General features: G+C 62.7%; 90 protein-coding genes (1 of these 90 running past the window's edge). 37 read left to right on the top strand and 53 right to left on the bottom strand.

The genetic code is table 11. The features are described from left to right. From lpdA to EK373_RS28245, 10 genes are all read right to left on the bottom strand, one after another. A protein-coding gene (gene lpdA / locus EK373_RS28290) for a dihydrolipoyl dehydrogenase (RefSeq protein ID WP_129648181.1) crosses the window boundary here: on the bottom strand, positions 1-1,245 show its 5' portion. Its footprint begins 159 nt before the window's first position; only the first 1,245 of its 1,404 coding nucleotides appear in the window; its start codon is at positions 1,243-1,245; its stop codon lies off the left edge, out of view. 4 nt (positions 1,246-1,249) lie between these two features. Then, positions 1,250-2,662 carry a dihydrolipoamide acetyltransferase family protein gene (locus EK373_RS28285; protein WP_129648179.1) on the bottom strand — a complete coding sequence of 471 codons (1,413 nt, stop codon included), beginning with the start codon at positions 2,660-2,662 and terminating at the stop codon, positions 1,250-1,252. A 3-nt stretch (positions 2,663-2,665) separates the two neighbouring features. Next, the gene (locus EK373_RS28280; protein ID WP_129648177.1) at positions 2,666-3,679 is read right to left on the bottom strand and encodes an alpha-ketoacid dehydrogenase subunit beta; all 1,014 of its coding nucleotides are present in this window, start codon (positions 3,677-3,679) and stop codon (positions 2,666-2,668) included. A gap of 3 nt (positions 3,680-3,682) precedes the next feature. Further along, on the bottom strand, positions 3,683-4,960 hold the full coding sequence (locus EK373_RS28275) for a thiamine pyrophosphate-dependent enzyme (RefSeq protein ID WP_129648175.1): 1,278 nt from the start codon (positions 4,958-4,960) through the stop codon (positions 3,683-3,685). Positions 4,961-5,120: 160 nt separating this feature from the next. Then, positions 5,121-6,224, bottom strand: coding sequence for a hypothetical protein (locus EK373_RS28270; protein WP_198683713.1), 1,104 nt, complete (start codon positions 6,222-6,224; stop codon positions 5,121-5,123). A gap of 26 nt (positions 6,225-6,250) precedes the next feature. Next, the gene (locus tag EK373_RS28265) at positions 6,251-7,654 is read right to left on the bottom strand and encodes a COG4315 family predicted lipoprotein (RefSeq protein WP_232831340.1); all 1,404 of its coding nucleotides are present in this window, start codon (positions 7,652-7,654) and stop codon (positions 6,251-6,253) included. A gap of 70 nt (positions 7,655-7,724) precedes the next feature. Continuing rightward, complete coding sequence (locus EK373_RS28260) at positions 7,725-9,074, bottom strand: DUF1552 domain-containing protein (RefSeq protein ID WP_129648171.1); 1,350 nt, start codon at positions 9,072-9,074, stop codon at positions 7,725-7,727. A 23-nt stretch (positions 9,075-9,097) separates the two neighbouring features. After that, a complete protein-coding gene (locus EK373_RS28255) occupies positions 9,098-10,843 on the bottom strand; it encodes a DUF1588 domain-containing protein (RefSeq protein WP_129648169.1) in 1,746 nt (581 codons plus the stop codon). Between the two features lie 258 nt (positions 10,844-11,101). Next, positions 11,102-12,064, bottom strand: a complete 963-nt coding sequence (locus EK373_RS28250; RefSeq protein ID WP_157994580.1) for an MBL fold metallo-hydrolase — start codon at positions 12,062-12,064, stop codon at positions 11,102-11,104. A 79-nt stretch (positions 12,065-12,143) separates the two neighbouring features. After that, entirely contained in the window at positions 12,144-15,218 is a 3,075-nt protein-coding gene (locus tag EK373_RS28245; protein WP_198683712.1) for a TonB-dependent receptor plug domain-containing protein, read from the bottom strand. A 423-nt stretch (positions 15,219-15,641) separates the two neighbouring features. Here EK373_RS28245 and EK373_RS28240 point away from each other — a divergent pair, with 423 nt between their 5' ends. Then, positions 15,642-16,652, top strand: a complete 1,011-nt coding sequence (locus EK373_RS28240; protein WP_129648163.1) for an aldolase/citrate lyase family protein — start codon at positions 15,642-15,644, stop codon at positions 16,650-16,652. Positions 16,653-16,717: 65 nt separating this feature from the next. Here the strand turns inward: EK373_RS28240 and EK373_RS28235 are convergent, their stop codons facing one another. From EK373_RS28235 to EK373_RS28225, 3 genes are all read right to left on the bottom strand, one after another. Then, on the bottom strand, positions 16,718-17,503 hold the full coding sequence (locus EK373_RS28235; RefSeq protein WP_129648161.1) for an SDR family oxidoreductase: 786 nt from the start codon (positions 17,501-17,503) through the stop codon (positions 16,718-16,720). Between the two features lie 22 nt (positions 17,504-17,525). Next, entirely contained in the window at positions 17,526-18,593 is a 1,068-nt protein-coding gene (locus EK373_RS28230; protein WP_129648159.1) for a serine hydrolase domain-containing protein, read from the bottom strand. Positions 18,594-18,737: 144 nt separating this feature from the next. After that, positions 18,738-20,069, bottom strand: a complete 1,332-nt coding sequence (locus EK373_RS28225) for a DUF1254 domain-containing protein (protein ID WP_129648157.1) — start codon at positions 20,067-20,069, stop codon at positions 18,738-18,740. 160 nt (positions 20,070-20,229) lie between these two features. Between EK373_RS28225 and EK373_RS28220 the strand changes: the two genes are divergently transcribed. The 4 genes from EK373_RS28220 to EK373_RS28205 all read left to right on the top strand — a co-directional run bounded on the left by EK373_RS28220 (position 20,230) and on the right by EK373_RS28205 (position 25,349). Further along, a complete protein-coding gene (locus EK373_RS28220; RefSeq protein ID WP_129648155.1) occupies positions 20,230-22,719 on the top strand; it encodes a TonB-dependent receptor in 2,490 nt (829 codons plus the stop codon). Between the two features lie 54 nt (positions 22,720-22,773). Next, the gene (locus tag EK373_RS28215) at positions 22,774-23,754 is read left to right on the top strand and encodes an alpha/beta hydrolase (RefSeq protein WP_129648153.1); all 981 of its coding nucleotides are present in this window, start codon (positions 22,774-22,776) and stop codon (positions 23,752-23,754) included. Between the two features lie 37 nt (positions 23,755-23,791). Then, complete coding sequence (locus tag EK373_RS28210) at positions 23,792-24,163, top strand: hypothetical protein (protein WP_129648151.1); 372 nt, start codon at positions 23,792-23,794, stop codon at positions 24,161-24,163. A 175-nt stretch (positions 24,164-24,338) separates the two neighbouring features. Further along, on the top strand, positions 24,339-25,349 hold the full coding sequence (locus tag EK373_RS28205; protein ID WP_129648149.1) for a hypothetical protein: 1,011 nt from the start codon (positions 24,339-24,341) through the stop codon (positions 25,347-25,349). Positions 25,350-25,415: 66 nt separating this feature from the next. Here the strand turns inward: EK373_RS28205 and EK373_RS28200 are convergent, their stop codons facing one another. From EK373_RS28200 to EK373_RS28185, 4 genes are all read right to left on the bottom strand, one after another. Then, entirely contained in the window at positions 25,416-26,906 is a 1,491-nt protein-coding gene (locus EK373_RS28200) for a sulfatase family protein (RefSeq protein ID WP_157994579.1), read from the bottom strand. Positions 26,907-26,922: 16 nt separating this feature from the next. Beyond that, positions 26,923-27,597 carry a GntR family transcriptional regulator gene (locus EK373_RS28195; protein ID WP_129648145.1) on the bottom strand — a complete coding sequence of 225 codons (675 nt, stop codon included), beginning with the start codon at positions 27,595-27,597 and terminating at the stop codon, positions 26,923-26,925. A 57-nt stretch (positions 27,598-27,654) separates the two neighbouring features. Beyond that, a complete protein-coding gene (locus EK373_RS28190) occupies positions 27,655-29,448 on the bottom strand; it encodes an outer membrane protein assembly factor BamB family protein (RefSeq protein ID WP_198683711.1) in 1,794 nt (597 codons plus the stop codon). Positions 29,449-29,606: 158 nt separating this feature from the next. Further along, positions 29,607-30,401, bottom strand: coding sequence for a helix-turn-helix domain-containing protein (locus EK373_RS28185; protein ID WP_129648141.1), 795 nt, complete (start codon positions 30,399-30,401; stop codon positions 29,607-29,609). Between the two features lie 171 nt (positions 30,402-30,572). On the opposite strand from EK373_RS28185, the gene EK373_RS28180 reads away from it, so the two are divergent. Both EK373_RS28180 and EK373_RS28175 read left to right on the top strand, forming a co-directional pair. After that, a complete protein-coding gene (locus EK373_RS28180; RefSeq protein ID WP_129648139.1) occupies positions 30,573-31,289 on the top strand; it encodes a response regulator in 717 nt (238 codons plus the stop codon). Further along, positions 31,289-32,695, top strand: a complete 1,407-nt coding sequence (locus EK373_RS28175) for a sensor histidine kinase (RefSeq protein WP_232831367.1) — start codon at positions 31,289-31,291, stop codon at positions 32,693-32,695. Before EK373_RS28180 ends, EK373_RS28175 begins: the two co-directional genes overlap by 1 nt. On the opposite strand, the gene EK373_RS28170 is transcribed toward EK373_RS28175, so the two are convergent. Then, complete coding sequence (locus tag EK373_RS28170; protein WP_157994578.1) at positions 32,670-34,142, bottom strand: S41 family peptidase; 1,473 nt, start codon at positions 34,140-34,142, stop codon at positions 32,670-32,672. The genes EK373_RS28175 and EK373_RS28170 overlap by 26 nt on opposite strands. 106 nt (positions 34,143-34,248) lie before the next feature. Continuing rightward, on the bottom strand, positions 34,249-34,689 hold the full coding sequence (locus tag EK373_RS28165; RefSeq protein ID WP_129648135.1) for a hypothetical protein: 441 nt from the start codon (positions 34,687-34,689) through the stop codon (positions 34,249-34,251). 207 nt (positions 34,690-34,896) lie between these two features. On the opposite strand from EK373_RS28165, the gene ompR reads away from it, so the two are divergent. Both ompR and EK373_RS28155 read left to right on the top strand, forming a co-directional pair. Further along, on the top strand, positions 34,897-35,616 hold the full coding sequence (ompR, locus tag EK373_RS28160) for an osmolarity response regulator transcription factor OmpR (RefSeq protein ID WP_129648133.1): 720 nt from the start codon (positions 34,897-34,899) through the stop codon (positions 35,614-35,616). Further along, positions 35,613-36,875, top strand: a complete 1,263-nt coding sequence (locus tag EK373_RS28155; RefSeq protein WP_129648131.1) for an ATP-binding protein — start codon at positions 35,613-35,615, stop codon at positions 36,873-36,875. Before ompR ends, EK373_RS28155 begins: the two co-directional genes overlap by 4 nt. 54 nt (positions 36,876-36,929) lie before the next feature. On the opposite strand, the gene EK373_RS28150 is transcribed toward EK373_RS28155, so the two are convergent. Further along, the gene (locus EK373_RS28150; RefSeq protein ID WP_129648129.1) at positions 36,930-37,454 is read right to left on the bottom strand and encodes an AAA family ATPase; all 525 of its coding nucleotides are present in this window, start codon (positions 37,452-37,454) and stop codon (positions 36,930-36,932) included. 205 nt (positions 37,455-37,659) lie between these two features. On the opposite strand from EK373_RS28150, the gene EK373_RS28145 reads away from it, so the two are divergent. Further along, the gene (locus tag EK373_RS28145; RefSeq protein WP_129648127.1) at positions 37,660-38,409 is read left to right on the top strand and encodes a hypothetical protein; all 750 of its coding nucleotides are present in this window, start codon (positions 37,660-37,662) and stop codon (positions 38,407-38,409) included. A 106-nt stretch (positions 38,410-38,515) separates the two neighbouring features. Here the strand turns inward: EK373_RS28145 and EK373_RS28140 are convergent, their stop codons facing one another. The 6 genes from EK373_RS28140 to EK373_RS28115 all read right to left on the bottom strand — a co-directional run bounded on the left by EK373_RS28140 (position 38,516) and on the right by EK373_RS28115 (position 47,762). Then, positions 38,516-40,315 carry a DUF885 domain-containing protein gene (locus EK373_RS28140; protein ID WP_129648125.1) on the bottom strand — a complete coding sequence of 600 codons (1,800 nt, stop codon included), beginning with the start codon at positions 40,313-40,315 and terminating at the stop codon, positions 38,516-38,518. Between the two features lie 48 nt (positions 40,316-40,363). Next, positions 40,364-43,675: a TonB-dependent receptor gene (locus EK373_RS28135; protein ID WP_129648123.1), complete on the bottom strand. Its 3,312-nt coding sequence runs from the start codon at positions 43,673-43,675 to the stop codon at positions 40,364-40,366. 57 nt (positions 43,676-43,732) lie between these two features. After that, positions 43,733-44,710, bottom strand: coding sequence for a FecR family protein (locus EK373_RS28130; protein ID WP_129648121.1), 978 nt, complete (start codon positions 44,708-44,710; stop codon positions 43,733-43,735). Continuing rightward, positions 44,685-45,257, bottom strand: a complete 573-nt coding sequence (locus EK373_RS28125; RefSeq protein WP_129648119.1) for an RNA polymerase sigma factor — start codon at positions 45,255-45,257, stop codon at positions 44,685-44,687. The genes EK373_RS28130 and EK373_RS28125 overlap by 26 nt, the downstream gene beginning before the upstream one ends. A 9-nt stretch (positions 45,258-45,266) precedes the next feature. After that, on the bottom strand, positions 45,267-46,013 hold the full coding sequence (locus EK373_RS28120) for a hypothetical protein (protein WP_129648117.1): 747 nt from the start codon (positions 46,011-46,013) through the stop codon (positions 45,267-45,269). A gap of 75 nt (positions 46,014-46,088) precedes the next feature. Further along, a complete protein-coding gene (locus tag EK373_RS28115; protein ID WP_157994577.1) occupies positions 46,089-47,762 on the bottom strand; it encodes an alpha/beta hydrolase-fold protein in 1,674 nt (557 codons plus the stop codon). A gap of 161 nt (positions 47,763-47,923) precedes the next feature. Here EK373_RS28115 and EK373_RS28110 point away from each other — a divergent pair, with 161 nt between their 5' ends. From EK373_RS28110 to EK373_RS28085, 7 genes are all read left to right on the top strand, one after another. Further along, complete coding sequence (locus tag EK373_RS28110) at positions 47,924-51,118, top strand: amidohydrolase family protein (RefSeq protein WP_129648113.1); 3,195 nt, start codon at positions 47,924-47,926, stop codon at positions 51,116-51,118. A 292-nt stretch (positions 51,119-51,410) separates the two neighbouring features. Then, positions 51,411-51,569 carry a hypothetical protein gene (locus EK373_RS33235; RefSeq protein WP_157994576.1) on the top strand — a complete coding sequence of 53 codons (159 nt, stop codon included), beginning with the start codon at positions 51,411-51,413 and terminating at the stop codon, positions 51,567-51,569. A gap of 114 nt (positions 51,570-51,683) precedes the next feature. Next, positions 51,684-52,223, top strand: coding sequence for a hypothetical protein (locus EK373_RS28105; RefSeq protein ID WP_129648111.1), 540 nt, complete (start codon positions 51,684-51,686; stop codon positions 52,221-52,223). A gap of 211 nt (positions 52,224-52,434) precedes the next feature. Then, positions 52,435-53,124, top strand: coding sequence for a glutathione S-transferase family protein (locus EK373_RS28100; RefSeq protein WP_129648108.1), 690 nt, complete (start codon positions 52,435-52,437; stop codon positions 53,122-53,124). 1 nt (position 53,125) lies between these two features. After that, positions 53,126-53,476 (top strand): ArsR/SmtB family transcription factor, encoded by a 351-nt coding sequence (locus EK373_RS28095; RefSeq protein WP_129648106.1) that lies wholly within the window; start codon positions 53,126-53,128, stop codon positions 53,474-53,476. Continuing rightward, entirely contained in the window at positions 53,473-53,946 is a 474-nt protein-coding gene (locus tag EK373_RS28090; protein ID WP_129648104.1) for an SRPBCC domain-containing protein, read from the top strand. Before EK373_RS28095 ends, EK373_RS28090 begins: the two co-directional genes overlap by 4 nt. Positions 53,947-54,094: 148 nt before the next feature. Beyond that, positions 54,095-55,201 carry a serine hydrolase domain-containing protein gene (locus EK373_RS28085; protein WP_198683709.1) on the top strand — a complete coding sequence of 369 codons (1,107 nt, stop codon included), beginning with the start codon at positions 54,095-54,097 and terminating at the stop codon, positions 55,199-55,201. Positions 55,202-55,257: 56 nt separating this feature from the next. Here the strand turns inward: EK373_RS28085 and EK373_RS28080 are convergent, their stop codons facing one another. After that, positions 55,258-57,201 (bottom strand): glycoside hydrolase family 127 protein, encoded by a 1,944-nt coding sequence (locus EK373_RS28080; RefSeq protein WP_129648102.1) that lies wholly within the window; start codon positions 57,199-57,201, stop codon positions 55,258-55,260. 501 nt (positions 57,202-57,702) lie between these two features. Between EK373_RS28080 and EK373_RS28075 the strand changes: the two genes are divergently transcribed. After that, on the top strand, positions 57,703-60,663 hold the full coding sequence (locus EK373_RS28075) for a glycoside hydrolase family 31 protein (RefSeq protein ID WP_198683708.1): 2,961 nt from the start codon (positions 57,703-57,705) through the stop codon (positions 60,661-60,663). 29 nt (positions 60,664-60,692) lie between these two features. Here the strand turns inward: EK373_RS28075 and EK373_RS28070 are convergent, their stop codons facing one another. Both EK373_RS28070 and EK373_RS28065 read right to left on the bottom strand, forming a co-directional pair. Further along, positions 60,693-62,624, bottom strand: a complete 1,932-nt coding sequence (locus EK373_RS28070) for an NPCBM/NEW2 domain-containing protein (protein ID WP_129648100.1) — start codon at positions 62,622-62,624, stop codon at positions 60,693-60,695. Next, entirely contained in the window at positions 62,621-64,660 is a 2,040-nt protein-coding gene (locus EK373_RS28065) for a family 43 glycosylhydrolase (protein ID WP_129648099.1), read from the bottom strand. Before EK373_RS28065 ends, EK373_RS28070 begins: the two co-directional genes overlap by 4 nt. 255 nt (positions 64,661-64,915) lie before the next feature. Between EK373_RS28065 and EK373_RS28060 the strand changes: the two genes are divergently transcribed. After that, on the top strand, positions 64,916-67,948 hold the full coding sequence (locus EK373_RS28060) for a carboxylesterase family protein (RefSeq protein ID WP_129648097.1): 3,033 nt from the start codon (positions 64,916-64,918) through the stop codon (positions 67,946-67,948). Between the two features lie 102 nt (positions 67,949-68,050). On the opposite strand, the gene EK373_RS28055 is transcribed toward EK373_RS28060, so the two are convergent. The 3 genes from EK373_RS28055 to EK373_RS28045 all read right to left on the bottom strand — a co-directional run bounded on the left by EK373_RS28055 (position 68,051) and on the right by EK373_RS28045 (position 70,577). Next, the gene (locus EK373_RS28055; protein WP_232831338.1) at positions 68,051-68,845 is read right to left on the bottom strand and encodes an alpha/beta fold hydrolase; all 795 of its coding nucleotides are present in this window, start codon (positions 68,843-68,845) and stop codon (positions 68,051-68,053) included. A 222-nt stretch (positions 68,846-69,067) separates the two neighbouring features. Then, the gene (locus EK373_RS28050; protein WP_157994575.1) at positions 69,068-70,126 is read right to left on the bottom strand and encodes an SMP-30/gluconolactonase/LRE family protein; all 1,059 of its coding nucleotides are present in this window, start codon (positions 70,124-70,126) and stop codon (positions 69,068-69,070) included. 43 nt (positions 70,127-70,169) lie between these two features. Next, positions 70,170-70,577 carry an NIPSNAP family protein gene (locus tag EK373_RS28045; protein ID WP_129648093.1) on the bottom strand — a complete coding sequence of 136 codons (408 nt, stop codon included), beginning with the start codon at positions 70,575-70,577 and terminating at the stop codon, positions 70,170-70,172. A 138-nt stretch (positions 70,578-70,715) separates the two neighbouring features. On the opposite strand from EK373_RS28045, the gene EK373_RS28040 reads away from it, so the two are divergent. From EK373_RS28040 to EK373_RS28030, 3 genes are all read left to right on the top strand, one after another. Further along, complete coding sequence (locus EK373_RS28040) at positions 70,716-72,257, top strand: family 43 glycosylhydrolase (RefSeq protein WP_129648091.1); 1,542 nt, start codon at positions 70,716-70,718, stop codon at positions 72,255-72,257. Then, entirely contained in the window at positions 72,257-72,916 is a 660-nt protein-coding gene (locus tag EK373_RS28035) for an acetylxylan esterase (RefSeq protein ID WP_129648090.1), read from the top strand. The genes EK373_RS28040 and EK373_RS28035 overlap by 1 nt, the downstream gene beginning before the upstream one ends. 95 nt (positions 72,917-73,011) lie before the next feature. Further along, on the top strand, positions 73,012-74,709 hold the full coding sequence (locus EK373_RS28030; protein ID WP_198683706.1) for a carboxylesterase/lipase family protein: 1,698 nt from the start codon (positions 73,012-73,014) through the stop codon (positions 74,707-74,709). Positions 74,710-74,712: 3 nt separating this feature from the next. Here EK373_RS28030 and EK373_RS28025 read toward each other — a convergent pair whose 3' ends face one another. Next, positions 74,713-75,552 (bottom strand): amidohydrolase family protein, encoded by an 840-nt coding sequence (locus EK373_RS28025; RefSeq protein WP_129648088.1) that lies wholly within the window; start codon positions 75,550-75,552, stop codon positions 74,713-74,715. A 292-nt stretch (positions 75,553-75,844) separates the two neighbouring features. Here EK373_RS28025 and EK373_RS28020 point away from each other — a divergent pair, with 292 nt between their 5' ends. From EK373_RS28020 to EK373_RS28005, 4 genes are all read left to right on the top strand, one after another. After that, entirely contained in the window at positions 75,845-76,720 is an 876-nt protein-coding gene (locus tag EK373_RS28020; RefSeq protein WP_129648086.1) for an NmrA family NAD(P)-binding protein, read from the top strand. A 224-nt stretch (positions 76,721-76,944) separates the two neighbouring features. Further along, a complete protein-coding gene (locus EK373_RS28015) occupies positions 76,945-79,215 on the top strand; it encodes a hypothetical protein (RefSeq protein WP_129648084.1) in 2,271 nt (756 codons plus the stop codon). Positions 79,216-79,379: 164 nt separating this feature from the next. Beyond that, on the top strand, positions 79,380-81,044 hold the full coding sequence (locus tag EK373_RS28010; RefSeq protein WP_157994574.1) for a Shedu immune nuclease family protein: 1,665 nt from the start codon (positions 79,380-79,382) through the stop codon (positions 81,042-81,044). Positions 81,045-81,090: 46 nt separating this feature from the next. Further along, the gene (locus tag EK373_RS28005; RefSeq protein WP_129648080.1) at positions 81,091-81,423 is read left to right on the top strand and encodes a colicin immunity domain-containing protein; all 333 of its coding nucleotides are present in this window, start codon (positions 81,091-81,093) and stop codon (positions 81,421-81,423) included. Here EK373_RS28005 and EK373_RS28000 read toward each other — a convergent pair. Beyond that, positions 81,420-81,938, bottom strand: coding sequence for an ester cyclase (locus EK373_RS28000; RefSeq protein ID WP_157994573.1), 519 nt, complete (start codon positions 81,936-81,938; stop codon positions 81,420-81,422). The two genes, EK373_RS28005 and EK373_RS28000, sit on opposite strands and share 4 nt — an antisense overlap. Positions 81,939-82,247: 309 nt before the next feature. Between EK373_RS28000 and EK373_RS27995 the strand changes: the two genes are divergently transcribed. After that, the gene (locus EK373_RS27995; protein WP_129648076.1) at positions 82,248-82,541 is read left to right on the top strand and encodes a hypothetical protein; all 294 of its coding nucleotides are present in this window, start codon (positions 82,248-82,250) and stop codon (positions 82,539-82,541) included. 102 nt (positions 82,542-82,643) lie between these two features. On the opposite strand, the gene EK373_RS27990 is transcribed toward EK373_RS27995, so the two are convergent. Both EK373_RS27990 and EK373_RS27985 read right to left on the bottom strand, forming a co-directional pair. Further along, positions 82,644-83,696 carry a glucose 1-dehydrogenase gene (locus EK373_RS27990; RefSeq protein ID WP_198683705.1) on the bottom strand — a complete coding sequence of 351 codons (1,053 nt, stop codon included), beginning with the start codon at positions 83,694-83,696 and terminating at the stop codon, positions 82,644-82,646. Positions 83,697-83,784: 88 nt separating this feature from the next. Next, on the bottom strand, positions 83,785-85,092 hold the full coding sequence (locus tag EK373_RS27985; RefSeq protein ID WP_129648072.1) for a coiled-coil domain-containing protein: 1,308 nt from the start codon (positions 85,090-85,092) through the stop codon (positions 83,785-83,787). Between the two features lie 84 nt (positions 85,093-85,176). Between EK373_RS27985 and EK373_RS27980 the strand changes: the two genes are divergently transcribed. Further along, complete coding sequence (locus tag EK373_RS27980) at positions 85,177-85,674, top strand: GNAT family N-acetyltransferase (RefSeq protein WP_129648070.1); 498 nt, start codon at positions 85,177-85,179, stop codon at positions 85,672-85,674. 124 nt (positions 85,675-85,798) lie between these two features. On the opposite strand, the gene EK373_RS27975 is transcribed toward EK373_RS27980, so the two are convergent. Beyond that, positions 85,799-86,620, bottom strand: a complete 822-nt coding sequence (locus EK373_RS27975; protein WP_129648068.1) for an isocitrate lyase/PEP mutase family protein — start codon at positions 86,618-86,620, stop codon at positions 85,799-85,801. A 56-nt stretch (positions 86,621-86,676) separates the two neighbouring features. Then, on the bottom strand, positions 86,677-87,618 hold the full coding sequence (locus EK373_RS27970) for an NADP-dependent oxidoreductase (RefSeq protein WP_129648542.1): 942 nt from the start codon (positions 87,616-87,618) through the stop codon (positions 86,677-86,679). A gap of 121 nt (positions 87,619-87,739) precedes the next feature. On the opposite strand from EK373_RS27970, the gene EK373_RS27965 reads away from it, so the two are divergent. Together EK373_RS27965 and EK373_RS27960 are read left to right on the top strand one after the other, a co-directional pair. After that, complete coding sequence (locus EK373_RS27965; RefSeq protein WP_129648066.1) at positions 87,740-88,213, top strand: ester cyclase; 474 nt, start codon at positions 87,740-87,742, stop codon at positions 88,211-88,213. Continuing rightward, entirely contained in the window at positions 88,210-89,235 is a 1,026-nt protein-coding gene (locus EK373_RS27960; RefSeq protein ID WP_129648064.1) for a saccharopine dehydrogenase NADP-binding domain-containing protein, read from the top strand. The genes EK373_RS27965 and EK373_RS27960 overlap by 4 nt, the downstream gene beginning before the upstream one ends. Positions 89,236-89,240: 5 nt before the next feature. On the opposite strand, the gene EK373_RS27955 is transcribed toward EK373_RS27960, so the two are convergent. Then, positions 89,241-89,837 (bottom strand): TetR/AcrR family transcriptional regulator, encoded by a 597-nt coding sequence (locus EK373_RS27955; RefSeq protein WP_129648062.1) that lies wholly within the window; start codon positions 89,835-89,837, stop codon positions 89,241-89,243. Positions 89,838-90,040: 203 nt separating this feature from the next. Here EK373_RS27955 and EK373_RS27950 point away from each other — a divergent pair, with 203 nt between their 5' ends. Beyond that, the gene (locus EK373_RS27950) at positions 90,041-91,066 is read left to right on the top strand and encodes an MFS transporter (protein WP_157994572.1); all 1,026 of its coding nucleotides are present in this window, start codon (positions 90,041-90,043) and stop codon (positions 91,064-91,066) included. A gap of 234 nt (positions 91,067-91,300) precedes the next feature. Beyond that, on the top strand, positions 91,301-92,092 hold the full coding sequence (locus tag EK373_RS27945; RefSeq protein WP_129648058.1) for a phytanoyl-CoA dioxygenase family protein: 792 nt from the start codon (positions 91,301-91,303) through the stop codon (positions 92,090-92,092). Between the two features lie 44 nt (positions 92,093-92,136). Here the strand turns inward: EK373_RS27945 and EK373_RS27940 are convergent, their stop codons facing one another. From EK373_RS27940 to EK373_RS27930, 4 genes are read right to left on the bottom strand one after another with little or no spacing between them, the layout of a single operon-like run. Beyond that, the gene (locus tag EK373_RS27940) at positions 92,137-93,348 is read right to left on the bottom strand and encodes an FAD-dependent monooxygenase (protein WP_129648056.1); all 1,212 of its coding nucleotides are present in this window, start codon (positions 93,346-93,348) and stop codon (positions 92,137-92,139) included. Beyond that, on the bottom strand, positions 93,345-93,494 hold the full coding sequence (locus EK373_RS33230; RefSeq protein ID WP_157994571.1) for a hypothetical protein: 150 nt from the start codon (positions 93,492-93,494) through the stop codon (positions 93,345-93,347). Before EK373_RS33230 ends, EK373_RS27940 begins: the two co-directional genes overlap by 4 nt. After that, positions 93,491-95,485: an Ig-like domain-containing protein gene (locus EK373_RS27935; RefSeq protein ID WP_129648054.1), complete on the bottom strand. Its 1,995-nt coding sequence runs from the start codon at positions 95,483-95,485 to the stop codon at positions 93,491-93,493. Before EK373_RS27935 ends, EK373_RS33230 begins: the two co-directional genes overlap by 4 nt. A 53-nt stretch (positions 95,486-95,538) precedes the next feature. Further along, complete coding sequence (locus EK373_RS27930; protein WP_157994570.1) at positions 95,539-96,006, bottom strand: DUF3237 domain-containing protein; 468 nt, start codon at positions 96,004-96,006, stop codon at positions 95,539-95,541. An 82-nt stretch (positions 96,007-96,088) separates the two neighbouring features. Between EK373_RS27930 and EK373_RS27925 the strand changes: the two genes are divergently transcribed. Beyond that, the gene (locus EK373_RS27925) at positions 96,089-96,754 is read left to right on the top strand and encodes a TetR/AcrR family transcriptional regulator (protein ID WP_129648050.1); all 666 of its coding nucleotides are present in this window, start codon (positions 96,089-96,091) and stop codon (positions 96,752-96,754) included. 11 nt (positions 96,755-96,765) lie between these two features. Here EK373_RS27925 and EK373_RS27920 read toward each other — a convergent pair whose 3' ends face one another. Continuing rightward, positions 96,766-97,425 (bottom strand): TetR/AcrR family transcriptional regulator, encoded by a 660-nt coding sequence (locus tag EK373_RS27920; protein WP_129648048.1) that lies wholly within the window; start codon positions 97,423-97,425, stop codon positions 96,766-96,768. 134 nt (positions 97,426-97,559) lie between these two features. On the opposite strand from EK373_RS27920, the gene aceE reads away from it, so the two are divergent. Continuing rightward, the gene (gene aceE / locus EK373_RS27915) at positions 97,560-100,193 is read left to right on the top strand and encodes a pyruvate dehydrogenase (acetyl-transferring), homodimeric type (protein WP_232831365.1); all 2,634 of its coding nucleotides are present in this window, start codon (positions 97,560-97,562) and stop codon (positions 100,191-100,193) included. A gap of 113 nt (positions 100,194-100,306) precedes the next feature. Continuing rightward, positions 100,307-102,256: a TonB-dependent receptor domain-containing protein gene (locus EK373_RS27910; RefSeq protein ID WP_129648044.1), complete on the top strand. Its 1,950-nt coding sequence runs from the start codon at positions 100,307-100,309 to the stop codon at positions 102,254-102,256. 204 nt (positions 102,257-102,460) lie between these two features. On the opposite strand, the gene EK373_RS27905 is transcribed toward EK373_RS27910, so the two are convergent. Beyond that, positions 102,461-102,691, bottom strand: a complete 231-nt coding sequence (locus EK373_RS27905) for a phosphopantetheine-binding protein (protein WP_129648042.1) — start codon at positions 102,689-102,691, stop codon at positions 102,461-102,463. 762 nt (positions 102,692-103,453) lie between these two features. Here EK373_RS27905 and EK373_RS33525 point away from each other — a divergent pair. Further along, a complete protein-coding gene (locus EK373_RS33525) occupies positions 103,454-103,687 on the top strand; it encodes a WGxxGxxG family protein (protein WP_198683703.1) in 234 nt (77 codons plus the stop codon). 125 nt (positions 103,688-103,812) lie between these two features. On the opposite strand, the gene EK373_RS27895 is transcribed toward EK373_RS33525, so the two are convergent. Together EK373_RS27895 and EK373_RS27890 are read right to left on the bottom strand one after the other, a co-directional pair. After that, entirely contained in the window at positions 103,813-104,646 is an 834-nt protein-coding gene (locus EK373_RS27895) for an exodeoxyribonuclease III (RefSeq protein ID WP_129648040.1), read from the bottom strand. Positions 104,647-104,661: 15 nt separating this feature from the next. Beyond that, positions 104,662-105,009 (bottom strand): cupin domain-containing protein, encoded by a 348-nt coding sequence (locus EK373_RS27890; protein ID WP_129648038.1) that lies wholly within the window; start codon positions 105,007-105,009, stop codon positions 104,662-104,664. A gap of 177 nt (positions 105,010-105,186) precedes the next feature. Between EK373_RS27890 and EK373_RS27885 the strand changes: the two genes are divergently transcribed. After that, positions 105,187-105,378, top strand: coding sequence for a hypothetical protein (locus tag EK373_RS27885; protein ID WP_129648036.1), 192 nt, complete (start codon positions 105,187-105,189; stop codon positions 105,376-105,378). 132 nt (positions 105,379-105,510) lie between these two features. Here the strand turns inward: EK373_RS27885 and EK373_RS27880 are convergent, their stop codons facing one another. The 6 genes from EK373_RS27880 to EK373_RS27855 all read right to left on the bottom strand — a co-directional run bounded on the left by EK373_RS27880 (position 105,511) and on the right by EK373_RS27855 (position 114,272). Next, entirely contained in the window at positions 105,511-106,584 is a 1,074-nt protein-coding gene (locus EK373_RS27880; RefSeq protein WP_129648034.1) for a hypothetical protein, read from the bottom strand. A gap of 24 nt (positions 106,585-106,608) precedes the next feature. After that, positions 106,609-107,934 carry a S41 family peptidase gene (locus EK373_RS27875; protein ID WP_129648032.1) on the bottom strand — a complete coding sequence of 442 codons (1,326 nt, stop codon included), beginning with the start codon at positions 107,932-107,934 and terminating at the stop codon, positions 106,609-106,611. Next, positions 107,931-108,425, bottom strand: coding sequence for a MarR family winged helix-turn-helix transcriptional regulator (locus tag EK373_RS27870; RefSeq protein ID WP_129648030.1), 495 nt, complete (start codon positions 108,423-108,425; stop codon positions 107,931-107,933). The genes EK373_RS27875 and EK373_RS27870 overlap by 4 nt, the downstream gene beginning before the upstream one ends. A 133-nt stretch (positions 108,426-108,558) precedes the next feature. Next, on the bottom strand, positions 108,559-110,172 hold the full coding sequence (locus EK373_RS27865) for a M28 family metallopeptidase (protein WP_129648028.1): 1,614 nt from the start codon (positions 110,170-110,172) through the stop codon (positions 108,559-108,561). A gap of 1,211 nt (positions 110,173-111,383) precedes the next feature. Beyond that, positions 111,384-113,408 (bottom strand): AIPR family protein, encoded by a 2,025-nt coding sequence (locus EK373_RS27860; protein ID WP_129648026.1) that lies wholly within the window; start codon positions 113,406-113,408, stop codon positions 111,384-111,386. A 585-nt stretch (positions 113,409-113,993) separates the two neighbouring features. Beyond that, entirely contained in the window at positions 113,994-114,272 is a 279-nt protein-coding gene (locus tag EK373_RS27855) for a hypothetical protein (RefSeq protein ID WP_232831336.1), read from the bottom strand. Positions 114,273-115,343 lie beyond the last annotated feature (1,071 nt).

Here is a 115,343-nt window from a genome sequence, read left to right as displayed (position 1 = left end):
CACCGCCTGGATGCCCAGCAAGCGACGGTCGTGCTTGCGCGCCACGATGCGTACGAAGCCACCCGCCTCGCCCGCTTCCATCGACAACGCGCGTCCGTTTGCAGCGAAGGGGAACTGCGAGGTGATCACCTCGATATCGCCCGCGCCCGCATCGCCAGGAGAAAGACCCACGCTGATGATCTCCGGTTCCGTGAAGCACACGGCAGGAATGGCAACCGGATCGAAACGACGGCGATGGCCCGCGATGAGCTCGGCGACCATCTCGCCCTGCGCCGCGGCCTTGTGCTCGAGCATCGGCTCGCCCACCAGATCGCCGATCGCCCACACATTACGCATCGAGGTGCGGCACTGATCGTCGACGTGCACGAAGCGTCCGCTCATATCGATGCCCATGTTCTCCAGGCCCCAGCCCTCCGTACGCGGCCGGCGGCCGACCGTGACGAGCACCTGTTCGGCCTTCAAGGCGAGCGACCGGCCGTCCTGCGTCTTCGCGAACAGCGCGCCGGCTTCGAAGCCGATGACGCTCGCGCCCAGGTGCACCGGCACCCCGTTCTTTTCCAGCCACCGCGCGACCGGTTTCACCAGCGCGCTGTCATACAGCGGCAGGATGCGATCCTGGGCTTCGACGACCGTGACATCGACGCCCAGCTTGCGGAACGCGGAACCGAGCTCGAGGCCGATGTAGCCGGCGCCGATGACGGCGAGGCTCTTGGGCAGGCTCTGCAACGACAACGCTTCGGTCGAGGAGATGATCGGCCCGCCGAAGGGCAGGCCCGGCAGTGCCACGGGCTCCGAGCCCGTCGCCAGCACCACGTGCTCGGCGGTGATGCTGAGCTGACCGCCGCTGGTCTGCACGACGCAGGACTTCGCATCGACGAAGTTCGCCCAGCCTGCGATCACCTGCACCTTCGCGCGCTTGAGCAAACCGGCAACGCCTTCGTTGAGGCGATTCACGACGCCGTCTTTCCACTTCACCGTCTCGGCGAGGTTCAGTGTGGGCGGCGCGCTCAGGGAGATGCCCAACGTGCCGCCCTGCTTGGCGGCCTCACGCACGTTGGTAAATTTTTCCGCGGCATGAATCATCGCCTTCGAGGGAATGCAGCCGCGGATCAGGCACGTTCCGCCCAACCGGTCCGCTTCCACCAGGGTAACCGGCACGCCGAGCTGCGCCGCCCGAAGCGCGGTGACATAACCACCGGGGCCACCGCCTACGACCAACAACCGTGTCTTGATGTGTTCGCTCATGGAATCACCGAACGAAAATGGTGGCGGGCTGCTCGAGCACCGCGCGCAGGCGTTGAATGAATTCGGCGGCTTCGGCGCCGTCGATGACCCGATGGTCGAACGAGGAGGACAGATTCATCATCTTGCGAATCACGATCTGCCCGTCGCGCACCACCGGGCGCTCGACGATCTTGTTCGGTCCGATGATCGCCACTTCCGGACGATTGATGACCGGCGTCGCGGAGACACCGCCCAAAGGACCCAGGCTCGTGATGGTGATGGTCGAGCCCGTCAGCTGCTCGCGCGAAGCCTTGCCATCGCGCGTGACGGTTGCGAGCTGACCTACTTCGCTTGCGCAGTCCCACAGATCACGGGATTCGGCGTGCTTGATCACGGCGACCAGGAGGCCTCGGGTGGTTTGCACGGCCATGCCGATGTGCACCGGGGCGCTGCGATGGATCACGCCCGCTTCATCGTCGTAGGTTGCGTTCATCTGCGGGAACTCACGCAGCACTCGGACGAGTGCGCGCATGAGGAACGGCAGCAAGGTCAGCTTCGGCTGATCTTTGGCGCGGGTCGCGTTCAAGTGCGCACGGAGTTCTTCGAGCTCGGTGACGTCGACTTCTTCCACATAGGTGAAGTGAGGAATGTGACGTTTCGCGGCCTGCATGCGCTCGGCGATCTGCCGGCGCAGGCCGATGACGGGGATGTCCTCGCCGCCTGCGAGCTTCGTGTACAGATAATTGTTGCCGCCGCCTTGAGCGGGCTCGGCCTGTCCGATGCGCGAGGGACCACCCGCGCCGGTTTCGTCTGCAAGGTAGGCATCCAGATCGGCGTGAAGAATGCGACCGGTGGGGCCGGTGCCACGCACGAACTGCAGTTTGATGCCGAGCTCCTCGGCACGCCGACGCACGGCTGGCGATGCGGCCGGACGCTCGCCCCGACGCGGCTGAGTGCCCGCCTCGTGAGCTCGACTGAAGCCTGCGACGGCGTACGCCGATGAGTCGTCGCTACGGCTCGCGCCATGGCCGGCACCCGAGCCCAAGTCCGCGCTGCGCGATGGCGCATGCGCGGCGCCGGAGGCCAGCGCGACCGGGCCCGTGCCGGTGCGACGCTGCTCAGCACCGGCCTGAGCTGCAACCGCAGCCGGTTGCTCAGCGGCTGCGGTTTGTTTGTTTTGATCTGCCGATGCGTCGCCTGCGGTTTCCAGCACGACCAGCACCGATCCGACCGCGGCCTTCTCGCCCGCGCGGCCGGCGATGCTCTGCACGACGCCTGCGACCGGTGAGGTCAGTTCAACCGTCGCCTTGTCCGTCATCATGTCGACGAGCGGCTGATCCTCCTCGACGCGATCGCCGACCTTCACGCGCCACTCGGCGATCTCGGCCTCGGCCGTGCCCTCACCCACGTCGGGCAGTTTGAAGCTGTACTGTCCCATGCGTTATGCCTCCATCGCCTGACGCATCGCTGCGGCGACGCGCGTCGGCCCCGGGAAGTACTGCCACTCGAACGCGTGCGGATAAGGAATATCCCAACCCGTGACGCGCTCCACCGGCGACTCCAGCTGATAGAAACATTCGCGCTGAACCAGCGCCGCAAGCTCCGCACCGAAGCCGCTCGTCTTGGTCGCCTCGTGCACGACGATGCACCGGCCGGTTTTGTTGACGGACGCCATGATGGTCTCGAGATCGAGCGGAACCAGGCTGCGCAGATCGATGACTTCCGCATCGACGCCGCTTTCCTGCGCGGCGGCGAGCGCCACGTGCACCATCGTTCCATACGCGAGGATCGTCACATCCTCGCCCGCCCGCACGATCGAGGCCTTGCCCAACGGGACGCGGTAGTAGTCCTCGGGCACCTCCGAGGCCGGATGCACCGACCAGGGCTTCACCGCCACATCGTGACGACCGTCGAAGGGGCCCGTGTAGAGGCGCTTCGGCTCGAGGAATATCACCGGATCGTCATCTTCGATCGAGCTGATCAGCAGGCCCTTCGCATCGTAAGGCGTCGAAGGAATCACGACCTTCAGGCCCACGACGTGGGTGAACAGGCCTTCGGGGCTTTGACTGTGAGTTTGTCCGCCGAAGATGCCGCCGCCGTACGGCGTGCGCACGACGATGGGCACGTTGAAGTCGCCCGCGGAGCGATAGCGAATGCGCGCCGCCTCCGAGGTCAGCTGATCGAACGCCGGGTAGATGTAGTCCGCAAACTGGATCTCCACCACCGGGCGCATGCCATAAGCCCCCATGCCGATAGCCGCACCGACGATGCCGCCTTCGGCGATCGGTGTGTCGAAACAACGGTGCGCGCCATATTTCTTTTGCAGTCCGTCGGTGGCGCGGAACACGCCGCCGAAGTAGCCCACGTCCTCGCCGAACACCACGACGCTCGGATCGCGCGCCATCATGGTGGACATGGCCGAGTTCAGGGCCTGAATCATGTTCATCGTCGCCATGATCTAGAATCCCGCCTCCTGGCGCTGCTTCAGCAGCCGCGGATCGGGCTCCTTGAACACGCCTTCGAACATCGTCTTGGGGCTCGGGGGCTGGTTGCTTCCGTGCACGCCCTTGGCTTCCGCTTCTTTCTGCAGATTGCGCACTTCGGCCGTCACTTCCTCCTGCAACGACGCGTGCTTCTGCTCGCTCCACTCGCCACGGGCGATGAGGTGCTGTTTCAAGCGCGCAATGGGATCGCCGAGCGGCCACTTCGCGCCTTCATCGGCGGGCCGGTAGCGGGTCGGATCATCGCTCGTCGAGTGCGCCTCGGCGCGATAGGTGAACAGCTCGATCAGCGTCGCGCCATGATTGGCGCGTGCGCGCGAAGCCGCCCACTTGGTCGCGGCATACACCGCGAGGAAATCGTTGCCATCGACGCGCAGCGCCGGCAGCCCATAGCCCACCGCACGGGCCGCAAACGGCGCTTCATCGCCGCCTGCGATGCCCTGGAACGAGGAAATCGCCCACTGGTTGTTGACGACGTTGAGAATCACCGGCGCCCGATACACCGAGGCGAAGGTCATCGCATAGTGGAAATCGCCTTCGGCCGTCGTGCCATCGCCGATCCAGCTCGCCGCGATCCGCGTGTCGCCGCTCAACGCCGAAGCCATCGACCAGCCGACCGCTTGAATGAACTGCGTGCCGAGGTTGCCCGAGATGGTGAAGTAATTGTGCTCGCGGCTCGAATACATGACGGGCATCTGCCGGCCCAGCAGCGGATCGAGCGCGTTGGAATACACCTGACCCATCATCTTCAGGAGTGGATAGCCACGCGCGATCAGCAGGCCCTGCGAGCGGTAGCTGCCGAAGAGCATGTCGGTGCTTTCGAGCGCCGCGGCCTGCGCCGCCGCCACCGCTTCCTCACCGGTGCTCTTGACGTAAAAGGAACATTTGCCCTGACGCTGCGCGCGATACATGCGCTCATCGAACACACGCGTGAGCATCATGTTGCGCAGACCGGCGATGAGCGTGGCGCTCGCGATCTCCGGCACCCACGGACCAACCGCGTTGCCCTTGTCATCGAGCACACGGATCAGCTCGTAGGCAAGATCGTGCATCGCTCGCGGCTCGGCATCGAGCGAGGGCCGACGCACGGCGCCCGGCGCTGACAAACGAAGTTTACTGAAGTTGACCGGCTCGCCCGGACGGGCGGCAGGCTCGGGAATTCGGAGCGTCAGGGGCGCGTTGCGCGCCGGTCTGAGCGCCACCGCCTGACGATCCAGGCGGGTTGAGTGCAGCATGACAGCCCCCTAAACAACGTTTGTTGTCTACTTGTATTGGGGCAGTCTAGCTATCGCATCGCGGTTATTTCTTCGCCAAATTCGCGCCTCGAAGGCGCCTCTGCGCATGATCGTGGCAAGCATCGGTGCGCAGGGCCGAAAATTCCTGCGCACCGACGGGTTACTGCTTCGACACCAGTTCCTTCTGCTCCGGCTGCTGCACGTACACCTGCGTGAACTTCACTCTGACGGCCGAGGAAATCGCGGTGTTTTTGCCGGTTTTCGGATCGGGATAGCCATCGGCGAGACGCATCATCGCCTTGTACTGCGAGGGCGATGAGAGCTGGCCGTAGCTGTGATGGTGCGTCGACCAGGAGGTATTCAAGTGATGATTGAACGCCTTCACATCGACGAAGCCTGCCATCAAGCCTTCGGCGGCTTCCGGATCGAGCTTCAGCTTCAACTCGAAGCCGCGGAACACGTGATAGCCGCTGGTGCCGAAGGTGACACCCCACGGCAGCATCACGCGATCGGCGGGCTCCGTGATGAGCACGCCATCGACGATCTTGCCGTTCAGTTTGCTCACATATTCCTTGCCCCAGCGCATGTCGATGCGCTGCGTGCCGCCAGGAATGAAGCCTTCGCCGGTCGCATCCTGCAACAGACCGTCGCTGCCGCGATAGGTCGTGACGACGACGGCGTCATCGTTCTTCAGGCTGTCGACTTCGGTCAGCTCGATGACGATGCGCGTATCGTCGTAGCTGCGCATGAAGAGATTTTCGAAGTGATTGATCGTGCCCATCGTGCGGTAGTGGCCGATGCAGCCGATCACCCGATACAGCTGATTGTCGATGCCCTTCTCGCCTTCGGGACTCAGGAAATCCTCGGGGCCGATCTTGCCGTCCAGGTTCAAGCCGTAGGAGGTGTTGCCCTGGGCTTCCTTGAACACGAACGACTCGGGCGCCGTGGTCGGATGCCACTGCTCGCCCTCGCGCTTCAACTGCGCCTCGACGATGCTGCGCTTCTTGCCATCGTCGAACAGTTTCTTGAACTGCTCACGCGGGCCATCGTTGAAGCCCTGCGGACATTCGGTCTTCGCGCCTTCGGTCTCGTAGACGGCCCAGTACTTGTGGGTCATCACGTAACCGATGCGGCGATCCTTCAACGCACCGCCGCCTTCCTGCAGCGGCGCAGGTTGCGCGCTCGCGGTGGACAGCGCGACCGTCACCGAGGCGGCGAGCAGCGAGCCTGCGACGCTCATCATCCGAACTGCATTGCTCTTCATCTTCAAGCTCCTGAGGTCGCCGAAGGTTAGCGATCGTTGGCCGTGCGACCGACGTTGTTGTTGCGATAGTCGTCTCGCACCCAGTACGCCCGGAAGCCGTTGCGCTGACCGTTGAACTCACCGTAGTTGTCGCCGTTCGCATCGCCTGGCTTCAAGTCCTCGCCATAGGTGTACACGGGACGGCCGCGATAGGCCCACACTTGCATCGCGCCGGCATCGCCCGGCTTCGCCCACTTGCCGGTCTTTGGATCGATCGTGACGACCGTCCACAGGCTGCTGTCGGCTTTCGCGCCGGGGGATGCCTTCACATAGGGGAACGTCGCATTACAAACATTCGGATCGAAGTTGCCGCAGATGGCCATGCGATAGACCTGCGGGGAATCCGGGTGATCGCACGTCTGCTGATCGAGCGCGTCGTCGTTGCACTGATAGATATAGATGGTCTTGCCATCCTTATCCGCGAGCACCTGACCGATGCGCGAGTCCTGCACCGTGAAGTCCGCCGGCGGCGGCAGCGCACGCTGCGTGTAGACGTTGTGCCAGCCCGGATTGTCGCTGCCCGTCACCGCGCGCGCCTTTTTCTCGTGCACGTAGGTGTAGAGCGGCTGGCCGCGATAGGCCCATTGTTTGATGCCGGGCGAGCGCTCGACCACGCTCCAGTCGCCCTTGGTCTTCGCGGTCTGCGGAGCAATCACCGGATCCCAATCCGACAGACACTTGTCCACGCAGTTGGATTTGCCCGGCGCGTCCGCATCCGAGGCATACACCGAGAAGCCTTTGTACGTCGTGATCATGTGGCCGGTGCGGAATGGAACGACATCGAGCTCCGGGGGCACATCGGGCGGCGGTCCGATCGGCTGACGCACGATGCCTTGCGCGCCACCGGACAACGCATTGGTGCCGCCGAACACATCGCCGGCCTTCTTATCGAGGCTCGAGGTGTAGACGGGATAGCCATCGTACGCCCACTGACTCTGGCCGTTCTTGCGCTTCACCACGGTCCACTTGCCCACGGGCTTGGCATCGGCGGGCGCGAGCACCGCCGGCCACAGCTGCTCGCAGCTCTTGCGAGTCTCGAGCTCGGGCAGCAGGAAGCCCGGGGGATACGGGCTCATGTAGCCCGAAGTTTCTTTATAGATCGTGCCATCGCAGGTCGAGACACCGCTGTTACGACGATCGCCCGCGTTGCCGTTACGAAGATTGCCGAGCGGCCAGGTGTAGATGGTCTTGCCCTCGGCGGTCGCGAACACCGGGCCCTCGAGCTCGGTCTCGATCACCTGGATCCCGGGCGGCATCGGCACCTTCACATACGACTCGGTGTCCTTGGAGTCTTTCGACTGCCAGTACGGACCCGTCGCCGCCATCGTCGTCTGGCTGACGCCGGCGCCGACGAGCAGCGCCGCGGACAACAACCATCGAAGTCTATTCATCTCACTCATCCCCCTAAGCCCTCGGCGTCGACCCTTTGCGTCGGCCGCCGAGTCTTTCAATCGAAGCCAATCAGCTCAGCCGAGACACGAGAATCTCGCCGACTTCCTGCGAGGTGTTGTTGCTGTTCACGCCCCACGAGGGCTTGTCCACGCCCATGAGCTTGAGCGCGGTGTAGCCCACGCGACAGCCGGTCGTGCCCTTGCCATCGATGTGCAGACCCGTGCGCACGGCGCCACCGCAACGGCCGGCCGTGAAGATCGGAATGTGATCCAGGCTGTGCACGCGAGCGTAGCCGTGGTCGGTCGTCGCCATGATGAAGACGTTATCGAGCAACGTGCCGTTGCCCTCCTTCACCTTGGTGAACGCGTCCACGAAGTGCGCCCAACCTTCCATCGCGCGACGCGTGAACCACGAAGCAGTCGGCTGATAGCCGAGCTTCATATCCACCGGCTCCTCGTGCGTCGTCGTGTGGTGCGGCTTCTCGTAGCCCGGCTTGATGGTCGAGGAGTTCGCGTTGGTGTAGGCCATGTTGAAGACGCGCGTCTGATCGCACGCCAGCGCCATGACCAGCAGCTCCGTCATCATCTTGTGACGGATCGCGATCGCCTCGGCTTCCTGACCCATCGCCGGATCCACCGTGATCTCGCCCGGACGCACGCACGCCTCGATCGGCTCGGGCTTCTCCAGGCGCTGCTGGAACTGCTGCTCCAGATGACGCAGGCCGCTGAAGTACTGATCCAGGCGCGCACGGTCATCGGCCGGCACCGTCTGCATCAGGCTCTTGGTCTGATCCATGACGCCCGAGAGCACGCTCCGACGCACCATGATGCGCGGATCGGGCGTGAAGGTCTTCGCGTTCGGATCCGGGAAGTCCGGGCCGAACAGGCGCGTGTAGAACTGCAACGGCGACCACTCGGGGGCGTTCGGCGTGTTGCTGTTCTCGTAGCTGTAGGTGTTACGCACGTCGCCCGTGGCGGTTGCCGTGAGCGACTTGAAGCGCGTGCCGCCGCCGATCTGGTTCGCGATCGTCACGTCGATGGTCTCACCCGGAATGTCCTTGGTGTCCTTCGGCGCGGAGCCCGTGCGGGCGATGACCCAGCCGGTGTAGTGACACAGGTTCTGGTAGTTGTCGCGGAACGCCTGCGTGTTGGTGATGAGGTTGATGTGCTTCTTGATCGGCGCGAGCGCCGCGATCTCCTCGGGCAGATCGAAATCCTCGCCGTACTTCTTCGGCACGAAGATGCTCTGATTCATGCCGAGGCCCCAGCCCCAGGTGCCGAAACGAATCGGCATCGGCTTGCCGTCGGCGAGCGCGGTGCCGTTGGTGTTGAGCATGCAGTTCAACAAGGGCAACGCGACGTTCACCGCGGCGCCGCCAACCATACCTCGCAGGACTGTCCGTCTGGTCAACTTGCTCATGTGTGATCTCTCCGCAACGGCAATCAGTTCTTATCGTGGCTGCTAGTCATCGCCACGGTTTGTGTTTCATTCGCGGGCGCCGCCGTATCCACCGTGGTGGTCGTCGGCAGCTGCTCTTCGATGACGATTTCCTCGGTCGGCTCGCGTGCCTCGGACGCATTCACCTTCTTCGCCTCGGTGACGGTGCGGAAGGCTTCCGAGAGCGTGATCGTGCGCAACACCTCGGGCAGCTTGTAGCCGGCCTTCTCGAACTCCGCGGTGTAGTACTTCAACAGCGGTCGGTCGGAGGGCTTGGCCGCGCCGCCCGAGCCGTAGCTGTACAGGCGATCGACCAGGCAGCTCGGCAGCGCCGGATTGTCGTGCAGCGCCTTGCCTAAGCCCACCACATCGGTGAACTGCACGCCGTCGAGCTCGCCGGTCGTATCGATGGTCGCGCCGTTCTCCTGCGTGCGGAAGCGGCCCGCGCCATCGAAGCTCTCGAGCGCAAGCCCCATCGGATCGGTGATCTTGTGACAGCCGGCGCACGCCGGATCTTCCAGGTGCACGGCGACGCGCTCACGCTGCGTCTTGTAGTGCGCGTCCGGATTTTCGAGCTTGCCGAAGTCGACGTTCGGCGGCGGCGGCGGCACGACCTGGCAGAGAATGCGCTCACGCAGCGCACGACCACGCAGCGTCGGCGAGCTGCGGCCCGGATGCGAACGCAGCGCGACGAAGCTCACCTGCGTCAACAGCCCCTGACGCGGGCTGTCTTCAGGGAACGTATATTCGGTCCAGCCTCGCGAGGCCGGGATCTGGTACAGCGGCGCAAGCGCGGGCGACATGAACGTTTCGCGCGTCGTGTACAGCTCGCGATAGTCTTCCTGCTTGTGGATCAGATGATCGACGATCGTGCGCATGGTCTGCTCGCGGGCATCCGCGGCGGTCGCACCGGTGAAGAACGGATAGACCGTGGGATCCTTCGAGAGCGCATCGAAGTCATCGAAGCCCAGCATGTCATCGAAGAACGCGCGCATGCCGTCTTCCAGGCGCGGGCTTGCGAGCATCGCATCGACCACTTTCTTCAAGCCACGCTCGCTGTCGAGCTCGCCCTTCTCGGCGGCCGTGAGCACCATGTCATCCGGACCGGCATCCCACAGGAAGAAGGACAGGCGCGAGGCAAGCGAATAAGCGTCGAGCGGACGGCCGCCGTGCTTGTCGGGCTTCTCATCGCTCGTCTCGACGATGAACAGCACCTCGGGGCTGATCAGCATCGCCTCGAGCGTGAGCTCCACACCGGCGTAGAAATCGTTGAGCTTGTCGGCGGCCGTGTTCGCGGCCGTGACGTACTTGCTCAGCTCCTCATCGGTCAGCTTGCGTCGGTGCAGGAGCCGGCCGGTCTGCGAGAAGAACTGTTTGGCGCACTCCGCATCCGACTTCTTCTCATCGGCGGGCGTGCACGGGATCAGGTAGTTGCGGCGCTCGGGCGCGACGACTTGAGCGGCAATGCTGCTCGCGGCGCGCTGGAACGTTTCGATCTTGCCCGCGGTGACGCCGGCCAAGGCCGCGCCGTTGGCGAGCAGACCGTCGGTCCGGCGCAGCGGCGGGAACTTCATGTCCATGCTCACGCTCGAGCCGAACACGTTCGCGACCGTATTCAAATACTGCTGGGTGGTGATGACTCGCACGCGCGGCGGCGTGCCAGGATTCTCGGGCTCATCTTTGCCCGCGCAGCCGGCCAAGAGCAGGCTGGTCAGGGCAACTGTGCTGAACGCACGGATACATGACTTCACTCTCAACGTCCCCCTACCGATCAACCTACAGCGACGAACGGTATCCAGCCTGTGACGGAGCTAGACCTGTTCTATCCGCTATTCAGAATGTACGCCTAAGGCGCTACATGAACTTTGTTTTTTTTGCCGCGAATATGGAAATTTTCCGTCCGCTGTCAGGCGTTTACCCTGAGTTTCGCAGACGGCTCGCAAGGCTGGCTGGCGGGTCGCTTTGGACCACACCGCACGCCGACTAGTTCCACGATGCGGCCCGGTCACTCAAGTCTCCGGCAGCTTGCCATCGAGCTCGAGGTATACACGAGCGATGGCGAGCGGCGCCTGGGAGCTGCGCAAGGCCCAGTCGGCGTACGGGCCCCAGTTCGCGTGCTCCGCGGCCGGACAGTTCGCGGCAGATTCGCACGCGTAGCCGGCCGCTTTGAGGCGCTTCGCCTCATTCATGACGTAAATCAACGCCTGCCTCGCCTCGTCCAGCTCGCGCCTCATGATCGCCGGCTCGTCGATGAAACCGTGGCCGGGGATGTACCAGTTCGGATTCAAGTACACCGCCTTGCGGATCGTCGCAAGCCACTCGGTCGGATAGGCTGAGCGCATCGCCGGGAACACATCCCTTAAATAAATTTCACCCAGGAACAGCACGCCGACCTGCGGCATCCAGGCGACCAGATCGCCGCCGGTGTGGGCGCGTCCCAGGTTCAGAATTTCGATTTGCGCGGCGCCGAGCCGTAACGATCGCTGCTCGGAGACGAGCATGGTCGGCGGATTGGGATCTTTCTCGAGCCGCCGCTTGGAGGCGGGCGAGCCAATGAAGACCACGTTGGGATACGCCTGCCGGAAGGCCGCGTTGCCGCCTACGTGATCGATGTGATCGGAGGCGATCACCACATATTTAATGGGCTCGTCGGTGAGCTTCTTGATGTTCTCGATCATCGCCTGGGTCTGCGGCACATCGCCCTGACCGTCGACGACCACGACGCCCTCGCCCGTGATCACGATCAGGCTGACCGTGTTGACGATGACGCCCTGCTTGTCTGGCGAGTGCAGCCCTTCATAGGCATACACGTTGCGCTCGAGCTGCTGCCAGCGTGGGAAGTCTTTCGCAGTGAGATTGCGTTTGGAAATATCGGCCGAGTGCGGCCAATCCTCGCCGGGCGTCGCCACGCCCGCGGACTCCGCGCTGAAGGCGGCCTGAGACAGCAGCATCGCGCCCAGGAGCGCGAGCATACGTGCTCTTCTCATTATCATCCCCCAAGGGGGCGGGCCTGCATTGGGCCCGCCCCGCTCGCGTCTCTTACGTGCGTTCTTAGAACTTGAAGCGCACGCCACCGTGGAACATGGTGCCGAAGCGGTCGTACAGCGTCACGTTCGACTGACCCTGGTAGAAGCCCGCGCCACGGCCGCCTGCAACCTTGGCGGGATCCTCGTTGAGCAGGTTCTCGATCACGAAGTACGCCTCGCCCATGTCGCCCATCTTGTAGTTGAGCGCCAGGTCGAAATACTCCGCGCCAGCGATGTCGTTGTCGTTGATCGTGTTGGTGTAACCCGTGCCGACCAGCTGCGCAGCCGTCGGACAGCTGCCGACCTCACATTCCAGGAACTTGTTGTTGTACTTGCCCGCGCTGATGCCACGCATCGACAGCGTGATCGACACCGGATCCCAGTCGTAACCTGCGGACAGCAGATAACGATACTTCGGACCGGAGAGGTTCGCGCCGAGGCCGATACCGGCATCGTCGGAGTTCACGCCGCGGCCGTCGATCTTCGTGCCGTTGGCAGCGGTGGTCTCGAGCTTATCCACGAACGTGCCCATCGCACGCAGCGTCAGGTCGCCAGGGCCGACCGGGAAGCGATAGGTGGCGTCCACGTCGATGCCGCTCGCCACTTCGCCGACGATGTTCTCGGGGAAGCTCGTGACCACGGTGATGAACCCGTTGGAACCACGCGCGATCTGCGCGCACATCTGCGGATCGCCACCCAGGTAGCAACCTTCGATGATTTCACGCGTGCTGCGCACGTACAGCGTGCCATCGACTTCGATCTTGTAGTAGTCGACGGACATCGTGAAGCCCGGCAGGAAGCGCGGCGTCAACACGACGCCAATACCCGTCGTATCGGCCTCTTCCGGCTTCAGGTTCAGGTTGCCGATGGTCTGGCTCTGCATGAAATAGGTCGGATTGCCCGGCAGACCCAGGTCGGTGTTGTTGCCCGTGCCACCGGAGCCCTGGTTGAACAACTCACCCAAGCCAGGCGCACGAATGTCACGCGACTTGGTGAAGCGGAAGCGTGCATCTTCCAGCGGCGACCAGATCAAACCGGCCTTCCAGGTCGTGACCTCGCCCGTGACGCTGTAGTCCGTGTAACGAACCGCACCGTTGAAGTCCAAGGTCTCCGCGCCCGGCACGCCGTTCAACAGCGGCACCACGGTTTCGAGGAACGCCTCGTTCACATCGAACTTGCCGATCGTCGCCTTGTAGTTACCGGCGAAGAAGGCGCTCGTCCGGTCGAGCGCGCTCACCGAGCCTTCCGACTCCTCGGTGCGATGCTCGCCGCCGAACGCGATCGACACCGGGCCCGCCCAGTTCTCGAACGGCTCGCCGCTCATGCTGGCCGCGAGCACCGTCTGCGTGAGCGTGATGTCCGACCAGCCCATGTCGGTGATGTAGTCGAGGGCTTGCGGCGAGTTCACGCCGAGGCCCATCGGATTGTAGGCGCGGCAGCCGGCGACCGGCACCACGGAGAGCAGGTCGGCGCTACGTGTGCCGCAAACGATGTTGCCGTTTGCATCGAGCGTCGAGTTGATCGCCATGGCATAGCGCGAGTTGACGCGGTTGGTCGGCGTCTTGGACTGGATGTTCTGCTCGCCATAGACGTAGGAGGCATCCCAGTTCCATTCCTTGCCGCCGAGATCGAAGTTGCCTTCGAAGCCCGCCACGCCGCGCTTCAGCTCACGCGTGTTGATGCCCTGCAGGTAGTGCATGTCGCCGTTGAACGTGCCGATTTCGATCGCGTCGACGTTGTTGTTGACCATCGTCTGACGCAGTTCCGGGGACAGGAACGCGTTGTCGCGATACACGTAAACGCTGCCGCCGTTGTTCAGGATGGGCACGACCTGGGTGTTGTGCGACCAGGTGTGGCCGTACTGCAGATCGACGAACGCCGTGACGTTGTCGCTGATGTCATAGGCCGCGCGGCCGAACAGCGATTTACGCTGCAGCGGCAGCGCGATGGTCGTGGCGCGATCGACACGCGAGGCTTCCCAGTCGCCGCCACGCATCGTCGGACCATTCACCAGATCACCGAACTGGAACGGAATCGCGTTGCCGTCGGTCACGAACTGCGTGCCGCGCAGCGCGCAGGGCGTACCCGTGATCGGTTGGAGCCGGTTGCCGGGCACCCCGGTGACGGTGTCCACATACGGGGTGATGCGCTGACAGCTCAAGGTCAGGCCGCCGTAGGTGCCGTTCGCGACGCCCGCGTTGTGAACCGTGAGCAGCGAAGGCTGGCCCGCCTGCGAGGCGAGCGGGTTGTTCATCATCTGGAACGAATCATCCGCCCACTCGCGATCGTTACCGATGATGCCCTCATCGTCGGCGTACTCGCCGCTGAACAACAGGTGCAAACGATCATCGGCAAGCTTGGTGCCGGCGGTGAACGTGAGCTTGTAGTTCTCGCCGTCGCCGGCCGAGGTCATGCCGTAATCGACGTTGCCTTTGACGCCCGTGAACTCCTTATCGAGGATGAAGTTCACGACGCCCGCGAGCGCGTCGGAGCCGTACACGGCGGACGCGCCGCCGGTCACCACGTCGACTCGCTGCACGAGACCGCTCGGAATCATGTTGACGTCGACCGCGCCCGAGAGCGTGCCGGTGGCCACCGTCGAACCGACCATGCGCTTGCCGTCCTGGAGCACCAGGGTACGGTTGGCGCCCAAGCCGCGCAGGTTCAGGATGTTGGTGCCGGCGGTGCCGGAGCTGATGTTCGAGGAGCGATTGCGCGGGGTCTGGCTGCCGGCAAACGCGGGCAGGCGGTTCACAGAGTCCGCGATCGTCGTCGTCGCCATCTTGTTCAATTCTTCGGCACCCAGCACGGAAACCGGTGTGGGGGCTTCATAGCCGTCGGCACGCGCGATGCGCGAACCGGTCACGGTGATGGCTTCGAGCGTATCGCCGGCGCCGCTGTCGGTCGCGCTACCGCCGGTGGCGGATTGAGGTGCAGGCGACGGGCCAGCCTGAGCAACCTGCTCGGCGGTTTCCTGCGCCATTGCGTTGAAGGCAACGAAACTGGTCAGCGCGAGCAACGCGCTCGCCGGTCCCAGTGCCCGTCTGACGGCTGCCGACACCGGGCGTGCGCCCGAAGTTGCTGCGCTTCGATCGTTCATCGTCATATTCCCCCTTTAGGAAAATTTTTTTCCTGCGTCGCTTGCGCCGTGAAAACCCGCCGCACGCTCGCAGCTGATGAGTCACCGGATGAGGCAGGGCCTTGGTTTTCGCGCCGATGCTTCATTTCGCGGGACATCCTACGCGCGAAGCGTCGCAGGAATTTACTGATAATGTGTGCCGGCGATCTGGGTGGCAGCATGATTCAATCGCCGAAGCGCAAGTTCGCGACATTAGTTTGCGCCCTTGCCCCAGCCGCCCTGCCAAAGGGTGTTTGCGCCACAGCCGTGCTGTACGCAAAGTGAGTTGAAGTCGAACGCGACGGCGGCTACTTTGAAGATCGAACGCGCGAGCCACGTGCGCGCGTCGATACCGACATCAATGTCATCACGAACGCGCGCGTTCGTTCGGGGGATTCAATCATCATGCCTTCCACGTCGATGGCTCACACCGTCTCCAGCATCCTGCGTGCCGCCTCGCTCGCCGCCCTCGCCTTCGCGGCGAGCACGACGCTTGCCGATGCGCCAAAACAACGACTCAATCCGATGATTGGGTTGATCGAGCAAGGCAAGCCCGTGATGGGCCTGTACGCGCCGAGCAATCGCAAGCCGTACGGCGCGCCGGCGGATGCACCGACGCCGAACAAGACACCCGCGGAGCTTGCGAAAGAAACGGTGAACTACAAGCTGTCGGATTTCGTGTTCGACGGCAGCATGGAGCACGACTACGACAAATCCCTGCCCGTCTTCACGGAGTTTGCGAAGGCGCTCGGCGCTGAAAAGCACTTGAGCCATTCCCCGGCTCCGCGCATCGATTATCCGATGATCGTGAAGATGCACGAGATCGCGCCGGATCCTGCGCTCGCCGCCAAACACATCAGTCAGCAGTTGGACCTCGGCGTCTCCGGCATCATGTTCGTCGACGTGCAAAACGCCGATGAAGTGAAGCGCGGTCTCAGCGCCATGCGCTATCCCGCGCAAGGCGGCACGCGTGCGGACTCGGTGGGCCTGGCTCCGAAGTACTGGGGATTGAGCGAGAAAGAGTATCGCGCGAAGGCCGATCTGTGGCCGTTGAATCCGAACGGCGAGCTGATCAACTGGGTCGTCGTCGAGAGCAAGGAAGGCTTGAAGAACGTGCGCGAGATCGCGGCCGTCAAAGGCATCGGTGTGTTGTGGCCGGGCGCGGGTACGCTGCGCCGGGTGTTCTCATCCCCGGGTCCGGATGGCAAGCCGGTGACCGATGAGAAGGCCTGGGAAGGCGCGATTCAATCGGTGCTCTCCGCCTGCAAGGAGTTCAAGGTCGCCTGCGGAATTCCGACGACGCCCGATCAGATCGAGATGCGCATGAAGCAGGGCTTCAGCGTGTTCGTGATGAACTGGGGCGATGCGGGGTTCAAGACGATTGAGGTGGGCAGGAAGGCTGGCGGACGCAGCTAATCGCGTCTGGCTCTCACTGCGCTAGTCATGCCGCAGGCATTGGAAGGCCTGCGGCTCACTGCGCTCTACCCGTGCACCGCGCTCGCGCCGCCGTCCACGGCAAGCACCTGCCCCGTGATGTGTTTGCCCGCATCAGAAACCAACAGCAGCGCAGCGCCTTTCAGATCCTGATCATCGCCCCAGCGCTGCAACGGCACGCGTTTGCGCGCCTCCTCACCCAGTTCCTCCATCAGGCCGCTCGACAACTTGGTCCAAAAAAATCCCGGGGCGAGCGCGTTCACTGTGATGCCGTACACGCCCCATTCGCCGGCCAGCGCGCGCGTAAAGTTGATCGCGGCAGCTTTGCTCGCGTTGTAAGCCACGGTCTTCATCGGGCCCGGAGGATTGCCGCTCAGTCCGGCAATGGAGGCCACATTGAGAATCCGGCCGTAGCGCCGAGGGATCATCGAACGCCGGCCGATCTGTTGTGACAGCAGAAACATGCCGCGAACGTTCAGATTGAACACCTTGTCCCAGGCGGCAGTCGGATGATCCTCGGCCGGCGCCCCCCAAGTGGCGCCTGCGTTGTTCACGAGGATATCGACGCGGCCTAATCGTTGCAGCGCTGTGTCGGCGAGTGCGACGACGCCCTCTTCGTTGGCGCAATCGGCCACGACGCACTCCGCGTCGATTCCCTGCCCGTGCAGAGACGCCCTCGCGCGTTCGAGCTCATCGGCCTTGCGCGCCGAGATCAGCACGCGCGCACCGTAGCTGCCTAAGGCTTCGGCAATCTGTAACCCAAGGCCGCGCGATCCGCCGGTGATCAGCGCGGTCTTCTCATTGAGACTGAACAACGATTTTTCGGTAGACATGTTGTCCTGGATTCTCCAGACACTATCGCGCGAGTGCTTCGGCAATCAGCGGCTTGAGCTGCTGTTTGAGATCCACCACGAAGCCCACCCGATCGTTCGGCACTTGCATCCCGAGAATGGCGTAGTACCCGACGTCCCGATCCAGCCACGGGTTGAATCCAAACGCGCCGGGCGAGGAGATCGCCGAGCAGCCGGTCGTGGGCGTGCTGCATTCCAGCCAGGCAGTCAGGCCGTACCGCACTTGTGTACCGACGCTCGAGGCCGGGGTCGTGACGATCGCAGCGTTCGCATAGGGCTGGACCCGTTGCACATCGAAGATCTCCGGCCGAAGCAATGGCGCGCCCTGCCACTGTCCCTTGTTGAATACGAAGTGCAGCAGGCGCTCGTACTCCTGCATCGACACAATCAGCCCGCCCGCGGGAAGCGGATTGTTCGTGCCCGTCGCCGCGACGGGGTTGGCGTAGTAGACAATATCCGCCGGCATCCCGAGCGGATCGCGCACTTGCGCTGCGAAGATCTCATTCCACGAATCGCCGGTAACGACCTCGGCCATCCGCGCGGCGACATGCAGATGCGTCGAACCATATTCGAAGCGGGTACCGGGCAGCCCCAGAAGCTCCATCTGTGAAATCTCACCTACGCACTCGGCGAGCGTGTGAGTCTCGCGATAAGTGCAGAAGTTCTCCGGCGGCAGACCGGAAGTAAAGGACAGCAGATGACGCAGCGTGATCGTACCCTTCTCACCGCTCCAGCCGAGCACCTGCGCCGTCGTGGAATCCAGCGACAGAAAGCCCTGGTCGATGAGACGGAACAACACCACACCCGAGACCAGCTTCGACGCCGAAGCGATCGGCACGCGCTGGGTCGCGGAGAAGTTGCCGTACATGCGCTCGAACACCTTCTCGCCGTCTCGGTTATAGATGGCGAGACCCATGCCCTCGATACCTTGCGTCCGATAGGCTGCCTCCGCGGCCCGATCGATCGCTACGAACGGATCGTCGGCCGGCGGCGTCGGTGAGGCATCGTCATCACCGCAGGCATTGAGGCCAAGACACGCGAGTGCCGGTAGTAACAGTTTGAGTGCATTCAAGGCAGGCAGCTCCCATCGCTCGGTTGCGGACGAAAGGAGCTTGAACGACTCACGGCGAGCTCGGTTGACTCGTACGCGACGATTTGTGCCGCTTTGTCAACGGCATCTGCACGAACCTATCGTGCAGATGCCTGGCGCTGCTCATCAGCCCCGCATGAGCGGCGGCAGCAGATAACGCCCCTCCAGCAGTTCGGGGCGCGGCAGATACGCCCTCAACATGATTGCAAACTTTTCGGTGGGCGGCGCCGGTAACCAATTGGCCGTGCGCTCGCCGCCCGGATCGCTGCGGGATATCCAGATGTCGAGCGAGCCGTCCGCGCCGCGCTTCAGGCCGGGGGTGCGATCGCCGATCGAGTAGCGATCGAGCGCGTTGTCGAAGAAGAAATATTGACCCGCGCTGTTGACCTGATACATGGTCAACGACCAGAACGCATCCACCGGAGGCAACTGGCCCGCCTCGAAGCGCAGTCGCCAACTCGTCGCGCTCGGCAGGTCGTACGCACCATCCGGGGCGATCGGCCTCATATACATGGCTTCCTCAGGCGGCAACGCCGCGAGCGCCGTCAACGCGATCTGCGCACGGAAGCGATAGTCCTGGCCGAAGTTGCCGAGCGTCGACTTCGGATAGAGCCAGCCGTTGGCGATCCGCCCCGACTCCCCCGCTGACATCAAACGAACTCGGGCCGCGGCAATACCCGCTTCGATCATCTTGCCTTCGGCCGCCGAGAAGCGGCTCGCATCGAAGCCTTTGACAGGCCCGAGGCCGAGGGCTTCGACCCGCTTGAAGAACGAAAGGTCGGCGATGGGCGGCGGATTCTCTGCGAGCAGCGCCTGCACCGACGCGAAATATTCCGGCCATGGATCGGAGCGCTGCGCGAAGCGCGGCGGCGCAGGCACGAGCGGCCCCTGGATCGACATTCCATTATGGATGGCGCGCGCCGCGGCCAGATCCTCCGGACCATCGACCAGCAAGCGCGCGAGCAGCCAGACCCAGCGCGTCGGTGAGCGCAGCGAAAGCGGATCGCTCGACGCATCGCCCGGCCCCGTGATCGTCACCTTGCACGCGCCGCCGCCGGTGGTGCGCGAGCCAAGCACGGCGAAGTTGTTGCCGTACATATCCATGAACTGATAGCTCACGTAGCGCTCGCCGACTTCCGGCAGGCTCAGTGAGACCGGGCCGGCCGACAGATCAATCCAAGCCACCGAGTACAGCGTGTCGTTGTTCGGGGTGGTGACGGTCTGGCTCTTCGGCGTGAGCAGCGCCTGTCGATGGAACAGATGATTGGGACGCGCCATCGCCAGCAATCGCTGCCGCGCCTGCGCGTTCTCGATCAGCATCAATCCATACAACCACGCTTCGGCAGCCGCCTCCTGCAGCGGCAGCCGGCGGTCGTTGGCGACGGCGTGGGCCCAGCGCGGTTGCAGGCTGGCCGCGCCCGCCAGCGTGGTCGCGATCATGAAAGTTCGTCGATCCATGGCTTGAGGTTACCTCGTGATGACAGCGGTTTCTCGGTGCGAAACGATATTTTGTGTTTCTGCGGCTCGTGTGGGAGCTTTGTTTTCGAAGCGCGCGAGCTTAGTTGACCGATCAACAAAACACCACTCATCTGACATTTGTTGAACATTGGGGGAAGGTATGAAACGGCAACAGGGCAGTCTGCTATCCGGTGCAGCGTTCAGTCTGCTCGGCATCGGCACGACGACTGCCGCGGAAATGATTGCGAGCGAACAAACAATCGCCGTGGAGGAAATCGTCGTCACCGCGCAGAAGCGCAGCGAGAGCCTGCAGCAGGTGCCGGTGGCCATTTCCGCATACACCAGCGAGATGCGCGATCTCAGAGGAATAACGAGCGTGCCGGAGCTGAGCGACTTCACGCCGGGGCTGAGTTTCTCGCAGGGACTCGGCCGCATGAGCGTACGCGGCGTCGGACGCCTCACCAACAACTACGGCTCCGACCCCGGCCTCGCCAACTACTCCGACGGCTTCTATACATCCAGCACGGCCGAAGCCGGCAAGCATCCGATCCTGATCGAACGTATCGAAGTGCTGCGCGGACCGCAGGGAACGCTCTACGGACGCAATTCGATCGGCGGCGCCATCAATATTATTTCGAAGCGACCGACCGAGACGTTCGCGGGCGAGGTGCACGCCTTGGTCGGCAACTATGACACCGAGGTCTTTGGCGCGGCGGCATCCGGCCCCCTCGCCGACTGGTTGCGTTTCAGAGTGGCGGGCACCACGGGCGGCCAAGGCGAGGGCTTCTACCAGGACGTGGATGGCGGCCGCGGCGAAGGCGGCGTGCAGGACGACCACTACGCGGAGGCACAACTCGAGTTCGACATCGGCGAGCGTATCGAAGGTTGGATGAAATACGCGCAGGCCGGCTGGGATCGCGATGGTCGCTCGGAGGTTCTGATCACCCCGTACGACATCGCTCCGGTCTACTTCAGCGGATTGTTTCCTAACGCGACGTTCAATGGCACGCCAACACAACCGGTGACGACGCCATTCACTGGCACCAATCCGGGTGTCAGCGATCCGCGAAAGTACGACACCGATACCCCCTCCGTCGCGACGCTCGATGACTCGCACACCTATGTGCTCGAGCTGGTCGGCCACGCCGGCTGGGCAGACATCAAGTACACGGGCGGATACCAGGGCTACACGTACGCGCTGAACGATGATTTCGACGGCACCGATCGCGAGCCCTACACGACCCGACCGCCCACGCCGCCGACGACGCCTGGCGTGACATTTACGATCTTCCCGCAGCTCGAGTCTTTCTATCTCGAGGACAAGGAGTACTACAGCAACGAGATCAATCTGATCTCCACCGGCAACGGGCCGCTGCAGTGGATTGTCGGGTTCTACCAGTATCACGAGCAGGTCAATCAGTTCCAGGGCGTGCGCGCACCATTACAACCGGAATTGAGCAACCCGCGCGTAGCGCAGCCCAGTGCCGCGAACCGCAATCCAGCGGCCGGACCCGAAAATCCGGATCGCAATCTACAAATCGCCGGGGCTTTGCTGGACGCCGATGCGCGTGCCGTGTTCGGCGAGATCGAATACAGCCTGAGCGACGCGTGGAAGCTGACCGTGGGCGCCCGCTATACCGAGGACCGGAAGGACGCCGAGGAATTCCGTTCGCGTATTTTGTTTGGCGTTCCGGGCGTGCCGTACGCGTTCTACAGCAGCAGCATCGTCGACGGAGTGGCGGTTCCCGAAATCGATCGTCGCAATCGCCTCGCCGGCGAATGGCACGGCACGACCGGCACGACCGCCATTCAATGGACACCGGCCGCGGACGTGCTCGCATTCGCAAAGTACACACGCGGATACAAGAGCGGCGGCTTCAATGCTGGCCAGTTCGCGCCGGGGCAGACCGGCTACACCGAGCCCGAGTTCATCAACGCGTACGAGCTCGGCTTGAAGAAGACCTTTACGAACCGCCTGCTCGCCAATCTGTCGCTGTTCCATTACGACTATGAGGACGCGCAATACCCGTCGACGGTCCGCGATCCGGCAACCAACTTGAACGAGACGCGCTTCTTCAACCTCGAGCAAGCCGTATCGCAAGGCGTCGAGCTCGAGGCGTTGTGGGCCGCGACCGATTCGCTGCAACTGCAGCTGAGCTACAGCTATCTCGATACCGAAATCGATGATTCGCGATGTTTCATCGACAATGCCGACGTGCGCGCGGTTGCCGCCGACGCACGGCCGTGCGCTAGCGCATCCACCGCGCAGCGCGGTCAGAGCATCGATGGCGACCGGCTGCCGAGCGCGCCGGAAAACAAGATTGCGCTCAGCGCGGACTACACGTGGTACCTGCCCGCCGGCTCCCTGACGTTGTCCGGCTCCTGGATCTATCGCAGCGAAACCTACTACGAGGTGTTCTCTCGTGAACACTACCTCGCGCCGTCCTACGACGAGACCAGCGTGCGAGCGCTGTGGACCCATCCCGAGCGCAACTACACGTTGATCGCTTTCGTGAGGAATGTCTTCGATGACGAGAGTATCGAGCGAGTCACGGCCACCGAGTCGGCATGGAACGTGCGGAGCATCGAGGCAGGTTTGAGGCCGCCGCGCACCTACGGGCTCGACGTGCGCTTCCGTTTCGGACAGTGAACCGGCGCGGACAGACTTCACGCCCGCGCCCGCCAATCGAGGAGAGAAGTGACGATGCTGAATGTTCGACGTATGTGCATGACCGTCATGCTGCTGCACGCACTGCTGTTTGCGCCTCTGCTGCATGCACAACAGGACGGTCCCGCCCAGTTCGCTGTTCCGGCCGGTATCAGCGAGCGCAAGGTGAACATCTGGAGTGAAGGGACACGGATGTCCGGCGCGGTGTACGTGTCCACCTCCGAGCGGAGCAAGACACTGCCCACGATTCTGATGGCGCACGGCTGGGGCGGCACCGCCTCTGCCCTGCGACGGGATGCGGTCGGTTTCGCGCAAGCAGGCTATCTGGTTGTGACATTCGATTATCGCGGTTGGGGCGAGAGCGATTCGCGCCTGATCCTTGCCGACCCCACGGCGCAGCGCGCGGCAGGAAACAATCGCAAGTTCACTGCCGAAGTCATCGAGGTGCGTGAGGTCGTCGATCCGATCGACATGCTCACGGACTGGCAGAACGCCCTGCACTGGTTGCACGGCGAGCCGCGGGTCGACAACAGCCGTATCGGCGTCTGGGGCAGCAGCCAATCGGGAGGCTTCGTCGTGGAGATGGCGACACGTGATCACCGGATCAAGGTCGTGTACAGCCAGGTGGGCGCATTCGATGGCCGGCAGCTCGGCAGAACGCCCGAAGGCTACCGCGATGCCACCCGACGGGCACGCGGTGAAATCGGCTATCCCGAGCCAGGCGTGCGCGTGCTGGGCAATCTGCGTGGCGCGCCAATCTACGCGCGTTTCGCGAACTACGCTCCGGTCGATCACATCAACGATGCCGGCAACATTCCCATGCGCATCGTCGTCGCAGAGCGCGAGGAGCTGTTCGACAACGACGCCCAGGGCATCCTCGCGTACCAGCGTTACAACGGCCCGAAGGATCTCGTGATCGTGCCGGGCATCACCCACTACGGCGTCTACATGCAAGCCTGGCCGCAGGCGCATCAGCTGGCGCTGGAATGGTTCGACCGATATCTCAAGCCACGATGACGTGTTCGTTTGTTTTTGTTTACAGAGGTCAAGACTCATGAATTTTCTGCGCAGATCGTTCATTGCCCTGCTCGCTGTCGCCTGCCTGCCGGGCGCCGCATCGGCCGCCGACGTGAATGTCGCGGGCCGATGGGAGATCACCGTCGATACGCAGATGGGCAGCGGCACACCGCATTTCGATCTCAAGCAAAACGGCGCCGCGATCACCGGAACCTACCAGGGCCAGTTCGGCGAGGCGCCGGTGAGCGGGGTGCTCAAAGGCAAGGAGCTGCGATTGAGCTTCAAAGTGAGCGGCCAGGGCATGGACTACGAGATCGTTTACACCGGCACCGTCGAGGGCAACTCGATCCAGGGCAAAGTTTCGATGGGCGATGCCCTGCAAGGCACCTTCACCGGCAAGAAGACCTGACGCCCAGATAACGTCCGCTCCGACTCGGACGTGGCCGACACGTCCGAGCGTCGACCATCGCGCTCGACTGCCCCGGGGAGATCCAAGACAACTGCGAATTCACGCCTTCAAACGGGGACGCAGTCTCCGCAGCTGCGCCTGCCGTCACTATAGATGCGGATCAGGGGGATTGCTCATGAAAGACATTTGTATATCCATGAAGCGGCGCAGCCCGTTCGGGGCCGCGCTCGCGTGGGGCATCGTGCTCTACAGCTGCGCGCCGCTCGGCAGCGCTCAGACGAATCAGCAACGAGCACAGGCCGCAACAACGACCGCCACCACCAACGCAGCCTGTACCGCGTTGCCCAACTTCTACTGGGAGATCGGCGATCGCGACGCGAGGCTTGCAAGCGGCACACGCGGCACGTCGCCACCGACAGCGACAACTCAGATGAACATTTACTCCGCGAGCAAATGGGTCTATAGCGCTTATGTCTATCAGCGCCGCAACGGCATTCTGAACAGCAACGATCTGCGAGCGCTGCGCATGCTCGACGGTTACACCGAGACCAAAGCCTGCTTGCTGCAGCTCACCGTCGGCGCGTGTTACTCGAGCATGAGCGCGCGCGATACCGCCGCCATCGGCAACTTCTTCTACGCATCGGGCCACTTCCAGCAACACGCTGCAGTGGAGCTCGCTCTCTCCGGCAAGAGCGCCAGTCAGCTCGCGACGGAGGTCCACAATTATCTGGGCAACGACTGGACGTTCACTTACTCCCGTACCGATCTGGCAGGCGGCGGCAAGTCGAGCGCCGCGGACTATGCGAAGTTCCTGCGCAAGATCCTCAACGGCACGCTGCTGCTCTCGGGCGGCGCGCTCGGCTCTCATGCCGTGTGCACCTATACGGGTCCGACTGATCCTGTCAGCGGTCGAGTGAACTGTGCGAGCGCCCTGGAGTCTCCGAGTAACGATGCCTGGCAATACTCTCTCGGACATTGGGTCGAAAGCGACCCGCTCTGGCTCGCCGGCGGCGGCGATCCCGCGTACAGCAGCCCGGGGCTCGCGGGCTTCTATCCGTGGATCGACTCCTCGAGAACCTACTACGGAGTCCTGGCGCGCTCTGATCTGAGTCAAGGCGCAGGCGGCGCGTCGACCGCATGCGGACGGCTCATTCGTAAAGCCTGGCTGACGGGCATGGCGCAATAGGCCATGTCGACCCGGCGGGCGGAGCACCCTGCTCCGCCCGTTCGTCGTCAGCTGTTGGATGCTCGCTCAGATCGGCACAGTGAACGGCGTGCCGCAGACCGAATAGGTCTTCATCGATTGCGAGGGCCATCGAGGGTCTTGCAGGTCCTTCGCCCACTCGGCGATCGCATCCTCCAGTGCTTTCACTCGCGCCGGCTCGTGCTCGGCGAGATTCGTGGTCTCGTTTGGATCCGTGCGCAGATTGAACAGCAGCGTGAACTCACCCGTGAGGCTCTTCCAAAGCTTCCACTCGTCCTGACGAATCGAGACGAGCGGAGCACGCCGCCACATCAGCGACTCGTGCGGATTGCCGCTCCGCTCACCGGTGACATACGGCATCAGATCGACGCCGTCGTAGACGCGATCGCGCGGCAGCTCGCCGCCGGCCGCGATCAGCGTGGTCGGGAACACGTCCATGAGCGACACCATCCGCCGCTCGACCTGCCCCGCCTCGATCCCTGCCGGCCAGCGCATCATCAACGGCACGCGCATCCCCCCTTCATAATGAGTGAGCTTCCCGCCGCGCAGCGGCTCGCAAGCGCAGATGCGACCCAGATAGGCCGCACACCCGTTGTCCGACATGAAGTAGACGATGGTGTTGTCCGCTTCGCCGGAGCGCGCCACTGCATCCAGGACCTCGCCGACCGCATCGTCCAGCGCGGAGATCATCGCGGCATAGATCCGGCTCTCCTCGTCCGCAATGTGCGCAAAGCGATCGTAGTACTTCTGCGTCACGACCAGAGGATCGTGTGGCGCATTGAACGCAAGATACAAAAAGTATGGATCGTCCGACTTGGCGTTGCGCTCGACGTACTCGACGCCGCGGCGCGCGAAGTATTCGGTGAGATACTCGTCGTCATTGTTCACAACCGTGCGATCGGGGCCCTCGACGATCTGCAACTGCGGAATGCGCGCGCGAATCAAAGTCGGTGAGAGACTCGATCCTGCCGGCTGCGCATAGTGCACACCGGGCAGCCTCGTATCGATGTAATTGGTGGCGCCGGCCAGAAAGCCCACGAACTCATCGTAACCGCGGTTGGTCGGGTAGAAGTCGGCGTTCGAGCCGAGATGCCACTTACCTACGAGCCCCGTATGGTAGCCCTGCCGCTCGAGCGCCTGCGCGAGCGTGATCTCCCCGACATCGAGGCCGAGGTTCTCCCGGGCATCGCGTGCCGGCGGTCCGTTGTTGAACTCGAATCCATAACGAGCGGGATATCTGCCCGTCATCAGCGCGGCTCGTGAGGGCGAGCAGACCGGTGCGGCCGCATAGGCATCCGTGAACGTCACGCCCTCCGCGCCAATGCGATCGATGTTTGGTGTGGCGATCCGCTTGACGCCATACGCGGAGATGTCGGCATAGCCCAGGTCGTCAGCGAGAATGACGATTACATTCGGTCTGATGGGATCGGCCGCGACTTCCAGCGCCGCATCGGACGCAGGCGGCGGCGATACCGTGCAGCCGCCCAGCAGGAAGAGTGCTGCTGCGACGATGACGCGTAGATCAGCAAGGAGACGCACGTGTTTCACCTGTACTCTATGTTGAAAAGTCGACGCAACCAGGGGTCGCTTCGCAAGCGCCCATCCCTGCGAGTGCTGCGGCATCGATGCCGTCGAGATAGCGGCCGTGACTGATGCGTGCATCGCTGTCGCTGCCCCCACGCAAGGCGTCTGCGATGGCGGCGGCAAACCTGATAGCGGCTTCGGCGCCGGCACGACGCTGGCCTTCGGCCAGCGCGGCTGCGCAGCGGATGCGTGCTCTGCGCAAATTGCTCTCCAGGACTGAGTCATTGGCGAGCGTGACGATGCGATCGATCACGGCGGCGCCGATTTCCACGCACAGGGCCGGATCGAGCGTGTTGCGCGCGACACTCCCCGCCAGGTCCGCGATCGCCGCTGCATCGGACGGCGTCTTGCGTTCGAGTCCTCGCTCGATCAATCGCGACTCGATCACTCGACGCAGCCACAGCCATTGTTCGAACTGGGCGCGCGTCATCGCAGGCACGATCACGATGCCACCTGGAAACAAATCGAGCACACCATCGCCGGCCAGGGAGCTCAATGCCTCACGTATCGGCGTGGTGCTGACGCCGAGGGTGTCCGCGAGCGTCTGGATGGACAGCCTCTGCCCTGGGTGGATCGCGCCGCTGAGAATTGCCTGCAGGATGCTGTCGCGAACTCGCGCCTGGATGGATCTACCTGCCGGATCCATCCCGGAGCCGCACAATGAAGGCACAGGCAACACGCTCGGCACGGCTATGGCCACCCACTAACGCGATGTTTTCGGTTTGAACGCCAGCAGCACGTTGCCGGGCATCTGTCCGAACATCCCGTAGCCGGAGCTCACCAAGAGAAGGCCGTTCGCAGCGACGATGGACGCGTTATCGATCGAGCCGCCGCGCCCTTCCACGCCATTGATGGTCTTGAACTCGCGTGCCGTGTCGAACGAGAACAGCACCTTACCGGTTCGCGCATCGAAAGCGCGCACCATTCCGTCCAAGCCCCCTTGAACGACCGCGCCGTCGATAACCACCGGCGCGGCGGAAAGCCCCATGCTGCTCGCGCAACCTCGGATCCGTTCGGCACGCTCGCCGCGGCAATCCGCTTTGGACTCGAAAGTCCAAAGAACTTCGCCCGTCTCCGCCTTCACCGCGTGCAGACCGGGCTGCTGCGTGGCATTGGCGCCGCGCGGGACACCGTAGGGCCAATTGATCGGGACGAACACGCGCTCGCCATCCGTTGCGATTCCCCAATGTATGCCGCCGACCGGTGAGCCCTGCCCGAAATCCCGCCGCCACAGCACCTTGCCGCGGCTGTCGGGGTCGAGCGCCCAGAGCGTTCCTGACTTCTGACCCGCCAGCAGCACGTCCGAACCGTCCGTACGCTGTGCAATGATCACCGAGGCGCCGAAATCGACGTCCCGAAATACGCTGTCCTTGTTGGGACAGTTCGGTCCGCTGCGATTGAACAGACATCCGGTGAGGAAGATGTCATTGGCGGTCGCCTGGAAGCTCCAGCGGATCGAGCCGTCCTTCAGATCGATGGCGAGAATGGCATCGGTGGTGGGTGCGGCCGGATCCGAGGTCGCCTCACCCGTACCGACGTACAGCACGCCGCGCTTCGTATCGATGGCCGGCGATGTCCAGACCGGCGCCCCCGAAGGGCCCCAGATCATCTTGCCATCGCCCCGATCGCGCACGGGCCGTGCTTCTTGCATCGTGTGCGCGGTCCAGATCTTCGCACCGCTGCGAGCATCGAGCGCAGTCACCGCGCCGTGCGTCTTGCAGCACTCGTGATCGCGATTGGCGCCGAGCATGATCTCGTACTGCGAGATCGGTACGTAGATCCGGTCACCATGCAAGATGGGCGTGCCGGTCGTCAGTGACATCGGATGCAATCCGACGTGCTGCTTCCAGAGGCGCTCACCGCTCGCGGCATCGACCAGATGTATATTCGCGCTCAGGTCGCCGAAGATGAGGACCTTGCGTTTGGAGCCGGGCAACTCACCGAACGCGACACTGGTACGCAACGGCGCGTCGTGCCGATAGACCCATCGCAGACACGGCGGCCCTGCAATATCGATCGCAAATAGCTGCGAGGAGTCAGCGACGGGCAGGAACACATTCGTGCCGACGATCGCAGGCTGGGAGCGCATCATGGTGGCCTTCGGAAAGGCCATGGCCCAGGCAAGCTCGAGGTTGCTAAAATCCGCGGTGGCAAGCCCCGCCTGCGCCGCGCTCAGACGACGGTGATTGCGCGGGTCGAAGCCGAAGCCCGCAACCGCAGGCGTCACATCCAGATTCATTGGACCCCGCTCCCGCGTACATGACATCGACGCGCTCCAGTCATCACGGGTGGGCCCTTGTCCGGCGAGAAAATCGAGCAGCGCCGTGCGCTCCTCGCTCGTCAGCCGCGATGCCTGTACCTGCATTCGTCCCTGCGCGATGGCGTAGCTGATCGCTTCGCGTCGCATGGCTTTGAGCGTGTCGAATCCCGGCGCTTTGGTGGCTGCAGGATTGTCGTGACAGGCCGCGCAGTTGTTCTCGTAGATTGTCTTACCCAAAGCCTCCTCTGCCGAGCTCGCACTCGCAGGTTTCGGTTGAGCGCACGCGGCGAGCACAGCGGCAAAACACGCCGCAAGCCTCACTGCGCAAGGCCTGCGTGCGGGCCGCCCGGTGCTCGCAACGATAGTGCGGCCGTTCGAAGGATCACTCGATAGTTTCATGAGAAGACGCTCTTGATAGCGGGCACGATCTCTTTCGCCAACCGGTCCCGCATCGTCGGCTCGTCACTGGCGGCGGCCATGACGACTCGATGAGCAAACAACTGATTCGGCACAGGCACCGCAATCGTTGCAACTCCCCGGCGCCAGCCGTTGGCTTCGAAGCAAAAACCTTTGGTCAGCAACTGCGCGCGCGCCGCGCCGATGATCTCGAGCTTCGGGAAGTGCTGTCCGTTCACTCGAATGTGACTTGCCTCGAGCGGCAGGGCCGCGAGAAAGGCCTGGCCCGCCGACGTGAGCGATAGATCGAGACACGTGCCGATGGAACAGACAGGCGTGCCCGCCTGGTAGCTGCTGAAGCTTGCAGTGACCACCAATGCCTCGTTGGCCGGCTCGGCCACAGTGATACACCAGGGCCCGGTACTGGCGATTGCATTCAGAGCCACCGAGGGCAGCCGGGCAGCGACTGCATCGCCCAGTGGGCGAACCAGCGTCATCACGCCCGGGCTCAGTTGGAAGCGATTATTTTTTGTGCGTCGTAGATAGCCCAGTGTCAACAGAGTGTGGGTCAGGCGCGTTACGGTAGGTTTGGACAGGCCGGTCAGCTCATGCAGGTCGGCATTGCTCAGCGGACCGCCGCGCTGGCCGAAGGCTTCGAATATCGACATGCCACGAGCGACGGCTTCGATGAACTTCCGGTCGCGCGGCGCAGGCTCGCGAGGGCGCGCAAGGGCCACGGCAGCCCTTGCGAAATGCTGAGCGACGATGCTCTCGGGATTCGTTTGCTGGCTCACGCACGCACCTTCGCGGCGATCCTGGGTGAGCGCCAGAGTGCACCCGCCAGTGCGCCGGCGGTTTACCGGGTCGCAACGTTTTGTGTCGATATGTCGACGGCTGATGGCGTTTTGTCGATATCGCCGTGCAGTCCTTGCTGTTGAATCGACGGATTTGTACAAGGCTCGACTATGACCGCCTACGCCGCGACCCTGCTGATCATCGAGGATGACTCGCAGATCAGGCAGCTGATCAGCGATCTCATGCGCCAGGAAGGTTTCCTCATCGAAGCCGCCGCCGACGCGGCGACGATGGACGCCATCCTCGCGCGCATGCGACCCGATCTGGTGATATTGGATCTGATGCTGCCAGGCGAGGACGGGCTGTCGATCTGCAGACGCCTGCGCGCGCAGGATACAGTGCCCATTCTGATGGTCACCGCCAAGAGCGCCGAGATCGACCGCGTGGTCGGGCTCGAGATGGGCGCGGACGATTACCTGGTCAAGCCTTTTGGGCCTCGCGAGTTGCTGGCGCGAGTACGGGCGTTGCTCCGCCGAAGTCACATGCTTCCGGCGAAGCAACGCGACCGGCGACTCGCGTTCGGCACGTTCATCATCGACCTCGATGCCCGGCAGCTGCTCGATGAGCAAATGACCATGGTCAAGCTGACCAGTGGTGAGTTCGACATACTCGCCTGCTTCGTGCAGCGGCCGCGTCGCGTGCTGACGCGCGATCAAATCCTCGACCTGGCGCGTGGGCGCGCCACAGGCCCGTTCGATCGAACCATCGATACATTGGTTTCACGCTTACGGCGCAAGCTCGAGGCGGCAAGCCCGGGCTCCAACTTGATCACCACCGTGCGCAACGGCGGCTACCTCTTCACCAGCCATGTGAGGCTGCTGACGTGATGCGACTGACCTTCGCGGCTCGCACCGGTCTGATCGTCGTGCTGAGCCTGACGGCTGCCTGGATCGGCTCGATCGCGGTTTTTTATTTGTCCGCGACCGCTGAGAAAGGCGATCCGCGGCCGTTGCCCGGCCAGGTGGCTGCGGTGGTCGAGCTCCTCGAGCGCATCAGCGGCGATGAGCGCAAACTGCTGCTGCGCGCGTTGCAATCACAAATCTTCCATGCCCGGATCGAACCCGGGCTGCACATCGTCGAGACCTCTCGTCAGCTCGTCACTCGAGCCAACGCTCGCGGGTTGCAGGCTCATCTGGCGGCACTCGGAGAACGCCCTGTAAGCGTCGTACTCGCGAGCGAAAGCGGCAAACCGCGAGGCCTTTCGGGGCGCTCCTTCATCGCCCCGGTGGACCTTGAGATACGGGTCGGGCTGCTCACCGGCGAGACCTTGATCATCGAGGCCCGCAGCCTGTCGGTCACGAATTTTTTCGGGCTGCCGGTCGGATTCGTCTCCGGGCTGCTCGGCTCGCTGATTGGACTGATCGCGCTCATGATCATGCATCGGGAAACACGCCCGCTCATGCGCCTGTCCGCGGCGGTCGATCGTACCGATCTTGCAGGATCTCCCGTGCTGCTGCCCGAAGACCGCTCGGGTGCGCCGGAAGTCAGGGCGCTCATCAGGGCATTCAACCGCCTGCAGGATCGCTTGTCGCAGCTATTGCGCGCACGCATGGCCATGCTCGGCGGGATTTCGCATGACGTGCGAACCTTCGCGACTCGCCTGCGCCTGCGTATCGATCACATGCCTGCAGGCATCGAGCGCGACCGAGCCATCGCGGATATCGCCGACATGATCAAGTTGCTCGACGATGCGCTGCTTGCAAGCCGCGCCGGCGCCAACGAGCTCGATGAAGAGCTGGTGGAGTTGAATCAGGTCGTCGGTGCGGAAGTCGAGGATCGGCGAGCCGCCGGCCACGCGGTCCATCTGCAGATGGCGTTGGAAGATGCAGATGCGACCGTGCTTGGCGATCGGCTCGCCCTGCGGCGTGTCGTCGCCAATCTCATCGACAATGCCTTGAAGTACGGCCAGGTCGCGCACCTGCGAGTGGTGAGCGCCCAGCGCTCGATCGTGCTGACGATCGATGATGCGGGTGCGGGCATTCCTCCGCACCAGCGCGAAGCCATGCTCGAGCCCTTCGTTCGCCTCGAAGCCTCGCGCAACCGAGGAACCGGCGGCGCCGGCCTCGGGCTTGCCGTCGCCCGCAATCTCGTGGAAGCGCATGGCGGTACGATCACCATCACCGACGCACCCACCGGTGGCGCACGTCTGACGGTCGAGCTGCCGCTGTTCTGCGCGACGGCGGCAGCTCGCGCCTCCAGATCAGAGGTCAACGCCCAGCGGCAGCCGCCTTGACGATGCGGGCAGCAAACAAAGCGGGATTCTCCGCGTGTGACCGGTAGATCGAGATGTCGGGACGCACGCCTGCGGCACTGTTGCTGCCATCTTTTCTGAGAATGACACAATCGGGGGCAATGACTTGCACACCTGCTCTTGGCAGAACGATGGGCGATCGATCATATCCAATGAAGCCGCAGCCGGCGCCGCGGGTCGGTTCGCCGATGACGATCGCGGCGTCGGCATCCTGAAGATATCCCGCGAAGAGCTCGGCAGCCGATACGCTGTTACTATCGACGAATACCGCCAGTGGACCGCGCCATCCGATCTTCTCCACGTCGACCTCGAGTTGGCGCGACAGTGGCTTTCCAGGCGTGCTCGCCACGGACTCGAGCTGCAGCTCGCCGCTCGCATCGAGCGGCAGACGTGCAACGCGGCCACATCGCCAGAACGCATCCATCGACCATGCCCGTCTCTCCTTCCAGACCCACGACAGCTCGCACGGCTTGCTACTCGTCGCATCGATCCGAAATCGCAACAGAGCGTCGTGTGCCGCGAGCGCCGCCTCGCGCGTCGCTTGGCTGTTGCGCAGATCCTGTGCCGTTTCGTGCAGCTCATCGGTCTTGATCGACAGATAGCGATCGAGCCGCCCGTCCGCGACGACGCCTAGCGTCGGCGTATCAAGCGAAGTGCGCGCGAGCGATTGCGCCAGATCCCAAGCCCAACCCTCGCCACCCGGATTCTGGCCGAGGTCGATGAGCAATCGCCGGGCGCCTCGACGCCATGCTAGCTCCAGATCCCGCCGTAGCAAGGCGATGCTCCGCGCGACGGTCTCGTCTCTGAGGCGGTCTACACAACTCGCTGCGCACCAGCGCGGCCAGTGGGTTTGTTTGCTCGCACGCACGACCGGTACCGAGACTTTCACGAAAGAGGCCTCGCAGGCAGCGACGAGATTGCCGGATAAGAACGAGGCGATGCGCAGCAGGGCAATTTTCTGTCCCGAGGCCGTTGTGACAATGCCCGTCCTGAAGCCCGATGCCGGACTGCCGCGAATCAGCTCGAAGCGCCCGGTAGCTTCGAACGGTAGCGAATAGGCGTCGCCGTCGACGTCGATGTAACCGATCGAGGCGCAGGCGGAAGCGGCATCGTCGAACACCACCCGTGCCTCGCTCGGCGGTGCAGCCGCGGATCGTTCCCCGTCGGTGAGGTAGAGATGGCCATCGCCGATGCCATCGATCAGCGCTGCGATGGCATCGAACGCTTCCTCATCGGTCGTGGCATCCTGCAGCGCGCGCTCGGCGGCCGATGCAAGCGCCGGCAGATCCACGTCGCTCTCGTATGAAGCTTTCCACAGCAAGTTCGGATAGCTCGCTTCGAGCTCGGCTTTGAGCGTTGCCAGATCGTCGAGCCATCGGCTCTCGCTTCCGGCCGTCTCCTCCGATCGCCTCGGTGCGGCCAGACTCACTGCGAAAAACACCGACGCCAGCACGCAGCTCCCTGCGAGAACGAAGGTTGCAAACGCAGAGGTGCGAGGGCTTCGTGGGCCTGCTGTCACGATCAACACGCCGGCGCTAGCGCTTGCGCCGCTCTTTGAAGCGCGCCTGGAGCTGCTCACGCATTTCATCCTGAATCTTCCTGAACTCCGCCATCTGACGCTCATCGAGCACCGCCGCGACTTGCCGCTCCGTGGCTTCTCTGAGCTCGGTCATCTCACCGCGCAGTGCCCGCATCTGCTGAAAGCTCGGGCGCTGTCCGCCGTCCCGGTTCAGTCCATACGCATCCAGCAGAGCGAGCCGCTTTTCGAAGCTGGCGCGGAGAATCGGCTGAAGCTGCGCTTGCTGCTCGGCCGATAGATCCAGGCGCGTGCGTACTTCCTCGAGGCGTGCCTCCATCTGGGCACGCTGTTCCTCACTGAGCGCTCGCTCTCGTTGCTGGGCTCCCACCGCGCCCGCTGCGACGATCGCCGCAAAAGCCGCAACCATTGCGACAAAGACACCTTTGAAACGCATCATCAACGCTCCTTTGAGTTCAAACTTTCAACGGCCGCACCGATCGGAAAGAGATTCGCGCGGCCAGCGCAGCACGATAGGACGGCCGGCTCGAGGGTGCAGCCCCACTTTGTCAACGCTTGTTGCCAGCGCCCGCCGGTAGAAACATTTGTTTACAAATCGGCACCGGCGCCGTTTGCCGTCGCGGCTTGCAACCCCGATAGTGATCGAATGAACGATGTGAGTGCCCGGATCCTGCTCGTTGACGACGATGCGCGGCTGCGCGATCTGCTGCTGCGCTATTTGCAGTCGCAGGGCTTCGAAAGCCGGGGCGCAGGGGATGCGGTCCAGATGCAGCAGCAGCTGGACCGCGGCCACTACGATCTGATCGTGCTGGATCTGATGCTGCCCGGCGAGGACGGGCTGCAGATCTGTCGGAGGTTGCGCGGCCAGGGCGATGTCACGCCGATCGTCATGTTGACCGCCAAGGGTGACGAGATCGACCGCATCGTCGGCCTGGAGATCGGCGCGGATGACTATCTGCCCAAACCGGTCAACCCTCGCGAGCTGGTCGCACGCATCAAGGCGGTGCTGCGCCGGACGCGCCCGGTCCCCGGCGCGCCCAGAGCCGAAGGTGGCGAGATCCGCTTCGGCGAGTTCTCGCTCAACCTCGGTACGCGCGAGCTGCTGCGCAAGGGCACTCCGCTGCGGCTCACCTCCGGGGAATTCTCGGTGCTGGCAGCACTGTTGCATCATCCCCGCCAGCCGCTGAGTCGCGACCGACTGATGAGCCTGGCACGCGGCCGCGGCCACGACGCGTTCGAGCGAAGTATCGACGTCACGATCGCTCGTTTGCGGCGCCTGCTCGAAGCAGATCCGCGCAACCCTCGCATGATTCAAACGCTCTGGGGCACGGGCTACGTTTACGTGCCGCCGGAGGAAGCGCCATGATGTTCTTGCCGCGCGGAGTATTCGGTCAGCTGGCGCTCGTGATCGCGCTCACCTTGATTGGCACCGCTCTTCTCGCCGTACTGCTCGGTCGTGAGCTGGTCACGCGTCCTGCCGCCTCGCAGATGCTGCGCTCCATGGATGGCTTCGCAGGGGTCATCGAGGAGCTCGACAAGCACCAGCCGCGTGCGCGCATGCAGGAAACATTGCGCAAAGTGGGACTGCAGGTCAGCGAGACGCCACCGGAACAATCCACCGAGGGCGTTGGACCGTTCATGCGAGAGATCATCGATCAAGCCCGCCAGCGATCGGATGGACAGCGCGTCCTACGGATCGGTCAGCACCAGGGCAGCGAGGCGATCTGGTTCGAACTGAATACGACGCCACCCGTCTGGGTCTCCTTGGGATACCCGAAGGCCGGTGAGAGAGTGCGTCGATTCTCCGTACTGCTGCTAGCAGGTAGCGTACTGCTCGTGTGGCTGGCGGCGGCGTACTATGCGCGACGTTTGGTGATGCCGCTTCGACAGCTCGCGCAGGCAGCGCCTCGTATCAGTCGCGGAGATCCGCCTCCCGCGATGCTCGCCGCCTCCTCGCGCGAGGTTGCGGAGCTCGCGCAGGCCCTGTCGGCCGCGAGCCTTGAAGTACGCACCGCGGCCGAGGATCGCTCAATGATGCTGGCGGGCATCTCGCATGATCTGCGTACGCCGCTCACACGACTGCAGTACGCGATCGAGCTGTTACCAGACACAGACCCGGAACTGCGCGAGGGCATTGGCCGGGACATAGAGGAGATCGACGGTATTCTGACGCAGTTCATCGACTATGCGCGCGACGGTCGCGATGAGGCCAGCGAAGCGGTGAATCTGGCCGACATCTGCCGTAACGCCGCGACTGCCGCAAGCGGCGCATGGACCCTCTTCGTGCCAGATATCGCTCCGCTGCACGGTCGACCGATGGCACTGCTGCGTGCCGTGAGCAACTTGCTGGTCAATGCGGAGCGTCATGGGGCGCCGCCGCTGCGCTTGTATCTGACTGGCACCCAGGGCTCGTGGACGATCGAGGTGCGCGACCGGGGCCCGGGCATGTCCCCCAAGGAGGCCGACCGGGTGCGACAACCCTTTGCACGCGGCGCGAAACACGGCGGCAGCGGCCTCGGCTTGACCATCGTCGATCGCGTGGCTCATCAGCATGGCGGCGAGTTGCGGCTGCTACCGAATACGCCGCGCGGACTGTGCGCCACATTGCGCTTGCGTGGAAGCTAACGTTCGTGGCGAGCCCGCACATCAAAATGATGCCTGGACCCGAGTCATCGGCCGTCAGAGACGCGCTTGGTCTGAATCCGCAAGGATTCGATCCACCGTCTGATCCACGGTGAGACTGGAGTTGTCGATCCACAGCCCCAGCCCGCGAAGCTCGGCGTTCAATGTCTCATTCAGATGAGCCCACGCCGCAGCCACGTGTTTCTCCGAGCGCGTCCGATCACGTTGCAAGGCTGTCTGCACCCCCGGCGCCAACGTGACCAGGCGAACGTCGCAGGCCTTCAAATGTTCGCGGTACTCCTCCACGCGCGCCCTGTTGACCAGCACGTAATCGATCATGACCGCGAAGTTCTCTTCGGCAAAGGAACGCGCCAGCAAGCATTGATTGCGCACATTGAGCTGAATCTGCCGTCGCTCTTCGGTCTGCGGAAATGCCCCCAGCGGCACGGATCCTGAAACGATGAAATCCTGCAGCCGATCTCCTTCGACATGCACTGCCCGACGGAAGCGGGAGGCCATGGCGCGTGCAAGCGTGGATTTGCCAGCTCCCGGGATGCCATTGATGATCCAGATCTCGCTCATTTTCTCAGCCCCTGCTGTCGAACTGTTTCATCGGCTCACCGCACACGAATAGCAAACGTTGCGGGGTCGCCCATCTGAAGAACGCCCGCTGAATCCAGGCTGCGACTGTAGCCGACCGGCAATTTTTACCGTAGCGGAAAATGCAGCGCCACCCATCTCTGTGCAGTGGGACGGGGCGAGTCCATCACGCTGGAGTAAACATTTCATGCCGAAAATCAACGCACAGAACCTGCTTGCGACGTACGCAGGCGTATTGACCCTCGGCGCGACCGCTGCGTTGCTGAGCGGATTCACGAGCGAGGGCAACGCGCGATTCGACACGATCACCGTTCAGCGCATCAACGTCGTCGAGCCGGATGGCAAGCTGCGCATGGTCGTGACCAACAACAATCGTTTTCCTGGCTTGATCGTCAACGGCCACGAATATGCCGACATCAGGGACCGCAAAGGCCGAACCTCCGCGGGTCTGTTGTTCTATGACGCGCAAGCGACCGAAAGTGGTGGGCTGCTCTTTGGCGGCAAGAAGGATGCGCAGGGTAAGATCTCCCGCTTCGGCCACTTGGGCTTCGATCGTTACAACCAGGATCAGATGTTCAAGATCGGCGCCGAGGATGACGGCACCAACCATGGCGCCGAGATCCGATTCATCGATCAGCCCAGTTGGGACATCGAGGAGCACCTGCAGCTGCTCGAGCGCATCAAAAACCTGCCGCCGGCCGAGCAGGAGGCAGCCCTGAAAGAATTCGAGGCAACGCATCCGCCTGGCGCCGGCACGCGCGTTTGGCTCGGCAATCTGAACCTGCCTGTGTCGCCCGGCGATTCGAAGAATTCGTTGAATCTGATCGATGCCGCGGGTCGCGAGCGCGCTCGCCTCACGGTCGGCGCAGACGGAACACCGTCACTGGAGTTCCTCGACACTGCGGGCAACGTGACGCATCGGTACCCGCCGAACTGAGCCCAGGCGCAGCCAATCGTGCAAGCCGCTCGCCATCGATGCGATGGCGAGCGAGCCTGCGGGTCAGACACCTCATCGGCCAGCAAAGAGCGCACAGCCGATGCCGTTACTCACCCCTACGCTCCTGCTCGATCCAGGCGGCGACATTTTCTTCCAGCATCGGCAAGGGCAGCGGCCCGCTGCCGAGCACCACATCATGGAAGCGGGTCAGCCGAAACTTCCGACCCAGCGCTCGCTGCGCCCGCTCGCGCAGCTCTACGATCTTGAGCATCCCTATCGCATAGGACGTGGCCTGCCCCGGCAACACGATGTAACGATCGATCTCCCGCTGATTGTCGTAGTGTGAACCGGGCATGTTGGCATCCAGGTAAGCGACCGCCTGTTCCCTGCTCCAGCGCCGCTCATGCAAGCCGGTGTCGACGACCAATCGCGCGGCACGCATCAGCTCCATGGTGAGGCGTCCGAAGTGTTGGTCGGGATCTGCATACAAACCCATCTCGGCCGCGAGCCGCTCGCTGTAGAGCCCCCAACCTTCGCTATAAGCCGCCACCGAGTTGTGCCGGCGAAAACGCGGCAAGTCGCCGAGCTCATAAGAAATCGCCGCCTCCAGGTGATGTCCTGGAATGGCTTCGTGATACAGCACCACCGGCAACAGATATCGAGGCGCGGCTTTCATATCATAGAGATTGATAAAGAACACACCAGGCCGCGAGCCGTCCGCGGCAGGATTCTGGTAATACGCCTTGGCCGACGACCTCTCCCGCCACGCCGGCACCTGTTCGACCCCGACATCCACTTTCGGGACGTGGCTGACGAATTCGTGCTGTCGTAGCTTCACGGCCTCGAGCAGCAACGACGCTTCTTTCATGTATTGGGCTCGTCCGTCGACCGAGTCCGCGTAGTAGTAACGCGGCTCCTCGCGCATGTGCGTGAAGAACTCCTGCAGCGATCCTGCAAAGCCGATCTGCTTCATGAGCGTCCGCATCTCATCATGAATGCGCGCCACCTCTTTCAGGCCGAGCTCATGAATCTCCCCCGGCGCCAACGGCAGCGTCGTGTAGCTTTCAATGCTGAAGCGGTAATAGTCGGCGCCTCGGGGCAGCTTCCAGATGCCGGCCACGTCGGTCGCGCTTGCCTGCCCTGAACGCAGTTCATCGATCAGCAGTCGATAGCCCGGTCCGAAGCCTTCGAGCAGCGCCGCCTGCGCCTGCTTCAGGAGCGCGTCTGAATCAGCTGCGGAGAATGAGGCCTTTGCAAGCTTGGCGCGGAAATCCGCCAGCATCGGTCCGTCCTCGCCGTCCGGCTCGAACGGCCGGCCCTTCAGGAGATCTTCCGATTCGCTCAGCGTGAGGTCATACACGAAGCGCGGCGGCTGCACGCCCTGCTTTGCCTGCGCTTGCAGCTGTTTGACCAATTCCCGCATCAGCGGCAGCACACGCCGCAGTCGAGCGATGTAGGCTTGCGCATCGGCCCGCTCACCGATGGAATGTTCGTTCAACAGCGTGCTGGCCACGCGCCGATGCAGACCACCCATCTGTGTCACCAGATAGCCCGAGTGCCGCCACTGGAAGGCCTGTAGTGCCTCCTGCGAGTTGCGTTCGAACAAGCGATAACTGAGCTGCGCCGTGGCATCGAGCTTACTGAAATCGAAGCCGTGCAACTGGCGCAGATCGCCGCGTATCAGCTCGGCGTCTTCGAGTTGCCGGCGCTCGCTGATGTCATCCCAGCGATCCTGCTGTGTCTTCAAGCCCAGCCGCGTTTGCCGCAGCGGGCTGCGAGCGAGCGAGCGCTCGAAAGCGCTCTCGAAGAACGCATTGATGCGCTGAGTTTCGGTGCTTGCGGCGAACGCTGCCGGCGCGGACCACATCAGCAACGCCGTCGCGGCGATTGCAACCGAGCTTTTCATGGCTGGCCCCGGGAGCCGGGCTGCGTGGCGGCCGCAGCCCGCGCGTCTTCAGAAATGAGTGAACAACGACAGGAAATAGCGCCGGCCGATCGGGTCATAGCCCGAGAACCCATTGGGCAAGGCGTTCATCGGCACCTCCTCATCGAGCACGTTGACCGCGCCGAGCTGCGCACGCACGGCATCCGTGAAGCGATAGCCGAAGGTGACGTTATGCAGCGCATAGGAGCGAATGTGACTGGCGGCGAGCGTCTCCGGATCGAGATCGATGCCCACATCCACGCCGCTCTTCCACAGCGTCTGCCAATCGACATCGATCCGGTCCCAACGGTAGCCGATGTTGAATTGAACCGAATATTTCGGCGTGCCACGCAAGCCTGCCAGGTCGACCGCCTGGTCCCCGGCGAACACCGTCTCTTCGAACTTGGCGGTGTAGAACATGGTTGCGCCAACGCTCATCGAGCCGCTGCCCACATCGAACGCCGACTCGCTGGAAACGACCAGACCTTCGAAGTCGATGGTGGACAGATTCACATAGCTCTGCACGAAGCCATTGGCCAGATCGCCCACCTGCCGCGCCGGGAAATTGGGCGGCAGCGCGGCAATGTCCGCGGCGGTGTAACGGGTGAAGCCACTACAAGCGTCATTCGGGAACGTGTTGCTGTCGTAGCAGTTCTGCACGCGCCGCTCGATGCCGATGGCCTGGATGCCGCCCTCGAGCTTGATGTCGGTCCAGTCGATGGCCATGCGGACATTCGGCCACGCAACCGGCTGGAACACGATGCCCACCGACCAGGACTCCGCGATTTCGTTGTTCAGATCCGGATTGCCGACTTGAGTGCCGGTCGGCGACAAGGTTCCAGTGGTGCGACGAGCATTGAAAGCCCCTGGATTGCCGACACCCACGGCCGCGAGAGCCGCTGCACAGTTGGCGGCACGCGCGGTGGGGTTCGGACCGCTCGTGACATAGCGGGCATCGCACGGGTCGTCGAACGGCTCGGTGACCGGCGAGTTGGCAAACAATTCGGTGATGGCCGGCGAGCGGATCGCTTCGGTGTAGACGCCACGGAACATCAAACCATCGCCCCAGCCCGGCAAACGCGGAGCGAGGCGTCCGCCCGCCGACCAGGTGGTCGCACCGCCGGTCAAGGAATGATCGACATAGCGAACCGCACCTTCGACACTCGCCGTCTTGACCATCGGAACATCCGATTGCTCCGCGATCACGGGCGCCACGAGCTCAGTGTAAACCTCATTGGTATCGAAGCCGCCGGAGATGGGAAAGGCAGCGAGCACCTGCCCTGGCGGTCCGAGCATGGTGTTGCCCGTTCTGAACGCCGCGTCGGGCTGAAATGAGCCGGTCTCCTCGCGATATTCGTAGCCCAGGTTGAACGCGATCGGCGCGGCGATGCCGAAGGGCAGATTGCCCCCGAGATTGGCCGTGGCGACGCGCTGAGTGTTTACGGTAATCGCCGTGGCCGGGTTACTCACGAATTCCAGCGCTGCCTGACTGAAGTTGTTCACGCCGAACAGATTCAACGGCGCACAGCTGTTGCTGGGATCGCTACAGACGATCGCACCGGATGCAGGATCGAGGGTAACGTCAATCGCCTGCAGCAGCCGGTCCGGATCGAGATAAGTGAGCTCGGACACACCGCGGCTGCGACCGTAGTTGAACGACACATCCCACGACAGGCGTTCGCCGAACGCGTCGAAGGCGCCTTCGAAGCCTCCGACCAGCCGATACAGATCGACCGACGTGCGCCCGCCGGTGCGATCGTTGAGATCGTTCAAGTTCCGATTCATGTCGAAGGTGCCATTCGGCCCGAGATTGGCGATCAGGGTGTCGCGCGCAGACTGGCTCAGAAAAGGATTGTTCACCGAGAAGGTCAGCCGCGGCCCGCCGATCAGACCGGGCGCAGCATACGAATACAACTCGCTCAGCTCTCGGCCACGCGTGTTGGCGTAGGACAGCTCGAAGATTGCCCGCACCTGATCGCTGATGTCGAAATGTCCGATCGCGTTGATCAGCGTGCGCTGCGTGGGAGATAACAGCGAGAAGTGATCCGCCGGATTCATGCCGTCGCCGCCGGTAGTCGCCGCTGGTAGCACACCGCCGGAATCGTCGAGCACCGTGCCCAGATCGAACGGCACGAGGTTACCGTCAGGACCGAACTGCAGCGCTCGACCCTGCGCGTCATAGATATAGTTCGCGCGCGTGAACAACGGTGGCAGCAGGAGTCCAGGCATGCCGCCGCCGAAGATCGGTGCCGCCGTGTTTGCGTGGGGCAAACCGCCCTCGGTCAGGAAGGGATAACGAAGCGTGCCGATCACGTCCGAGGGAATGCCATCACCCGGGCCGGTGTCGGTGAGATTCGGGATGCGCATGTAGAAGCCGGGAAAACGGTCCGAATACAACAGGCCCTCGGCCTCGTTGTATTCGACGCCCACGGCAATGTTGCCGCGGTTCTCCATGAAGTTGCCGCCCATCAGCGCGCGAAACGTTTTGGTGTCGCCGCCGCCATCCTCGGTGGTGCCGTACTGAGCCGAGGCGTCGAAACCCTCGTAGTCTTTTTTGAGGATGATGTTGACGGTGCCGGCGATCGCATCCGAGCCGTACACTGGCGCGCCGCCGATCGAGACGACCTCTACGCGCTCGACCAGGCCGACCGGAATGGTGTTCAAGTCGACCTGAGCGCCCGCGGGTCCGCCGATAGTCGGGGCCTTCGAGCTCACGTAACGTCGGCCGTTGACCAACAGCAGCGTGCGCTGCGAGCCCAGGTTGAACAAGTCGACGAACGATTGCCCGACACCATGCGTGTCCTGTTCTCTGCCGACCGTATCGAAGCCCGAATCGCCGAACGTGGGCAGCGCATTCAACGCTTCTGCAACGTTTGTGTACCCGCGCCGCTCGATCTGTTGCGCATCAGTGACCAGGCCGGTCTGCAACGTGTCGAAGCCGGAACGCTTGATGCGAGAGCCCGTCACGACGATTTCCGTCAACTCTTCGGCCTCGAATTCTCCATTGGAACGCGTGCTCGGCGGTTCACGCACCGGAGCACGGCGGACCGTGACGGTATTTTCGCTGCTCGCGATGACTTCCAAGCCTGTCCCGCGCACCAGCAACTGGATCGCCTCGATGGGCGAGTAGTCGCCGCGTACCGGATTGGTCTTGATACCCTCCAGATGCTCCTCGGCCGCAAACACTTGCAGGCCCGAAGCACGCGCCCAGGTCTGAATGGCCACCGACGCGGGCTGCGCCGGAATGTCGAATGTAACTTTTTGCTGCGCCAGTGCAGTAGAAACGGCGAGCGCCAATGTGAGCAGGCCGCCCGCGATCTTCTTGCTTCCCCGTCTTCGCATGTGTTTCTCCCACGCGTTGTTCGTTGGGAGATACGATGATCCGTGCTGCAAATTCCGCTACTGCGTCAGGTGGAGAATTTCATCTTGCTCGACGACGCGCATGTTGAATGCAGCCGCGACTGCGTGCGCGAAGCCGCGTGCATCGCCCGTCTGGAATGTGCCGACGAACGCCTTTTGCGCAAGTTCCGGATCGTGAATGACGACGGTGTTGGAGGAATATCGGTTCACCTCTTCGATCGCAGCGGCGAGGCGATCGCCTTCGAAAATCAAACGTCCCTGTTGCCACGCGAGGCGACGACCGATCACTTCATCGCTCAAGGGCTCGACGTTGAGCGTTTCGGGCGCCGCGGGCTGCCAGGCATGTGCGATCACTTCCTCGTTGTGACGCACGCGGCGGATCGCTGCTTTGCTGGGATCGTCGGTGCGCAGAATATCCACGACCCCCTCAGTGACGGTCACCTCGACCCCTTCGGGCTTCATGCGAATATTGAACGCCGTGCCCACGGCGCGCACCGAGATATCACCGGCCTGCACGACAAAGGGGCGCTGCTGATCGTGCGCCACCTGGAACGTCGCCTCCCCATGGCGCAGCACGATGCGACGCTCATCGTCGTCGTATTTGACTTGGAGCACCGACTGCGTGTTGAGCGCAAGCGCCGAGCCGTCATCGAGCACCAGGCGGCGCGTCTCGCCCCGATCGGTGCTTTCGCGCCCGACGAGGTAGTGGCTCGAGACTCCGACGCTCGCAACGAGCGCCAGTACGCAGGCGGCGATGGAGGCCACTCGCGGCAACATCGCCCCGTACCAACGAGAGTGCCTGGCGCTCACGATCTCGCCGGCGCCCAGCGCGGCGACCCGATTCATGTCGCACCAGATCGCCTGCGCACGAACGAAAGCGCCGCGATGGCGCATATCGGCATCCAACCATGCATCCAGATCGCGCTGCTCGATCTCACTGAGCGTGCCGCGATCCATTCGCGCTACCCAGCGCGCGGCAATGCCGTCGATGTCATCTTTGCCGATGACGGTATTCATGAGCTTTCACTTTAGGCTGGGCAACCGCTGCATCGGCCGCTTTCATTTCGTTCATGAGCAGACGCAGCGCCTTCACGAGGTGCTTCTCGACCGTGCTCTCGGACAGGTGCATGCGTGCGGCGATTTCCTTCTGCGAGAGCTCCGCGAACTTGCGCAGCTCGAACGCTTCGCGGCACTTCGGAGGCAGCTTCGCGAGCATATGTTGCACGCGTTCGATCTCCTCCCGGCCGCTGACTCGACGCTCGATACTGACATCCTCGTTGGCGACATTGAGCGCATCGATATCAGCGATGGTTTCGATGGAGACGACGCGCAATCGGCGCAGCATCTCGCCGACGACGTGACGAGCGGTCACGAAGAAATAGGCGCGCGGATTCACGAGGCGCTCGGGACCGGCCGCCCACAGTCGAGCGTAGGCTTCCTGCACGATCTCATCGAGATGACAGTTGGGCAGCCCGCGCACTCTGCGGGCGAGCCACCGCCGGACATCCGCTTCGTGCGGCAGGATCTCCCGTGCGAACCAGCGAACATGCTCACTGCGATCCATAGGCCAATGTTACTTTTCCGGCATGCGCCGCACTACTTTGCCCGAATCGTCGAGGAACTCGACGCTCGGCTCGCCCGCGCCGTCGACCTTGAGCACCAGCCGGGGACGACCCTGCTTGTCAGCCAGCCGCACGATCGCATTGTCCATCACCTTACCCGCAAACAGTCGCTCGCCTTGCGGGCCCCAGCTCCTGGCCAGGCTCATCATGTCGGCGCGAATCCTTTCGCGCTCTGCGTCGGTCTTCGCCTCGGCGGCCCGGTTGCTGAGCTCGACCGCCGGCAGCATCGAAGCATTCGGTCGATCCCAGACCTTGAACCCTGCGGTCCGCTTGCCGTCCTGCTCGTTGTACACGATGCCGACCGTCTGATCCTGCTGGTACTGATCGAAGGCGAGGCCCGCGCTCGCCTGCCAATGCTCGCCGCTGCGCTCGGCATCGAAGGTCAGCCCGCCCACTTCATCGCCCAGCCGGTTGAAGAACAGGAAGCCGCCGGTGTCGCGGTTGTGATGCTGGTATTCCTTGCCGCCCCAGTACAGACCGGGAAACAGCTCGCGATTGGAAATGATGACTCGCGGCTTGCCGTCCGGCTCGAGCACATTGATCCGCTGCACGTTGAGCTGTTCGAAGCTTGCGACCTTCCCATCGGCGCTGCCATCGGCGTGCGCTCGGGCCTTGAGCTGATCGCTTGCGACCCAGCCCCACCCCGCCGTGAGCAGCACCAGCCAGCCGTACACCAGACCATTGCGACACGCCGCCATACGATCGCCCCTACCCGAGCTTTCCTGCATTCTCCCGGCTACGATGGATGGCGCGCGAAAATCCGCCACCCGCCCTCAATAATTCCAGCCGGACACGTCGGCGCCGGTCGGCGCGTTCTTCGTCACGTGGACCGCCATCTCCCGGATCATGTCGGTGAAATTCGTCAGGTGCCAGTTATGCCCCTGCTTGGGTCGGCCGTATTCGAAGCGTCCCGGGTAATGCGGCTGCTGCGTGGCCTGGAGCATGGCCTGGAAGTCGTAGACCGCAAGGTTCAAGTAGAAGTTGTCCATCTCTCCACTGAAAAAATTCAATTTGCCGATCAGCTTGGGACCCAGGGTCGGCCAGTTGCGGCGGGTGTAATCGGTCAGATCGTAGCCATTGTCGCGATAGTATTGCGCCACCTGCTTATCGATGACGCCGCTGCGCTTGTCGAACAGCATGGCGGGATACCCATCCGCCCCGACCGGCCCATGCACGCTCTGCCAGGCATCGAACTGGAACCCCGATCGACCCTTGCTGCCGAGAACCGCTTCGAGCCGCGCGACCTCGCGGAAGGTATGCGTGACCTGGCCTTCCACCGTGCGTCGCATGGGTCGCTCGGCGCTCGAGAAGACGGAGTTGGCGAGGGCGAACGCATTCTCATCCTTGTAGATGTTCATCAGCTGGTAATGGGTGAAGTCGATCGGATCGGGATTGAAGATCCACGCGCCGCCAAAGTAGTCGGGATATTTCAGCTGCAGCGCCAGGCTTTCCCAACCGCCCGTCGAAGCCCCCTGGACGATGCGTGCATAACTTTGCGGGATCAGCCGGAATGTCTTCTCGAGATGAGGAATCAGCTCTTCGGTGAGCGCGCGTCCATAAGGACCGTTATTGGCGGAGTCCACCGAATACGCTTCGAGGAAAAACGGACTGGACTGCTCCATGACGATGACCACGAAGCGTGGAAAGCCGTCACTCTTCCAGCTTTGGTAGAACTCATGGCCGGTCTGGACGTTGCCGGCACGCGCGCTGCGCAGATCGGCGTCGTGGCTGGCCGGATCAGGATCGAAGTAGTAGGGCTTGGTACGCTCCTGACTTTGCGCGTACAGGGTCGGATAGGTGCTCTTCGGATGCTCGTCGTAATCGCGCGGTAGCAGCGCCGTCGCACGCAGATAGGTCGGCTCTCCCCAAAATTCACTGAGGAGCTTGCTTTTGATGCGCACGTGGCGCAGCCACTCGGTGTCCTTCGGCTCCTCGAGCGGCGCGATCGTCTGCGTGAGTTCGATCCGCGCCGGAACGGGCGCACGGGTATCGAGATGCACTTTTTGTGTCTTGCTGTACAAGTTGCCGGGCAGCAAGTGAAACGGATGCCGCCGATGTTGAGTCGGCACCCATAAGATGTGACCGTCGGCACGGCGCACCTGGCTGTAGCGAATCAATGTCGCTTGCACGAAGTAGTCGCCAGGCGGCAGGTCATTCAAGCTCGGCAGCGGATAGCTTTGAGCTGTCGCATCTACGGTGATCGTCTCTCCTGCCGGCAACTGCTCCAGATCCACGCCAACGATCATCGGTCCCGTCAATCCGATGGTGGTGCGCGGCTCCGGCGTCTCGCGCTTGGCGATGACGATCACCAAGCGTCCCGTCACCGGCTCGGCCGATACGCTCCGGGGTATGGAAACAGCGAAGCGCAGCCCTTCGGCGTGCGCATGCAACCCGGGCAACAGCAGCGCGATCAGCACAGCGCTCAGCCAGCGCAGGTGATGTCTCATCGGATCTCCCCTCGTTCGTGCACGGTTACGGCTCGTTGCGCGGGCCGCTAGAGCAGAACGATGCGCGAACGGCGGAATTCCGCCACAGCGCGATAGTGGAAATTGCTTCGCCATGCATCGTGCGTCGATGAGTCGACAACGAAGATTTGGGGAATGCATCGATGCACCGTGGCCGCGCTGTGTTGCTGATCCTGTTGTGCGCGCTGGGGCAGATCGCCGCCGGGGCGACCCAACCTGCGCACTACGATGTCCATGCCCGATTCAATGCAGCCAATGGCGACTTTGCGGCAGAGGTGACTGTCACTCTGCCGCTCGAGGAGTTGGCAGATCCGGCGTTTCTGCTCGGCGGGCAGATCACTATCGATGCGTTCGAGGTCAGCGGCGGCGGATCGACTCGCATCGAATCGGTCGACAAGCCGCTGCGCGGCCTGCAGTTGTTGACGCTTCAGTTTGCAAAGCCGCCGAAACGGCCCGTCAAACTGCGCTTGCGATATCACGGTTCGGTGAACGCGGAGCGCGACCAACCCGGCTTCACGCCGAGCGGCGTCGAGTTGCGCCTGGAGCATTTCTGGCTGCCCGTGCGTCGCGACCTGGGCTTGTTCTTCAGCGCCCGCGCGAGACTCGAAGGCATGCCTGAAGGAATGACTTTCGTTGCACAGGGCAATTACCGCCAGCGCGGCACGACGCTCACGATCGATCGCTCAACGCCGGACAACGATCTGCCGATCGCGGGGATGCGGGGCATGATCAAACAAGTGAGCGACGATGTGGAATTCTTCAGCGCCGCTCCGGATGATCCCCTGGTTGCGCACATCTATAAACATGCCCACGGCTCGGCCGGATTCTTGCGCAGCAAATTCGGTCCGCTGCCGGAGCCTCTGCGTGTCGTCGTGATGCCTCGGACCACCGGTAGCGCGTACGCACGGCGCCACTGGATTTCCCTGCCCTCCTTCCTGATCGGCGAACCCACGCCGCCGTTCGATCCGCTGAACGTCGCTCGTACCGTCGCCCACGAGAGTTATCACGCCTGGCTGCCGAGCCCGGAAGGCGGCGGCGAGAATCACTGGATCGCCGAATCCCTCGCCGAATACTCAGCGCTGCGCTATCTGCAAACCGCCTTCGGCGAACCGCCCATGCGCGCGCTGCTGGCCCGTAAGGTGATCCCTGCGTTGGATGCCGGCTCGCTGCTCACCGCCGATCGGCCGAGCCGCGCGTCGTTGTATCAGAAAGGTCCTTTGCTGCTGTTCAAGCTCGAAGATCGCATCGGGCGCGACGCACTCGACTCCATTGTTTATCGCCCCGACCGGCCGCGCAGCACTGCGGCGTTCATGACTCTGCTGCGCGCCGCCGCGGGCGAGACTGTGGCGAACGAGTTTCAACAGCAACTGATACAGCCGGGGCTGCCCGCGGATCTGGTGAGCGCCGCGAGGTACTCGGTTGTGATGTCGAACGCCGTCAAGGGTGAGCTGACGGTGCTACCCGCCGCCGGACGCGAACGCCGCACGACACTGCAGTTCAATGACCGCGGCCGCGGCCCCGAGTTGAACATCGTCAGCCGCTACGATGAGCGCGGCATGCTGATCAGCCATCAATTGCACGGCCTCAACTACGCCAAACGCCCCATCGAGGAAACATTTGCGAGTACCGGTGGCAAAGCGCGCTGGCGCAGCCACGCCGACCACGGCGACACCGAGGCGAACGGTTATTACTTGCCGAACGAAGCGAACGCCGAGGATCTCGCGGCGCTCGCCCGTGCGCTGTTGCGTGCGCAGGGCGAGCTCGCCCTGCTGCCCGCCGGCAAGGCGCGCATCGAGAAGGCACAACGGCTGTCGGTGCACGGCGCAAACGGAGCCATGAATGTCACGTTGTATCTACTTTCGGGAATCCAACTGCAACCGCAGCCCCTCTGGCTCGATGCGGACCTCGAGCTGTTTGCGTCGGCCGCCACGTGGCAGAGCGTGGTCCGCACTGGTTTCGAGGAGTCGCTGCCTGCATTGATCGCGGCGCAGGATCAGACGCTGTCGATGGCTCGCATCGCCCGGGGCAAGGCGTTGCGCAGACAGCCGCAACGTCCGCTGCTCATCCGTGACGCTCGAATGTTCGACGCTGAACGGCGTGTCATGAAGCCCGGAATGTCGGTGCTCGTGAAGGGTGATCGCATCGTTGCGGTTGCGCCGACCCAAGATCTCGTACCGTCCGGCGATGTCGAAGTGATCGACGCACGGGGACGAACATTGCTGCCTGGCCTGTGGGAGATGCACGCGCATGTGCTCAGCGAGAGCGAAGGCGCGCTGAGCTTGATGGCCGGCGTGACGAGCGATCGCGACCTCGGCAACAACCCGCAAGCCCTGGCTCGCCTCACGCAGCTGTTCGATGAGGGCTCGTTGCCAGGGCCCTGGATCACGGCGGCGGAACTGATCGATGGCCGCGATCCGATGGCCGCGCCGATCGGCACTTTGGTCGGAACGCCCGAGGAGATGCGGGATGCGGTCAATGCCGCGGCAGACCGCGGGTATCCGCAAGTGAAATTCTACAGCTCGCTGTCGCGCGAGCTGCTCGATGTTGGCATCGCCACTGCTCGTAAACGAAACCTGCGAATCAGTGGACACGTCCCGGCGGGCATGACGCTGCGGGAAGCCATCCTGGCGGGCTATCAGGAAGTAAATCACGCCAATTTCTGGATCTTGAATTTCATGCCGCCGGAGGTGGTGAAGGTCACGAACACGCCGGTGCGGTTCTCCGCCGTGCTGGAGCATGGTCACGAGCTAGACCTGGACTCGAAGCAAGTGCGTGAGCTGATCGCGTTGATGAAGCGGCGCAACGTGGTCGTCGATCCAACGCTGGTCACGTTCGAGAACATGTTTACCGGCTACAAAGGAGAGATGTCTCCTTGGATGGCGCCGTGGGCGAATCGCTTGCCAGCAGCCGTCGTTCGCGGTGGCCGATCGGGCGGTCGCGCGTCAACACCGGAACAACGTGCCACGTACACGCAGTCATTCACGCGAATGAAGCAGATGTTGAAGCTGCTGCACGAGGCGGGCGTGCCGATCGTCGCCGGGACGGACAGCGATGCCCTGTTGTACGCACGAGAACTCGAGCTGTACGTCGAGGCTGGAATTCCAGCGGCAGAGGTTCTATACATCGCCACGCTCGGCGCGGCTCGCGTCATGGGTCAAGATCACGAAGCAGGCTCCATCGCCCCCGGCAAACGCGCCGACCTGATCTTGGTCGATGGCGATCCGCTCGCGAACGTCGGTGACGTTCGTCGCACGAGGATGGTTATCAAGGGGGGCGCGATGTACGACTGCGATGCTCTCGCCGCCGCCGCGGGGCTGAGCGACGAGCCCGCGAAGTAGTCGCCTCAACTGGCGGGGTGCTCGAGGCGGAAAACGTTGATGCGGACGAAGGCCACCTGAGACTCGATTGAACAGCTGCACGCGGGCATCACTCAAAAACCCGCCCTTCCTGTGGCGAGTCAGCCTCATGTAAAAGCAATGCGCACGATTGCGCAGCACCCGGCGTAATCCAGCACCGCGAGGCGAATCTCGGGGCTGGGGCGCTTCATGTCTGTTTTCGCCATGGTGTGGCCGTTCTGCCACTTCATTCGATCCGCGACCGAGGTAGGCTCGCTCCCATGAAACGCCCGACGTGTATGGCAGTGCGCGCCCGTTGCAGCGAACGGCCGTTGCGTATCACGGTCGCTACATGCTCGAGCTGTATCGCCACGACGGACTGAAGTTCGCAGGCGACGTGGACGAAGATGAAGCCGCGCGCTCGGCTGTTGCGGCGACTCCGACCGTATTGTGATTGCGAGGCTGATTGCTGTCGTGGTTGCGCACTTCGCTGCTGCGACTCGGTTCTTGGTTGACGATAAGTTCGAATGAACGAAGCCCACACAGGCTTCACGTAATAAGGCGCACGATGACTATTCAGTGGCAGCCCCTCATCGAAGGTGGCATTCCGGTGCTCGGCGGGCTCTACGCTACGGCGCTCGGCTTCGGCTGGCTCGGGCAGCACTCCGTTGCATCTGGGTTCAAGCAGAAGCTGCGAAGTAGCATGAAATGGCTCGGCCCCCTCGTCGTCGCTTTCGGCTTGTTCACGGGTTGGCAGGCCCACCAGCGCGCAGCTCACCTACCCGCATCGGAACTTGCCAGATCCATTGCCGCAAAGCTCTCGCTGCCGGTTCAAGTCGACGAGATCACGTCTCTAGATGCAGTCGATGGCGCCGGCAATACCATCACATATCACAGCTCGATCAACGCAACCCTTCAGAACGAGGAAGAACGGACACGCATGAAGCAGCTGCTCGAGCAGCAACTCCACACGTTTGCTTGCCGTAGTCCTGACATGACAAAACTCCTTTCTGCCGGCTACGCCATCGAGTGGCGCTATCGCGTTACGGGCAGCGGGGAGGAGTTTTCCTCGGTCGTGGACGCAGATGCCTGTGTCCGCGATCGGTAAGAGCTGTGCGGATGGGGCGTCACGCAGTTGATGACGACCGCAAAGTCCAGCTCGCAAAGGAATGACGGTCGTGCACTGGTGAGCGAGCAGCATCCCTTCCCTCCTCGGATTGCCTGCAACCGTTGAAGCGTGGCGTGCGCTTTAGTCCCTCACTTGACTGAGCGGGCCACTGCATTCATAGTTTCCGACATCGGAAACTATCTCAAGGCTCATGAGCGACCTCACACTGCATTACCACCCGCTCTCCTCCTACTGCCACAAGGTGCTGATCGCGGTCGACATCCTGGGTGTCGAGCTTCAGAAGCGACTGATCAACCTCGGCGACCCGGCCGAGCGCGAGGCCTTCTTCGCGTTGTGGCCCACCGGCAAGATGCCCTTGCTGGTGGACCGGGGTCGTCCCATCCCAGAGACGAGCATCATCATCGAGCACCTGCAACGCCACCACGCTCGCCGCGCTTGCGCACTCATCCCGGATGATCATGACGCTGCCCTCACCGTTCGTCTGTGGGATCGCCTCTTCGACTTGTACGTGATGACACCGATGCAGGCGTTCACGGCCGACCTGCTAAAGCCAGAAGGCGATCGCGACGCACGCAGCGTGGCCCGAGCAGGAGAAGGCCTGAAGACGGCTTATGCAATGATCGAGCGCCAGCTCGAAGGGCGCACCTGGATTGCGGGCGAGGCGTTCAGCATGGCCGACTGCGCGGCCGCGCCCGCGTTGTTCTATGCAGTGACATACGTGCCCCTGTCGCCACAGCACGGACACCTGTCAGCGTACTTCGAGCGCCTGATGGCCCATCCATCGGTTGCGGCCACCATCGAGCACGCGCGGCCCTATTTCAAGTTCTACCCGGGACGGGCAGGTCTGTCCCGACGGTTCTTCGATCCCACGGGTGTTTAAGATGCGCACTGCCGTCGAACCCGCGCAGCTCGATCGGATGTTCTTTGCGTTGGCTGATGTCCACCGCCGCGGCATGATTGATCGCCTCAGTCGCGGGCCGACATCCGTGTCCGATCTGGCAGGCCCGCTCGGCATCGCATTGCCATCGGCCGTCAAGCATCTGGCGGTGCTCGAGCGAGGCGGTTTCGTCGTCTCCGAGAAGGTGGGCCGCGTGCGCACCTACAAGGTTGAGCCCAAGGCACTCGATGCGATGGACGCCTGGGTCGCACGGCGAAAGAAGCTGCTCAACGCCCAGTTCGACCGCCTGGAAGCCTATCTAGCGAGTCAGGCCGGCAAGTCTAGAGAACGATGAAGCACATCCCGAGCACACATACCGATTTCGTCATCGTCCGTGAGTTCGATGCGACGCCCGAGGCGGTGTTCACGGCGTGGGCCGATCCGCAGGCCAAACGAAGCTGGTCCGACTGCCACGCCGAGAACACCATTGAATACCGCCTGGATTTCCGTCCGCTCGGGCGTGAGACGCACCATGTCGCATTTCCCGATGGACGCGTCCAGCAGATAGAGAAAGTTTTCTTCGACATCGCGGCAGCACGGCGCATCGTTTTCGCTTACGAGATTCGGATCGACGCACGTCTACTGTCGGTGTCGCTCGTGACGGTCGAGTTTTCGACAAACCGGCGCGGCACACGCATGGTTTACACAGAGCAACTCGCGTATGTGGATGGGCACGAGGACCGTGAGCTACGCCTGCGCGGTACGGAGGAAGGACTGGACCGACTCGGACTGGCGTTGTCACGTCCGCCAGGCACTCGGCAGTGAGCGAAGTCTGAGCCGGCCTGGTAGGGATGGTAGATTCGCTGGGCGACGGCTCTCCACGCCGGAGCACAATGTTTCAACTCCTCGCCTCCAAGCAACACATGCAACAGATGCCGTCCACCAGGCCCTAGATAGAACCAAAGGATCGTCGATGTTTGCTCCGATTACCGCGCTCGCGCTTTGCGCCGCGCTCAGCACCCTGCCACCCGCACGTCAGCAACAGGCGCTAGAAGCGCAAGTGATGGCGCAACCGGTCCCGGTTTCCATTTATGTCATGGGCGGGACGCTGCCCAGACCCGTGGCCGCCGCAAGCGGATTTGCCGACCCGGACAGCGGCCGAAAACTCACCACCGATACGCCGCTGCGTATCGCCTCGAACACAAAGACCTTCGTTGCGGCGACCGTCCTGAGATTACATGAACGCGGCCGGCTCGATCTGGATGCCGCGATCGCTCCCCTGCTCGATCCCGAACTGGTCAAGCTGCTCCGCGACGATGGATACAAACCCGACGTCATCACGGTGCGGCAACTACTGTCGCACAGCGCAGGACTCTACGATCACGGCGGTGATCCGCGATACATCGAGACCGTACTGAAGGATCCTCGCCACGTGTGGTCTCGTAAGGAACTGGTGAAGCTCTCCATGCACTATGCGGATCCGCTAGCGGCGCCGGGCGTGGAGTTCAGATACTCCGACACCGGCTACATCCTGCTCGGCGATATCATCGAGCGCGTGACCGGACAATCCGTCTCCGCAGCGGTTCGGGAGTTGCTGCGTTTCGATGCACTCGGACTCACCAGCACGTGGTGGGAAGTCTTCGAACAACCGCCCCCAGGCGTAGCGCCGCGAGCCCGGCAATTCATCGATGACGTCGACGCGACCGACGTACACGCATCCTTCGATTTATATGGCGGCGGCGGGCTGGTGATGTCTTCGCGTGACCTCGCGCGCTTCATGGCAGCGTTGTTCGAGGGTCGGGTGTTCGAACACGAAGAAACCTTGCACACGATGTTGAAACAAGGCGCGCACAAAGACGCGCAAAACTATCGGCTCGGCATGCTCGTCAAGCAAATTGACGGCAGAGAGATTTATTTCCACAGCGGCTTCTGGGGCACCGTTGTCTACTACGATCCTGCGACCAAGCTCACCGTCGCCGCGATGACCACGCGTCGCAAAGCCTACCGCACGAATGTGGTCCCGTTAGTCGAGACGGTGCTCGGCCTGACTGCGCCGGGCTCCGGGTGCATCGAGCCCTGAGCGGAAACGCCTGGCGAGTGCTGAACTGCATGGGACGTTCGGGCGTGCCGATGAGCTCAAACCACAGGCGGTTCGATCTGCCAATAGGTCGCATACCGCTCGTGTGCAATTCGATGGTACGGAATCAGTCGCAGCGTCTTGCGCTCGGCGGACACGAGCAAGAATTCGTTCGGTCGGTCGCCGCGGCGGATGCTCTGCGCGATCGTTCCTGGATCACCGCGCAACAGCGGCGGCGTAAACGGTGAATCGTTGTACCTGCCGATCTGACGTTCGTTTTCGATGATGTCCGATCCTGAGGCGAGTCCCTCACGTCCAAGCGCCGCCGCCAGGACCAGAGGCCCATAAGTGAAGGCGACGATATCCGGAGCCGCGGGCGCAAAATCCGCGGCAATTTCCATGGTGAGCTGCAATTCGATTTCATCGCCGTTGCGCCACTTGCGAGATACGTCCACGTAGCTGGACGGATTGGTCGAGCGCGCCGCTTCTTCGCCATTGACGAGCACGACCGCAGCCTTGCTCCAGCGAGGATGGCGCAGCTTGAGTGTGAATTCAGCCGGCTGGTCGAGCTGCAGCTTCAAGCGGGTCCCGGCCGAGTCGGGAAAGGTCGTTGACTGTGTCACTACTGCGTTCTGCTCCTTCCATCGCAGCGTCGATGGAATGAACAGGTTCACATAGAGCACTCCGTGCGCATGGAAATAGATCGAATCACGATACTTCACGTGATTCTCCATGCCGGTTCCGGTGCAGCACCAGAACGAATTCTCCGGCGTGTGATACAGCTTCATGTAGCCGGGCCGGGCGCCCTGAAAGTAGGTCGCCATCCCGCTGTCGGGATCTTGTGAGGCCAGGATGCCGTTATAGAGCGTGCGTTCGTAGTAGTCGGCGTACGCTGCTTGCGGATCGTGCACGAACAGCGCTCGCGTCAGCTTCAGCATATTGTGTTGGCAGCACGTTTCGGAGGCCTTTGCCGAAAAGACGTGATGTGCGAAATCCGCCATCGGAAAGAAATGTTCGTTGTCGCCATGGCCGCCGGTCGCAAACGAACGCGTCAGTGCGACCGTCCTCCAGAAGAATTCGGCCGCCTCGTTGTACTTGGTATCACCCGTGACCTCGTATACGCGCTGAAAGCCGACGATCTTCGGCACTTGCGTGTTGGCGTGCAGGCCGTCGAGATGATCCCGGCCTTTTGCGAGCGGCTCCAGGATCGCCTGGTGAGAGAAACGCTCCGCCATCCGCCGGTAGTCGGCGTTGCCGGTGAGCGAGTACAGATCCGCGAACACCTCGTTCATGCCGCCGTGCTCGGTGTTCAGCATCGTCTCGAACTGCGCATCGGAGAGCGGCCGGGTGGCTTCGACCGTCCAATCCGCGAGCCGTAGCAATACGGCGCGCGAGCTGTCGCTGCCGGCCATCAACGCGGCATCGCGAAGCCCGGCAAAGATTTTGTGGAGCGTGTACCAGGGAACGCCGGTGATCTTCTCGCCACGCAAATGCGCCTCGATGAGCGCGGGTCCCTTGGGAAAGGCGCAGACCAGTCCGCTATTCGAGGCCTTCTGGCAGGCGGCTAGCTCGCTTGCGATGTACTCGATGCGTTGCTTGAACTGTTTCTTGTTCGTCGAGCGATACGCGAGTGCGCACGCCGAGAGATAGTGACCGAGTGTATGGCCGTGACAATTGATGTCTTCCCATGTCTGCTCGGACTCCCAACCGCCGTAAACCGCTGCCTTCGGCTTCAATCCCGCGTTCACGCGGAAGTTGTGCAGCATCCGATCCGGCTCGAGCTTGAATAGATAAGCCTCGGTCATGCGCTGCGCATGCAGGAAAGGCCCCTCGCCCAGATCCACGTTCGCAAGATCGAACGCTTGCAGCTTTGGAGCCCCGCCCTCCGCTCGCATCTCAAGTCCGAACACGGGTGTCGGGGCCACGGCGGCCCAACCGGTCAGCAGACCCACGTTGGCGAGAAATCGGCGGCGAGATGCGCTCGCGCGGTCAGGTTCTTTCATGTGCAAGTGATAGCGCGCTCTGCTTCAGGGCTCTCGTTGCGTCAATGGCGCTCGCGTCCGCGACTCGTTGACGGGCGCCGACATGTGGGATGGGTGCGCGTGAATGAGTTGCCTCCCTCTGTCGACGCACCAAGCTGCCGTCCATCTTCCAATACGCAGACAAAATACCCGGAACGTTAGCGCTAACGCAACAGTAAGGTAGGGCGGACCGCACTGACGGCTTTTGCACGCTCCAACCCGCGGAGAGAACGGCGCACCGAATTTGATTCGCGTTCAAGTCGGCCGCTTTTTCCAGGCGTTTTTCGCGCAGCTGATCTTGCGAGTCTCAGGCTCGGGGCCAGCGGCGCGCATGGCCCTGGGTGTGCCTCGGCGACGCGAACGGTAGCGATACCATCTCAGGCGCGGGCGCGTATACACTCGGAGACGGCATCCAACCCACGTCGCGTGCAACGAACGGTTGGAAAGCGCCCTCGATCTAGCAGAGTCCAGAGGCTTGTTTCAATGAAGATGATCGGCTGGAAGACTACTGTGCCGGCGGCACTGCTCGTGCTCTGCCTTGCGAATTCATCCGCGGCACAGGTGTCAGTCTCCGCTACGGCATCGCCTGGAGCCGCTGTATCAGCGACCGGGCTCGACGACAAAGGTCATCTCCAATCCGTGTTGCCGCCCGGTGACGGTACGTTCGCCTATGTGCGCCTGACAAGTGGTGTGCAGGTACGCGTGGGCGACACCACCAAGAACGTGATCTTCTACGGGCCCGGGACAGTGCGAGTCAACGCCAACCTGGGCGAGAGCTACTGGAGCGCCCCGAGCCTGGTCGTGATCGGCGAGCCGCAGCCCATTGCGTTCACGCTCAGCGAATCTGAGCGCGCGTTGAGGATCGATAGCGCGATGCTGCGCATCGAGATCAGCAAGGCGAGCGGTGCGCTACGCTTCTTTGATGCCGCCGGCAAGCTCTATACCGAGGAAAGCGTGGACGCGCCGCAGGCGCTGAAGAAAGTCACGATCTCGGGCGCCCCGACGCTCGAGGCGCGCAACGTTTTCACGTTGCGCCCTGATGAGGCGATCTATGGCTTCGGTTTCAACGGCGAGGACAGGAGCAACCGGCGGGGCAAGGAACTGCTGCTGGTGCAGACGAATGTCGGCATCATCATCCCGGTCATGATGTCGTCACGGCGCTATGGGGTGATGTGGGACACCTATTCGCAGATGCGCTTCAAAGACGATGCTGAGGGTGCGTCACTGTGGGCGGAGAGTGCACCCGGCGGCGTGGACTATTACTTCATGGCCGGCGAGACCCCGGATGCGGTGGTCGGCGCCTATCGCGCGCTGACGGGCCAGGCGCCGATGTATCCGAAGCAGGCATTCGGCCTGTTCATGAGCAAAGAGCGCTACAAGACTCAGGATCATTTGCTCGAGGTCGCCCGCTCGTTCCGTGAGGAAAAATTCCCGCTCGACTACATCGTGCAGGACTGGCAGTACTGGGGATCCGACAAGGACGGCAGCTGGAGCGGGATGATCTGGGATCCAAAGCGCTATCCCGATCCCGCCGCCATGAGCCACCAGGTCCACGACATGAATCTGAAATTGATGGTGTCGATCTGGCCATCGATCGGCAACGACACTGCACTTGCCCGTGAACTGGACGAGCATGGGCTGCGCTTTCAGCCGCTGCATTGGATATCCAAACGTGCGCGCGTGTACGACGCGTACAGCCCGCTGGCCCGACAGATTTATTTCAAGCACATCAAATCGGGCCTGCTCGACAAGGGCGTTGATGCGTTGTGGATGGATGGCACGGAGATCGAGGTCGCCAGCGCAATGTGGAATGCGCAGGACAACATCCGTGATACGAAGGCGCTCGGTGCAAACGCACTGGGCGACTTTACGCGGTACCTGAACCCCTACTCGCTGCTCACCACTCACGGCACCTATGGCGGGCAGCGCGCCAGCAGCGACAAGCGCGTCTTCACGTTGACACGCTCGGGCTGGGCCGGCGCCCAGCGCACAGCCGCCGCTTCATGGAGCGGCGACATCTTCGCGAGTTGGAAGACACTGAAACAACAGGTCGCCGACGGCGTCAACGTGACCGTAACGGGCAATCCTTATTGGACGCAGGACGCCGGCGGATTCTTCGTGGCCGACTTTCCGGGCGGCGAGAAGAACCCGGCCTGGCGGGAGCTGTATGCGCGCTGGCTGCAATTCTCCGCCTTCAATCCGATCATGCGCATCCACGGCACCAACGTCGAGCGCGAGCCCTATCTGTTCAAGACCATGGATCCGCAGGTTTATGGCTCGCTGCTGAAAAGCACGCAACTGCGCTATCGCCTGCTGCCGTACATCTATGCCCTCAGCTGGCAGGTCACCTCGAACAGCTACACGCTGATGCGACCGCTCATGATGGACTTCCCCGACGATCGCACCATCGACAGGATCGACGACAGCTTCATGTTTGGACCGTCGTTGCTGGTTCAGCCGGTCACGCGAGCGATGTATCACCTCCTGCCGCCCCCTCCCGCAACGATCCCAAGCGAATACCTGCGCACGCCGGACGGTCAGCCCGGCCTCGCTGGCCAGTATTTCGAAGGCGAGAACTTCGAAACGCCGAAGAGCCGCTTCATCGACACGAGCGTGGACCACACCTGGCCCGATCCGCCGCTCGCCGAAGTGCCGGCGGGCCTCACGAATTTGTCGCACTTCTCCGCGCGGTGGCGCGGCACGCTGATCGCCCCCGAGGATGGCGAGTACGAGATCGGCATCGAAGGCAACGATGGCTACCGGCTGATCCTGGACGGCAAAACAGTGGTGGCGGACTGGAACGCGGGTGCCGCCCGATACAAAGGCACGACACAAACGTTCCGCAAAGGCCAGGTCATCAGTGTCACGATCGAGTATTACCAAATCGACGGCAACCGCGTCCTGCGATTTGCGTGGCGACGGCCAAGCGAACGACAAGCATTGAACGGGCCTGCACCGGCGCTCGACTTGTCGATGACGACCTATCTGCCCAAAGGCGCGGACTGGTATGACTTCTGGACCAACCAGCGCTTCTCAGGCGGCGAACGGGCGACGCGGCAGGCGCCACTCGACATCCTGCCGGTCTATGTCCGAGCCGGGTCGATCGTTCCGATGGGGCCGGAAGTGCAGTATGCGACTCAGGCGCCCGAAGCGCCGTACGAGGTGCGCATCTATCCGGGTGCGGATGCGCGCTTCACGATCTACGAGGACGACAACGAAACCTACGCGTACGAGAAAGGCGAGCGGGCAACGTATGACCTGGTCTGGAACGACCGCGCACGCACGCTGACGGTCGAAGCGCGCCAGGGCAGCTTTCCGGGCATGGTGCAAGAACGAACGCTCAATCTCGCGCTGATGACTGCGTCAGGCCCGGGCGGATTCGCACCTGTACGCCCCACCAAACAAGTGACTTATGCGGGCAAGCGGATCGTCGTTCGCTTGTGACGAAGCGAACGACCGCCGTTCTTGCCACTTCACTGCTGCGACACATCGGCCGCTCCGGCACCGGACAACAATGCGGCTTCCGCCCAGGTCACCGGAAGGGTTGCCGGATCGTCGACGGGCGCACGCGCGACCAACTCGATGATCTTCACGCCGGACACGTCGATGTTGATGCGCTGGCCCTCGTCACCAAATTTCAGCGCGCGGCTGGTGGCGAGCACTTTGCCGTCGCCATACACCGTGAAGGTCGCGGCATGGCGATCGTCTCGAGCCGAGTCGTTGACGCCGACGATGGCGGTGAAGCGGCGATAGCCTTGATTGCGCACCTCCAGCCGCGAATTGGCGAGGACGCCGAGGCCCGTCTCGAATTTTTTGCCGCGGATCCGAAGCGCTTCGCCATAAGGCGCGCTGTCCGGCTGCGCCCCGCCCCATCCTGCATAGATCGGGCGTTCACCACTGCTTCGCGTCCCCTGCCAGCCAAACGCCGAGCGATGAATCGTCGGATCCGGCGCCGGCCACACCACGCCATCGACGGCCGGGTTCACGTTACCGGGCTGCTCGGAAAGATACAGCCCGTCGGCGAGCACGCGAGCGCCGCGCGCCTTGAACACGAGCGTCTGATGACCATCGAGGTGCAGTCTCAGCTGCTTTCGGAAGTTTTGGTTGCGGCCACTCCACAAATCCATCAGGGCCACCTCCGACTCCTCTCGGAACTTCAGGTGAGCGGCCGTCAAATCAACATTCAGTGGGGCCGCGCTTCGGTTGAAGACGGCGACGGCCTTCTCTCCCGTGCTCAGCGTCTTCACGAAGATCTGGACCTCGGCGCTGTCGAACGCGACGACCGCCTGATGCCCGGCCGGATCCTGATTGAGCGCAATCACGTCCTGATTGCCAAACACGTCCAGCAACGCCTGCGGGGCGTGGCGCAGATCCATGCCGATCATCAGCGGCGCGTTGATCATGGCCCACATCGATAGATGCGAGCGCGCTTCGGTCAGGTGATCCGCATCGAAATCACCTTTGCCGATGAACAGCATGTCGGGGTCATTCCACGCACCGGGGTGCGCGTAGAGCGCTCGCTTCGCGGCGCTGTCGAAGTTTGTGAGCAGCCGGCCCCAGGTCGGGTTGATGTCATCGCTGGTCCGCGACAGGTTGCCGAAGTCCTTGCCCCACGCGCGCACATTGCCTGCGCCCCAGATACACAGCGACAGCACGAAGTCACCGTCAGGGTTGTTGCGGATCAGGGCCGCATCGATCTGTTGAAACAGCGCCTGAACGGCAGGAATGTCCGAGCGCGCCACCGACTCCATGTCGAGCAACGGTTTGAATTCGCGATAGGCGCCCGATATCACTTTCTCGCTGCCAGCTCCATAGGCGCGCACGCCACATCCGTCGACTTTGATGAAGTCGAAACCCCACTCGGAGAAGAACAGTGAGATGTCCTGATCGATGTGTCCATACAGTCCGACCTCTCGCTCCAGCACCGAGCCCTTCGGCAGGTCGGTGTCATCCGGCGAATACGCCTGCGAGCACGTGTTGCGGCCCAGATCCGAATAGATGCCCGCCTTCAGCCCCAATGCATGCAGTCGATCGGTGAACGGGCGGAACGACGGCAGTCGGCCTTCACGCACGGTCGATGGAAACCGCGCGGAGCGGATCACGAGCTCACCGTCGCGGGCGCGTCGCTGCAGCCACCATCCGTCATCGATGTTGACGTAACGATAGCCCTTGCGAGCCAACCCGCTGTCGACCAGCGCCTGCGCGGATCCGAGGATTTTCTCCTCATCGATGTCCGTTGCGAACGCGTTCCAGCTGCTCCATCCCATCGGTGGGGTGGGTGCGCGGCCTGCAGTGTAGGCGCTCCACCGGCCGGTCGGGGCTAATGGATCGCCCTGCCCCGCGCCTGCGAGCCCGGGAAAGACAGCCAGCAACGCAAGGCTCGCACTTAAAAATTTCGTGATCATGTCCGCGGCTTTTCCCAGGCCCAACGCACTCCATCGGAACCATCGGGCAGCGGCCCGGGGCTGTCGGCGACGATGCGCCGTGACTGTGGATCGATGCGCAAAAAGCGATGCGTACGCAGCGACATCAGCACCAGCTCGCCGGTCGGCGTTTCGATCCATTGAAACGTTTCCGCCTCACCGGGCCGTTCGCTGCTCAATCCGACCGCACCGCTCGCCTCGACGCTGACGAAACGTCCGCCGAGCTCGAGCGCCACGCGACCCAACTGCATGTCCACGATCTTGATGGCGCCGGGTTCGCCCACCACCAGTCCGCCCTCGCCACTGCCGAGACCGTAGCTGCGTCCCGCCGCGCTCAACAGAATTCGCTCGCGATACGGAATCGGCCGCATCAGACCTCGCGGCGCAGGCTGAGCCACCTCGAAGCGATCGAAATCGGCGGCGCCGCCGCGCTCGCCTCGCGTGTTGTAGTTGAACAGCGCATAGCGCACGCCTTGAAACGTCGTGAGCTGAAACACCATCGTGAACGGCTCGCCGAATGTCACGAAACGCTCCCCGTCCAGCGAGTACGAAAATCGCGCCTGCTCGGTGAGAAAGTCACATTCCGCACGCAGCCAGACACGCTGCGAGGGCAGATCGAGGATCGCCTTGCGTCCGGTCTGCTCATCGAACTGAATCAACTGCCGCTTCTCACCGGTGCGCTGCACGCCCAACCACGCGTACGGCCGGTTGAACAGCGCCAGGCCCGCCACATCGTGATCGCGCATCGACGCCGTATCGAGCAGCACCGAAGGCGCCGAGCGCGGGCCGATCGATCGCTGCGTCAACGTGTTCCGTGCATCCCACAGGCTGGTCGCGGGCAAGGCGTGCAATCGCAAGTATCCTTTGCGTTCGCCCAACGACCAGGCATCCTCGACGGGCACGTGATTCCATTGCCAGATGGGCTTCAGCACGTTGCCGGAGAAATCGTCATCGCGTTCGTAGGGAACGGTGACGGGCTGCACGAAGGCCGTCTTGGGCTTGACCCACGTTCGCGGCGTGCGCCCCAGGTTGCCGGGCAAACCGAAGTACGGCCATCCGTCCTTCCAGGTGACGGGCGATAACCCCGTCAGTCGCCCCACCGAGTTGTAGTCCATCATCGAGTAGCCCCACCACTCCCCGCTCGATGTTTGAATCACGCCGCCCTGGTGTAACGAGAGCCGGCCGAGCGCGTGAGGATCTCCGGGCCGGATGTCATAGGGCGGCGCTTTGCCGCGCATGTCGCTCAGGCGATACCCCTGAGCGAGGCCGAAGTCCTCATCGATGCTGATCGCCGGATTCACTTCATAAGGCCCCTCGGGACGATCGGCTCGCGCCGCGGGCATCCGCATGCGGCCGTCATACCAGGCGCTGGTGATGAAATATTTTCCGTCGATCTTGGTGAAGTGCAGGCCCTCGCCCATGCCCGCATCGGCGGCGATGATTTCGCGCTGCGTGCCGGGCACGATGTCGGTGAGATCCGCCGTGAGCTGTGCAAACTGGATGGAGCGGTAACCCCACACCACATACACCTTGCCGTCATCGTCGAAGAGCACCGACAGGTCGTGCAGGCTCTGGCGCATCGATTGCTGCTGCCAGGGGCCGGCGGGATTCTTGGCCGTGAACAGCTGAGTGGTCTGCTTGTTTACATTGCTGAAGAGATAAAAGGTGCCGTCGTGATAGCGAAACGACGGGGCCCAGAAGCCCTGGCCATAAATGTTGCCCCCGCCTTGCAGCCGGAACGCCGGCCCGAGATCGAGCGCGCGCGCCGCGTAACTCACGAAGGTCCAGTTGACCAGGTCCTTCGAGTGCAGGATGGGCAGGCCTGGCATCGAGTGCATGGTCGTGCCGGTGAGGTAGAAGTCCTCGCCGACGCGGATCATGTCGGGGTCGGAGAACTCCTCGTAGAAGAGCGGGTTCGTGTACGTGCCGTTACCGTTGTCCGGCGTCCACGTCTCCGCGTGCGCGCCGACCGCCCACACCCACAGCAGGAGCGAAAATATTCCCAGGCACCTGCGCATCGTGACTCCAGTGTTCGCGGCGAGCAGCGTAATTAGCACCGCTCCCAGCGCTCGTCAATACTCGTACAATTGAAATTAGCGATCCGCGGGTGCAACCCTTGGCGGCGGTGGCTGCGTCCAAGTCGTGCTTGCACTCACGGGCGAGAACAACAACGGTTCCCATGACGAGCGCTCACGTCACAGAGATCGCAGCGGCCCGGGCGCGTTGCGTTGACTTCACCTCTCACACCCTTCATCTCTTCATCCCTTCATCACATGCATAACCTTCTCAAAGCGACGTTACTGCTGCTTGTCTGCACTCTCTGCAGCGCTGAACCGGTGGCGCTCGATCCGGTGCAGATCGACGCCGCGCAACGCGAGCTGTGGTCGCGTGGATCGCTGCGCTTTCACAAGCAATGGCTGGTTGCGGGCGCACTCTCGCCCGATGTCGCCACTCGCATCGACGCGGCAACGCTTGAGCCGAGAGAAGGTCGAGCGTTCAGCACGGATGCCGCCCACGTGCGCTGGAAGGCGCACACGTCATGGAATGAGATCACTGACGTGATTGCCGTGGCCGGTATGCCGAGCGATGGCGCGCGGCGGATCGCATTCGTTGCGGGCACGCTCTCCCGGGCGCAGGCGGGCGCCGCCGAGCTATCGATCGGCGCGCAAGGACCGATCGCGGTATGGCTCAACGGCGAGCGCGTGTACGAGCGCACGAAGTCTCATGCCACGTTCGCACGCGACAGCGAGCGCATCGCCGTGCAGATGAGGCAAGGCGAGAACGCGCTGCTGCTGCGCCTCGAGCAAGTCGATCCCAACGCATGGCCGTTCACGGTGCGCGTCGTTGAACCCGGCGCCCTGCTCGCGCGCGCCGAAGCCATCGTTCCTTATCTACGCGCCTCGGCGGGTCAGGTCGAAGTGCACACGAATCTGCCTGCGGATTCAGCGGCGCTCCCCATCGAGGTGACTGCGCTCGGCGCGGGCGGGCGCATCCTCGCCCGCGCCACGACGGCTCGCGGCGAATCGGTGACGCTCGATGCACGCACGTGGCCGGACGGCGCGTATGAATTTCGCCTCACCTCCCGCGACGCCTGGGATCAGCCGTATCTCGTGCATCTGCCTTGGTACAAGGGCGATGCCGCGGCCGCCGCGCAGCGCCTGATCGACGCCGCGGACGCCGCCAAAGAGCCGGTCCATGGCGCTCATCTGCGCTTGCTTGCGCAGATCGTGCGAGATCGCACCGATGGTCAACTCAACGCGGCGCTCCCCGCAATGGAGACGCGCATTCATTCGCCGCTGCTCGAGTATGAGGAAATCGAACTGGATCGTGCGCAACGCGTCGGCAGTGTTCGGCCGGGCGGCTTCGTTCGCCTCGGCTATGTCGATGAGGTCGACGGCTCGGTACAGTTCTGTCGTGCGTATCTACCTTCGAATTACAGCGCGTCACAGCGTTGGCCTCTCGTCCTATCGCTGCACGGCTACAACCCCGAGAATCCCCCGCTGCACCGCTGGTGGTCCATCGATCAGCGTCACAGCGACCTCGCCGACGGCAAGAACATCATCTATATCGAGCCGCACGGCCGCGGGAATGCGCAATACCTCGGCCTCGGCGAGCGAGACGTGCTCAGGTGCTTGCAGGAAGCCAAAGCGAGATTCGCGGTCGACGACGATCGCGTCTATCTCACCGGCGAGTCCATGGGCGGGCACGGCACCTGGGCGATCGCCTCGCGCCATCCACATCTGTTCGCGGCCGCTGCTCCCGTGTTTGGCGGCTGGGATTTTCGCGTGAGCACGATTCGGGGGCCCTCGCTGCCGGAGAACCAGCCGAGCAATGCGCGGGAGTTTTATATCCAGGAACGCCGCAGCTCGTTCGTCAGCGCGGAGAACTTGTTGAACGTGCCGCTACTCGTCATTCACGGCGACAATGACGCGACGGTCAGCGTCGAAAATTCCCGGCATGCGACGCGGATGCTGCAGCGTTGGGGCTACAACGTCCGATATTGGGAAATGCCCGGCTGGGGACACGAGGACCTGCAGCAGCGCCCGGCCCTCATCGACTGGTTGCTCGAGCATCGCCGCGACCCGGCGCCGCGTCGCGTTCGCCTGCGCTCGGCGGATCTGAGCGGCGCGCGTGCGCACTGGCTCGAGGCTCGCGCGATCGAGGAGCCACAACGACTCATTCGCGCGGAGGCCGAAGTCGTGAAACCGGGCCTGGTGCGGATCGACTCGGAGAATCTCGCGGCGTTTGAACTTGCGCTTCCGCCCAGCCTGCGCGGCTCGAGTACGGAGCTTCGCGTCGTATGGAACGGCAAGTCGCAGCGAGCGCCCCTCGACAACGGCATCGCCCGCCTCGGCACGGCGCAAGCCAGGTCGCACGAGCGTCGGAAACAGCCCGGCCTGGAGGGCCCGATCTCGGAGATCATCACCCTGCCCTTCATGGTCGTGGTCGGCACGACCTCGCGCGATCCACACATGCGCCACAGCATCGAAGAACGGGCTCGCGACCTGCAGGAGGTGTGGATGGCGTGGCAGTACCAGCCGCTGCGGGTCAAGCGGGACGTGGACGTCTCGGCCGATGACGAGCGTGCGTATTCGCTCATCCTGCTCGGCGGCGCCGATGCCAACGCGGTGACGCGACGGCTTGGCAAACGCTTGCCGATGAGCGTATCGGCGCATTCGATCGAGGTCGATGGCAAGCGCTGGACGGTGGACGATGCCGTGCTGCAGATGATCTATCCGAGCCCGCGTGCCGACGATCGCTACGTTCTCGTCGTCGCGGCCACCTCTGCGATGGGGATGCAGTTCTGGAAGCCGGAGTTCGTCGAGCCCTCGATCGGTGTCGGCTTCACCGCAAGCGACTGGACGATCCGTGACGGACGCCGTCCGCCGCCGCAGGCGAGCGTCAACCCCAACGATCGAGAGTTCGCATCCGGCGTCTTCGACGCGAACTGGCGACGCGCCGATCGCTGGACGGTAGAAGGCGACGCCGCCGTTCGATCTGCGTGGCGGCTGCGCCGCCCCGCACTCGGGCCGTACACGCCCTCCGCCGAGCGTCTCGAGGCGTTTCGCGGCGATTACGATTTCGGTCAGTTCGTGGCGACCCTCGCTATCGAAGGCAGCACGCTGGTCGCGCACGTGCCGACGCAGCCGCCGTTGCCGCTCGAGCCGACAGGACCGAATCTGTTTCGCACGCTCGCGTATCCGACCAAGGACGCCATCGAATTCATCGTGGATGCGAATGGCACGGTGCTCGGCGCCGAAGTCGATACTCAGGGCCGCACGCTGTTTGGCAAGAAGCGGAAGTAGCCTGTGAGGCTCGCGAGATCACCGCACCGCGGGTGCGCGAGCCGAATCACTCGCGTCAACGGTCTTTCCTCGATGGGAGAGACCGTACGCTGCAGCGTTATTTCAGTTCGCGGCGGCTTTGGCCGCGGGCTTATTGCGATCGCTCACCGACTGTTCGATCAGCGTCGCCACACCGCGCGGGTCTTCCTGTTGAGCGACGTGCCCGCCCGGAAACGTGCGAATCGTCCAGCCTCGGGCGACGGCGCGTTGCCAGCTCTTGTCCGTCTTCGCTCGCTCCTCGGCGGACTTGTCCTTCGGAACGAACGCCACATAGGTCACCGGCAAGGCGAGCGCGGCGGGATTCTTATAAGAGACCGGCTGGTTGAAGCACTTGATCGAGTGCTTCACGCTGTGCGGCGGCGGCGTGTCGGCTTTGACCCAAGGCACCTGCATGAAACCATCCGAGAAGCGTGAGGGGTCCTGCCCCCTGCCGCCAAACAGATCCCACAGCGACATGCCATCCTCGGGCACCGCGGCGTCGAGAAACACGACGTGACGAATGCGATCGGGAATCCGGTCCATGACGCCCGTGATCACCATCCCGCCGTAACTGTGTCCGGTGAGCACCACGTCGTGCAGGTCTTCGAACAAAATCAGATTGACCACATCGTTGATGTGGGTTTGCAGATCGATCTCGGGACTGTTGAGGTGTTGGCGCTCACCGAGGCCCGTGAGCGTGGCGCGGTACACGGTGTGACCATCGTCGCTCAGGAAATTGCCGGTGCGCTTCCACTCCCAGCCGCCGGCCGTGGCGCCGTGGACCAGCACGAACGTGTACTTGTCGTTCGCTGCGTGGGCGCGGGTCCCCACAGAAACAAAGACGAAGAAGCTCACCAGCAATGCCAACACACGAAGCACGTTTCGTGAGCTCGCAAGCCGCATCCTGTTATACGTCACGCTCGTTACCTTGATGCCTCTACCAAGAAAACGCAGCTCATGCCGTCCCGAGGTCCGGTGAGCTCCCCACGATCGAATCGGGCGACTCTAACGAGCAACGACTGCGCTCGCAATAAACTCGTACAAATAAATCGCCCGATGAACTGATGCCCGCGGCGAGGAGTCCGCGGGCCGTTTGTGAATTTATTTCGGGTGCCGACACCAGTTCTGCGCACCTCGCACCGTCATCCTGATCGCACTGATCTGATCGGCGGGACCCGTGATGAACAGGGTTTTGCCATCCCGCCCGGCGAACGTGTTGTTGGTCGCGCCGCCGCCGGTGGGGATCTTCAGAATGAGCGTGCCGTTCGGATCGAACGCGAGTACACCTTCGCCGTTGCTGATGTAGACGTTCCCCAATTCATCCATCGACATGCCATCACCGCCCCAGTCCGTGAACTTGCGCATGTTGGTGAGGCTGCCGTCGCGCTTGACATCGAAGACCCAGGTGCCGCCCTTGTTATCGTAGTACCACTTGTTCACGTACAGTTTCTTACCATCCGGCGTGCCGACGACGCCGTTCGGCCAGGCATCGGACTCCCAGCCCATGGCCTCGGTCGTAACTCTCACGAGCTTGCGGCCGCCGGGCGGCAGGTAGTAAACGTAGCCGCCCTTGCCCTGCGCCGCCTGCTCGGAGTGCGTCGGCTCCCAGGGCTGTTGCCGCGGATCGTCGGCGTCCCAATAGGCTCTCGGAAAAATCGGATCGGTGAGGTAGATGCCGCCGTTCGTGGGATGGATCCACACGTCGTTCGGTCCGTTCAGCCGCTTTCCCTGATAGTGGTCGACCAGCACCTCGTGCGTGCCGTCGGGACGGATCTTCCAAAGCTCTCCATACATGTCGGCCGCGGCAATGAGATTGCCCTGCGCATCGAACGCCATGCCGTTCGCGCGACCGGTGCCTTCCAGAAAGAGCGTGACCTTGCGGGTGCCGGCATCCCATCGATAGATCCGGTCATTCGGCTGGTCGGTAAAGTACACGTTGCCATGTCGATCGACCGCGGGGCCTTCGGTGAAACTGAAGCCGGCGGCGAGCGAGACGAGTTCGCCGTGCCGACCGGGCGCGACCAGGCCGAGCGGATCGTAAATATCACTCGCCGGTTGGGCTGGCGACGCCTCCTGATCGGCAGCGGCGCTGAGGTTTGCCTGAGCGAGGAACGCCAAGGCGCCCAGCAGTGCAACGAGAATGCGTGTCTGTCGCTTCATTTCCATACTCCCTGGTTGGTTGCCGTGCCTCGCTCGCCGCGAGCTACTTCAAGGCCGAGTAGTCCGTCGCCTCGACGAACGTCGATTCCACTTTGATCACAATGCGACCGTTCGCCTCGGACGCCGCTCGCACCTGCTTCCATTCGGGATCGGCGCTGAAGGCGGCCCAGTTCTGCGCGGCGGCCTCGCGACTCGGGTGGGCCAGGACATAGATGAGGGTGTTGCTCGACGCCTTCGGATCCTGCGGTGTCCAGTAGGCAATGTTGACCATGCCGTGCCGCTCGAAGAGCTTCAGGGTGTGCTCACGAAAGCGTCGGTGCAGATCCTGCAGCTTGCCCTCGGCCGTGGTGTAGGTGCGAATCTCGAACACTCTGGAAGCGTGCTCCTCCGCTCGTGACGGCGCGACCGTCCCGAGGGTCAGACTCAACACGGCAAGAAACATCCATTTCATTTGGATTTTTCCCCACTCGATCTGAAGCGATATTCGTCGTTGAGGTCCGACTGTACCACCCCTCGATTTTATTAGCGATTGGCTTTGCGCGAATGAAAGCGGGTACATTACCGCCCAGAGACACCTCACCGAGCACTCATGCTGAGAAAAATATTCTCGTTACTGGCAGCGTCCTTCGCCCTGCCGGCGCTCGCCCTCGATGGCGACGTCATCGTCCACGATCCATCGACGATCATCTTTCACGACGGTCGCTATTACACCTACGGCACGGGCGCCGGCATTCCCATCCTCACCTCGGCCGATGGATGGACCTGGAACCGGGCGGGCTCGCTGATGTCGGCCGTACCCGGTGGCAAGGCCGGGCCCGAGGTGCTCGCCAAGGGTGGCAACAACACCTGGGCGCCGGATGTCATCAAAGTCGGCGATCAGTTCTTCGTCTACTACTCCGCGCCGGGCACGCAGCCGAAATCAGCGATCGGCCTCCTCGTGTGTCCGACGCTCTCGCCAGAGCCGTCCGCTGACAAATGCGAGGACCGCGGGCCGGTGGTCTGGTCGGACGGTGTCGAGGACAGCAACGCCATCGACCCGGGCGTGCTGCTCGATCCGGAAGGACGCCTGTGGCTCGTCTACGGCTCGTACTTCGGCTACATCCGCTTGGTCGAGCTGGATCCGAAGACCGGGTTGCGTCGTGACCCAAAGCGCAAACCCGTCAACGTCGCCATCAACTCTGAAGCCGCGATCCTCATTCATCGCGACGGCTGGTATTACCTGCTGGTGACGCACGGCTCGTGCTGCCAGGGCGCGAACTCGACGTACAACATCCGCATGGGACGTTCGCGCAAAGTCACGGGCCCCTATCTCGACAACATGGGCGTCGACATGATTGAAGGCGGGGGCAAGCTGTTCGCCGCTTCGCGCGGACGAAACATTGGACCGGGGCACTTCGGGCTGCTGGATCTCGGCGACGGCGTGCAAAAATTTTCTCTGCACTACGAGGCGGATCTGGATCGCGGCGGTGTGAGCGTGCTCGACATTCGTCCGCTGCTCTGGCGCGATGGCTGGCCCGTCGCCGGTGACAACCTCGTTGCGGGCACCTATAGCATCGAGTCGGCGCGCACCGGCACGGTACTCGAGCTCGCCGTGCAGGGATCGCCCGTGGGCGGATTTCGCCAACGTCGTGGCGGTCCGCCCGGCAGTGGCATCCTCGGCAGCGGTCCGCCAACGCCGGGAGCGCCGCCCGCCGGTGCGCCCTTCGCGCCACAGATCGGCCCACCCATTGCCGATCAAGAGCCCGCTCAGGTCGCCGCGAACTGGCCTTCGGTCACCGGCGTGCGTCTCGCGCCTGCGATGCTGCAAGCTCAGCAGAAGTGGGTCATCGCACCGGTGGCCGGCGTCGGCGGCTACCTGGGCGCGCCGTATTTTCGGATCACGATCGCGGGCACGGAGCGCTCGCTCACCGCGACTTCGCGTGGCGAACTCGAAGCAACGTCCTTCACCGGCGCGCCCGAGCAGCTGTGGCGCATCGACCAGCTCATCGATGGCACCTACCGCATCAGCCCGAAGGCCGTGCCGAACTCGAACGCCCCTTGGGCACTCTCTGCGGTGGGCAGCAGCACGCCTACGTTGTCGACGTTTGATCCCGCCAGTGATCGTCAGCGCTGGCGACTCGGAGCGCCATGATGAGAATCGCCCTCTTTGTTCTTTCGTTGAGCCTCGCCGCTTCAGGCCTCGTGCACGCACAGGAGGCTGCGCGACCGGCGCCGACGACCTTGAAGCGTGCCCAGGGCGACTCCCTGCCGGTGGACTCGCGCGGCTTCATCCATCGCTGGTTCGTGCTCGAACCGGTGCCCGTGGCCGGTCGGCTCACGGAGCCCGCGGTCAAAGAAGCACTGAAGCTCGCCGCCCTTCCCGAGGCCGCGCAACCTCGCGAAGGCACGAAAGTCACGATCAACGGCGCCGAGCACGGTTGGCACGCACTCGATACGCTGCACTACAACCTCAACCTGTACCACTTCGCGTGGTCGCTCTCGAAGCCCACCTCCAACGTGCTGTTCTGGGTCGAGACCAGCATCGACGCGCCGCGCGAGATGCAGAACGTGAGATTGGCCATCGGCTCGAATGCCGCCTCGCGCTGGTGGCTCAATGGTGAACCGGTGATCGCACTCAACGACGACCGTCAGAGCGTGATCGATGACGGCCTCTCACCGCGCGTGACCCTGCGCAAAGGACGCAACGTCATTCGCGCCGCCATCATCAACGGCGGTGGCGCGACGGATTTCTGCGCCCGGTTTCTCGATGAGCACGATCGACCGCTGCTCGGACTCGACACCCGCTTGTAACAACGCTCGGGCGGGAACCCTCCCGTCGATGGCGTCTGTTCCATTGATAGATTCACGATTCGATCTGTGACAACGATGTAGTGCAGGGGGACCTCATGGTCGATTCCAGAAAGCGCTTGGGACTCACTCGTCGAGAGGCGCTGATGCTCTCCGCCACGACAGGCGTCGGTCTTGCGACTGCGGCTCCTGCCGCCGCATCCGACAGCATCAAGACGGGCGCTCACTCAGGCCCCGGCAATCTGTCCACGCCGCGATCTGCTATCGCCAAGACACAATACGGCAAAGTGCGCGGATATCTCGATGGCGGGGTATTCACCTTTAAAGGGGTTCCGTACGGTCAAACGACGGCCGGTGAGAATCGATGGTTGCCTGCAAAGCCGCCGAGCCCGTGGACCGATGAGTACCTGGCGCTCGTCTATGGCGCGAACTGCCCGCAGAACCTGCACACCTGGACGAGCTCGGCACAAACCTTCATCCAGGATTGGGATGACGGCTGGCAGAGCGAAGACATGCTCAAGCTCAACATTTGGACACCGAGCTTGAGCGGCAAGCGCGCGGTGATGGTGTATTTCCACGGCGGCGGATTCAGCTTCGGCTCCTCGTATGAATTGCCATCGCATGAAGGCGCGCAGATGGCGAGGCATCACGACGTCGTGCAAGTCTCGGTCAATCATCGCCTGAACATTCTGGGATTTTTCGATGTGGCGGAGATCGGCGGCGCCGCGTACGAAGACTCAGCCAACGTCGGCATGACGGACCTGGTGGCGGCCCTGCGCTGGATCCAGGAAAACATCGCGAACTTCGGCGGCGATCCCGATCGCGTCATGATCTATGGCCAATCCGGCGGCGGTTCGAAAGTGACGACGCTGATGGGCATGCCGTCGGCCGCAGGGTTGTTTCATCGTGCCGCCGCTCAGTCCGGCGGCGGTGGGAATATTCCCAGCCGCGAACAGCAACGCGAGCTTGCGCGATGGGTGATGAAGGATCTGGGGCTTGCGCTCAACGACATTCAATCGTTGCAGAAGATGGAGTGGTCGAAACTGGCCGCCGCCGGCACCGCGGCCGCCGCCAAGATCAATCCCGCGGGGCCGCCGGTGGCGGGGCCAGGCGGACCGGGCACGCCGCGCGTGGGCTGGTCACCCTGCGTCGATGGGAAAATCGTCAACATGCGATCGTTCTTCGATGCCGCGCCCGAGGTGTCGAAGCACGTGCCGATGCTCATTGGCTCGGTGACCGAAGAAGGCAATCGCATGTCGCAACGGCCCACGGAGGATGAGTGGCGTGCGAATCTCACCAAGGCGTATGGAGAAGAGAAAGCAGGCGCGATCGTTCAATCGCTCAAGCAAGCCTATCCTCAGAAGGCGATTCAAACCTTGTCCTATATTTGTAGCGGTGCACCGGGCCTCAACGGCCTCGCCATTCGCAACAACGTGGTGAAGATGGCGGGGTTGAAGCACGCACTCAATGCCGCGCCCGCGTACACGTATTACTTCACCTGGCAGACACCGATCCTCGATGGGGTGCCCGGCGCGTGGCACACGGCGGAGCTTGCATTCTGCTTCGACAACACCAAACGCTGCGAACAAGGCACCGGCAATACGCCTGAAGCACAGGCCCTGGCCAGGAAGATGGCATCCTCGTGGGCCGCGTTCGCATCGACGGGCAATCCCAGCATTCCCGGGCTCAAGTGGCAGCCGAGCGATCCGCAATCGAATCGCACCATGGTCTGGGACGATCAGTGTCGCATGGTGAACGATCCGGAGGCCGAGGCTCGCAAGATCATCCTGGCCTGACGCTTAGCGGCCGAACAACCGGCGTGCGTTGCCGGATCGGATCTTGCCTTTCTCCTCCGCGGTCAGGTCCAGGCGTTCGAGCGCGTCCACGGTCTTGCCGAGGCCCATCTGCGGATAGTCCGATCCGATCAGCACGTGATCGATGCCGACGTTGCGCAGCGTCCAGACGAACTCGGCCTCGAGCGGCGAATCGGCCGCCATCAGCACCGTCCCCGAGATGTCGAAGTTCAAATTTTCCATGCCGAAACCGTCTGCGGTCCGGGCCAGCGCCAGCATATTCCAGAACCGGAAGTTCATCCCACCGATATGGGCAAGAATGAACTTTGTTTGAGGCACTCGCACCACCAGATTGAACAGCTTCTCGCTGTCGCCGGGCAGGATGTTGGCGTTGTCCATCAGCACGATCACGCCGAGCTCGCCGGCCTTGCGCACCAGCGCCTCCACCCGCGGATCGTCAACGTCGAAGCGCTGCGTGTGTGCATGAATCTTCAGGACCTTGACGCCCGCGGTGGCCACGCGCGCAAGCTCGGCAAGCGCCGCCAATCCGTCGTAAGGATGGACGGTGGCGATGGGCATCACCTGCGGATGCTTCGCTGCGAGCGCAATCACGCTGTCATTGCCAGCACGGATCTTGTCCAACTCACCCTGCCGAGCCTGGTGCGGTCCACCGAACCACATCGCGCCCAGTCCCTGCAGTTCGAGGCCCGCGGTCTTGATGTCGGCCTGGTAAGCACGCAGCGATGTCTCGCCCTCACGCAGATGTACGTGCACGTCGAACACGGGTTCGCCCGCAACGGCTGCGCCGGTCAGCAGGAACGCGAATATCGGCAACGTTCGTAACATGCCCGACTCCAATCAAGTTGTGAGCCTCTCAGTCTAACAGCTCGGAAAAGGCGTCTTCTATACAACGCCACGCGGTGATCAAATGAACGCTCCGTCACGACGCGGATGAGCACGACGCGCGGGAAGGCAAAGACGCGCGGGAAGGCAAAGACGAGCAGAAAATAACGATTCATGCCATTTACGTGGGGCGGCAGCGGGTACGCCCACGCTGCCGCTCGACAGTGAGATACGGAACCTGCAACGACACCGATGAATTCTTATCGCGCCTGACACACGGAAATGAGAGACGCGGATGTACGTCATTTTGGGTGGAACGGGACATGTCGGCTCGGCGCTCGCAGACGCGCTGCTCGATCGCGGCGAAGCGGTGACGATCATCACCCGGCAGATGCAGCGCGCCGCTGCATGGCGCACGAAAGGCGCCGACATCGTCGAGGCACGCGTCGAGGATGTCGGATCGCTGCGAGCCGCCTTTCGTCGCGGCCGCCGCGCGTTCCTGCTCAACCCGCCCGCAGCCCCCTCGACAGACACGGACGTGGTTGAGAGGCGCACCATCGCAAACATCCTGTCCGCGCTCGAAGGCTCGGGACTCGAGAAGGTGGTCGCACAATCCACGGGCGGCGCGCAGGCCGGCGAACGCATCGGCGACCTGAGCGTGCTGTGGGAGCTCGAACAGGGCCTGCACAGGCAATCGATCCCGGCGGCCATCAACCGCGGCGCCTACTACATGAGCAACTGGGACGGGCTGCTCGACGTCGTGCGCACGACAGGCAAGTTGCCGACGATGTTTGCTGCCGATCTCACCATGCCCATGGTCGCCCCGCGCGATCTTGGCAAAGCGGCTGCCGAAAGGCTGATGTCCCCTCTTGATGACGTTGACGTTCGCAATGTCGAGGGTCCCGCACGCTATACCCCTGCGGAGGTGGCGAGAGCCTTCGCCAAAGCGCTCGACCGGCCCGTGTCAGCGGATGTGATTCCACGCAACCGGTGGAAAGAGTCATTTCTGGAGCTTGGCTTCTCCGAAGCGGCCGCGGATTCGTATACGCGAATGACAGGCGCCAGCGTCGATGGCGGCTTCGAGATGTCCGAGAATGCCTGGCGCGGCACAATCACACTCGAGCGTTACATCACCGAGTTGGTCCGCAGCGCTTCGAGCAACGCGTCTTGAAACGCTAGTGTCGGAATCCGTCACGGATGTGCTCGACTCCGACGCCCCGCCCCCCGTGACTCTCAAGGTCTGCCAACCGTTCGTCTCGATCAGCCGATTCCGCTGTAAGATCCAGCGACACTGACGGGCAGTGAGAAGTTGCTACGGAAGTAAGGAACCGAACCAGGCAGGCGCACATTGTCTGTGGGATCACAAGACGTCCAGATCCCAACGGAGTGACCCATATGCGTCCGCGCAGATGTTTCTTCGCATTCTCTGGGCGACTCGCTGGCAATCGATCCGCGCAGATTTTTTCTTGTTTACTCACCCTGTTCCTGCTCGCGCCGTTCGCAGTGGCCCAGGCCGCGCCGACCGTGATCGAAGAATCGTTTCGTTTGGCCGGGCCCGGCGACTCGAGTTACTTCGGCGTCATCGATCTGGCGCTCGACGGCAACCGCCTTGCCGTTATTACACAGCCGCAGTCCAGGAACATCAATGCGTGGGTGTATGAGCGCTCACCGAACAGCGAGAACCAGTGGAGCGGCCCGCAGGCCGTGTTCCAGGCGAGCAGCCCCGATCCGATCCACATGCCTCGGCTGGCGCTGCAGGGAAATATACTGGCGCTGGCATTTCAGGACCGCGTGATCATCGCCGAACGGCTGAGCAGCGGATGGAACGTCACGGCCAACCTGACCCCGCCGCCCGGCATCGCGCACATGGGGTCGGACGTTGAAATCGACAACGGCACGATTGTCGTCGGCGCGGCGACGGGAAACTATCAGGCCGTGATCTATCGCAAGAATTCCAATGGCGCCTGGTCGTATAGCGGCCACGTCACCGGCGGACCGTGGCAGCCAAATGGCGCCGAATTCTTCGGCGGCGACGTCGACATCTCCGGGAACACGATCGTACTCGGGTGTCCGTATCACACCCTGCCCGCAGGCACTCCCTCAGGCAGCGTATTCGTATTCACCAACACCGGCGGCAGCTGGGCGCAGAATGCGCAGCTGCGCTATCCGTTGAGCGGCGAGGAACCGCCGAACTGGGCCGGCCATGTGGCCATGGAAGCCGACAAACTGATCGTGTCGTTTGGCTATGTTCGACCAGAAAGCTATTTCTACCAGCGCACGAACGGCGTCTGGGACTTTGCCAGCGCGTACCATCCCACGCCCGTGTTTTTCGGAGGCCAGGATATTCCCGCGGCAATCTCCGGCAACCTGATCGCGAAACAATTGGGCGACCCGGTCCGTGGCGGCGGACGCGTCCTGCTCTATTCACCGCAGGGCTCGCAGCTCGTCCCCGTGGCCGACCTGAAGCATGCGCAGTACACCGCTCACGATTTCGCGCGCATCGATCTGAGCGGGCGCACCGTGGCGGCCTCCGGCAACGACACGATACTCATCTTCGATATTCCTTCGGATCTCTCGCAGCCCTCGATCGTCCAGGACAACTTCCAGGATGGCAATGCCAACGGGTGGCAGCCCTTCCCGCTGAGCAGCTGGACGGTGGCATCGTCCGGGGCGGCTCGCGTCTATCGCCAGAGCCAGCTTGCGAGCGAAGCGCGCTCGGTACTCGGCGGCAGCGACTGGACACAGCAATCGGTGAGCGCCCTCATCACTCCGAGAGCCTTTGACGGTTCGGATCGTTGGTTTGGGCTCGCGACACGGTTCACCGATGCGTCGAACTACTACTACGTGACGCTGCGCAGCTCGAACACGATCATGCTTCGACGCATGGTCGACGGCGTGTTCACGACACTGGCATCGGCGCCGCTGACGGCCACGCCAGGCCAAACCTATAACGTGCGTCTGGAAGCGGTGGGCACACGCCTGCGGGTGTACGTCAACCATCAACTCCGCCTCGAAGCCATCGATTCGAGTCTGCGCCACGGTCAGGCCGCGTTGCTCACCTATCGAACGCAGGCGGACTTCGATAACGTGCTGCTCACGCCGAACTCGCTGACGCCGCTGTTCGCCGACGATTTCTACTACGGCGAGACCACGCTTTGGAACAAGACGGGCGATGGCACCTGGGTCGATCCGCCGGAGGCGCCGCGCGAGCCCGATCTTCCGGACCCGTACGCCGAACAGCGCAACTTGTCACAAACGAGCACCGTGGGCGGCGCACGCGCTCACACCGGCGTCGCCACGGCAGACCAGGTCTTCCAGGTCCGCGCTCGCCCCAACACGCTGACGCCGACGGGCTGGTTCGGCGCCATGGCGCGCTACGTCGACGATGGCAATTACTACTATCTCAAGGTAGGCGCCGCCGGCGAAGCATCGATTCGCAAGCTGGTCAACGGCGCGATTTTCGAGCTCGCAAAGGTGCCTTTTGCGGTGACCCCAAACACCTGGTACACGCTGCGGCTCGAGGCCACGGGCAATCAGTTGCGGGCGTATATCAACGATCGCTTTCTCCTGGAGGCGACCGATACGTCACATGCCACCGGCAAGTATGGGCTGGTCACTTACCGGGCCGCCGCAACGTTCGATGAGGTGCGGGTGTTGGAACCCTGAGCCGCTGGCGAGCTCGGGTTCGCGGCGTATCGCTGCGTGCTTGGAAATCAGAAGGCGGAAAAGTTTGAAGCCGAGTCCGCCTTCTGGCTCGGGGTGGCCCCCCAATGATCGGCATGGAACGCTGCGTGTTAGACTTAAGGCCGGGCGCATCCCGGAGCCTGTCTTTGTCTAGATCAAGAAAGAATAAGAAGAAGATCAAGAAAGCGATCGTCGCGCCCGAGGGCGTCCCGCTTCCAGCTCACATTGCAGAAGAGATCCGCGGAACGCTCATTGGCCAGTTGCAGCTGAAGCTCTGGGAACGGATCACGGGTCAGAAGAACCACGCGCCAATCTACAAGCAGATCCTGCGGTACCTGCGAACGACGAGCCTGACCACGCCCGCAGCGGGCGAGATCGATCACACGATCTTGTACGGGAAGAAGTTTTCCAAGGCGTTTGAAGAGCTCCCCTCGGTGGACAACATTGCGAAGCTGTTGGAACAACTCGAGGATGCGCCGTGGCATGGGTTTCGATATCTCGAGCTGTGCGAGTGCCCGCCGCCGCTGCCCGCCACGCTCGGTATTGCCGCGTCGAGCTCGACGCTGCTGTTGCCGGGCGGCGGCAGAGTTTACGTTATAACGTTTCTGGATCAGGACTATCCAGCGAGGGTCGGGCGGGTCGAGATTCGTGCGAGCCGCGCCAACCCCGATCACACGTTCTCCATGCGGACTCCAGAGGGATGGAAGGTGTGCGATCCCGATGAGCCGCAGATCGAGCTCGCCCTGCGATGCCTGGCGGCGCTGAGCACGGCCGAACCGCCGTCGGACCTGAAGTATCTGCCGATGGGCGCCGAGCCACCGGCGCCCCTCGCCCCGGAACCCGAAACACCTCCCGACCCGGAGTACGATCGACGCCTGCAGTTGGTTCATGACCGCCAGATGCCTTGCACGCTCGTCCGAGTCCCGCTGGCGCAGGTGCGTCCTTACAGCGCAGAGTTCGCCTTCGACACTCCCAGGACCACCGTCGATCGTATGGCTGCGGAACTGCGCCGCGGCGTGAGCGCGCACATGCTCCTGTACTGGAAGGCGCCGTCGTTCATCGTGAGTGATGACTACGCGCTGTATCTCGCCGAACGAGAGCTTCGAAAGGAAACGATCGAGGCCGTGGTCATGGGAGAGGTACCGGCAGCGCTAGCCGATGCCGTCGTACGCCGAGGCGGACCGGAACTCATCCCCGGTGCGCTGTACATGCAAGAAGATGGCTACAGCGCCGCCTATTTGGAATGGCTGGAGAAGTATCGCCTCGCCAACAAGCAAGCATCGCACGAGTTGATTCGGCTTCATCTGCTCTACATCGAGCTTGCGAGCCTGCTACGCCAACCAAAGATCCCGGAGCGCGAATTCCAGCGCTTCATCGAATCGCACCCCGTCGTGCTCGACGCGTACGGCGGCGAGGTCCGCTCCGAAGTGCGGCTCGGAAAGTCCTATCGAATGGATCTCGTCCTTCAATATGCCGAATCGGACCGGCGCATTCTTCTGGTCGAGCTCGAGTCCCCGACGCTCGCGCTCTTTACCGCCGAGGGCCGCTGGAACGCGAAGGTCACGCACGCCATACAACAGGTTCAGGACTGGATGCGGTGGTGGCGCGAGCATCCGCAGGACGTGCCCGCGCCCTTCGATGCCACGATACCCGTGAAGGGCCTGGTCATCGCCGGACGCGACAGGGACCTCGATGAGTCCGCCAAACGCCGCCTGCTCCACAACAATCATCAGTTTCATGACTTGAGCGTCGTCACTTACGACGACCTGCTGCGCAGGCTCGATCGGCTGATGGCTGCGCTCGGCTTCTGATCTCTCCCGAGGGTGTAGACGGCGTGCTTTTCGGCGAGAGGTCGCCATGACTCGACTTTTGGGGACCACGATGAGCTATCTGGAGCACGAGTCGATCTACCGCGGGCTTGCTTCACAGTTTTTGCAGAAGGCCATCTCAGCGGACGATTTCGTCACGCAATACTTCGCTCGATGGAAGACGGACCGGGACGTCCAATGGAATCGATTGCAGGCGGGACAGCGCGTCACACCGGAGGAATTGGCGCTCTCCGCCATACTCGATCCCATCTTCACCGCCTGTGACGCCTTCGAGTCGCGTCCCCAAACTGAATTCGAGATCGATGAGGAGCAACTGACCCAGGAGGTTCGGACGCACGCGCGCAGACGATGGGCACTTTAGGGCACGGCGCCGAGCTGCCGCATGAGCTCGAGTTCGTCGGTGACGCGCCAGTGCTCGACGATGCGCCCGTCGCGGAGGTGCTCGATATTGATCTGCTCGACGCTCACCTTCTTTCCGGTGGCGGGCAAGCCGAACAACACGCCGCGGTGCGTCCCGTTCATCACGACCCGCATCACGACCGCATCTTCCGTGGCGATAACGTCCTTGATCTCGTAGTGCAAATCCGGGAAGGCGCTGCGCATCGCGAGCACGATCGGTTTCAGGCCCGCAGGTCCGGGCGGCGGATTCGGCGTGCTTGGCGTGTGATTGATGTAGGACGGCGCGAGCAGCTGATCGAGCACCGTGACATCACCTTGATTCCACACCTCGTTGAAATATCGCCGGCCGATCTCGATGTTACGAGCAATGCGCTCGTCACGAGTGTACGCCTGCGCCGCCGCGTCCTGCGAGCGCGCGGCTATCGACAGCAGGCCCAACAACGGTAACAGTCCATGGGCAATCGCAGACGTTTTCACGCGGCCTCGACCTCTGTGTTCTCGATCTGGCGAGATTGTCTGAGGCGGCCCACACGTCGTTCAACACGCATCTTTGCACGGCAGGCGTGCACGCTTGCACGGCCTTGAAGGCGGCCCTGACCGCCTCTGCATCAGGACCACAGAACCCGCCGTCGCGTCGCTGACGCTCGTCGGGATGTTGGCAGCGCCTGCAGGCATTTGGCTCGTGGCTGGCCGATCGGCTGCACGCGCCGGCGCACCCGCGGAACCCACAAAAATCTCCAGCGTTGCTCCTGTGAAGCCCGATCTGCCCCAAAGCTGGAACGTGTCATGGCCACTCACAGTCGATCGAATCCGCACGAATCGCTCAACCCTGGCGTGCGTAAGCCGCCCATCATCGGTGAGAGTGACGACCAGACCGTCGGGTCGGAGGGTGAGGACGGCAGCGAGTCGACCGAGACGGTTCGAGCCGAGGTGCGCATGGGCGGAGACATCGGTTTCGACCGAGTCGTCGGCCCCGATGAAGCCGGTTTAGGCGGCGGCCTCGATCAAGCCGAAGAAGCTCAACTAGGCGTCACTGATGAAGAGCTCGCGGCGCGCCTGCGCGACCGGTCGACGAAATAACAAATCGCGGCAACCCGACCCGACACGGCTTGTCTCGTATCCCGGTTGGAGGCTCCTTGCTCGCCTCCTCCTTGCGTCACCGACCGGAGCGCTCTGCCACACTCACTTCAGAAAGTCGATGACCACCTTGATGTCGTCCGGATGATGCTCGAGGGCAGTGTGCCAGTCGGCCAGCGGTACGCGCCGGGAAATCAGGCGCAGCAGCCACTGCCGATCGGCGCTGGCAAGCGCGGCGGCCGCGAGCTGATAGTGGCGCCGGTTCGCATTGACCGAGCCGAATATCACATCGTTTTCCAGCACCAGGTCGCGATTGAGGCGCGCGAAATCATAGGGGATGCGATGCGAGCCGGAGGACAGCCCCGCAAGACACACGATCGCACCGGGCGCATTGTTGCCAATCACATGCGCCATCACCACCGCAGCGCCCGTGCATTCGATGATCACATCGGCGCCCAGCGCGCAGGCAGCCTCCAGTGAATCGTTGTGATATTGACCGCAGAGTTCTGACACCAGCCTGCGCTTGGCATCGCCCTGATCTCGATCGTACACGTGCAGCTCGCAGTTGCGTTGTCGAGCGAGTAACGATGCGAGCAGACCGATCGGCCCCGCGCCCGTGACCAACACCTTGCGTGGGCGCCACGATGACGTTCGCTGACCGATTCGCTCGATGTGATCCCACGCTTTGGCGACGACACTGGCGGGTTCGGTCAGCACGCCGGCATCGCGCAGCCCGGGATCGAGCTTCACCAGGAAATGAGGATCCATGCGGAAGTATTCGGCGCAGAAGCCGTCGAGCTCTTTGATACCGTGCTCGGTATAGCGCCCGTTGCGACACATGTCCCATTCGCCTTGGGCACAGGCCTCACACGGCACCGGATCCGGATGACGAACGATGCCCACCACCAGGTCCCCCGGCTTCAGCTCGCCATGCTCGGGCGCATCGATGACTTCGCCGAGCGACTCGTGTCCCAGAATCAAATGCTCGTGGCCCGCGATGCTGGCGCCGTAATGACCCTCTAGAATCTCGCGATCGGTGCCGCAGATGCCTACGGCAAGGGTGCGAACCAGGACCTCGCCCGGCGACCGTTCCGGCGTGGGCACATCCCGCAAGGTTCCAGAGCCCGCGATTCCGGGCGTCACCGTCAAAGCGCGCATACTTTCCAACGCTGCTATCGGCGGATCGTTCCAGCGGATCCAGCGGCGTGCTGGATCGCTCAGCGATCGTGAGTCGCTGCTGGAGCGTTCACATCGCCGTCGCACTGAACATCGCGTTCATCGCATAACCTTTGCGCCCCTTGATGAGCGACCCGCCACCGCCACTCATCGGCTGGCCATCGGGTGAGCGAGTTCGCACGCCGAAGGTGTCCCCGCCGGGCAGAGGATGTTTGCCGGCGGCGTCTTGCTCGAAATAGGTCATCTGCACGTCGAGCCAATGATCTTCATATAACCGCGGTGTCGCTTCGATGATGAGGCCCTCCGCCGCCTCGAACGTGAACGCCTCGCCGTTGCGCACAGTTCGGGACACGAGCTTAGGCTCAGCGCGATTGACCGTGAAACGAATCTCGATCTGCACTTGCTGGTCGACTAAAACGCGAGGCTCAGAACGCTCCGAGGCAGGCGCCGCGCGTTCCGGAATGTGCGGATTCAATCCCGCCTGCGCACGCATCGACTCCACGCGTCGTCGCAAGCGCTCCTGCTCCTGCGCCTGATACGTCGAGAGCTCCGTCAGCTGCCCAGGATTGAGAAACGCGGCGGCCTGCGCCTCGATCTCGCGATTCGTGACCTCTCTTTCGCGCCAGGACTGCTCATTCGCCTCAATCGTGCTCAGCTGCGACGCTCGCTGCATCTGTTCGGGTGAAGAGAGCTCACCGGGCCCCAACGACCGCAGCGTCCATCGCGATCCTTGCATGGCCTCGAGCGAGCGACGGGTCCGCTCGTGGAACAGCGCAATGAGGCGCTCCTTCTGATCGGGCCGCAATTCGTTCTCGGCCGCAAAGCGTGCCGAGAGCGCCTCCACCTGCCGACGCTCTGGGAGCGAGGCGGCATAGCGCTCGTAGCGAACGAGTCCCTGCTCGCCGAGCAACTCGCCAAGCTCGTTCATGTGGCGGGTCGTCATCTCCGCCTGTCGCTGCAGGTCGAGACGATTTTCGGGTTGGCCGTAGATGAGTTCGAGCTGATCCATTTGCCGATCGGTGAGTCGTTCGATCAATCGGTCCACCGTGGTCTCATCCAGACCGAGCACGCTGCCGACCGCGGCATGCTGTTTCCTGAGCTCGGCTTGCTGCTCGGCTCGCAGCGCCGAGCGTTGCTCCGGATCGGCCATGCGCTCGCGCATGCGCGCCTCGAATTGCTTCGCTTGCTCGCCGACCCTGAACTCCAGCCGATTCGCGTCGCCCTCGCCTCCAGCGGGCTGGGCATCGGGGGGCGTGAGAGGCATCAGATCCACGGAGCCGTGTTTGATAATCGTGACCGGCGCCTCGGTTGCCGAGACCGTCGTCGCCGCGAGCGCAACCAGTGCGCACCATCCTGATCTGAGAGCGAAGTGTTCCATACATTTCCTCCGTGTGAGCTCACCTCGTGAGCGACTGATGATAGGACCGCAAGTGCTGCAAAGAATTCCGGAGAATCACACCTCATGCTGACGGTCCGAACTGCGACAGAACGCGACCTCGACGCGATCATCCTCGTGAACGAGGCCGGCCGGCCGCACGTCGCGAGCCTGGACCACCGCGAGTTACAGCGTCTGCACAGCCTGGGCGCTCAACTGTTTGTGGCTGAATCCTCGCGAGCTTCGGTGCGGGGCTATCTCATCGCATTTTCTCACCTGCACGACTATGACGCAGAGGAATTCCAGGCGCTGCGCCGGCGCATCGATTGCTCATTTCTATACATCGACCAGGTCGCCGTCCACCCGGACGTTCGTCGCGCGGGCGGTGGCCTCCTCTTGTATGAAGCGGCGCATCGCTTTGCACGGATCCACAACCTCGAGAAGCTCTGCTGTGAAGTGAACCTCGAGCCGCCCAACCCACGTTCGCTCGCCTTCCATGAGAAAGCCGGGTTCAGCCCCCTCGGAACACTGGATGTCACCGACGGACGCACCGTGGTGCTGCTAGCGAGAGACGTGCGTCCGTGACTCGATACCGCCGGCCGCCTTCGAATCCGCAGAAGGTTGAAGAATATTTCGTGCACCCGCACGCCGGGATCGATTCGAAATCACATGTCATCGCGCGGCAATAGGAAACATGCTCGCCGTCCTCTCAGTTGAGTTGGGCAAGGCGCGCGTTGAGCTCCGCGTAATCTGCGCTCGGGCTGTCGAACAAGGCGGCGGCGCGCCCGGTCTCGATGAATGTTTTGGCCTGACTGCCAATGAATGCCAGCGACGATTGCGCCATCGCCGAGCCGGCGCTGAGCCGCCGCACGCCGAGCCGCTCGAGCATTTCTCGATTCGGCAGACCCGGCACCGCCATGACATTCAAGGACATCGTGCCCAGACCATCGATGACCCGATGAATATCGTCCGGTTGGGCAAGCATCGGCACGAACAGGCCGCTCGCGCCCGCACGTGGATAGATCGCCGCGCGGCGCACGACTTCCGCGGCACTGCCTGCGATCGCCAATCCGCGCAGATAGACGTCGGTGCGCGCGTTGATGAAGAAGGACGGCGCGTGCCGGAGTCGTTCACGAATCTGCGCGATCTTCGCCGCGAGCAGCTCGGGTGGCGCGGTCCCATCTTCGATGTTGATGCCGACGACGCCCAGCGCGTGGAGCTGCCCGACCAACTCGGCGACGGTAGCAGGATCCTGCGAGTAGCCGTCTTCGATATCGACGCTCACGGGCACGGACGTGACGCGTAGGATCGATTGGATGGCCGAGATCAACGTGGCTCGGGGCAGCGCACCGCCATCCGAGTATCCGTGGGCCCATGCAAGCCCCGCACTCGTGGTCGCGATGGCCCGCGCGCCGGCCTGCTCGATGAGCAGCGCCGAGGCGGCGTCCCAGGCGTTCGCCAGCACCAGCAGTTCCGGACCTCGGTGAAGGGAAGAAAATCGCTCACTCTTGTCAATGACGTGACGTTCCATAGGATCGACTCTTGTGGGTAATTCGTAACAAACAAAGATGCATCCGTGAGGACGCGTCAGGACTCGCCGGTGAGCACGATTTTTCCGACCGTACGACCGCCTGCGATCAATGCCTGCGCCTCGCGCGCCTGTGACAATGGAAAGGTCTGATGAATGTGCGGCTTCAAGCGCCCCGCCTCGATGAGCCGTGCAAGCTCATCGAGTCCATGACCGTTGGGTTCGACGAGATAGCCGCTTGCGCGCACGTTCAATCGTTCGGCTTCGGTAAAGAGCTGCGGCGCCCAGGCGGCTTGTGCACTGATCAGCAAACCGCCGGGTCGGAGCGTTCTGAGCAATCGCAGACAGGTCTCACCGCCCACGAGCTCGATGACGACGTCGATGTTTTTAAAGACCTCGGCCGGATCCGCCTGCGTGTAATCGTGCACCTCGTCCGCGCCGAGCTCGCGCATAAACGCATGTTTCTCCGATCTCGCCGTGGCGATCACCCAGGCGCCCAGGCTCTTCGCAATTTGCACGGCGAGGTGTCCGACGCCGCCGGCACCCGCATTGATGAGCACTCGCTGCCCGCGGCCGACGTGCGCAATCTCCTGCAACATCTCCCACGCCGTGAGCCCCGCAAGCGGCAACGCGGCTGCTTCCACATGACTGAGGCTCGCCGGCTTCAACGCGAAGTGTCGGGCTGGCGCGGTGACGTATTCAGCGTAGGCGCCCGCCTGGCGCGGAAACCAGGGCATGCCAAACACAGCGTCCCCCACCTGGAATCGAGTGACACCGTAGCCGACCGCCTCGACGATCCCCGAAACATCCCAACCCGGGATGTGAGGCAGTGACAGCGCACGCATATAGGCTCGCCCTTCACGCGTGAATACATCGACGGGATTCACACCTGCTGCGACGACGCGCACCAGGACCTCCGTCGGCAGTGGCACCGGCCGCTCGACGCTGACCCATCTCAATTCCTCGGGACCGCCCCAGGCTTGCTGTTGAATGGCTCGCATGTGAGCCACGCTCGATGTCGACATACCGGTCTCCTCGTTCGGATGCCTTGACATAGATACAGACCTGTCCGTATCGTTGTCAACGATTATCGAGCCACAGACGTTATGCAAGGAGACCGGCATGAACGCGATCGCTAAGTCGACCAAGACCTTGTCGTTGCAGCGAATGAAAGCGATCGTGAGCGAACTCGCCGCGGTCAAGAGCCGCCAGGATTTGGAAGGCGCGCTTGCGATCTATCATCCGGAGGGAGTGTTGTTGTCTCCCCCGCTCGGCTCTCGCGCGCAAGGTCGGGCGGAATTAAGAAACAGTCTCACGGCCTTCTTCCGCTTTGCGCCGGACTATTCGGTCGACCTGCACGGGCAGGCGGCCGATGGGGATACGCTGTGCGCCTGGGGAGAGATTCGATTCACCCCGGCGTATTCCTTCCGCGGCGACAAGCCCAACGGCAAGCCCAGCCGTACGCCGGTTTTCATCCTGTTCCGCTTTCGTGACGATCAAGTCTTCTGGGAAAGCTTCCACTTTGACTTAGCAGACGTCGCTCGACAGGTCGGACTGCCCGCCGAAGCGTTTCAGCCGCGTGAGCAAGCGCGATGAAGCAGCCAAGCATTGGCGTCTACGGCGCCACGGGCCATACCGGCCGGCTCGTCGCGAAAGAATTCGCGCATCGCGGCTATCGGCTGCGCCTGGGCGGGCGACGGCCGGACGAGCTGGAATCCGTCGCACGAGCGCTCGAAGCTGAATCGCAGGTGTTTGCGTGCAGCGATGCCAACGCGACCGCGCGCTTCGCCGAAGGACTCAGCGTCGTCGTCAACTGCGCGGGGCCTTTCGGAGCCACGGCGCTTCCCATCGCGCAAGCGGCGCTCGCCGCCGGCGCTCACTATGTGGACACGACCGGCGAGCCCCCGGTCGTGAGCGACCTTCAACAACGGTTGAGTGACACCGCTGCCCGACAACGCTGTGCGGTTGTGCCTGCTGTCGGCTTCTTCGGCGCGTTACCTGCGCTGCTGGCGCACGCCACCGCGGACACGTGGGATAGCGTCGAGCAGATCACGATCGCGTATGCCTTGTCGGGCTGGCGCATGACCGCGGGATCAAGAGCGGCGGCGGCAGGCTTGAGCGGTCATCGACCGGTGTTCTGCGATGGTCGGTTGGATATCCAGATCGGACCGCCGCGCTTTGGCGAGTGGCGATTTCCGGATCCCATCGCAGCGGCGAGTGTGCTGGTGGGCTATCCCGCCCCGGAGGTGGTCCTGCTCGCGAGGCGCCTGGCGCGTCGTGAAGTGAACGTCCTCATGACAGCATCGACGCTGCAGGAGATTCGTGCCGATGCCGGCTATCACGACGTCGCTGCGACGGAGCGCGCCGCAAGTAAGTTCATGGTCGTCGCCGAGGTGGCGTCGGACACCGCCAGACGGGTCGGCTACGCGAGCGGTCATGACATTTACGGCATCACCGCGTCACTGGTGGGAGAGATCACAACCCGCCTGACGACGCATCGGCCGCCCTCAGGCGTGCTCGCCCCCTTTGAGATCGTGCCTGGCAAGCCGCTGCTGGAATCGCTGCCAGACCTGAGGCTCAGCTTTACGGAAACGGAGGCACGCCCTCACCGCCGTTGAAACCTTTAGCGACGCCGGGCCAGCGCGGCCTCCACCACCGCCTTGCCCGCGGCGGCCAACGCGCTCGCAGGCCCGACCTTGCCGAGCACCTGAGCATTCGCAAATGCGCCATCGATCAACAGCAGTAGCTGCTCCGCCAGCGATTGCGGCTTAGGGGCGCCGGCGCGCGTACTCAGATCGAGCAGTCGCTGAAACAGTTTCTGTTTGTTGGCGACGCACACCTCCCGGCCGGGATGCGCGAGGTCAGCAAGCTCTGCCGCGGCGTTGATGAACGGACAGCCTCGATATTTCGGACCGCTCACATAGCGCGCGATCCAAGTCAATTGCGCCTCGAGCTCACCCTGCGGGTCCTCGCGATGCTTCGCCGCGACCCGGTCCCACTGTCCCCAGAACTCGCTGTTCCTGCGCTCGAGAAAGGCGGCGATGAGCAGATCCTTGCTCGGAAACCAGCGATACAAGGTCGTTTTCGCGACACCTGATTTTGCGATCACGGTGTCGACACCGATCGCCCGGAGCCCTTCGCGATAGAACAACTCATCGGCCGTCGCGAGGATCTTCTCCCGCACGGCCGAGCCGCGAATCTGGGGGACACGCTCGCTCATGAATCTCATCACCTTCCATCACGGAGGACTTCACGCGCCTGCCGGGCGCGGCTTGCGTGAGATCTTATCTTTTTTCCTATGGTCAGGCACCGAGAACGTCGACTACTATCGATACAGACCTGTCTTTGTCTTTGGAGCATTCGATGGCACGCGACGGCGATGTCATGGTCGAAGCCTGCGAAGGATGGCGATCTCACGCGCTCGTGTTGGCGCTCGGCGCCTTTGCCGTCGGGACGGATGCGTTCGTCATTGCAGGCATCCTGCCCTCGGTGGGCGCGACGTTACGCGTGAGCACCGCCGCGGCCGGACAACTCGTGACGGTCTTCTCGCTCGCCTATGCCATCGCGGCGCCGATCCTCGGTGCGCTGACCGCGGGCTGGTCGCGCCGATCCGCGCTGGTGATCGCGCTTGGGTTGTTTTGTGCTGGCAATGCCATGACGGCCGCCGCGCCGAGCTTCATCCTGGCGCTTCTGTCGAGAATCATCGCGGCCGCGGGCGCCGGCCTCTTTACCGCGAATGCGAGCGCGACCGCCGCGATCCTGGCAGGCCCGCAGCATCGCGGTCGCGCGATCTCACGGGTGATGATGGGTCTCACGAGTTCGCTTGTATTGGGCGCTCCGCTGGGCACCGCCATCGCGAACGTGTCTGATTGGCGCCTGACGCTCTGGCTCGTCGCGGCATTGGGTCTGCTTGCCGGTGCGGCCATCTTCGCCAAGCTCCCCGAGATTCGCGAGACCGACCGCCCTCGCCTGAAGGCTCGTTTTCCTCCCTTGCAAAACCCGAACGTTCGCAACGATCTGCTGCGTGCCATCGTGATCTTCACCGGCGTGTACCTTCCTTACACCTACATCAGCGTCGTGTATCAGGCGCTCATCGCCGCCGACGCCCAATGGCTCAGCCTCCTGCTCGTGATATTTGGAGGGTCGGGGACGCTGGGCAACCTGGCCGCAGGCGCCCTGGCGGACAGAGTCGGCCCGGTGCCGGTGATCTTGGGCGCGTGCATCAGCCTTGCGGCAGTGTTGCTCGCGGTGCCTTCGCTTGCGCACTCCCCGGCCTGGGCCCTGCTCGCCGTGGCGCTCTCGGGACTCTTCTCCTTTGCTCTTACGACGCCGCAACAGCACTTGCTGCTGGCACATGGCAAGGGCGCGCATCTGTCGCTACTGACGGGGCTGTATCAATCCTGCGTCTACCTTGCGGTGTCCTCTCGGGCGTGTTGGGCGCGGTCATGATCAGTGCGCAGATCGAGCAGATGTTGCCGGCGGCCGCCGCCGTCGTGCTCCTGTTCAGTGCCGGCGTGACGTGGCTTCACCATCGCCACTGATCTTGCTCGCGCTCGATGCTCTCGTCGGGAAGCAACATTTGGTTGCTTCTATTTCAAGCCGTTCGATCGCTCGTTCATGCTACTAACGCAGTTGTGCAGCCCAGGTAGTCGTTTCACTTCTTGAACGATCGGTCGAAGAGACATGCATTATCCACAGCCCACCTCTGATGATCTCGAGCGTTTCGAGCGCGATGGCTTTCTGGTCGTGAAGGGTGTGATCGATCCCGAGGAAGGACAGGCGTTCCTGCGGATGGCGCAGGAGCTCGCGGTCGGGCCGCGCGACGGCGCGAACGACTGGGACTGGCGCCGGGGCGAATCGCTCGACAATCGTGTCTACCGCATCGTTCAAAGCGGCGTCGACCGGCTCTATCCATGGGTCCAGCAATCCCGCTTTCGTGCGTGGGCGGCGGCGTTCGGCGCCGCGCTGATGCGCCAGGAGATGGAGTTCTGGTACGAACAATTTCTTGGCAAGCCGCCGGGCATCGGCGCGGCCACGCCCTGGCACCAGGACGAGGCGTACTGGGGCCGCACGCTATCGAATCGTGGCATCACCTGCTGGACGGCGTTCCATGCCGTCGGCCCGGAGAATGGGTGCATGCATTTCGTTCGTGGCGGACATCGTCGGCTGTTGGAGCATCGCAATCCGCCGGAGATGGCGAGCGACCTGCTCATCTGCGAGGTGGACGATGCTGCAGACATCGTTGCCTGCCCGATCGAGGCGGGAGATGTCACGTTTCATCACAGCCGCATGCCGCACATGACGACGGCAAACGTCTCGGAGCGCTGGCGTCTGGTACTCACCCAGCACTTCCGCAATCCGCTCTGCAAAGACTTACCGGAGGATCATTATCCCTGGCGCGTTCACGTCAGCCAGCGAAGTGGCCAGCGCGTACAGCAGGATGGACGCAGCGAAACGTTGCAGGAGAAGGAATGACGCGCTGACGACCCATCGGCGCCTTCGCCCAACCAGCCGCGCGCCTACGCGGGCAGTGTGACGGATGCGACCTGGCGCAAGCCCCGAAGCGCACGACGCGGCAGCAAGGGCACAATCCGACGCACGCACGGCGGCGATCGCAGCACGAGCGGTGCGAGGCGCAGGCCGAACGTGATCTCGAGTGGGGTTCGTGGAATGAGCGCTCGAACGAGCGAGGGGCCCACGTCACGGCTCGCCTCGACCGCGGGGCGGATTGCACGCTCGTAGTTCGGTAACGCCGCGGTGTAGTCGCCGCGGGCCCGGGCGAGTTCACCCGCAAGAATGTAGGCGGCGATGATGGCGAGCGTCGTGCCGCCGCCGACCGCAGGCGCCGGACAGAACCCCGCGTCACCAACGAGTGCAATTCGTCCCTGCGACCAGCGGCGCATGCGGATCTGACTCACCGGACTGAAATAGAAATCCCTGGCGCTCGGCACACGAGTCAGCAGGCTCGGCACATGCCAGCCCTCCGCTGCAAACACCTCGCGGACCAGCTGCTGTTGTCGGTCCAGGTCGTGGCGCTGGAACTGAAGCTCTGCCAGCCGACGGAAAAGAAACATTGCAGCAATGTCACCGCTTTCGCGAATCGGCGCGAGTGTCACAGTTTTCGCGGGTGCGAGATAGCGCGCCAGATGGCCTGGCGGCATCCAATCGTTCGGCAGTGAGAATCCGCACAGGTAAGCCCCGAGATAGCGACTGAACTGCGAGGCCGGTCCAAACATCAGCTGCCGCACATTCGAATGCTGCCCGTCGGCGCCGATGACCAGATCGAACGATCGTGCAGAGGCATGCTCGAAGCTGACTCGCACGCCGTCGGCATTGGTATCGATCGCACGGATCGTGTCGCCGAACAGATAGTCGACGCCCTCGCGTGCCCGCTCAAACAAGAGACTCACCAACGTGCCGCGCATGATCTCGACGTGCCGATCGGCGATGGGCGTCGCCAACACGTTCAGAGGCATAGTGAGCGGGCGTCGTCCTGGAACAATCGTCGTGCCGATGTCATTGCCGGTGCGCGAGGCCTCGACTGCGGGCAGCAGGCCCATTCGTTCGATCACCTCGACGGCCGATCCCCACAGATCGACCGCGTGGCCGCCAAGGCGGATTTGCTCCGCGCGCTCGACGACGGTGGGCCGGAAGCCGTAGCGTTTGAGCCAGTACGCGGTGATCAGCCCCGCGATACCCGCGCCCGAGATGAGGACTCGAACATTTCTCATCGCTGTCCGATCCACTCATCCCGCCGGGCGGGCAGCTGACCTCGGGCATCGAGCGAGTTCATCAAGACGTGCCCGAGCGTCGCGACGAGCGCGACCGCGATCGACACGGCCGCGCTGGACCCGCTGTCGCCGAGGGCCACACTCATCGAAACGAATAGATCGCGACGCTGCGTTCGCCATTCACGCCCTCGACGATGACATTCACGTCAAGTCCAATGAGGGTGAGACAACAATAGCTGATGGGCATCTGGATGGTGCCGGAGGTGGCGGTGGCCGGCAGCAACGGGCCCGGCTCCTCGGAAATCATCCTTTGTCCAGTGCGTGAGTCTTGCAGGTGCCGGGATCGAGTGAGTCTCACGGTCTCGATCGCATAGCTCTTCGGCAAGCTCCACTCAACCTCGAGCGACTTGCCCACTGCATCTCCGAGTGCATGGCCGGTGAGATTGGTCACCGAAATGGCCTCCGTCGTGACCGCATTGCTGCGGAGCTGGTAGGACGTGACGGGCCGGTCGGGAAGATCCACAGTGACGGTGAACTCCGTATCCGCTGGCACCGGCGTCGCCAACGGGCCGCTATCCAGTGAGTACGCAGCATAGAGCCCCGAGAAGATCAGAGGCGAATCATTCCACAGCCCGCCGCCACTCACTGTCGCACCTCGCAGCAACACCTGGCCCTCGAAACTCGCGCGCGCGATGACCGAGGTCCCCGATCCGCTCGTGATCGCGCCCTGGTAAGTGCGCGCTTCCGTGAGCACCGATACATCGGCGAGGCGTTGATCACCGTGAAACAACCACTCGGCGCCGTAGCGTTTGAAATGATGCTGAACTCGCTCGGTACGCGACCCCTGGTTGTCCCGGCGGCTCATCGTACGATCGAAGGTCGCGGTCATCAGCCCCGCTGCCGCATCGATAAAGTCGATACTGCGCAGTCGATAGCTCAGGTTGTAGGCCCACAGCCCGCTCACGAGCCGGTTAGATTCCCACGTGGGATCGATGCCGGCATTCAAATAATCGGTGGCGAGAAAAGCAATCACGGGCCCTCCCCCCGAATTGGGGCCGGCGGTCCCGAGCGTCTCGGCGAACTTGGTCAGCAAGGCATTCACGCCGGCGAGCGCGTCCTGCTCCTCCGGTTGCACCGCCATGAGCGTTTGTGTGGTCGAACTGTTCGAACCGCTGGGGCTCGACACATTCGTTTCCAGCGTCAGCGAGGCCGGCGCCGCCTGGATGCTCAGCGTACCGTGCTGTGTGGTCGTCCCGTCCGTAATGACGAACGATCCGGCGGCCGGCTCGACGCTCGTGCGATCCAGAACCTGATCGACCCCCATGCCGTCCGCATCGAAGGCGCTCGAGATCAGATTGAACGTCGTCGCATCCACGCCCGCCTCCTCGAGCCAGCGTCGCACGGCAGAGTGCACGAGGGAGTGGACCACCTGCAGCGAACCAACCGTGACCGCCGGGCTTCGCGAGGGATCGCCAAAGGCGGCATCGATGGAGAAGCTCTGCGCGGCATACCAGGAACGCAAGATCAGATCGGTGAGCGGCGTGACGTTGATGACGCCGCTGACGCTCTCCGCGCTCGCACTGTAGAGCGGCGCGGACGATGCCTCCTTGGACTCGGCTCGAACCAGAAACGGCAACTCGAGCCCGGTCGTGGTGATTACAAACGACCCATCACCAGCGGTGGTCGCCGTGCGCTTGACACCCCGATGATCCGTGAGCGTGACCTGCGCGTTGGCAAGCGGCGCGCCGATCGCCGCCGTGCCCGTGATCCGCGTCGGGGGCACGACGGTCACGGTCACCGGCGCGCTCGTCACGCCCTGCGCGCTTGCGGTGATGTTGCTTGCGCCGGGCGCGATGCCCGTCACCAGGCCATCGCTGCCAATCGAAGCAATGCTCGTATTGCTCGAGGCCCAGGTGAAGCTCACGCCTTGTAACGCGTTGCCCGTCCGATCCTTCGCGGTGGCGGTGAATCCTTGCGTGGCGGCGGTGCCAACGGTCAAGGTCTCGGCGGAGACGGTGATCGAGGCAATGCTTTGGGCGCCAACTGCCCCACCGTCACCATCGCCGCCACAACCCGACAACAGCAATAATCCAGCGCACGCCATGACGCGCGCGATCGAACGTCTCGCGAATTCCATGATTCTCTCTTCCGTTAGGGATCAATGCGCGGGCGTGTCCACGCCCGCAACGATCAGGACAACAAATACATCCGGTAATCGACTTCCAGGCGCTGCAGATCGGCTTGCACCGAGGCAACACAGACGCTGCGATTGAGCCAGGCATACTGCTCACGCCCGGTGCGATAGCGAGCGCTGATCTTGCCTCGCACCGCGTTGGGCCGATGCCCCTCGAGAAAGCGTTCGTAGCCGTGCTCACCGAGCTCGAGCAGCCCCAGATGCTCGCCAAAGATCAGCGCGCCATCGCTCGTTTCGATCGTACAGCGCACATCGAGCACGCCGACGCCGTCCGGGCGCAGCACGAACCAGTCGCCACCGGAGCGACGCAGCCGGCCGCGCAGCTTCGGTCCCACGCATTCGCCCTCCTCGATGAACAAATGAATGCGCAACCCTTCGGGCGTCGTGCCGACCTGCTCGACTTCGCGTCGCAGCTTCAAGTGCAGATCGAACAACGGCTCGAGATTCAAAAAGGGTGCGGTCACGCCTGCCTCCTGGCCAATACGAACGATCGCACTCTAATCGAACGATCGTTCGTACGTCAAACCTTGCTAAGATGAACGTGTTATGAAAAGAGCTGCGCCTGCCAAAACGAGCAAAGCCTCACCCGCCGATCGCCGCCGTGCGCACGGTGAGAGGACGCGCCGTGAAATCCTGGAAGCCGCGCGTCGGATCGCCGCCGCGGACGGTCTGGAAGCCTTGAGCATCGGTCGGCTCGCGACCGAAGTCGGCATGAGCAAAGCGGGATTGTTTGCGCATTTCGGCTCGAAGGAATCGCTGCAGATTGCGACGATCGATGCCGCGTGGGACGTGTATCGCAACGAGGTGCTCGAGCCCACGATGGCAAGCCCCGCCGGCGCCCCGCAGTTGCGCTCGTTCATGGAGCACTATTTCGACTACGTGCAACGTCACGCGAAGGACGGCGGATGTTTCTTCACCGCGGCCTCCTCGGAGTTCGACGACCGAGCCGGCCCGGTGCGCGATCGGGTCTTCGAAACGACGGCTGAGCGCAGTGCCTTTCTAGAACGCGTACTGCACGAGGCCGTCGCCGCCGGCCACCTGCCGAAGAACACCGATGTGGCGCAAATGACGTTTGAGATTCTGGCGCTCGTGACCGGCACGAACCTGCTGTTCCAGCTCTACAAGGATCCGCAGATCTTCCAGCGCGCCCGTCGCACCCTTCGGGCGATGCCACCGCCGAAACGCTCGAGCAAAACCGCGCCGACTGATTGATGGGTTCGGGATCAGGCGCGTTGGGGCGCGACGATCCCGTGCAGAAAAGTGGCCACCGCCTTCGCAACGAACGCCTGCAATTCCTCCGGCCGCGGCGCGGGCCGAATGCGTAAGACCACCGCAAGATGCAGGTTGCCGCGGATCATGCCGACGAACTGATCGGCCGCCGCCTGGCAATCCTCCACCTCGATCTCGTGCGCGCGTCGACGCTGCTCGAGCACTTCGGCGAGCCTGCCTGCGACCAGCCCCGGACCGCTGTCATAGAAGAGCTTCGCAAGCGCCGGAAAGCGCGTGCCTTCGGAGACGATGATGCGGTAGAGATTGAGTCCGGTGGGCGTCGAGAGCCGCTGAGCGAGGCCAATGCCGAATTCGAGCAGCACCTCGTGCAAAGACTTCGAGACATCCGCCCCCGGCGCAAGCGCGCCCAGCACCGCATTCAAATTGTCACGCACGATGGCCGCGAACAGCTTCTCCTTGCTGCCGAACTCGGTGTACACGTCGCGTTTCGAGCCGCCTGCCTCCGCGATGATCGCATCGATGCTCGCCCCGGCGTAGCCGTGCTTCAGGAAGATCTTGGCGGCGACCCGCAGGATCTCCGCCGAGCGTGCGCGCCCGGCGGCGGACGCCCGAGTGCTGCTGAGCTTTCCTGCCGGTGGTTTGTTTTTCGACATGCAGCTGCCCTCTTGGTACTACCCAGTACCACGGTGCCGGTGATATGGTAACGCATAGTACCACACCCACCCCCGCGGCGGTCCGATCGCCGCGCGCTCGCATCGATGGGAGCACGAGCTTGAACACCCTCGCAATCGCGGCAACCGATATCGATCAACAGGAGACCCAGGAGTGGCTCGACGCTTTTGACAATGTGCTTGAGCACGAGGGCCGTTCGCGTGGCCATTTCCTGATCGAGGCGCTGCTGCACCGGGATGCGGCCGTGCATGGCGACCGGCGCGCGGTGGTCACGACTCCCTACGTCAACACGATCGCCCCGGAGGATCAGGGCGAGTATCCGGGCAACCTCGAGATCGAGCGTCGCATCAGCGCGCTGATCCGCTGGAATGCGATGGTCACGGTGCTGCGCGCGGGCAAGCACTCGAACGTCGGCGGCCACATTGCAACCTACGCCTCGGCCGCCGTGCTCTACGACGTGGGCTTCAACCATTTCTTCCGGGCGCGAACACGCGAGTTCGGCGGCGACCTGCTGTATCTGCAGGGCCATTCGGCGCCCGGCTTCTATGCGCGCGCCTTTCTCGAAGGACGCATCAGCGCAAGCCAGCTCGACAACTTTCGTCGAGAAGCCGGTCGCGACGGCTTGTCCTCCTATCCGCATCCGCGGCTCATGCCGCAGTTCTGGCAATTCCCGACGGTCTCGATGGGACTCGGGCCCATCACGGCGGCCTATCAGGCGCGCTTCATGCGATATCTCGAACTGCGGGGGCTGCTCGCCCCACAGCAGCGCAAGGTCTGGGCGTTTCTCGGCGACGGCGAGATGGATCAGCCCGAATCGCTCGCCGCGATCGCACTCGGCGGGCGCGAAAAGCTCGACAACTTGATCTTCGTCGTCAACTGCAATCTGCAGCGCCTCGATGGCCCGGTGCGCGGTAACAGCAAGATCATCCAGGAGTTCGAGGCCGCGTTCCGTGCGGCTGGCTGGCACGTGCTCAAGGTCGTCTGGGGCAGCGGCTGGGACGCGCTCCTGGAGCGCGATCACACCGGCGTGTTGCGCGAACGCATGATGGAATGCACCGACGGTGACTATCAAACCTTCAAGTCACAGAACGGCGCCTATGTCCGCGAACATTTTTTCGGGACGTCTCCGGCGCTGCTCGACCTGGTCAAGGATCTCTCCGATGAGGAGATCTGGGCGCTCGAGCGCGGCGGTCACGATCCCCGCAAGGTCTATGCCGCATATGCCTCCGCTATGCGCCACACGGGGCAGCCGACCGTCATCCTCGCAAAGACGGTGAAGGGCTTCGGCATGGGCGAGGCGGGCGAAGGGCTGAACGTCAATCATCAGCTGAAGAAGATGGGCCCCGAGGCGGTCCGCGCCTTCCGTGACCGGTTCGCGCTGCCCGTGCCGGACGATCAACTGCCCGAGATGCCTTATCTCGAGTTGGCGCCGGGCAGTGAGGATGCGCAGTATTTTACGGCGCGCCGTGCGCTGCTCGGCGGTGCGCTGCCGGCACGATCCTCCGCGCACGAGCCCCTCGAAGTTCCCGAGCTTGAGAGCTTCGAGAGTCTCCTTAAGGGCACGGACGGTCGCGAAATCTCAACGACCATGGCGTTCGTGCGCATCTTGAGCATCCTGCTCAAGGACCCGCGCGTCAGCAAGCGCGTGGTGCCGATCGTTCCGGATGAATCGCGCACCTTCGGCATGGAAGGCCTGTTCCGGCAGATCGGCATCCACTCCCACGTCGGCCAGCTCTACACACCGCAGGACGCGGGCCAGCTGAGCTACTACAAGGAATCAAAGGACGGACAGATCCTGCAGGAAGGCATCAATGAGTCCGGCGCGATGTCCTCCTGGATCGCGGCGGCGACGTCCTACGCCAATCACGGGCTTGCGATGCTGCCCTTCTACATCTTCTATTCGATGTTCGGCCTGCAGCGCGTGGGCGATCTCGCCTGGGCCGCCGCCGACGGTCGCGCTCGGGGCTTTCTGCTCGGCGCGACCGCCGGTCGCACGACGCTGATGGGCGAAGGACTGCAGCATGCGGACGGCCACAGTCATGTGCTCTCCTCCGTCATTCCCTCGTGCCTCTCGTATGACCCGAGCTTCGCCTACGAACTCGCCGTGATCGTGCACGGTGGCTTGGAGCGCATGTATCGCGACCACGAGGACGTGTTCTATTACATCACCCTGCTGAACGAAAACTACCCGCACCCGCCGATGCCCGAGGGTGCACGCGGAGGCATTCTGAAAGGGCTTTATTTGTTACGGCCCGCCGATGAATCAAACGCCGCGTGCACGTTGCAGCTGATGGGCAGTGGATCGATCCTGCGCGAAGTCCTCGCCGCCGCGGACCTGCTGAAAGAGCACTTCGGGGTGGCGAGCAACGTCTGGAGCGCGACGAGTTTCACTGAGCTGCGCCGGGACGGGCTCGAGGTGGAGCGCTGGAACCTGCTGCATCCGCAGGCCTCGCCCCGCATCAGTTACGTACAACAATGCCTTGGCACGCATCAGGGGCCCGTCATCGCCGCGACGGACTATATGAAGATCGTGGCGGATCAGATCCGGCAGTTTCTGCCCGAGCGTCGCTTCATTTCACTGGGCACGGATGGCTATGGCCGCTCGGATACGCGCGAGTCGCTGCGCAAGTTCTTCGAAGTGGATCGGCACTACATCGTCCTCGCCGCACTCAAGGCGCTCGCGGATGAGGGGCGCATCGACGCGGGGCGTGTGAGTGAAGCGATCCAACGCTACGACATCCAGGTCTGAGACGCCAGGCGCCGCAGCCCGGTGAGGACACGAGCCTGCTGCGCAAGAATCGGGGGGCACGATCGATTTGAACCACGTTAGGGTGGCGCATCGTCGTCGGGCAAGGAGCCGATGTGAGTTCGCGGGCTGCGGTTCGAGGATGGTTGTTTCTATCTCTGTTGATGCCGCTGGCGGACGCGGGCGCGCAGGCCACAGCGAATGCGGTTGCGGTCGCCGAAGATGCCTTTGGGTCCACCGAAGGCGATGAATCCGTCGGCATCTACGATCAAACCTCCGTGCGCGGATTCAGTCTGGAAGCGGCGGGCAACTATCGCATCAACGGTCGCTACTTCGTGAAGAACGGCGGCGTCAGCAGCTTCTTCCTCGAGAAGACGATCGTGCGCATCGGCTACAACGCGCTCTTCCTGGATCATCCCGGCCCTTCGGGCGTCGTCGACTACAAACTGCGCGACCCGCGGCGCGATGAGCCGAGCCTGGTGACCCTGGGCGTCGACTCGTATGAGCAGCCCTTCACAGAGCTGCATTTCAAATATCGCAACCCTGCCGATACGTTGTCGATGTCCCTGGGCGCAAGCCGGCGATTTCGATGGGCTGACGAACAAGGCGGCGAAGGCAACGATTGGCTCGTGGCCGGAACGATGCGAGCGACCTTGTCGTCCACTGCTCGAGTGCAACTCTTTGGCGGGGAGTATCGCTATCGTCGTCACGGCCGATTCCGGGTGAGCCTGGCGCCCGAGGCCGAAGCGCTGCCCGCCGAGATCGAGCGCGGACGCTATCTCGGACAGTCCTGGGCCACCGAGACCGGCGCGAAGCGCATCGTGGGCGCACTCGCGGATCTTGATCTCGAGGACGACTGGACGTTGCGAGCCATCGCCGTGTTCTCACAGGAAGCTCCTGACCGCAGGTTCACCCAGCTCTTCTCAAACGTCACTGCCGATGGGCTGGCGCAATCGAGCGTGATCATCTCACCCGAGCAGCGCTCTCGAACCTACTCCGCCGAGGCGCAACTGGGTAAGACCTTTCGCACCGGACCGCTCGCTCACAGCGTCGCCGCGGACGCACGCTTTCGAGACTCGGACAGCCGCTTTGGCGGCGAGCGTGCCGTCACGATCGGTGAGATACGCCTGGCGCAGTCCATGCCTGACGTGGCCGCGCCCAATCGGCAGGCCCGCGCGGCAGCCCTGCGCGATACGATTGATCAACAGGGACTGGGCTTGAGCTACCAAGTGGCGCTGCCGGGTCGCTTCCGAGCGAGCAGCGGCGTTTTGTATTCCGACTACGCCAAGCGCTTCACGAATGACGCCGGCATCGTCAACGCCAATGAGTCGGCGCCATGGCTGTACAACCTCGGTGCGGTGGTGACGGTGCGCGACGCCATCGAACTCTACGGCAGCTATACCCGCGGACTGGAGGAAGCGGGCATCGCGCCGTCCACCGCTGCAAACGCCAACGCCGTGCTCGAGGCGACGATCGCCGCTCAGAAAGAACTGGGCCTTCGTTACAGCACGGAGGGCGCGACGTTGATCGTCGCGGGTTTCGATACCCGCAAACCGCAAGTAGGCATCGATGCGGTCACAGGCTCGTTCGATTTTTTGGGCGAAGTCACCCATCGCGGGATCGAAACCTCCTTGTCTGGCGCGCTCATGCCGAAGCTCTCGGCGATTCTCGGTGCCGTCTACACCGAGGCCGAGGTGCGCGGACCCGACGTCGATGCCCGATTCATCGGGCGTCGAGCGCCTGGCGTTCCCGACTGGCGAGCCGTCGCCGCCGTGAACTATCAGCTATCGCCACGAATCAGCCTCGATGTCGGTATCGAACATCTCGGCGAGCGCGTCGCGCGCTCGCGCTTGACCGCCGCCACCGGATCGCAGCTGATGCTATCCCCTTCCACCGTCGTGGACATTGGCGCCCGCTTTGGCGCCGAGATCGCCGGCCAGCCCGTCGTGATGCGCGCTCAAGTCTTGAACGTCTTCGATACGTTCGCCTGGAAACCCGCGCCCGGTGAAACACTGGATTACGTGCCGCAACGTTCGCTTCGCGTGTTATTGACGATGCCGTTCTGAAGCGGCCGCCAGCCGCTATCCGTGCTCCACCTGCGTGACTGATCCGTTCACGTGAACGTGCTGGTGCCGGCCCATGCTCCATCCTCGTGTGCTTCAGGCGCAAGGAGCGCGGCCGTACCCGAAGGGCCGTCTACGGCAGGCAAGCCAGACTCGAACGATCCCTGGTGCGTCCTGCTCAATGGTGTAGCCCGGCCTCGATCTCTTTCAGATAATTGACGACCTGCTGACCGTTGATATCTGCGCCGGATCCTCATGCGGAATATCAACATCAAAGGTTGCCTCCCGCAGCATCACGAACTCGATCATCGCGAGCAAATCGGCGCCAAGATCGCGTCTGAAATCCGTGCGCGGCGTCAACATTTGTTCGCGTGCGCTCAATTTCTCTGCAATCACAGCAAGGACTTTTCCTTCGATCCTGTTCGTCAGGCCAAGCATGGGCGTAGTGTGGTCAAGCGACCCCGCAGCCGCATTAACAAGTGAACATGGGCGCGCGACAGCGGGAAACTTTTTTCTTTTGTCCTGTGGTTATTCGAGCCGGGCCCGTGATGACATCGAGGCGTCGTCATCACCCCTTCATTCCCGGCACCGACCGGACTCACCGCGTGAGCGGTCGCGTTCCCTACGTCCGTCGGCGCCTTCGATCCCCCGCTCCACCTGCCGCCGAGGCGCTGCTTTTGAGCGCCATTTCGGTGATTGAGGCCACATCAGCGAGGGAACATGCGATCCAGGTCAGCGAATCGGTTGGCCGGTAGTGCGCGCAATGACCGAGGCGCCGCTACAAGCGGCTTTAGCGAGAGACAATGCGATCGGTATTTTGCCGACGTTGGGGAAGTCTTTTTGCTTCCCGCTGCCAGCGCTCTTCTTGCGCGGCGCCGTCGTGGGGGTCTTACCGCTCATCGCGCTCGTGCAGCATCAGATCGATGCGCCTGGGCGTCGGTGACATCGACGCTGCGAGATGGTTTCGACGCTTCCAAAGTCACAGCGGCAGCAGCAGCAGCTCGACATCATCGCCTCCAGCCAGATGTACTACGCTCGATCTTCACATAACATTTGTTAATTGAAGATTGTCGGGCGAGACTCGTCGTTTGGCAGCAGCCGTAAAGGGGTGGTGCTCAGTTCGAATTCGGGAACCAAGATGCGTCGTGTGCGTCCCTGTCACACTCAGTTATTCCAACTGAAATCTGACGGAGATTGAAAATGCGTAATGTACTTGTAAGAGCCGCCGCTCTCGGCGTGCTGATCGCCGCCCCTCTGTCGTTGCCCGCACAACAAGCCGGAGACGATATGAATCAAGCGACCGATCGAGCAGATCGCGAAGATCACGGTGAGTGGGGCTGGCTGGGTTTGCTAGGGTTAGCGGGCCTGTTCGGTTTGAAGCGCCGCGATCACGACGTTAATGTGCCGCATAGTGGCCGCGCCGCCACCCGATGAGTGACGATCTTGGACTGGATGGGGCGCGCCGATCGCACGCCCCATCTCTTGGTGACGGCCTTGGGTCGTCAGTCTTCAAGAGAAGTATCGGCAGGGCCCGACGGCCGTCATTTGCGAGATCGGGCCTAGGACTTCCGCGCGCGTGGCGCGACACTCGAGCGAGTCTTCTTTTTGGGCGCCCGAGCGGCACGCCCAAGCTCGATCCACGTGGGCGCATGATCGCTCGCGTGCGGTTCACCACGTACCCAACGATCCACGCCGTCGTCCTTCACCCGGGCGGCAGCAGCACGATTGGTGAGCAAATGATCGATGCGCAGGCCGGCGTTGCGTGCCCAGTGGTTCCGGAAGTAGTCCCAGAATGTATAGATCCGATCGTCTGGATGCCGACTGCGCAGCGTGTCCGTCCAGCCCTGTTGCAAGAGCTCGAAATATGCCGCGCGACTTTCAGGCTGCAGCAGCGCATCTTTGCGCCATGACTTCGGGTTGTAGATATCCTCATCCGTCGGCACGACATTGAAATCCCCGGCGAGCACCACCGGGTGCGGAATGTTGATGAGTGACGTCGCGTGCTTTCTCAGGCGCTCGAGCCACGCGAGCTTATAGGCAAACTTCGGCCCCGGTTGTGGATTGCCATTGGGCGCGTACAGGCATCCGATGATGACGCCGTTCACCGCCGCTTCGATGTAGCGACTCTCCTTGTCGGCGGGAGCGCCCGGTAATCCCCGGCGACTTTCGACCGGCTCGCCCACCCGACTTAGGATCGCGACACCGTTCCAGGAGCGCTGGCCCTGCCAGATCGAGCCATAGCCTAGCGCTCGTAGCGCTTGCGCCGGAAAGCGTTCCTGCGGCGCCTTCAACTCCTGCAAACAGGCGACATCGGGCTGCTCGCGCTCGAGCCAGGCTGCCAAATTCTCCCAGCGGCCGCCGATGCCGTTGACGTTGAACGTTGCGATCTTCATACGTTGCGCGATTCGCTACGAGCTGCGCCGCCCGGCGGTGCGCTCCTCTCCCGCCGGGGTGTAGGCAGGTGGGGAATAGAAATTGAGCGTCTTGAGCGGTGTGCGGCCGGTGCAGCGGATTTCGTGTTTCTCATTCTGCTCGATCAACAGCAAGGTGTTCGGACGAAGCGCGTACGCCTTCCTGCCGATGGTTGCCTTTCCCGTGCCCGAAACAACGAACAACCACTGATCCGCGCCTTGATGCTTGTTGCCGGCATCGCCTTCTTGATCGCCGGGCTCGAGCACCATCTGTGCCGCCTGCATCCGCCGGTTGCCAAAGATGACTTTGAAGCCGACGCCGAACCGAAGGTGCTTGTGCTTCATGATAGGAACTTCAGACAGATAGGACGGAACGTTGCCGCACCACGACGCGTTCCGCCCCTGTTGCTTGCGGACAGACTCTTCAGGCCATTTGGAGGACTAACGATGGCGACCAAAGCAAAGCGCTCGAACGGAAGAAAGAAATCCAGTTCCGCCCACGCACGAGGAGCCAAACAGTCGGTGACGAGAAGCAGCTCAAGTCGGCGAGACTGGAGCGCCGCCGAGGACAAGGCGCTCAAGACGCTGATCAAAGAGAACACCCCGACTCGCGTCATTGGCCTGATGCTGAAACGAAGCGAAGCGGCCGTGCGTCAGCACGTTTCCAGGTTGGGACTGTCGCTGCGGCCGACGAACCGATCGCCGTACGGCTAGTTCTTAATTCATATCGATCCGTGCATTCTCACCGTCCGCACTCCGACGATCGCGGATGAAGCGCTGTGCGGCTGCATCGGCAGGGCCTGCGGGCCGCACCATCGGTGCTCTGGCGGGCAGTTGGAGCGTTCATCATCGGGGCAGTCGATAACGGGCAATGCGTGAGCCGCTGAACGTACCGACCCACAGCTCGTCGCCGACCCGAATGGCGGCCGAGGCGCCACCGAACGTTGGGCTGCCCGGCTCATCGAGCAACACCTCGATCGACAGAGAAACAGGGTCGACGGCGAGCACTTTGAAACCCACCTCGCAGCTGCTGCGGTTCGCGCACGCGAAGATCTCCGTCGGCGGCGCGGCCTGACCGGTAATCAGCAGGCGACCATCGGCCATGGTACGAATGTTGTCGGGATGGACGGCGCCCAGCGCCACCGTCTGATGGGTGTATGGAATCTCACCGAGCGAGATGACGTGAAGGCTGCGGTCGCCCCACCCCGTTACAAACAACCGCTTGCCATCCTCGGAAACCGCAATGCCATTGTTGGCGGAGAACTGCGTGCCTGGCACTTCCGACCAGCCTGCGCCCGGCGCCCACTTCGCGACGAACCCGCTGATGCCGCCCACCATCGCCTTTTGATAAGTCTCGGCATCGGTACGAATGCCGAAGCTGGTCACCACGAAGCCGCCGCCCGGCACAGGCGCCACCGAATTGGGCATGACGGCGGGCGGCACGACGACGCAACCTTTCCAGGTCAACTTCGGCTCGGCAGCGCTCACCTGCAGATCGAAGATCTCGATGGACTCCCGACCGATGTGGTTGACCGCGTATAGCTCGTGTGTCGAACCTGCCCCGTAGCGAATGGCGATGCCGTGGGCGGCGAACTGATCCTTGCCAGGCGCGCCAGGACAGTCGGCGTAGATTGGCGCGGTTGGCCGTTTGAAGTCAGGAGCGACGGAACGCGCCGAGCCGCTGCGGGTGTCGATGAGATAGAAGCCGCCCTCGGTCGGTGGTTTGGTCAGCCGGCCCGCGAGCACCCAGGGCGTGTTCCGAATGGCCAGGAGATCTTCCGCATTCCGCACATCGCAGATATAGGCCGCGCGCTCGTCCGATGGACAGTCAGTGCGGCTGGCAGCGTGGCGTTCGGAAGCCGCGCCTGTCAGCGAGCACAGCGCTGCGAGCATCGCGACGGCACTCAATGATGACCTCATGTTCGATCCTTCGATGCTCGCCGCTTAGTCGCGAGTGATCACTTGTGGCTTGGCCGCCCCCACGCGCAGCAGTTCCATGCGCTTGCCCGTGAGCTTCACCCGCAGGCCGTCCACACGCTCAACTGCAAACAAACCATCCGCGGTCATTGGTGACAAGCGCGCAGGTTCGCGATCGGGTCGACTCAGCCACAACGTCCCGTCACGAAACTCGACCTCGATCGCCCCAAAACGCCCGGCCAGCGGCTGCAAACGCGCAGGCAGGAGCGTCACCGGATTCAGTTTGGCGTCAACGGCGGCCTTGGCCCATGCATACTCGCGGCGATTCTCCGCACTGACACCCGTCATCTCGCTCAAGCGCGTGAGCGCCGCCGAGTGCGCGACTTCCAACGCTTCATGCGAGGCGGCCGGGATGCTCGGCGCCACGCCCTCGCCTTCCCAGTTCGCCTTGCTGACGGGATGCACCGGTCGGCCATAGGAGATGCTCAGAATGAAATCGGGTGCGATCGGCAGCAGCGTGTTGTTATTGGCTGCGCCCACCGTCTTTGATCCCACGAGCTCGCCGAGCTTGAACTGCTGAACGTCATACGCGAAGGCTTCTGCCGCAGAGGCCGCGCTCAGATCGATCAACACATAGAGAGGCATGCCTTTCATCCGCCCGGCCGGCAGGTGCTCGAGCGTTCGTGACTGCGCCTGTGTGTCGATCCCTTCGAGAAAGGTCATTTCCAATACGTCGGGATCCATGAAGTGACTCACGAGATAGCGAACCGCCGCGTGGGCGCCGCCGCCGTTTCCTCGGATGTCGATGATCACAGCGTCCCCGCCCTTGAGGAAGCGCATCGCATCGTCATACACGGCGCCGGTCTGATCGTTGAGCCAGTCGAACCGACTGATTCGTAGATAGCGGACATTGCCTTCTAAGACTTTCATCTCCGTGAGCCCATGGTGCTCACGCAGCGCGAGCCGCTGCCACAGTGCCTCCTCGCCGCCATTCTCCGCGGTGCTGCGGCTCGCAATCGCGTATCCGGCAGGATCGAAGCTCAGCCACAGATGTTTGTCGTGGCTCACGCTCTTCAAATCCTCGCTCACTCGTTCGGCAAAGACCAACGGATCGCTCGTGGTATAGCGACCGTTACGCGCCTGCGTCTGCAGCCGCTCGATGATGCGAGGTCGCATCTGCGGAAACACATAGCGTTGCTCAAAGGCCGCGATGATGGCATTGAGTGCAGCCTCTCGCTCAGCCGCCGAGAGCTCCGCGGCGGCTGGCTGAGCCTGACCGAGCGCCGAGGCGCACATCAGCCCGCCGACCACCAGCATGGACGTGAAACGAGACAAACGAGCAGTCCACATCATGTCTTCTTCCTACGCTTGGAACGCGCGCCCTTCGCCGCCGCATCGATACGCTGCGTGAACGAAGCGCGATCGAGGGCGTCAATCGCCTCTTTCAACACATCAGATAGTGGCACTGAGAGCTCCGAGTCCAGCATTCGCGCCGCCTCGTTGGTTGCGCTCCAGTGCCGCTTCAGCTTCGGAATCATCGCCTTCGCCGCGGGTGTGAGCACGACGATACGCTCGCGTGCGTCACCGCCGGGCTCCAATTGCACCAACCCCTTCTCGACCATCTGCGCCACCGTCTGGCTCGCCGCTGAATGCGTGATGCCCGCGGCGCGGGAGATGCTTCGGATGGAGGCAGGCCCCGATTCCAGCAAAGCGCGCATGACGGGCGTGTAGCGCGGCCGGTAGTCCAGCCCCGAGTCGACATAGCTTCGCTCGACGGCTCCGTCGAGCTTCTCGATGAGATCTCGCAGCAAGGTACCCAAAGTCGGGTTGGGGCGATCGAGCATGCGGGGAAATATATAAGCGCTGTTACATTTGTGCAAGAGAGGAGCTAAACCTGGAGCCCTTAGTCTCGCAAAGGTTCATTGCCTGTTATCCAGGCGCAATACTCCGATCAGAATCTGGCTGCGTGCTGAAGACCTACGGACGTTTGGCACGTTCGGCCGCCGGCGCGAACACCGCTGCGAGCTCATCCGCCTCGTACCACCGAGGCCGATCCGGCGCATTGGCCGTGCCGGCCACCACCGCGTACATGTATTGCCCCCACCGTTGCGCCACGTCCCAGCGCAGCGGCAGCTTCATATCATCCGAGGGTTGGTGATAGTGGCGTGACTCGTAGTCATCCCACGCCGCCACATCGTCGCCACCCTCGCGGCTATTGCCACGCGCAGGATTGGGGAACAGCACCGGAATGCCGGCGCGCAGGAAAGGATATTGATCGCTGAGCGCCAGATTGCCGCGAGCGGGAATGGGATCGGGCATATGTATCGCGTCGATGGATCGCGCGGCCGCAAGCGAGATCTCTCCGAGCGTCGAGTGTTCGGCGCCCAGCGCGACGATGCCGGCGAAGTCATGAAATGCCATGAGGCCATCGACGCTGATCGCCGCGACGATCTCGTTCAGCGGAATGGGAGGATGTGCGACGAAATAGTCGGCGCCGAGCAGCCCCTTCTCCTCCGCCGCGGTCGCGAAGAACAGCACCGAACGTTTTCCCCCGCCGCCGATACTCAACAGCCGAGCAACCTCCAGCATCGCAGCAATGCCACCCGCATTGTCGACTGCGCCGTTGTAAATGGTGTCCGGATTCCCTTTGGGACCGACCCAGGCGTCCAGGTGCGAGGCGATCACGACATACTCATTTTTGAGCTTGGGATCCGTACCAGGCAGCACGCCGATCACGTTCGGACTCGACAAGTCTTCATGCACCGATCTGCGAGACAGCCGCATCGAAGCGGGCAGCTTGAAGCCGCGAGGCGGCGATGAGGTCGATTGCTGATAAATCTCATCGATGTCGCGGCCGGCACCCGCAAACAACGATCGCGCCATCTGCGGTCCCAGCGTGATGGTTGCCTTGATCGTCGGTCGGTTCGCGGCCTGCGCCGGGTCGCGCCAGCCGAGCGCGGGCAACGGACGCGCCTGCCGAGCCCGCTCCCAGGGTGAGAACTGCTCGCGCTCTGGCGATTTGAGCGTCAGCAAAGCAATGGCCCCGGACTGCGCGGCCATGCGCTCCTTTTGCTGAATCCAGCTGTAGTGTGCGCGCAGGGCACCGGGGAAGCTCGCTGGGGCGCCCTCCAGAATCACGACCGCCTTGCCTTTGACGTTCAACCCGGCGTAGTCGTCATGCCGCAGGCCGGGAGCACGGATACCCCACCCTGCAAAGACCACCTCCGCTTCGATGTCTTCCGCGAGCGTGTAGGGGCTCGCGTCGACCGCAATGTCTCGACCATTCTGGTAATGCGTGGTGCCGTCCTTCGTTCTGATCTCGAAACGCACGCCATCGGGCTGCAGAGAGCGGCGACGCAGCGGCACTCTCTGGTAGAAGTCGGTGTTCGCGCCCGCCGGCTTGAGACCATACAACGCAAACTGCGTGGCCACATAGGCCGCAGCGATATCGTAGCCTCTGGTGCCGGCTTCTCTGCCTTCCAGTAAATCGTCGGAGAGAAAGGCCGTGTGCGCTTTGATCGCTTCGCCTGAGACCATCGCCGCTTCGGCCATCGCCGTCGATCCGACCATCCCCAATACGATTGCAAACACTGCACGAAATCCAAGACCCTCCAGCACGTCGTCTTCCTTATCCTGTGAGCAGTGCCGGAAGTTTACACAGGCGCCCGTCAGCCTCGCGCAGTAATGGCCAACCGGCTGCAACTGCGCAATCGGTGCGAACTGGCAAAGTCGTCAAGATGCGAATTCGAGACGCCTCGCGCAGAATTTCAACGTGAGCGTCGTCGTCTGTTCCTTTTCGTTCGGTGAGCCGCGGATCGTCTCGGAGAACTTCGCTCGCGCTTCGATCGCGGCCCGAGCCTAGAATGTTGTGCGGCGTGGTCACTCAGTCAATCATTGCCCCTTCGATCTGCCACCCTGCTCCAAGCTGTCAATGATCTTGATGACAAATCGTTGGTTCGATGTGGGCAGGGCTTGCAAACGCTCAGCATGGGGGACTACAAGCAGCGGTGGCGATGATTGAAGGACGAACATGCGTAGAGCAGCTTCACCAACCTTTTAGCGAGGTCGTGCAATCTCGAGTTGCGTCGCAATGCTGAGTATGCCGCCGCGTTGCTAGGCGAAGAAATGCAGTACTTGTCCCGACGGGAGCCTTCCATCGTGCGTGCGCATGTGTGCGATGTGATTAAAGGCTCGATCGGGTACACCAAGCTTGCGGAGCGCACAGAAGGGCCAGAGACGAGTTTGGTGCGGATGTTCGGGTCGAACGGCAATCCGACGTCCGATAACGTCGCCAATGCGATCTCGCACTTGCTGGCTGCAAGCGGGATTGAGCTTCAAGTGAGGTTTGTCTCCAAGACTCACCGTCGCTCGGCGAAGCGAAGTTCGGTCCTGGCGCACGCCGTTCTGACCGGCGCCACAGCCACGCCCCGTCGCCACCCACCGCATTCGATTACGATGGACTTCAACTGCGCCCGATCTTCCGATCAAATCAGACGCATGAGCACGGAACTCACGAGTTAAGTAATGTCTGCGGTGCACGTCTGCCGAGAAACTCGCGAACACCAAGACAGCCGGCGAGCGATATTCACACTCGCTGCATTGACGCCACCCACAATCAACGCGCTCGCATACGATTCGGAACAACTGGAGCGGCGAACTCCGAGGACGAGCCTCCCGGAGATGACACATCCGACGCACCCGCTGCGGCGGGCATGACGAACGCCTCACATGAAATACATCGTGATGCCGCATTCGGTCATAGGAAACAGCCGTGAGGCTTCTCGCGTGAGAAAAAGTGTGATTCAGCCCCTGTCCTCCGGTACGAGGTTACCTTCCTGGTTCAGTTGTTCAACGGACCACGGAACTCGTTCTGGATCAACCATGATCACCCGCCCGTCCGAAGCAAAGACGATGCCATCTCTCTGCTCGAATCGTTTGCCATCGACGATCAACTGTCGAATCGCATTGCTCACCCTAGTGGGGGTGGAGTTGAGAACTTCTGCTACCTGATGGTGAATCTCGGCGCGCCAAGGCTGTGGGGGCAATACGTCGTTTACCATCGCAATGAACTCATCGGAAAGTGGCCCCTCCCTCATTCGCCGCATCTTCGACGGAAAGTCTCGAACGCCAATGCCTTGGACTCCGCCCAAACAGAATTGATCGGCCGCTCGTCTACAGCACTCAATGTAGACCTCGCTGCGAGGTTTCTCAGGCCGCGCCTCCGCACTGGCAAACGCTCTCACGATCTCCCAGATTTCTGAGAAGTGAACATCCGATAGTGCGGCGCCTGCGAGATCTTTGAGGCGATGCACTGAGTAGGCAAATGTTCCGAACGCCTTGGCGACAGCCAGTAGAGCAACGAGAGGACGCCAGATAATAACGAAGCGCTCTCCCACTTGCTTTCGCGCGGACTTTGACAGCCACGAATCCGTACGTTTGTAGACCTCCACCAGCACAGGCCATACCTCCACCGGAAAATTCTGACTAAACACCGATTCATAAGCCGCCTGATTTCTCATGAACTTTGGCCGAAGCCTGGTGGCTCGCTGTGGATTCTTGAATATGAGAGCGACTACCGCACTCGCTAGATATACAGGTGTTACAAAACGCATTAGCGGCTTACCAATATTTCTATAATAGTTCTTTCGTCGCTCGTAGTACCACTCGTGACGCTCTAGGATCTCCTCGATGTCTCGCTGTATCTTATCAGTGGCGCGGAGCGCCGCTACTTCAACGGGGCTTTGGTTGTTGGTTGCGCGGATGATGCGATCCCTCACTTGCGCATCCGATGAAACGACAATTTTCACCAGCAGGCACCGATCCGAAGATGTAGTGGCGCCCGTCTGGAAATGCCTGAAAACAGTTTCTGTGGTTTGCAGGCCATTCACAATCTGTATGTTCTGCAGCTGAATTGTCTTTCCTGGCACCGTGGCGTTGGTGGCGAGAACGGTAACACCGTTGTTTAACCACCAGAAATCGGGAGCAAGGGGATCGGCCAGAGATCGATCAATCTCGTCGTTGACTTCATTGTCTCCGAGGAAGTCCCTGACGTTTGAGTCAAACAGATATCTCCTGAGCTGACCGCATTCGTCCGTGACAAACCTAACGTAGTCGGCGAGCCTTACCAGCAGCACGTAACTATCCCTTCCGGTCGCCAGATGCTCGACAAAAGGCAAATCTAACGAAAAGCTTTTTGCCTTTCGAAACTCCTGAACAAGCTCGGCAGCACCTACGAACTGGAACTTTGCGCCACTTGAACTGAATAGTCCGCAGATCGTCGACTCGAGCTGCATTGCCCGAGCTCGGACGCTTTCCCCAACTTGATCGGTGTCGCCGCGGCTAACATATCGAACATGAAAGTTAATCGCGGGTCGACTAATGGAGACGCGTCGGTACGTCTGGGACAAGAGCGTGCGGAACGTGAGCACTTCAGAGGAATATGTTCCCTTTAACTCATCGTTCTCCATGGCAAGGTCAAATAGCTCCTGAACGGTCGCCAGCATGGAGTCTAGCGGTGCCTGTTGAAAGGTTGCGTGATGCTTGACGGTGATAAGCCAAACATCGACACTCGCGCTGGTTCTGGGCCATGGAAAATCGGTCGCATCTAGCAACAGATGCCCATTGATAAAAATAAACGCGCCATCTATACCGCCGTCATTGCCTCCATCTACCCAGCCAGATTCGATCTCATCGGATGACAGATCGTAATCCTTTAGGATCTGCTCGAGGGCGAATGCTTCAAAGGTCTCTGCTCGATCACTCGATGCGCTCTCGTCAACACGAGCATCGATTACACCGTCAAGGAGGACAACATCGTTCTTCGCCACACTTCCCCTTCCTGTGGAACTCCACTGAACTGAGTGAACCCGACAAATCTCGGGAACTTCGGTGTCGGCTGCGATCCTACAGCCGCGCGTTGCAACGTAGGCCGCGTATGCACGCTTCCTGCGGCCAATCAAATGCAGGGAGCGTTGAGGAGAGCTCGACTAGGCGGTGACGCTTGTCTCGACACTTCCAGAGCAATCCTTCTCGGTTTCTGCCTGCACACGCGACTGCCGTGATTGCTGAGTGAGAGCCTCACGCAGGCAAGCTAATGGCTACGTGCAGTCCGTCATAAATGGTCGCCTGTGGCGCCTATCGGTCCGCTTCCAACGGCCATGACAGCGCGCGCCGCAGCTATGGCACGTGTCGATATAGACCGTTTGGCCCACCGGTTAAGCCCGGAGCGTAGTGCATGAGTTCGCACCGAAGCTGGGGTAAATGGTGTCCATCAACAGTGATCACCGTGCCTTTTCCCTGAAGCTCGCTGCTTCCGACTTGGCGACCTCACCCATTGCGTCTCCAACCTGGAACCTTACGACAAAGACAACTCGGTGCAATAAGCGCCACCAAGGCCGCGACAGCCGATTCGCCTACTCCTTCGGGCTACGAAAGTAGTAACCGAGAATAAAAGCCAACAGCGGCATCGTTTGATCGAGCACGGCCTTGAGCTCGGCGACATCTCCTGAAGCGGCAAAAAAAGCGGCCGTCGCCATCAACAGCAGCAGCGTGCAGCCGACGACAGCTCGAGCGACGGAGCTTCGCGTTTTATCCAGCGTATGAACTTCGACCGGAAGCCTTGGTTTAGGATCTCGTCGCCGACCATTGCGTCTCGCCATCGCCTTCCCCACAAGTGGGACTGAAGGCGTCACCGATCGATTCGCCCAGGTTTATTGGACTCTGCCCAGTGTTCACATCCCGGGCGCCTGAACGAGCGATCCGCCTTCAGCCGGTGTTGCATAGTCATCCACACGACAGCAACCCGGATTGCGTGGAGTAAGGCGTGGATCCCAGCAGGCACCGGGTGAGCTTGCAATGATGAGGCAACGGGATACTGCGCAGGCTTCGCATTCCCGGGCACAGCGCCGCCACTGCCGTACTGCGCAGCGACCACGCGCGCCTCGACAGCACGTAGAGATGAAGCTGGTGAACGCGTGTTCCGGCAAGACGACGCTCGATCACGCCGGTACGGCGAAGGCTCTCGCGAAGAGCGTTTGCGGGTTGGAACCAACCGAATAACCAGCCCAGCGCGCAGTCAATGCACAAGTCGCGAGATCTCGGTTCAAACAAAAAATTGAACAGGCGACGCAGCCATCGCCTGAGGCACTCCCTATCGAGAGGCGGCGCGATCCGGTGATCCAGCTGCCTGGACCACGACGACCATCGATCTTCGGTGATGAACGCCTCCGGTAGCGGCGTGACGCGGAACGATGCTTGCTGGACGGCATATATACTCACAGCGAGGTGACCGGATCTCGAGCCGTTTCGCCCCCTGTGCAAAGCCCATCGAGCACCCCTGCCCAGTTGATCAGCCTATCCTTCGACGATATCAGTTGACCCGTTCGCAGACCCGGCTCAGCCTGGCGATCCCTCAGGGTGGGTCGCGGTGCTGTCTCGCGCAGTTTTTCTTTCCACTCGCGCTTGTTTCGCGCCGGTTTGCGCCATCCACGAGGCTCGAACCACCAGCGCCAAGGGCGGTATGCAAAATCGAGCCAGTAACGCATCGGCGATGCCTACAAGCGCCAAGCCAGCGCCACTAAAGCCCCCAGGCAACCCTACACCGCCAATAGTCTCCAACGCTCACGCGGATTTGGTCTGGTAATCCTCCCGAAAATTAGGTGAGGCCAGAAGTGGAATTTTCTCGTAACCTTGACCGAGGAGATTCCCTTGAAGAAATCCCGATTTACGGACAGTCAGATCATTGCGATCTTGAAGCAAGCCGA

It is taken from the genome of Peristeroidobacter agariperforans, from assembly GCF_004138335.1.
Classification (GTDB): domain Bacteria; phylum Pseudomonadota; class Gammaproteobacteria; order Steroidobacterales; family Steroidobacteraceae; genus Steroidobacter; species Steroidobacter agariperforans.
The sequence above is the reverse complement of the archived record's forward strand: the minus strand, read 5'-3'. Positions and strand labels throughout refer to the sequence as shown.

Excerpts from the sequence above, each read along its gene's own strand:
- EK373_RS28285 (WP_129648179.1), bottom strand. The coding sequence starts at position 2,662 with ATGGGACAGTACAGCTTCAAACTGCCCGACGTGGGTGAGGGCACGGCC.
- EK373_RS28280 (WP_129648177.1), bottom strand. The coding sequence starts at position 3,679 with ATGGCGACGATGAACATGATTCAGGCCCTGAACTCGGCCATGTCCACC.
- EK373_RS28275 (WP_129648175.1), bottom strand. The coding sequence starts at position 4,960 with ATGCTGCACTCAACCCGCCTGGATCGTCAGGCGGTGGCGCTCAGACCG.
- EK373_RS28270 (WP_198683713.1), bottom strand. The coding sequence starts at position 6,224 with ATGAAGAGCAATGCAGTTCGGATGATGAGCGTCGCAGGCTCGCTGCTC.
- EK373_RS28265 (WP_232831340.1), bottom strand. The coding sequence starts at position 7,654 with ATGAATAGACTTCGATGGTTGTTGTCCGCGGCGCTGCTCGTCGGCGCC.
- EK373_RS28260 (WP_129648171.1), bottom strand. The coding sequence starts at position 9,074 with ATGAGCAAGTTGACCAGACGGACAGTCCTGCGAGGTATGGTTGGCGGC.
- EK373_RS28250 (WP_157994580.1), bottom strand. The coding sequence starts at position 12,064 with ATGCTCGCGCTCCTGGGCGCGATGCTGCTGTCTCAGGCCGCCTTCAGC.
- EK373_RS28245 (WP_198683712.1), bottom strand. The coding sequence starts at position 15,218 with ATGAACGATCGAAGCGCAGCAACTTCGGGCGCACGCCCGGTGTCGGCA.
- EK373_RS28240 (WP_129648163.1), top strand. The coding sequence starts at position 15,642 with ATGCCTTCCACGTCGATGGCTCACACCGTCTCCAGCATCCTGCGTGCC.
- EK373_RS28235 (WP_129648161.1), bottom strand. The coding sequence starts at position 17,503 with ATGTCTACCGAAAAATCGTTGTTCAGTCTCAATGAGAAGACCGCGCTG.
- EK373_RS28225 (WP_129648157.1), bottom strand. The coding sequence starts at position 20,069 with ATGGATCGACGAACTTTCATGATCGCGACCACGCTGGCGGGCGCGGCC.
- EK373_RS28220 (WP_129648155.1), top strand. The coding sequence starts at position 20,230 with ATGAAACGGCAACAGGGCAGTCTGCTATCCGGTGCAGCGTTCAGTCTG.
- EK373_RS28215 (WP_129648153.1), top strand. The coding sequence starts at position 22,774 with ATGCTGAATGTTCGACGTATGTGCATGACCGTCATGCTGCTGCACGCA.
- EK373_RS28210 (WP_129648151.1), top strand. The coding sequence starts at position 23,792 with ATGAATTTTCTGCGCAGATCGTTCATTGCCCTGCTCGCTGTCGCCTGC.
- EK373_RS28205 (WP_129648149.1), top strand. The coding sequence starts at position 24,339 with ATGAAAGACATTTGTATATCCATGAAGCGGCGCAGCCCGTTCGGGGCC.
- EK373_RS28195 (WP_129648145.1), bottom strand. The coding sequence starts at position 27,597 with ATGGATCCGGCAGGTAGATCCATCCAGGCGCGAGTTCGCGACAGCATC.
- EK373_RS28180 (WP_129648139.1), top strand. The coding sequence starts at position 30,573 with ATGACCGCCTACGCCGCGACCCTGCTGATCATCGAGGATGACTCGCAG.
- EK373_RS28175 (WP_232831367.1), top strand. The coding sequence starts at position 31,289 with ATGCGACTGACCTTCGCGGCTCGCACCGGTCTGATCGTCGTGCTGAGC.
- EK373_RS28165 (WP_129648135.1), bottom strand. The coding sequence starts at position 34,689 with ATGATGCGTTTCAAAGGTGTCTTTGTCGCAATGGTTGCGGCTTTTGCG.
- ompR (WP_129648133.1), top strand. The coding sequence starts at position 34,897 with ATGAACGATGTGAGTGCCCGGATCCTGCTCGTTGACGACGATGCGCGG.
- EK373_RS28155 (WP_129648131.1), top strand. The coding sequence starts at position 35,613 with ATGATGTTCTTGCCGCGCGGAGTATTCGGTCAGCTGGCGCTCGTGATC.
- EK373_RS28150 (WP_129648129.1), bottom strand. The coding sequence starts at position 37,454 with ATGAGCGAGATCTGGATCATCAATGGCATCCCGGGAGCTGGCAAATCC.
- EK373_RS28145 (WP_129648127.1), top strand. The coding sequence starts at position 37,660 with ATGCCGAAAATCAACGCACAGAACCTGCTTGCGACGTACGCAGGCGTA.
- EK373_RS28140 (WP_129648125.1), bottom strand. The coding sequence starts at position 40,315 with ATGAAAAGCTCGGTTGCAATCGCCGCGACGGCGTTGCTGATGTGGTCC.
- EK373_RS28135 (WP_129648123.1), bottom strand. The coding sequence starts at position 43,675 with ATGCGAAGACGGGGAAGCAAGAAGATCGCGGGCGGCCTGCTCACATTG.
- EK373_RS28130 (WP_129648121.1), bottom strand. The coding sequence starts at position 44,710 with ATGAATACCGTCATCGGCAAAGATGACATCGACGGCATTGCCGCGCGC.
- EK373_RS28125 (WP_129648119.1), bottom strand. The coding sequence starts at position 45,257 with ATGGATCGCAGTGAGCATGTTCGCTGGTTCGCACGGGAGATCCTGCCG.
- EK373_RS28120 (WP_129648117.1), bottom strand. The coding sequence starts at position 46,013 with ATGGCGGCGTGTCGCAATGGTCTGGTGTACGGCTGGCTGGTGCTGCTC.
- EK373_RS28115 (WP_157994577.1), bottom strand. The coding sequence starts at position 47,762 with ATGAGACATCACCTGCGCTGGCTGAGCGCTGTGCTGATCGCGCTGCTG.
- EK373_RS28110 (WP_129648113.1), top strand. The coding sequence starts at position 47,924 with ATGCACCGTGGCCGCGCTGTGTTGCTGATCCTGTTGTGCGCGCTGGGG.
- EK373_RS28105 (WP_129648111.1), top strand. The coding sequence starts at position 51,684 with ATGACTATTCAGTGGCAGCCCCTCATCGAAGGTGGCATTCCGGTGCTC.
- EK373_RS28100 (WP_129648108.1), top strand. The coding sequence starts at position 52,435 with ATGAGCGACCTCACACTGCATTACCACCCGCTCTCCTCCTACTGCCAC.
- EK373_RS28095 (WP_129648106.1), top strand. The coding sequence starts at position 53,126 with ATGCGCACTGCCGTCGAACCCGCGCAGCTCGATCGGATGTTCTTTGCG.
- EK373_RS28090 (WP_129648104.1), top strand. The coding sequence starts at position 53,473 with ATGAAGCACATCCCGAGCACACATACCGATTTCGTCATCGTCCGTGAG.
- EK373_RS28085 (WP_198683709.1), top strand. The coding sequence starts at position 54,095 with ATGTTTGCTCCGATTACCGCGCTCGCGCTTTGCGCCGCGCTCAGCACC.
- EK373_RS28080 (WP_129648102.1), bottom strand. The coding sequence starts at position 57,201 with ATGAAAGAACCTGACCGCGCGAGCGCATCTCGCCGCCGATTTCTCGCC.
- EK373_RS28075 (WP_198683708.1), top strand. The coding sequence starts at position 57,703 with ATGAAGATGATCGGCTGGAAGACTACTGTGCCGGCGGCACTGCTCGTG.
- EK373_RS28070 (WP_129648100.1), bottom strand. The coding sequence starts at position 62,624 with ATGATCACGAAATTTTTAAGTGCGAGCCTTGCGTTGCTGGCTGTCTTT.
- EK373_RS28065 (WP_129648099.1), bottom strand. The coding sequence starts at position 64,660 with ATGCGCAGGTGCCTGGGAATATTTTCGCTCCTGCTGTGGGTGTGGGCG.
- EK373_RS28060 (WP_129648097.1), top strand. The coding sequence starts at position 64,916 with ATGCATAACCTTCTCAAAGCGACGTTACTGCTGCTTGTCTGCACTCTC.
- EK373_RS28050 (WP_157994575.1), bottom strand. The coding sequence starts at position 70,126 with ATGAAGCGACAGACACGCATTCTCGTTGCACTGCTGGGCGCCTTGGCG.
- EK373_RS28045 (WP_129648093.1), bottom strand. The coding sequence starts at position 70,577 with ATGAAATGGATGTTTCTTGCCGTGTTGAGTCTGACCCTCGGGACGGTC.
- EK373_RS28040 (WP_129648091.1), top strand. The coding sequence starts at position 70,716 with ATGCTGAGAAAAATATTCTCGTTACTGGCAGCGTCCTTCGCCCTGCCG.
- EK373_RS28035 (WP_129648090.1), top strand. The coding sequence starts at position 72,257 with ATGAGAATCGCCCTCTTTGTTCTTTCGTTGAGCCTCGCCGCTTCAGGC.
- EK373_RS28030 (WP_198683706.1), top strand. The coding sequence starts at position 73,012 with ATGGTCGATTCCAGAAAGCGCTTGGGACTCACTCGTCGAGAGGCGCTG.
- EK373_RS28025 (WP_129648088.1), bottom strand. The coding sequence starts at position 75,552 with ATGTTACGAACGTTGCCGATATTCGCGTTCCTGCTGACCGGCGCAGCC.
- EK373_RS28020 (WP_129648086.1), top strand. The coding sequence starts at position 75,845 with ATGTACGTCATTTTGGGTGGAACGGGACATGTCGGCTCGGCGCTCGCA.
- EK373_RS28015 (WP_129648084.1), top strand. The coding sequence starts at position 76,945 with ATGCGTCCGCGCAGATGTTTCTTCGCATTCTCTGGGCGACTCGCTGGC.
- EK373_RS28005 (WP_129648080.1), top strand. The coding sequence starts at position 81,091 with ATGACTCGACTTTTGGGGACCACGATGAGCTATCTGGAGCACGAGTCG.
- EK373_RS27995 (WP_129648076.1), top strand. The coding sequence starts at position 82,248 with ATGGCCACTCACAGTCGATCGAATCCGCACGAATCGCTCAACCCTGGC.
- EK373_RS27990 (WP_198683705.1), bottom strand. The coding sequence starts at position 83,696 with ATGCGCGCTTTGACGGTGACGCCCGGAATCGCGGGCTCTGGAACCTTG.
- EK373_RS27985 (WP_129648072.1), bottom strand. The coding sequence starts at position 85,092 with ATGGAACACTTCGCTCTCAGATCAGGATGGTGCGCACTGGTTGCGCTC.
- EK373_RS27980 (WP_129648070.1), top strand. The coding sequence starts at position 85,177 with ATGCTGACGGTCCGAACTGCGACAGAACGCGACCTCGACGCGATCATC.
- EK373_RS27975 (WP_129648068.1), bottom strand. The coding sequence starts at position 86,620 with ATGGAACGTCACGTCATTGACAAGAGTGAGCGATTTTCTTCCCTTCAC.
- EK373_RS27970 (WP_129648542.1), bottom strand. The coding sequence starts at position 87,618 with ATGCGAGCCATTCAACAGCAAGCCTGGGGCGGTCCCGAGGAATTGAGA.
- EK373_RS27965 (WP_129648066.1), top strand. The coding sequence starts at position 87,740 with ATGAACGCGATCGCTAAGTCGACCAAGACCTTGTCGTTGCAGCGAATG.
- EK373_RS27960 (WP_129648064.1), top strand. The coding sequence starts at position 88,210 with ATGAAGCAGCCAAGCATTGGCGTCTACGGCGCCACGGGCCATACCGGC.
- EK373_RS27955 (WP_129648062.1), bottom strand. The coding sequence starts at position 89,837 with ATGAGCGAGCGTGTCCCCCAGATTCGCGGCTCGGCCGTGCGGGAGAAG.
- EK373_RS27945 (WP_129648058.1), top strand. The coding sequence starts at position 91,301 with ATGCATTATCCACAGCCCACCTCTGATGATCTCGAGCGTTTCGAGCGC.
- EK373_RS27940 (WP_129648056.1), bottom strand. The coding sequence starts at position 93,348 with ATGAGAAATGTTCGAGTCCTCATCTCGGGCGCGGGTATCGCGGGGCTG.
- EK373_RS33230 (WP_157994571.1), bottom strand. The coding sequence starts at position 93,494 with ATGAGTGTGGCCCTCGGCGACAGCGGGTCCAGCGCGGCCGTGTCGATC.
- EK373_RS27935 (WP_129648054.1), bottom strand. The coding sequence starts at position 95,485 with ATGGAATTCGCGAGACGTTCGATCGCGCGCGTCATGGCGTGCGCTGGA.
- EK373_RS27925 (WP_129648050.1), top strand. The coding sequence starts at position 96,089 with ATGAAAAGAGCTGCGCCTGCCAAAACGAGCAAAGCCTCACCCGCCGAT.
- EK373_RS27920 (WP_129648048.1), bottom strand. The coding sequence starts at position 97,425 with ATGTCGAAAAACAAACCACCGGCAGGAAAGCTCAGCAGCACTCGGGCG.
- EK373_RS27905 (WP_129648042.1), bottom strand. The coding sequence starts at position 102,691 with ATGCTTGGCCTGACGAACAGGATCGAAGGAAAAGTCCTTGCTGTGATT.
- EK373_RS33525 (WP_198683703.1), top strand. The coding sequence starts at position 103,454 with ATGCGTAATGTACTTGTAAGAGCCGCCGCTCTCGGCGTGCTGATCGCC.
- EK373_RS27895 (WP_129648040.1), bottom strand. The coding sequence starts at position 104,646 with ATGAAGATCGCAACGTTCAACGTCAACGGCATCGGCGGCCGCTGGGAG.
- EK373_RS27890 (WP_129648038.1), bottom strand. The coding sequence starts at position 105,009 with ATGAAGCACAAGCACCTTCGGTTCGGCGTCGGCTTCAAAGTCATCTTT.
- EK373_RS27880 (WP_129648034.1), bottom strand. The coding sequence starts at position 106,584 with ATGAGGTCATCATTGAGTGCCGTCGCGATGCTCGCAGCGCTGTGCTCG.
- EK373_RS27875 (WP_129648032.1), bottom strand. The coding sequence starts at position 107,934 with ATGATGTGGACTGCTCGTTTGTCTCGTTTCACGTCCATGCTGGTGGTC.
- EK373_RS27870 (WP_129648030.1), bottom strand. The coding sequence starts at position 108,425 with ATGCTCGATCGCCCCAACCCGACTTTGGGTACCTTGCTGCGAGATCTC.